The sequence below is a fragment of the Paenibacillus rhizoplanae genome (assembly GCF_042684125.1).
GTDB lineage: Bacteria > Bacillota > Bacilli > Paenibacillales > Paenibacillaceae > Paenibacillus_AQ > Paenibacillus_AQ rhizoplanae.
Window position 1 is genome coordinate 18,349 of record NZ_JBHUKY010000033.1, and the last position, 115,343, is coordinate 133,691.

Sequence of the window (115,343 nt, forward strand, 5' to 3'; positions counted from 1 at the left end):
CTCCATCCATCTGAAGTGTGCTGCAAACTGTACAGTCTATGATTTACTCTCCTTATTTACTTCGCCTGCTTCACTCCGCATACCGTACACTTACACGTTCCCCTGCCTGCATCTCAATACTCACCAGGCCATCCGAATCCGGCTCCACCAATAGCCGGTCTTCTCCGCGCGTAATCTCCAGAGGGCGTTCTGCCAGAACCCGGCAGACTCCCCCAAGATGAGCGATAACCTCCGCTTGCCCGAGAACGCCGGCGCTCCAGGTCAGGTTCACCTCATAGCCGCCGCGGGCGCGTAGTCCCTTCACCCGTCCTTCGCTCCAGCTTAAAGGCAGGGCGGGCAGCAGCTCCAGAACTCCCTGGTGGGATTGCAGCAGCATCTCGGCAATACCGGCTGTAGCCGCGAAGTTCCCGTCAATCTGGAACGGCGGATGAGCATCGAACAGGTTCGGATAGACCCCGCCGCGTTCATTGTTAACGGCCTCCGGCTGAACCAGCGTCAGCAGGTTGGAGATCAGCTGCTTGGCGCGGTCACCCTGTCTGAATCTGGCCCATAGTCCGATTTTCCAGCCCAGGCTCCAGCCGGTTCCACCGTCTCCGCGAATCTCAAGCGAGGTTCTTGCTGCTTCATACAGCTCGGGAGCTAACTTCTCCGTGATCGACCTGCCGGGGTAGACCCCGACCAGATGGGAGACATGGCGGTGATGCACATCCTCATCCTCCATATCCGCCGACCATTCCTGAAGCCGGCCTCCGGCACCCACCTTGAGCGGCAGCAGCCGTGCGCGGGCGGTCTCCAGCTCAGCTGCGAACTCCCCGTCCAGCTCAAGCAATCCGGCTGCAAGGCTGCAGTTCGTGAACAGCTCCGCGATCAGCGACAGATCCATGGTTGCCGCTTCGCTGACGGCATACTTCTTGCCGCCGTCTACGATTTTGTGCTCAGGAGAAGTGGATGGTGAGGTAATCAGGTGCCCCTCCGGGTTCTCAATCAGCCAATCCAGGCAGAACAAGGCCGCTTCCTTCATCACCGGATACGCGGTCTCCCGCAGATAAGACAGATCGCCGCTGAAGGCATAATGCTCCCACAAATGCTGGGTAAGCCATACCCCGCCCATCGCCCAGGATGCCCAGACCGGATCTCCGTCGCCGTAGCCGCCAACGGGAGCCGACTGCGCCCAGAGATCGGCGTTATGATGGGCTACCCAGCCGCGCGCGCCATAGTTAATCCGGGCCGTCTCGCTGCCGTTGACCGCCAGCCTCCGGGTATAGTCAATCAGCGGCTGGTGCAGCTCGGACAGATTGCAGATCTCCGCCGGCCAATAATTCATCTCCGCATTGATATTCAACGTGTAATTACTGCTCCACGGCGCCCGGGTGTCCTGATTCCAGATGCCCTGGAGGTTCGCCGGCTGTGTGCCGGGACGGGAGCTGGCAATCAGCAGATAACGGCCGTAATGGAACAGAAGCTCTACCAGCCCCGGATCATTGCTGCCGTAGGCGGCAATTCTCTGATCGGTCGGCATGCCCTCTGGGGCCAGGCTCTCTCCCAGATGCAGCTCTACCCGGTCAAACAGCTCCCGGTGATCGTCAACATGACGGCTTAGTAGCCCAGCATAAGGCTCATTGATGATCCGCTGTACCGCCCCAGCAGTCTGCTGCCGTACATCATAATCCGCCTTCACTGTACCGGACTGCGCATCGAAGGAGGTTGCCGCACTGAAGTATAGAACCGCTTCCGTTGCGCCGGTAACTTGTATACCATCAGCACTAGCTTCCAGTCGGCCTCCAGTCTGGACCGCAGCCAGACGGCCGTGGAACTTCAGACTCCGGGGGGACTCTCCACCGTAACGAACCGGCTCATCGACTTCGTAATAGTTCGGTGCCACATATTCAGGAGCATGTCCGCTAATCGTGTAGTGCTCTCCATCTGCTTCCGAACGGTGACGGAGCGGACTGTCCAGCTTCGCCCGGAAGCTGAGCCGGTGCGCCTCGCTGGCCGTTAAGCGGACAATGATCGCCTGGTCCGGGTGAGAGGCGAAGACCTCCCGGGTATACCGGACACCACCGATTACATAAGAGACGGTACCTATACCCGTGGACAAGTCCAGCTTCCGGCTATACTCCCCGTCTATGGTCTGCCCGTGCTCCATCGTAAGCAGCAGATCCCCGAACGGCAGATAGGACTGGGCGTAGGGGCCCATCATTTTTTTGCATAGTTCATCCGCTTCTTCATTCCTACCTTCTGCAATCAGCGCCCTAACCTTAGGGAGAACCTCAAAGGCCCCCGGATTATTCCAGTCTGTCTTGTACCCGGACCACAGCGTGTCCTCATTCAGCGCCAGACGCTCCTTCTCAATGCCGCCAAAAATCATGGCTCCCAGCCGTCCGTTCCCCACTGGAAGCGCCTCCACCCAAAAAGTGGCAGGGGTATTAAATGAAATATTCATTGCGCAGCTTACCTCCATACACCGTAATTTCTAATCTGGCTGAACCCTTCCATCCTGATAAATCCTGATAACCCTTTCATTATATAGGCATCTGTCAGGAAAGACGAATCCGCAGGGTATACTCAAGCGGAGTGATGAGCGTTACGATGACCTTAAGGCAGCCGTCCGGGTAGCTCATCCCGCGGATATCGGCCAGGTGATGCTCATGACAGCCCTGCTCTAGCTCCATCCAGTCCTCCCCGGAGCTGTAGCGCAGCGTCCCGGCAGTCCAGAAGGAAGTCTCGCTCATCCCCGGCACCGGCGTCAGCGCGGAGCCTTCAAGTCTGCCCTCGCTGCCGAAGAGCAGGACGATCTGGGTCAGCACATCTGCCGGAGACGGCGTTGAGAAATGCAGATCCCAGCCCGCTTCCCACTCGCTTACCTTCACGCAGACACTGCTGGTCTGGTTATGGGTAAGCGGCCGCTCGCCATGAGGCAACAGATACCACGGGCTGGCAGGAAAGCCGGTGCGCGGAGGCAGCTTATCTGCGGGAATAGTGCCGTAATACCCCTTCCCAGCTACAGACTCCAGACGATAGCCGCCTGAAAGCTCCGTCAGCGTATCCATCGTAATCAGTCCCGGCCCGAAGCTCGAAGCCAATTGAACCCCAAGCAGCGTTGCCCGGCCGTGCCGCAGCGAGAACAGCGAGGAGGCCTCGGTCATCACGCTTACACTGGTCTCTGCGCTGCGCACCCGGGCAACCGGAGCGCCGAATTCCGTATGCTGCTTGCTGTGGCGGACAGGTCCGCCGTAGCCGTCCTGCCCGATCAGGCCGATCAGCTCCTGACGACCCCACGCGCCATTGATTACCTTGCGGTAGCTGTCCGGCAGTTCTCCCGGCGCGACTGAAGCCGCCTGCATCTGCGGATAGAGCAGGAACCCGAGCATAATCTGATTGGGCAGCGAACCCGGATGTATAACCGAGCGGCTTGCCAGCTCCGCAAGAGCTGCGAATTCCGGGTCACGGTCATGCTCTGCCATCAGCTGATAGCACAGATAATAGTCAGCCAGCGAATAGACGCTGCCGAAATCCTGCCGCCCCGAATAATCGGTGACCACCTCACCGTCCGGGTGAACCAGATATTTCATCATCCGCAGATTCAGGCGCACAGGCTCCAGAAGCTCAGGACGGTTCAGATCCTGCGCAGCGTAATAGAGCATAATGTCACTGACCGTATTGTAGATTCCGTTACTCCGCTCCGTCCATTCGCCGTCCGGCGTAATGTCCATCCCCTCCTGAAGCCATTCCCCGGCTCTTGCCTGTAACTCCTCCAGGGCAAAAATCCGGTACAAAGACCCCAGCGCAGCAGTCAGCACCCAGCGGTGATTCGGGGTATGTACACCCCCGGTCAGCATCGCCGGAATCGTCCGCACAAGGAAGGTTCTAATCTGATCCGTCACCGGCTTCAGCGGCGGCCAGCTTTCCCGCTCGAGCAGCGTGAGGATATTGGCTAATCCGACCACCACGAACGCCGTATCCGGCGGTGAATGATAATTCGTCCAGCCCGGCGAGATCGTGCCGTCCTCATGCTGGAACCGCAGCATGAACGACATCCCCTCATGCAGCTGCTCCAGGAGCACCAGATCCCGGTAATACCGGGACTGCTCATTCACCAGCGCAGCCGCCCATGCCGCCAGATACTGGGCCGTGCCAGTGTGATTCGGCCAGGCTACGCCGCTCAGCGGATCACGCACGCCCCCGAAGTACCGGCTCTCCCGGTCACTGATCTGCAGCTCCATGGATTCCGCTGTCCATTTGTCATTAATGTCCGTTATCTTCTTGAACATCTGCTCGACTCCCCTATCTGCCAGCCCTGTTAGGGCATGATTTATACTGAACCTGCACCTGCACCAGCCAATACTGTTTCAGCCCATAGCTTCAACCCTTCACGGCCCCGGTCATCACACCCGAGACGAAGTATCTTTGCAGCCATGGGTAGACCAGCAGAATAGGCACCGTGGCGAACACTACAGTAGCTGCCTTCAGACTCTCCGGCACAACCGTGCTGATCGCATTCCCCTCCATTCTCATCATATCGGTTACCTGGCTGTTCTGGATCATATGATAGAGCTTAAGCTGGAGCGGATACAGCTCCGGCTTCGTGATATACATCAGCGTGTCCTGGAATCCGTTCCATCTGCCGACTGCATAGAACAGGCTTAAGGTAGCAAGCACCGGCATGGATAACGGCAGAATGATACGGATCAGTGTCCCGAACTGGCTGCTGCCGTCGATCTCTGCGGACTCCTTAAGCGCGTCAGGAATACCGGCCAGAAAAGAAATCAGAATAATCATATAGAAGGGGCTAATAAGTCCAGGGAGAACCAGCGCCCAGATCGTATTGAGCAAATGCAGCTCCCGTGTCAGAATATACTCTGGAATAATACCGCCGCTGAAGAACATGGTGACGACAATGATGAACATGAAGATTTTACGGCCCTTCAGATCCTTCTTCGACAGGGCATAGCCCGCCGCAACCGTCATCATCATGCACAGCGCTGTGAACAACACCGTCAGGAATATCGTGAAGGCCAGCGAGCGGATCATCGCAGCATCACTGAACACTTTTTTATACGCCTCAATGTTGAAGTCCATAGGGAACAAAGTAACTCTGCCCGAAGCAATCGGGACCGTTCCGCTGAAGGACACCGCGAGAATATGCACGAACGGAATCAGACATGCCAGCACCGATAAGGTTAAGCAGATCACAATCCATGTATCAAACGCCTTGTTAGCTGCTCTTTCATTCATAATGTACACTCCCGATCCAAAGGTTGATTAGAGGATGCTCTCGTCTGTAAGCTTCTTGGAGATATAGTTCGCCGCCAGCAGGAACAGAAGTCCGACCACCGCCTGGAACAATCCAACCACCGTAGCCAGCGTATACTGCCCCGATTCCAGACCGATCCGGTAGACAAAGGTACTCAGCACATCCGAGTATTCCATAACGGCAAGGTTACCGATGACGAACGGCCGCTCGAAGCCAATCGAGATCATGTTGCCCAGATTAATGATCAGCAGCGTAACAATCGTCGGCTTGATCCCCGGAATCGTAATATGCAGAATGCGCTTGATTCTTCCGGCCCCATCGACCTCCGCCGCTTCGAACAGCTCTTTATTGATGCCCGCGAGTGCTGCCAGATAGAGAATCGTCCCCCAGCCTGCGCTCTGCCAGACACCAGTCAGCAGGTAAGTGATCAGCCAATAATTTTTGTCAGAGAGAAAAGGAATGGCATCCAGCCCCAGGCTCGTTAACAGGTTGTTAATCATCCCGGACTGCTGGCCAAAGAGCTGATACACAATCCCGCCGATGATTACCCAGGAAATAAAATGCGGAATATACAGAATCGTCTGAGACAGCTTCTTGAACCAGACCACCTTCAGCTCAAACAGCATAATGGCAATAATCAAGGGGGCGGGAAAAGAAACGATCAGATCCAGAAAGTTCAGCATCAACGTGTTGCGTAAGGTTATATAAAAGTCCTGATTCGCAAATACCTCGCGGAATCCGTCAAGACCAATCCATTCACTGCCACCAATGCCTTTGAAGAAGTTGAAGTCCTTGAACGCAATCTGCACACCGTACATTGGACCATATTTGAAAATAATAAAGAACAGGATGGGTAAGACCAGCAATGCGTACATCTGCCAATTTCTGCGGAAATAACGGGTATATCCCACAATGATTCCTCCTCCACTGTGCCCCTGAGGCTGTAAGGGGAGCAGCCAAGACCAGCAGCCCTGCCGCTCCCCTCCCTCACGGACCTCAAATTCAATTATTTCTGCTCGCTGTAGGCAGCCTTGCGTTCATCCAGAATGGCCTGTCCGCCGCTCGACATGTAGTCCTTCAGCATACTCTCATAGGTGACTTCGAATTCGCCAGGGGAGACCATTGTAGATTTCACCATCAACTGCTTGATTTTATCGCTAAGTGTCGTGCCGTATTTGCTCTCGGCCTCAATCGGACGGCTGGTGAACACCGGCTCAATCGGGTTAGTGGTGGAAATATTCAGTGATTTCGCGATGATATCCTGATACTGGGTGCGGAAGCTCTTCACGAAGGCCTCATTATTCTTCTCCTGGCTCTCGAAAATCCGTCCGTTCGCAATAATCCCGATATCCCCGCCGCCTGACAGCTTGTTCGAGGATTCGGCAGACAGATCCGGAATGGAGACCGGCACGCCGTCTTCCAGCTTGTAATGCTCGCCTTCAATCCCGTTCTGGATATATTGCAGATGACCATCTGTAGACATCCAGTCCAGATACTTGATAGCTTCCACCGCATGCTTGCTGGACTTCGGAATCATAATATACATCCCGTTCGGAGCAGATACCGGCTTGGCCGTCTTCCCCTCGCTGTTCGTGAACGGATCAATGGCGCTCAGTACCGCCTTCGGGTTATTCTTCGTCAGAACATCATAAGTACCGTCAGGGTAGAAGATCGCATCGTTATCATCGCTGAATGCGCCCACAAGCCCGTTCCCGATATTCTGTGTAAGGGTCTCTTTATTCTCATCCAGGGCAAAATCCTTGCTGATCAGCCCTTCGTTATACAGCTTGTTCATATATTGAATGGCATCCTTGAATCCGGGCAGCAGAATCGGGTAGTCCCGGGAGCTCAGGTTCTGTGTAAGCTCGAAGCGCTCCTGCTCACTAACCGGCTTGATGAAGGACCAGACCAGCGAATCATACTGCGCTGCAGCAATCGTCATGCCCAGTGGAATCACCTTGCCGCCGGTCTCACCCGGATCTTTGGTCTTGAAGGCGGTCAGTGTATTGTATAACTCCTCTGAGGTAGCCGGAACGGGAATCCCCAGCTTATCCAGCCAATCCTGACGGATGAAGGAAGCATATTTACCTATCGTAGAGCGTTTGGCAGGAATGCTATACTGGACGCCATCGTATTGGCCGTAGCGCAAAGTATCCTCGCCAAGGAACTTGGTCAGGTTCTGTCCGTGTTCCTTCAGCAGCGGAGTCAGATCCGTCAGCCCGCCCTGCTCGGCATATTTGTTGAAGGTCCCGGAGTCATAGGTGAAGACGATATCAGGGACATCGGTTCCGCTGGCCATCAGAACATTAAGCTTGGTCACTTCTTCCGAGCGGGGGATAGGGACGAATTCCACATCGATATTATTCGCCTTGCCGAAATTCTCTTTAACATAATTGGTGAGGAAATTATCGGATGCCGTAACACCGGCCGGCGCATTGCCACGGTCAAAAATTTCGATCTTCAAGCTGCCGGCTGGTGCTGCACCGTTGCCGCTTGCTTCATTGGAATCTTTAGACGAGCATGCAGACAATACCATGGATGACATAAGAACCGCTGAGAGACCGAGAGCCAACTTTCTTTTACCGTTATCATTTGTCATATTTCCTACCACCTATCCCTTTCGAATTCTGATTTCAATCAGCCTGTTGTCTCTGTATGATGCTTACGGCTTGACCATGTGATGAATTATTACATCGTTTGCGTAATTCGACAATATACATGTTTCTTATTGAATTTTCATGAAAAAACCAATGAAATTGCAGCATTTTTCATTTCGAATATACAATTATCGTAGGAATGCTTCACGAGAATTGTATCCTTAAACCTAATTATATAACATATATATAACACTATTTGTTATATAATTTCCGGATCGTTGAACCCTACCAACCCCAATAATCAAAAAAAGCGCAAACCCGGAATCAGCTGAAGCCGGATTTACGCAGTGCTTATTCATCTTTATGGAGCTTCGATTTGCGGTAATCCCCCGGGGTCATGCCCGTAATACGCTTAAAGACCCGTCCGAAGGTAATGGAATTAGCATATCCAATCTGCAGGGCAATATCCTGTATGCTCTCTGAAGTCGTCTCCAGCAGTTCCTTGGCCTTCATCAGCCGCTGCTCTGCGAGAAAGTCCACGAACTTCATATTGAATTCTTCCTTGAACAGGTAGCTGGCGTATTTCGCAGAGATCTGGAACCGTTCGCTCAAATGATTCAAGGAGAGATCAGGATTGGCATAATGCTCTTCAATATAATGCTTAACCTCGGTAATCATCACCCGGTGGCTCTTAAGTTCATTGACCGACACATAGACATGGTAGGTTTCATTCAGCCAGCCGGTCAGCAGCTCCCGGATCTCTTCAAGATCGGTGCTGCCCCGGATACGTTCCCGCAGACCGCCGCTCCATGCTGCCGCGAGCTGACGGTCGAGTGTCTCCGCTATGCCCTTAAGCTCCTGCTCCAGTGCCTGCAGCAGCACTTCCAGCAGCATATAAATCTCTTCGTCCTTCAGGCGGTCCTTGCGGAAGGAATCGAAGATTTCGTCCAGCCGGATTCGCCAGTTCTCGCCCGAGAGGCGGAATTCACGGACCAGCTGGGTGAAGCTCCCGAAGTATTTATAGCTCTGTAGTCCGGAATCGTCCCTCCCGTCCACCATATGGACTGCCGCAATATCTGTTCCCAGGGCCAGCCTGTGACTCAGTACCTCAGCCGCTGCCGCGTATGAATTCTTGATCTCCCGCCAGCCCCGGACGACCGGCCCCACTCCGAAGGTCAGGGATACCCGCAGATTATCCATAATCCAGCGGTGGCAGTCTCTTGCCAGCTCCAGCATCGTATCGCTGTCATCCTTCACCGGCTGGAACCGGAAGCCAATAATAATCCCCAGCCGCTCCCCGCTGATCCATTCGGCCCACGCCTGAAGCTGCCTATCTGCCATCAAGTCCCCCAGTACATTGGTTAGGGCGAATTTCAGCAGATTCTGATCTTGAGCAGGCAGCGCATGCAAGTCCTTCTCCCGGTTCAGCTCGGCTGCGAATACAACGAAGGCTTCGAACTCCCTGGTGCCCTCAAAAGGGTCCAGCGACTCCAGCCGCTCTGCCGCATCCTCCAGCCGCTGTCCGCTGAGGAAATCCTGGAACAGCTCCCGGCGCTGAATGACCAGATTCTCGTAGCGTTCCCGCTCATAGTCGGTGGTGATCTGTACCAGGCGGTCCAGCGCGTTATGCATCAGGGCCAGCTCATCGGAAGCTACGGCAGGCGCGGCATTCTGGGCCGCAGGCTGAAGTCCTTGAATCCGCACCATCAGCTGATGGATGGGCCGGTAATTCCGCCGGGTGATGTAGATGATGTACACTATGCCCAGCGCAATCGTCAGCAGCCCGAGAATGAACCAGATGTAGGAGATCACCGAGATCCAGTCGAATAAGCGCCCGGCCCGCAGCCCGCTCTCGAAGGTCCAGCCCAGATTCTTCGCCTCGACCTTCGAAAGCGTTCTGTTATTCTGACCGTCTGCGGCGGGAGCAGAATCATAGATCGGTGTCCCCGAGACATCCTTGATCCGCAGGAAGGACAGTTCCCCACTCGTTAAGCTGTCCACCAGACGCTCTATGCGGTACACACTGACATTAATAACAATGTAACCGTCGGAGCCCCAAGGAATCGGCAGCCTGCTGGCCTGGCTGATCACCGGCCGCAAGTCCTGAGAGTTCCTGGGCTGAACCATCCGTACAGCGCTCCACCCCTGCTGCTGCTTATTCGCGGAGAGCTGCTGCAAATATTCCGCCTCCAGCCCCTGGCCCTGTCCCGGATTCACGTATCCGCTCTGGCCCAGCATCAGCTTGTCCTTGTTACGGTAGACATAGATCGAATCAATCAGGCTGAAGCGTTCAGATAGCCGGTTCATGCTCTGCACAATTTCATACGAGCTTCCAGCCGGTGAGTCCGTGCCGGAGGGCGCATCCAGGAAGTCATTATAGGAATAGTTATTTCCGATCTCCTGCAGCACGCCCAGCTCTATATCATTCAAGGTCCGCTCCACCGTATCCGCCACATAGCGGGTGGATATGTAATTGGCCTTCTCCGTCTCGCTGCGGGACAGCTCCGTAATGACCATGAAGGCCAGGAAGATTAGAACAGTGACTACAAGCAGGAAGACAGGGAAGTATGAGAATAGCATCCGACTATACCAACTGCGCTTCATAGAGCTTCCCCCTTCTTCTTATTCAGACTGCTGCTTCTTATGTGAAATGGAGCTTACCTTGTACAGCAGCAAAGCGCCGAGCGCGGCGCTGACCGTACAGGAGAAATACATTAGTCGCGGGCCGCCGCTATCCAGCAAATACCCGTTCAGCAGGTTCCCGGCAATGCCTCCAAGCCCCACAAACACCATATTGAACAGGCTTTGTCCTGTGGCCTGCAGCTCTTTGCCCGTAATGGAGGCCACATATTCCACAGCTGCAATGTAAAAGAAACCAAAAGACATACCGTGCAGCGTCTGGACACCTATCATAACACCGGGAACAGGAATGAGCCATTGGATCGCCCAGCGGAGCATGTAGACAACGGAGGCCAGCATCAATGTTTTCTCATAGCCGTACTTCTTCAGAACGCTTGCGGCCACGAGCATGGCCGGAACACTGGTAATGGAAGCAATCATCAGGGCGATGCCTGACCATGCGAAGCTCCCGCCCGCCATCTGGAAGGTCAGGACAAAGAAGGAGTTGAAGGCCGTAAGCGTCTGATTCACCAGAAAACAACCGGCGAGAAACAACAGAAAGACCCGGTTGCCCAGCAGCTGCCTGATTCCGCTGGTGAAGGTTACGTGATGCGTCCGCCGCTCCACATTCACCGGGATGGTAATCACGAGCAGAAGGGCAAGCAGGTTGAAGAGCAGGAAGGGAATCCACAGCTCTGTAACTCCCATCCAGTTCAGATACAGTCCGCCGAAGTACCCTCCCAGCGCCGTACCGATACTGCCGAACAGCCGGATGGTCCCGAACGAGGTGCCTGCGGCTGAAGCTGCATTCACAGCATAAGCGTCGGCAATCGGCGTCTGGGTGCTCTGAAAAATCGTATACAAGCTGTATACCAGCACAATGACGACAAGCCATTTTACATTGTAGAAATAGACTATGGTGCCGGGAACAATTAGGGTAAGCATTAGTACCAGTCTTGTTCGTTGATAGTGGTCCACCAGAATTCCCCATAACGGCTGAAACAGAATCGCCAGCAAGGTGCCGAATGCCATCATGATTCCAATCCTCTGGCTCGTCATGCCCTGATGAACCAGAAGAGAGGTGACATACGGGTTGAAGCTGCCCCCGGCCAGACCTGTGAACAGATACAGCCCGCGCATCTTCAACAGGACCTCGCTCTCCTTGCTGCCTACAGAGAATCTCCTTATACTTGTTCCGCGTCTCATCTTCATACCCTCAATTCTGCCCGGTTCCTGCGTTCAGCCTGCTTCGGGCCGCCGCCGCAGCACCTATCGCTCCCGCCTGATTGCCGAGCACCGCCTGCCGGATCAATAAAGATTGCTCAGGAGTATACCGGCTGACCCGCGCCGCAACCTCCTGCACATAGCCCGGGTTCTTCTCCACGACACCGCCGCCGAGAATGACCAGCTCCAGATCCAGCGTAATCGCTATATTCTTGACCGCCGCCGCCATCTGTTCATACGCATGATCCAGCAGCGCAAGTGCTGTCTCATCCTGCTGCTGCGCCGCTGCAAATACATGCTCCGCCCGGACCGCATCGCCCTGCGCCAGCTCTCTTATCAATGAACTACTGTTGTTCCCGTGCAGCCTGGCAGCCGCCTTCGCTCCAATCCCCGTGCCGGATACCTCCATCTCAAAAGGGCCGAACTCACTGTACTCCGAATCAGCAGCGGCATTAACCGCTCCCGGCTCAACGATGAGATAGCCGATCTCACCCGCAGCGAAGCTGGCTCCCCGGTAGAGCTGGCCGTTCAGGAACAAGGCGCTGCCCACCCCCGTCCCGACTGTGATCATAATGAAATGCTCCGACCCGGCAGCCGATCCCGCTGCATACTCGCCCATAGCTGCCATGTTCACATCATTGTCCAGCACCACCAGTCCGGGATAATAAGCTGCAATTACCGGACGAATATCTGTGGTTGCAGGCCAATTGAGCGCCGGTGCGCTGGTCAATGTGCCGGTGCGCTCATTCATGACTCCCGGGAACCCGATGCCCACTCCCTTCAGAGAAGCGAGCGTAGTGCCGTTACGTTTGCAGAATTGCTCCAGTTCGGCGAATAACCAGCGGAAGAACACCTCCGGCTCCCGGCTCAGCTGCGTCTCCACCTTGTACTGTTCAAGCACCGTTCCTTCTTCATCTGTGAGGCATAGCAGTGTCTTGGTGCCGCCCACATCAATTCCGGCAGTTAACATATTCATCTAGGATTCCCCCGTCATTCTATAAAATATATACTTATGCTCCTTATGCCCGCAGCTCACGAAAAGCCAACTGGACCGCGGTCTGGACCGCTCCAAGTACCACATCCTTGTCCCCGTGGCTGGAAGCAGCCAGCCGGGGCTTCCGTTGAAGCCCGCCCAGCCTGGCTTCCAGCCTCTCCAGCAGGATCTCTCCATGGCTGCCCAGTTCGCCTCCAAGAACCACAGTCGCTGGAGCCATCACTGTACAAATGCTGCCCACCGCCTCTGCAAGCAGATTGCAATAGGCCTCGATAATAGTCAGTGCCAGAGGCTCGCCTCTGCGTACTGCATCCCATATCTGCTCTGCCGGTCCTCCAGGTGTGGACAGCAGGTGCGCTGTATCACCTGCGCCTGTGTATTCTTTTGCCATCCGATAGGCCAGTTGCCTTAATCCGTCTGTAGACAACACATCCTCCAGCCTGCCTGCGCTCAGCATCAGATTGGCTAGCTCACCAGCACCGCCGCCAAGCCCCCGGTAGATTTCCCCGTGGATAATAAGGCCGCCCCCGGTTCCTGCGCCGATGGAGAAGTACAGCAGAGAGCCGCTTGCCGCCATACCCGAAGAGGCATACTCCGCCAGAGCCGCGAGGTTGACATCATTCTCCGTCACAATGGGTACGGGGAACAGCCGGGCCAGATTAGCCCTTGCGAGCACACCTTCACACCCGCGCAGCGGGGCAACCAGGTCAGACACGCTGCCATCTGCCGGGTCCACCACGCCTGGAATGCCGAAGGCCGCCGCCCGCAGCTTCTCCCGGGAGATCCCGGAATCCGCAAGCAGTCCCTCTATGCTCTGAACCAGGAAGTCTTGATATACCGCCTCTGTCAGCCCGCCCTCCGGCATAGACAGCTGCTTGTAATAGCAGAGCTCTCCGCTCATATCTGCGAGTGCTATGCGCAGGCTGCTCCCCCCCACCTCGGCCCCCAGGGTATAAAAGCATTTCGGGTTGAATTCCACTAGAGTCGCTTTGCGGCCCTGGGTATTCTCGGCTCTGCCGGTCTCTCTGACCAGTCCGCGTTCTATAAGATGAGCAATGGCCGAGGATACCGTAGGCTTGCTTAAGCCGGTATACCGGCTAAGATCCGCCCTGGATTGCGGTCCGCCGCCGATGATCCGGTCCAGAATCAGAAATTCATTCAGATTGCGCATGACCTTGGGGGTCCCGGCCGTTTGAATTCTCACGATTCATACTCCGTTCTATACATAGTTAATTAAGTTTACTAACTTAATATACAGTCTAATATACAGTCTTTCGGGCGATTTATCCAGCACCTAAAAAAATACAAAAATCCCCAATCCTCCTGCGGATCGGGAACGAGTGTCAGGCTATTTCAGCATTTTCTCCATATGCAGCACTTTGTGGAAGCCCGCCTGCGAGGAGAACAACCGGGTATTCTCCACCTTGAAGGTCCGGAAGCCTACCCGCTCATACAGCTTCTTCGCCAGCGGATTGGTATCGACAACCTCCAGCAGCACCTTACTGCGGTTCGCCTGCCGGGACCAGGTGAAGGCGGCTTCCAGCAGCCGGGTTCCGATTCCAAGCCCTCTGGCTTCACCAGAAACAACAAGCGGGTCAATGTGAATCGTGTCCTTAGAGATACCACTGTGGAACAGACGGTATACGCCGTAGGCTGCATAACGCCACACACCACCGAAGATACCGAATGTCTGCCTGAGCGACGCATAGTTTAGCGCGGCGAAGAAGCCGTCACCTTTTTCCAGACCGATGAATCCTATAACCCTTCCCTCACATAGCGCGTATAGACCGTTGTCATAACGCAGGCTGCGGCAGAGCACCTCCACAACCTCCTTCTCTTCACGGGTAAATATCCATAGGGCGCTGAATTTGAGGGCAAAAGCCTGATAGTATAGTCTGGCGACCTCGCGTTTCTGCACTTCATCCAAGCGGTCTACGATCTCTACTTGCAGTGTTGACATACCGGTTCCTCCTTATTGTTCCACTCCAGATGCTATCCGTCTTGGTGAACGAGCCCTCTTCACGGTTACCTGCCGTCCCCTTGCCCTGTTCTGCCAAAGCCCTGGAGGACTGTATTAACCAGCAGCTGCGGAGCGTCATTCTTCGCAAGATTCCCCTTCTGGATCTCCTGCCAGGCAACGAACAACAGATTATACATGACCGTTATGATCCAGTGGGCGGTCATTCCGGTACTCAGCAGACCGCGTGCCTGCCAACCCTCCACCGCTTCCCGCAGCGGCTGCTTGATCCGTGCTTCCTCGGCTACAATATGCGGGTTCTCGTCCACTGAGGCTGCAGAGCTGAGAAAAGACACCTTGCTGCCCAAAGGAATCAGCACCTCGAACACTTCCATCAGGAATGAGAGCATATCGCGCTCCTCTGCGGTAACGCCCCCAAGCGCTTCTTCCACCAGCCCGATCGCATTCAGCGCCAGCGCATCCAGCAGCAGCTCCCTGGTGGAGAAATAACGGTGCAGCGTCGCAATGCCGATCCCTGCGTGATCCGCTATCTCCTGCAGCGTAGCCGTCGGCTTGAGCGCCAGCAGCTCCGTGGACGCGTCCAGAATGGCCTTACGTTTGTTATCTTTAACACTGGTTTTCATGAATATAGTCCTGCCTCCGCTGTAGGATGAGTGATAGTTTTGTTAACATAATGATACTTTAGTTAATATAATGATATTTTTATCTATCATTTATGTTTATTTTATACCAGCAGGTTTGTGGTGTCAAATTATTCAAGGAATATCAAAAACCCCCTCAAGAAAGCTGAACGCTTCTGTACGGGGGTTACCTTTTCCTCCACAGGGAGGTTAGTTACCTATGGTTTATCTTCTTTCATTCACACCGAGTTGTTCCTTCAATGCATCCTGCAGAATCCGTGAGTAATTCACGTTATTTGTTGCTGCGAGGTCATCCAGCCATTTGGGAATAGTTAGTGTCTTTTTCACGGATCGCTCTGATATGGAACTCCGGTAAGGTGGCATGAACACCTCGATTAGAGCAGCCATTTTCCCCGTTCCTGCTGTGAGTTTATTGAGCGCATCAATACCAGAGGGAGCAGGAATCAAGTCGCCGTCTTCCTCCATCCCAAATAGGTGCAGCGCGAGACAATCTTTGGCCATTTGGAACGCTTCGTCTATATTCTGACCGCAGGTAATTGCACCAGGAAGATCAGGGAATTCTACAGTAATTCCATCTTCGTCTTGTTCAAAGGTCGCAAAATAACGGTAAAATTTCACTTTATCCTTCATGTGTATGATCTCCTTTCGATGGAACTATTGAAGTCCTGCCTGCTTGAGGATACTTATGATGGTTTTCTTCGGCAGATCTTTGTTAAAACCCCTTAAAAAGCTCCATTAAGCTTCTTAAGAGGTTTGAATGTACCACACAGGCTACTTCTCTTGGCACTCCATCCGCAGCACATGGAATGACTTGGGCTCAAGCTTATATACCATGGAGTTCGCGGTTTCAAGCGGCTCACGCTTAGGCGCGATATTGCGCGGAGCCTCAATAGAGTTCACTTCCGCTTCCTGCCCCTGCATGACATACGCCTCGCCGAGTCCGGTCAGGGACATCTCAGTCTCCAGCTCCACTCTCACAGTTCGCTCCAGCGTGTTCACCAGCTTCACGTAAAGGACTTGCTGCTCCTCATCATAAGAGACAGTGTAAGGAATCTCCTCCTGGTCATGCACCGTCTGCAGCACTTTCGTCCCCATCAGCGTACTGTATATTTGCTGCACGTAATAGCTTGGTGTACCGTAGCTGCTCTCCCCGTCGAACCAGATCATATCCGGTGACCACTGCGCGTAACCAAGTCTGGCGAACAACGGAGCATAAGAGGCCAGCACAACGATATCGGCATTGCGCTCAAGGCCTGTCAGGAATGCGGCTTCTGCCAGCGCAGCGCCCCAGCTGTTGAAGTGCGGCGCATTCATCCCGTTGCCATAGTGACCCGCATATTCCCCGGCGAACACCTTGATGTCTCTCGGATACTGATCATAGAAATGTACGTTCTCGCACAGCCATTCCGGCTTCACGTAGTAATGCTCATCGATAGCGTAGACGAAGTTTGGATTACCCTCGGCCCGCTTCCGGTAATATTCCCACGCCCGGGTGTAGTTGACCGAACTGACATCCGGCCCGGCGGAGCCGATGAGCTGTACAGACGGGTACGCCGCATGAATCGCCTGCTCGAACAGATCGTATCTGGTGAAAAAGTCTGCATGCTCCGTCTCCCACTGCTCGTTGCCGATCCCGATCATCTCCAGACCGAACGGTTCAGGATGGCCCATATCACTCCGCAGGCGGCCCCACTGAGAATCCACTGGCCCGTTGGCGAATTCCAGCAGATCCAGCGCATCCTGAATATACTCCTGGAAAGCCTCATCATGCACGCCCACATGCTCAGTAGACTGGAACTGGCAAGCCAGCCCGACATTCAGCACCGGAATCGGCCGTGCCCCCAGGTATTCACACAACAGGAAATACTCATAGAACCCAATCCCCAGGCTCTGATTATAATGACTGTATTCGCTCGTATACTGATTCTCTTCATTATTCCCGTGCAGCGCCCAGCGGCTGCTATTATTCCTGCGCTGTTCGGCGGCACCCACACTCCGCTTCCATTGATAACGGTTCTCCAGGTTATAGCCTTCAACAATACATCCACCCGGGAAGCGCAGGAAGCCAGGCTTCATCTCCTCCAGCAGCCCGACCAGATCCCGGCGGAACAGACCCAGCACCGCATCGGAGGGAATCATGGAGACGAAGTCGAAGCAGACCGTACCCGGAGCATCCAGCCGGATGACGAAATTCCCATACGATACAGGCTCACTGCTGCTAAGCTGCGCTGTATAGCGTGTCCACTCTTCCCCTACCGCTGTGGCGATGACAGCCTGTGCCATAACTGTGCTATTTTGCTCAACCGAAACTTCAATGCCCCCTGTATACCCCTCCGCTCTGGCATAGAAGGATACCTCATACGTAAGTCCCGGCTTCAGAGACACACCATCATAGGCTTTATTGGTAAAAGCGTTCTGCGTCTCCCCGGCGGTAAACGCCAGGTAATGGGGATTGACCTCATTCTGCGGATGCTCCGTCCCAATCTCCAGCGTGGCTCCGTATGCCTCTGCGGGATAAGCCGTCCAACCATAAAGGCCGTCATGACTCTCGCTGTAGCTCCCCCTGTCGCCCTGCGCCTTCATGAACTCAAAAGAACGGTTCTCAATCATCTCGGCATGCAGCCCGCCGTCCAGACCGTAGTTGATATCCTCGAAGAAGAGCCCAATCATCCCCTTGGAGATCGATACTCCGGATTTATCTGTAATTTGTATTTTCATTTATAAGACCTCGCTTCATAAAGAGTATTAACCCGCTCACAGATAAGAAATAATCGCAGACGTAATGCTGCTGTCGTAGCGGTCGGAGATGCCGAAGTCCATCTTTTTATAGGTCCAAGCGGCCCGGCCTATCTTGTATTGCTCGAACACTCCATGCACATCCTTATACCAGTTCACCACGCTCTGCGAAGGAGCTTGCTCAATAACGCCGTATTCCCCGCAGTACAGATACACATTCCGCTCCGCAGCGACATCGATGGCATTCTGAATTAGGCTTGTCATGTACGCCGGGCCCATCTCGTGGATACCTCCTGCATGAAGCCCCGAGCCGAAAGCGCCAATGGCTGCCGAAGTGCTCCGATAGTTCTCCAGGTCACCCGGATAGTCCATGCTGCTCTTAGGCATCTGCTCCACCCAAGCCGCACGCTGGTGCGTGAACAGGAACGGCTCATAGAAGTGGAAGGTGTAGACGATATTCTCATCAAAAGGCTGGTCCAGCAGCTCCAGCGTATGCACGCTGTTCCACTGGATACCGCCGACAACGATTTTGGTCCCCGGCGCATGCTTGCGGATCTCAGTAATCGTCCGGTGGGCCAGCGCATTCCAGCGGCTGCTGTCCTTCTCCACAATCTCATTCAACAATTCAAAAGCCACAGTGTCCTTATAGCTGGCATACCGGCTGGCAATCGCCTTCCACAGATTCAAGAACCGCTCCTGGAGCGCCGGATCATCGAACAGGGAATTCTCGGCCACGCTGTTGAAGGAGAAGCCCGGCGTCTTATGCAGATCTATAATGAGATTCAGCCCATGGGCAGCGCACCAGCGGATACAATTGTCGATATGCTTGAACCCGGCGTAAGTCTCGGCATTCCCCGTATCCTCTATCACTTCATAGTCTACCGGCAGCCGGACATGGTCCAGTCCCCAGGAGGCAATCGTCTCGATATCCTTCTCCGTAATGAAGCTATCATAATGTGTATGCTGATACGGACACTGGGACAGCCAGCCTCCGAGATTCACCCCTCTTGAATAACCGGTCCACTCTTTCATCATTATCATCCTCTCCGGCCTCAGCCTTCATTGTATACTCCTCTTGCTTACCTGCCTTAAGCATAGATAATCCCTGGCTGCAGGACAATTACACATCGTGCGTAAGTACTAACTTATTGTGCAATCCTCATTTACAAAAGGCACCCCTAGCTTCTACAATAGATCTATCTGCTGCGCAGGAGGTTCATATGAACATACACAATATCGGCTACAATCACAGCCATGACGCGGACTTCATCATCAACAGGCCCCAAGGGTCGGGAGACTATATGCTGCTGTTGCTGAAGACGCCGGCCATCTTCACTTTGGAGGGAAAGAGCCGGGTGACAGGTCCAGACTCCTTCATCCTGTACAGTGAGCATACGCCTCAGTTCTACCGGGCATACGGGTCACAGTTCACCAATGACTGGTTCCATTTCCGGCTGGACAAGCCGGGGAATGAAGCGCTGCTGGACCGTCTGGCGATCCCCAGGGATGAAGTCATTCCGATTGGTGACCTGAACGAGCTATCGATTATCATTAACAATTTGTGCTATGAGGCTTATTCCGAGAACCCGCATAAGGACGAGACCATCGAATTATATCTGCAATTATTCTTCATTAAGCTCAGCAACCGGATTCATTCGACCCAGAAGGAAGTCGGCAACACGCATTACAACAAGATGTCCATTATCCGCACCAAAATCTATAACCAGCCCTTCCTGAACTGGACCATCGATGGACTAGCCCACGAATTAACCATGAGCCGCTCCTGCTTCCAGCACTTGTATAAGGACTTCTTCGGTGTAAGCCCGATGTCCGACGTCATTACCAGCCGGATCGAACATGCGAAATACCTGCTCACCACCACGGACACCTCCGTCAAAAAAATCGCAGAAATGAGCGGCTACGCCAGCGAGATTCACTTCATGCGCCAGTTCAAGCAGCAGACAGGGCAGACGCCCACCCAGTACAGGGAGCACAAAAAATAACCCCACAAAGTGGGGCATTGCTTCGATACGTATAACCAACCAGACTGCTTATGGGCGGTCAGGTCGGGGTGAAGCCTGAATACAGGCTAGATTTTGTACAAAGTGACTTCATAATCTTCAAACACTGTCCCGATGATTCGCTCCACCACACTCCACTCCCCGTTCGCCAACCCGCAGCCAATGTTGTACGGAAGGGCCACAGACAGACCCTTGGCCTTGGCTTCGGTCTTCAGTGTAGCTAACGCTTTCTCCAGCGCAGCATAATCGGTATACCGGGTTTTGCTCCTTCCATAGTTAAGCTGGCCGAACAGATTCGCCGTGTACTTCGCGCCCGTCTGCACCAGCTGGCAATGTCCGAGCAAATCCTCTGGCGTGTGCTGGTCGCAATACTTTTTATATTCAGGATATAAATTCGGATAACGGTCCCGCAGAATCTTCGCTATCCCCGACCCCATCACCCCCTGACAATTCACCTGGTGCCCTAGAATATCTTCACTGGCTCTAATAGATCGCCGTTTACGATTTGGATGGTCATGGTTCTCTCCTTGTTGTTGTGACTTGGGTGTTTGGCAGATAGATTGAACTTAAAGATGTCCGTTCCGGGATAGTCGTGACTCCAGAGAATGTTTGGCCTTCCGGCCGCTGTTGTCCCCAGATTTCTTAATTTGAACTATATTAGCAGTAGAAATCCGGCGACAAAGGCGGACGCTACCGCTCCTCCAGCTCCAAAATTCTCCTCCGTCACTCTTCCCTATCCGAATAGTTTCAAGTTCAATCTATCTCATTCTTGTATTTAGAATTATATCATTTCCTTCTATATGAATCCTCCGCCCCCCTACACATACCACTTCCGTTGCGCCTCATACATCGTCCGGTACTCGCCCTCCATGCTCATTAGCTGCTCATGCGTGCCGTCCTGTACGATCCTTCCGTCCTTCATCACGAGGATTCGATCCGCGAGCTTCACGGAGCCTAATCGGTGGGACACGAGGACTGCGGTTTTATCCCGGCACAGGGCGGCGAAGTCGTTATACAGGCGGGTCTCCTCCAAGGGATCGATGGCCGCCGTAGGTTCATCCAAGATCATATAATCGCTGTCGCGGAACAATCCGCGCGCAATCGCTACACGCTGCCACTGACCGCCGGATAGATCCGTGCCGCCGAACTCCCGTCCCAGCATCGTATTCAGCCCTTCCTTAACCCCTTCACCGGATAAAAGCACCCCGGCCTCCTCACACGTGGATACTACTGCGGTATCATCTGCTGGTTTGGAATATTGGCTGATCCGCACATTCTCCCGTATAGTCTCATTATACTTGCGATAATGTTGAAAAACAGCCGACGTTCGCTCATAGCTAGTCCGCGAGGCCTCCACTTTCCCGTACCACACTTCCCCTGCCGTAGGCGGGTATAACCCCATAATGATGCGGCACAGCGTGGTCTTCCCGCTTCCATTCTCGCCTACAATCGCCAGTGTCTGCTTATTCGGGATGATCAGGTCAATCTCCTCCACCGCATTTCGGGTCGCCAGCGGATAGCGGAAGCGGACAGCTTTTAGCTCAATATCACTGTCTGCGGGCTTTGGCATGTTGCTGGTCCTCTGAACAGGTTCGTCGATGAAATCCAGAAAATTCTCAGTAGAGCCGATATTCTCCGTAGCCCAGGCGATTCTCTCGGTGATCAGCTTGTTCATGAACCGGTATAGACTGCCAATCGAAGCCAGCACCGCCGCAAAAGCTCCAATCGAAATCTCCTGCTTCATCACAGACACAAACAGCATGTATACGATCAGGCCGTAGCCAATAACCGTCACTATATTCAGTATGAGCTGAACGAGATGCTTGCGTACCTGCGTCCGGAGTACAATAGCGTTCAACCGTTGCAGGGCAGAGGTATACAGATTCTCGAAAAATGCAGTAGCCCCCAGCAACCGGGTCTCTGAGAGGTGCTTTTTGTCCGTCAAGCACTGTTCATAGTAGTCACTTTCCCGCCGGATCGGAGCAGATGCCGCCTCCAGATTCTTGAATGCTGACATCAGCACCCACTCAGAGAGCATCACCGGGACAAATACGACGACAATACTTAGCGCAAGCACTGGCTTAAGCGTGAACAGATACCACCCGATGAATACGAAATAAGTCGTATAGTAGAACAGAATGTCCAGCAAGGTCGTCCCGATCCAGATCAGCTTGCCGCTCCCGTTCACAGCCTTGTGGATATAATCCAGCCGCTTCGTGTCCTCGAATTCAGAGACCTGTAACGAATCTACTCTCTTAAAAATCATCAGATTCAGGTGCTTACCCACGCTTAACCCGTAAATCTCCTCATAACAGTTCCCGAGTCCATCCATGACATGATAAAACAGATACATAAGTGCCAGCGCGCCCAAGGACAGGAGAATCATCCTGAAGCCTATACTACCAGTAGCATATGCAGCCGCCGCATCCAAAAACCTTTGCAACAATAACACCTGCAGCACCCAGGACAACGCCTGGAGCAAGGCAACACCGATGTACGTATAAGACATCCCGGGATTCACCTGGAATAAAAGCCGCAGGCATCTGACCCCGTTGCTCAGGAATCCCTTCCCCTGTATTCTATCCATGCTGCACCATACTCTCTGCTTCATACCACGACTTCTGGCTGGCGAACATCTTCCCGTATATCCCGTCCGGGATTTCCAGCAATTGCTCATGGGAGCCCTGCTCCGCAATCCGCCCGTTACGCACCACCAGGATCTCATCCGAGATTCTCGCAGCGCCCAGCCTGTGGGTGATGTATATGGTGAACCGGTCTGCGCGGATGCTGCTGAACATTTCATATAGTCTGCTCTCTTCTATCGGGTCAAGGGCAGCCGTAGGTTCGTCCATAATATGGATGGCTGAACTGGAGTACAACAGTCTGGCTACCGCCAACCTTTGCCACTGCCCGCCGGAGAGGTCCAGACTGTTCTCTTTGATTTTGCCGACGTAAGTATCGAGACCGTATTCCAGCCCCTGGACCATTCCGCTCAGATTCATCTTGCTTATGCTATGACGGATTCGCTCTTCATCCAGCCTCAGGATATCCCCCAGCCGGACATTATCTTGGATCGTCAGCGCGTACCTGGCGTAATTCTGGAAGACCACAGCGATGATGCTTTTCAGCTCCGGGTAGCTGTACTCCCGCAGGTTCCTATTATTAATGTAGATTTCTCCCTCGTAGTTATCGTACATTCCGGTGAGCAGTTTGATCAGGGTAGACTTACCGGCCCCGTTCTCACCGACAATGGCATAGCTCTTCCCGCTAACCATGGTGAACGAGCATTGATTCAATATGTATCTTTCCGTATCCGGGTAGCGGAAGCTCACCTGCCTGAATTCCAGTGATTGAAAGACGAAGCCGTCTATCTCCATAGGTAGAGCAGCGGCATCCATCTTCTCACTGAGCCCGGCAAAAGCTGAGAAATCCTTCAGATACTCCTTCATCCGCGCATGCTCCTGCATCGTCTCGGCTAACTGCCAGGACATCCTCTGCACGAGACTGAAGATCGCGGTCACCAGCGAAATGTACAGGCCTATCGTTAGCTCGCCCAAGTGCAGCGCAGGCAACAGCAAGGCCACTATAATGATGCCGATCAGCAGGGCGATGATCGAGCCGCTTTTCAGATGAATGAAGCTTCGGATCTGTATCTTCTTCTCCACCGCGTACGTCTGATCATACAGCTTGTCGTACCGATCTCTGAGCGCCGGACTATATCCGAATAACGTGCGTTCCTCGGCATTTTCCCGGCTGGTCAGGATATGCGCCAGATCTGCGCTCCTCCTCCGTATCCGCTGCGCATCCATCCCCAGCACATAATTCGCCTTGCCCGTCTTCATGGCAATATAGAACAAAGGCACCGCAACCAGCACAATCACAATCCCCGTAATGAACGTGGACGACATCACAATCACAAGCAGCGAAGCGGTCCCGATCAGCAGATTCAGTCCACTCATTATATTGTTGAACCCGCCCATGAAATGACCTACCGGATCGCCGCACACCCTATGGATTAACTCTGCGGTCTCCTTATTCTCAATATGCTGGTACTCCAGCTGCGCCCGCTTGAGCACCATCTCCCGCTTCAGCCGCACATTCAGCCGATTACGCCCCGTCAGCTCAACCAGCTGCATCAGGCTGGGAAGCAGATGAGTAACGATCACATAACCCATAATCAGCGCAAGCGGCTTATAGATTAACGAATACTCCGCCCGGCCATTCACTATATGGGTCGCCGTGTTAATGAAATAAGCCATCACCAGCGTCTGATACGCAGGCATCAGGGCATCCACCAGCATATACCCCACCGCCGCCACCGTCTGCACCGGAATCACCCGCAGCGGAATCCCGATCAGATCGAATTCGGTATATTTTCTTGAAGTAAGCATGTAGTCTCCTTGTTGGAATGAATTATAAGCACGCCCCAACTCATAGTATCATTTCCATCCGGGAGGAATAACCTGTCAGATTATAGGGGTTGGGTAGAAAATAAAAATGACTGTGCCGGGGTGGGCAGCAGTCATTTGCGATTACGAACTATTTACTTGGTTCCAGTCATTTCTTCCTCCACAAGCCTAACCAACTCAGAAGCCTTCATATTCAAAGCCTCTGCAAGCGCTAGTAATGAGTTCAGCGTAGGCTGATGAATCCCGCGTTCTAGCATCGATATGTAAGTCCGGTCAAGATTACTTTGGAGGGCTAACTTCTCTTGACTCATATTGCTTCTCTTCCGAATAGTCTTTAACACTTGCCCAAAGATTTCTTCTGATTTCAAGGCCATACCTCTTTTAGGTTAATTATTTAGTTGTCCGAACACTTAAATCCACGTAGTATACTCTACAAAATGATAATAATTTATGATATAATTTGCATAAAGGGGATGAGGGAATGAAGAGTCTTTTAGAGAAGCTATATCATGGCCATTTGCATCCGAATGAAAACGTAATACCAAGTGACCCACAATACTCTGCGTTATGTCAACAAACATCGGAAATCATAGAGACTTGGAAGAATCGGCTGACAGAAGAGGAGTTCCAACAATTAGAAGCGTTGTTAGATCTAAATGCACAGACACACGGCATGGAGCTATCCTCGATTTTCAAATATGGCTTCCGTCTGGGAGCAGGCATTATGGTAGAGGTTTTAACAGGGGAGGAGGATCTTGCTAGTAGGTTGAGTAGTGTTGGTGATAATAAACAGTGAATAACTTAAAGAATTCTGCGTGGTTCATAAATGTTTTAAATAGAACCTCATTTAAAAGTAATTAGAAACCTTGATTTCTCAAGGTTTCTTTGTAATGTCGGGACGGAGTCAGCCTAGATCTTGTGCAGATCTCCCGCCCCTGGTCCTTAATTCCTTAACTTTCTGCTTTGTAATTTCCCCGCTTTATTCAGCCATACCATTTTTATGGTTAAACCGATGTTTATATTTATGAGATTTCCCTCTGGATTATTTCAAAATACCTATATACCTTCCCATAATTATGTACTTTTAATGTCTTCAATCTATATATCCCATATATAAGAATTAATGTTTAGACATATACCAATTATTGTCTTAGGATAACTTGGCTATATGAATACAAATTATTCTACGAAAGGGGGAAATCAGATAATTAACTGATTAGTACATAAAAAAGATTTTTTGATTGATGAATTAAAAAATTATTGTGAGGTGTGTTAATTGAAAAAGGTACTTTTTATAATTTTGTGTTCAATTTTTGTTTTTCCTGTATCATCTTTTGCCTATGGTAACGGATCAGGAACCAATGAAAGCGTATATCATGATTTTGGTCAATCTTTTAACAATGTTACGTCCATTGCCGTATCTAGTAATGGATCAATTGCAGCTTATTTGCTTAATTCGTACAACTCAACGTTGTGGTCTGAGTCAGTAACAACAACAACTGATAAAGTCACCACCATCACATTTAGCCCTGCACTTAATGATGTTAAAGTTTTCAAAGCTTTTATGACACCAGGATCAGTTGTAAAAAATGTTTCAATTTTTAATGGTAGCACTCTTTTAAAATCATCGGGTGATAATTTCTCAACAGTAATACCTATTCCAAGTCCAACACCAACCCCTACAGCAACACCAGTACCAACACCAACGCCCGCAGGGTTGTTGCGTGGCTTGCCTCTGAATACCTATTCTTCGTCCGGTAGCAGTGCTGCATACGGGCAAATGGATTGGACGGATAACAATAACTCTACTTATAAGGGATTGCCTACCAATGGTGGGTTTATGGAATATGCCTTTGCATCAGCGACAAACATTAAATCTTACAAACTGTATACGTATAGTCAGTCTAATACTACTTACGGATCACTAAGTGTTGTACTCTACAATGGGGTCAATATTTTGAAAAGTGTAAGTGTTACTGAAATCAACGGTACTGAGGTCGATTTGTCTACAGATAATGTGACGAGAATCAGGGTAGCTAATAATGATTCATCAAACGTAAATTATATTTCTGAATTTGATGTATTTGGGGCAGAGTCAACGCCGACACCAACTGTAGCGCCGACCGTAGCGCCAACACCGACACCAGTACCAACAGCAACGCCAAGTCCTACCGTTACACCAGAACCCCCACCAAGCCCTACTCCAACACCAGCGCTAGAGCCTACTCTTGATGTAGCCATTGCACCAGAAAAGATTGGTTTAGGCAAAGAGTTCACAGCAGATATATCACTAAAAAATGTGAAGAATATTTACGCTGAAGACTTTGAAGTGAAGTACGACAAAGAGCACTTACAGTATCTCGGGTTTGAAGAGGTCACGGGTTATAAAGCATATAATAAACCCGTTGATCAAAACGGCGCTGTCCGTTTTGTAGTAGCCAGCCAGGGTGAAGAATACGGCATCAACGAAGACACGGTTGTCGTAAAGCTTAAGTTTAAGGCCAAAGCCAAAGGTACAGCAGTTGTCGATTCAACCAAGGCGAGAATTGCCGATACCGAAGAGGAATATGATCTTGAGACAGATAACTGTTTAGAGGACAGCATTATCATAGAGGCAACTGACGTAAATAAATCCGGTACATTCACTCTGGTTGACCTTGCGATTGATGCCAGGTACTTCAAGTATTTCGCACCTGATGTTGATCCGGTAAAATACAACGCACAACAAGCCGGTGATGAATATGTTAATGATGATGACCTGCTTTTTATTGTTGATCAGATTCTAAACAATCCGGATTACTTACCTAATACTTAATAATGAAATCAAAAAGCCTTATTACAAAGGGGTATATTAAATTGTCAAGAAAAATGAAGATACTAGCTACTTCTATAACTATCATCACTTTATTAATTGTAATGATTACATCTATGTTCACTTCTTCTTCAATTTCTGCGGATCCGAGTTCACCTTCAGCACCTACTCAAAATATTTACAACACAGCAGGACTATTATCTGGAAAGGATCTATTTTATGTTCCCAATGTACACCTATCAGCGGGGAAACCATATTTAAATTTAACAGATAAAATAGCGGCATCGAATCTCGATACAAAAGCAGGTTATGCTTATTATCGGGACTTAGGAGCATTGTATGACATTGAATCATTCGCATTAGATTTAACTTACTATGGTACTTGGGGCTGGTCAGTAGCTTTTTATGATCAAAATAGGAACACAATCTCAACTATAGAAAACCCGCTTAAAGACGGATCTATCATTCATTTACCGACAATAGTCAAAAATGTACGCTTTGTAAAACTAATCAATTATAGTTACGATAATTTTGTGAGTAGGGAATTCGATGTATATGGGAACTTATCTCCAGATCCTACTAACGCTCCTACTCCTTCAATTACTCCATCACCTACAACAACTACAACTCCTGAACCAACGTCAGTTGTAACACCCGAGCCTACTCCTTCAGTAACACCGGGCGCACCTTCTGGCGATCAGGCTATCCTAACTGTTACTTTAATTACAGGCGATAAGAAAGAATTCGATTTACCTATGTCAGAAGTAAATGCATTCCTTTCCTGGTACGATTCAGCTACAGGATCTGCTCGGTATGGTATAAATAAGCACGACAACAACAAAGGCCCCTTCAGTAAACGAACTGAATACGTAATACATGATAAGATCCTTACCTTTGAAGTAAGTGAGTACACGGCCCAATAAAAAAACAAACCCGTCAGGCAATCACTGACGGGCTTTTTCCTATTTACATATAGTAAAATTTACCTCCACCTGATAGACTGTTTCCAGAATAAGACTGGGGGGATATATGTTGAAGAAAAGCTATTTTTCATGGTTAATTGCACTACTCTTAATTTTTCTTCCAGTAATAGCCGAGGCTCATCCTGGAAGAACGGATACAAATGGAGGACATTATTGTAGGACAAATTGTGCCAAATGGGGAGCAAAGGCGGGAGAAACTCTTATTTTTGATAATGATAAGGTCATAATTGATACTGTAGCTTCTGCTTCGCGGAAAGAGGAAATTAAAACCTTAATGGATGATTTGTTTGAAGATTAGTCATTGCAGCCCCAGGTCAAACTGGGGCTTTTTTATATTCCCGATATAAATACTATTTAAAAATATCCTCTAGCTTCCAGCTAGTCGACTTTCTCACAACACATTAACTTTGAACTGTATTTTATTTTGAAAATCGTTTATATTTTTTCTTCTTTAATTTTTACTAAGTAATATTTGCGCAAGAAATTATATCTATAGTCCATAAAATATGTTCTTTTTTCCTTCAAAAAAGGCCAGACAATTTCAGGTACATTGATATCTCTAAGTGAGCCATCTTCAAATTTCACTTCAATATAAAAGTGATTGTCCATAGACACTTTCTTTTCTATTCTTCCAAAAGAAGCAGTACTAGTAAAAACAAAAAAATAGTAAATTATAGGTATAATAATAATAATAAGAATAAAAATTATCTTTTTTCTATTTTTCATTATTTCCTCCATTTTTACGATATGTTCATTAATTTACATTTATTTTCTTCACATTCCTTCATTTGTAAGTTAGACTAATAGAGTATCGATACCAAATAATACAAAAAAGAAGGTGATTAGTGAACATTATATCATAGTTTTCCAAATAAAAATTAGGAGTGACTTATTATTAAACTTTTCAAAACATTAGGGGTAACACTCTTTTCATTAATTCTAATCTCACCCGTTGCTAATGCGAATAATATTGAATTGAAAGAAGATCAAATTGATAAGAGTATAAAATTAGATACTAACGTTACAATTGAGAAGAGAGTAGATGGAAGAGTTGTTCCTGTCGAAAATTCGCAGAACCTTACTGATGATCAGTTGAATAGTATTTTACTGCAGATGAATATCAGTGAAGAGCGCATTAATGATATGCTTCGCAGTCAAAAAGAATTTCTCGTGTCTCAAGGTGGAACTTCGGTCGATGTTGAAACTTCTAATGTAAAGAGATATTTTCAATCTTCGGATGGAACAAAACACTTGGTGACTGATTTTAATAAGGAAAAAATTGAGGACTTAAGACAGACAGAAATGAAAAAGCTCAATTTGGAATCCGATAAAAGCATTAATGTAACACCATTTGCTATGGGATCAGATGGGTCTGGCTCATTTAATGGACGCGGTTCTTTGACGTACATGGGTAAATCGCCTAATGCAGCAGAGTTCACTTACGCATACGAGGACAAATGGTCCTTTAATCAAAACGTCACTCAAAAATTCACTGATAAAATAGCACATGCTTGGCAGGCACACACTACCAGCATTGGACATAGTGGTGGTTACAGTTGGTACGTTTTAAATGCCTGGGGTAATAAAACCCTATCATATAGTAATGGAGGTTCCGTCTCAGGGAGGATTGGCTCATTCACACAACCGACAGGCATCTTTAGTGAATCAAAGGGATACATGGCAGACATCGTAAGAATACCGGTTACAAATGTAAATACTACCGGTAAATGGGTAACTAAATATACACACCCTTGGACCGCAATAACCCCCAGTATTAACATTGGAATCATAAGTCTCTCCATCGGCACATTTGTTGGTGATATATGGGAATGGGAAAACACATTTACTATTAAAGCCTATTAATTTTCAACAAAAATTATAATTATTTAAGACAAGAGCAGTGAGATAAACTTTCACTGCTTTTTCTCTTCATATTTAAAGTAGTGAAACGTTAATCCCCCCCTTTAGATACGTAGGTTATGGATGGCAAAGTGACTAGAGGCAAGACGACGATGAGACCCGCCTGGATTGCATAAGAGCAAAAGACCCGCCAGGCAAAAGCACGGCGGGTTATTTTATGTATGCTCTAAATTCAAATCTCTCCCGGATGAAACGAGCACCTACTATCTTAATAGAATCCGGCGTATCCCCCTCCACTATGCCACCATAGTCCATCAGATTACCGATAGGGTCCGGTTCTTCACTGTACCATACTGATACCTTAGACTGTGACAAAGCAGCAATGAGAAAGTCTGTATCGCTCTCCAGGACTTTGTATGTAGTACTCAAGAAATCACTCCTCAATTGAAAGCAAAACATCTTCAAGAATATCGATTAAATCTCTGCGGTGGTAATAATTCTTAAATAAATCTTCTCTAATGCTCCATATCTGCTTTTTATATGTATTTGCGATGACAGTTATGGATATGGTAAACAAAAAAGCGTAAACAAAAATTTCAATTGACTTCGTAGTATAGTTTAATAACAGAAAAGACAACAACTGATTTATTATTGGTATCATCAAAGAAATAAAAACTGTCGGGGCTATTAGCGGTGGAACTATTAAAGACTCTTTATCCTTTGTTAAGGACGCAATTAATTTTTCAATTTTCCATTTTTTATTCAGTTGATTCTCTATGATGTAATCAGATATCATTTTCCTCTGGTGGTCATCAAAGTCCTCAGTGCGCCAACGCCCCGTTGTTTGTTTTAAGGGAAGTTTCAAATCGACCCTGATAATTGCTCTCGCCCTCCTCAAATACATATTAAGAGCTACTATTATAGAAAATATTGAGATAACAATAACAATTAAAGAAATAACAATTGGCAGTGGGTTATGTAAGGCATAGATTGGATAAGTAATTAACAAGGATGCAACAGAAACTATTAACATCCAAAAAGAAATGTTTAAAAAGCAGTAAAACCTCTTGATACGCGAATTCACTAACGCTTCTACACTCACATTTTCTTTATAATACTTCAGTAATTTATTTCGCATGCTTTCACTCCCCAATATCTATCCTAAAAGTACTATATAAAAATATACTTCATTTGGAACATTATGTATATATGAGTAAGTAAACTTTTCCAAAACCCAAAGAAATACCCCGCCATTTCTGGCGGGATTGGCTAAGACAAAATTCTATTTTGCAGAATATTCGTCCACACTGAACGTGAGTATCTTATCAAATATTACATAATCTTTACGGCTAGTAAATGGCCCTTTGTTGTTATCATGTTTATCGATGCCATAACGGGTCGATCCAGAGGCAGTGTCGTACCAGTTTAAAAAGGTATTAACTTCCGACATAGGAAGATCAAATTCTTTTTCAAGTCCATTGGTCATCGTTACTACCAAAATTGCGCGGTTACCTGTTGCCTGTTCTGGAGTCGGTGACGGTGTTACTGTTGGCGTTGGTTCAATAGTTGGTTCTGGTGTAGGTTCTGGTGTAGGTGTTAGCGCTGGAGTCTCTACTGGCACCTCTGTTTGTAATACTCCATATACATTTAATTCTTTCACTAAATACGTTCCCTTAGCTACTCCAGAGGTATTATAAATACTGACATTTACCACATTGTCTAAAGCCTTATCTAAGGCTATTCGTCCAGGGACATTTTGTGGCACAGTGATAGTTTTATATTTTTTGACACCATCAACAAGGTATGTGAACTGTAAATTAAGATTATGTGAGCCGGTATAATAAAAAGCATAATCGGTCAAGTGAACTGCTGGTTTCATTTCATACACTGTAAGGTAACTGTTATAAGTCATGCTCAAAGTGGCGCTTGTATTCTCTTTATTATCATTAATATAACTATGATCAGTTGCTGTCGCAGAACCATTTATCTCACTGTATGACTTCCCATCTAGAAAACCACCAGAGTAGTCATTAGCAGCGTAGATTCTAGTTACTGTAAGCGTTGATACTAGCATTACTAAAATAGCCACCAAAACCAATGTTAACTTCTTTTTTTTCAAATTCAACGTCTCCTTCTTGATATGTATGTTATTGAGCCTACACTAAAAAAGTGCGAACAAACAATCTGTTTATAAAAATAGATTTCCAATACACTTAAGGGTTATTGAGGAAATATGTGGAATGATAAAGAAGTGAGGGATCAGGTGAGGAAAATTTTCCTTATAAAGTAGCTGTATAATAATTAGAAAAGCTCCGGGGTGTAATGATGGATAAAAAGCTTAAACAGGGTCTGAAGACTGCGGCAGTGAAACGAGAAATGATAGTTGTATGGCTTCATGACGGAGAGAAGGTTAAAGGCATTGCGGAGGTAGCTGTTGATCCTGATAGAGTAAAGATCAATACGATTGAAGGACCAGTTTGGGTGCCATATGTGGATGTGGAGGATATTTCACGGGTAATCAGGCTGAGGGTTGAAGGTGAAACAAGTGAATAAAGACAATTCTTCAACATGCAAAAAAAGCTATGTCCTGAGTATCTCGCGACAGAGCTTCTTCATGCATTCTATATATTTATTCATTAAACCCGGATATCCTCCCCCAAAGAGGAAAGATACCGGGTAAAAGTATCTTTAGTTAATATTTAACCAAAACCCACATTAAGAGGATCAATCTTCATAAATAATCACCTCCCAGAAAACGCGACTTCACGTTAACCAAGAGTTTTCGGATTTAAAGTATGTAAGTTATCATATTCCGCTACTACTAACATTGTATGGTGTAAAATACCTAAATAGAATTTTGCATTATGAGGCAAGGAAAATCCCTATAAATGCAATGCAAAAGAAATCCGCCATTTAGTTGGTAGTAATTGCAAATATGCAATTACATCATCCAAGATGTTTATTTCTTATAAGATATAACTTTTCTTATATTTAGTAATAACAAAACAACAAACAAAATGCTCCACAAACTAAATGTTGAAGTGAATTTATGTTTATCAACCCAACTTCCAATAACTACAAAATGTATAACTGCGTTCTCTATAAAACTTTTCAACCCTGCAAATCCAAACAACAACGTAATAAACGATGCCAAGATCGTTGTTGAAAGATCTCTATCCTTTATATGGAACTCTCTAGTTTGATTAATATCTTCTCTGATATTACTAACTGTCCTTTGAACTTTACTTACTATTTCTTCTGTTCCAGTTTTAATTAATAAATCATTATACATCTCTTTTGGTGACCCTTCACTTTGAAAAATCAATAAATCATCATACTTTAATAGTAGTGTATTTATATCTTTTTTCACTTCATTAAATTCTTCTAGTTTCACATAGGTTGATTCTGAAAGTTCGACTAGAATTTTGATTGCAAAAAACTTTTTTATTAAAGTTAATTCATAAAACTTAAGGTACTGGAACATGTTTGACAGAATCATATCTTCAGCATTTTTTCTAAATAAATTATCATAATTTTTATCTTCTTTTAATTTTTTTTCATCTTCTTTCAAGACTGCTGCAATTTTATCTTTTATTATTGAATTACCGAAACTCAAAAAAGCAAACTGTTTTGAACACAAAAAAAGCGATTCTTTGTTTTTTTCAACAGTAAACTTATTTATAAGTTTTTCTATATCACTCTCAAATAAACGATCATTTCTCTCTTTAACTGAATTTATTAAATATCCTAAAATAGTAGGTTGATGTTTTTTTAAAAATTGTTCATAACTAGTCTTGCTTTTAAAATCAAAATCACACATAACCCATGCGTACTGGGCCAAGTTTTTATTTTTCTTCAAAGTAACTCCACAGATTGTATTTAGATACAATGTATATTTTTCATAAAGATCATATGTACTTGCAGTTTCATATTCCTTTTTGTCCCAATAATCTTTAGTAGAATAATTCTTCTTGGCTTCATACAAAATTAAGCTATCAAATTCAATATTGTTTGGTGGTGTGTTACTTAATGAGAAATCGTACTCATTTAAAGGAATAATCATTTGAAGGGTGATGATACCGACCTCGTAAATATTAGCAATCATTACAGGTTCAACATAATTCCCTTTAAATTTCGCCAAAAAGGGGAGTAAAATAAATCTTTTACCCGCGGATAATGCGAACGTCTCGTTTAAAAAATCTCGATTCATTTTTTCTAATGCATTTTCAACTTGAATTGCTTTTTCAAAGCAAGCTTCTTCCACTAATTTCAACTGATGTGTAAAAAAACCAAAACCATTTTCATCTATTTCTTTACTATGTTTGTAATAAAAATCGTCCATCATCACATATTTTTGTGATAATTTATCAATTTCTTTTTCTTTAATTTTTGCATCACTAATAACTATACTAAAAGGGACAGTTCTTGTTCCAGCATAATCGGGAACTTGCTTCAAATAAACAACTTCTTTTTGCTCCAAGTATCGTTCATATCGTGGATTTAACTTCCCTTCGTCTAATTCATGGTCTATATAACAAAGATAACCTCTAGAATCTATCAAGTTTTTTACTATTTTAGAGTAATTTTTCGGGTTGAAAGTATAGACATCGTACTTATTTAAAATAGTATGTATCATGTATATTCTCCTCTTAATTATATAGACACCTAAAATGAAGTGAATGTTTTTATCAAACACTCATACCCACCGACTTAGCCGGTGGGTATGAGTGAACAACATTTACACAATAACTACACAACAAGTACAACCGCAACGACCATTGCAGCAACTCCTAATATAACTGATATTGTCAATGCTAGAACAGTATTTCTTGTTGTTCGAGATTCTTCTTTTACATCTTTAAAATCTTCCTTTAAGTCTGTCTTGAGACTTTCAACTGACAATATAATTCTCTCCTCACGCTCCTTAGCCTCTTGTCTAAATCGCCGATCCTGTTCTAGCAGTTGTTCCTGATATCTTTGCTCACGCTCTCTAGCATCATTGTAATAGCGTTCTTCACGCTCACGAGAATCTCGTTCCAATCGCTCCAATATCACCTTTGTTGCTTCATCCATACCTTCACCACCAACTTCATTATCTTGAGTAGCATATACACTTTGGAATCTAGAGTGAGTTAATACAAAGTGATGCCCACTTTGCGGACTTACATCATGACTTAATAATATCCCTTTTACTTGATCTTTATTAGAACGCTTAACTTTTAGAGCAAATTCATTTGATATTTTAGGACTAGTGTGTCTAATTAAATTATTCAATTCACGCATTGTGGTCATGCCTCTTCGCTTTGACTAAACGTATTTAGTTCCATCAAAGCAGTTAGAAGATAATCTTTTTCATATTCAGTTAGTTCCATACTATTAAGTTGTTCATGCGCGGTTTTAATAACTGCCGCTAAAATAATTTCTATTGAGTAAATATTCATTTCCAAATCAAAAGACAAACCATCAATCCTCGTTAACTTCAAATAATTACGAGCATGATACGGTCTAGTTATATTCGACAAAGTTAATGGTGAAATTGCACCGTAAGCCTTTAAAAGGCTACTTTTAAATTGGTAATTTAATGCTTTGTAAAAAGAAACGTGTTCACTTTTAAAATTCACAAAATCTTCTTCCTGTGCTAAAAGAATTGTTTCAACTGCCATCCCCACCCCATCTCCGTAAATAAAGTTTATTTCCTCTTGAAATTTCAATTCTCTTGCCGTATCTACTGCTTTCCTAACGTTATCCCATAGGATCATTTTATAAGACGAATCCTTGTTAAAAAGTTCGTCCATTTCTTTTACGTACGGGTCAATGTTTACAATTTCACGCTCCAAAAATAATAACCTCCTACCAAGATTCTTAGGTGAATTATACAAGAATATCCATCATCTTTATAGGGGATTTTTGGAAACAGCGTCCTTAAACCTATTATATTTTTTTAAAAAGAGTACGTCATCGTTCATTCGTTGATAAAATGTGGGTTTTTGGGACGACTTTGGGATGAATTTGGGATGAATTTAGGAAGCATGCCAGCAAAATCTTTTGAGCTTCATCTTTATTATTAAAGGGCAAATACTAGATAAAATTACAACTAACAAATAAAAATCTGGCGAGTCAGAGACAAACGAATTTATTCTTTATCCGTATATCCCTTACCCACTTCCGGATTACTCACGATCCCCAGCACTACCAGTACACCCAGGATCGCATTCACAGCCGCTGTAACCTCGTCATACTTCTCCGGGGCCAACTGTAGCCCTAAGATCGCCCCGACCGTCTGGACTCCCAACAGCACGGCTGCAGTCAAGGATACCCACATCCCATAATTTCTCCATTTGCTCTTCATGACTACTTCACCTCGGATTTAAAGTTTTTGAAAAATGAAATCAGTGACTTGTTTGCCAGTCCTAATTTCACCAACATTGTGATTACATTCAACTCAAGCTTTGACTTGTCGGCAGATGTAGTGATGACACCTGCGTCCTTAGCTGCCTGCACGGCCTTCTCGTAGTCCTTGGCATATGCTTTGTTCAGGTGCTTCTCCAGGTTTGCTATGCGTCCCTCCTGTGCTTCCACGACTTGTTCCAGCTCTACGATTTTACTCATATCCTCCGCTGCTCCCCTTGTAATTTATCAATGACGGCGTATGCTGCCTGTACCTTAGTTTCGGCCGATTGCTTGCCTGCTCGTAAATCCGCAATCTTCAGGCCAAAGACCATCTGCAAATGCGGATAATCCTTGAAAGATGTCCAATCTCCGCCCCACTCGAACCCTAGCGCCTTTGCCTCCTGGATCACTTCCAACCAGTCTGTAACGCCATCCTTATCCACATCCAGATTCATATCCCAGGAAACCTGTTTGCCATCATTCAGCAAAGTGCGAAGTCCACGGCCAGACCATAGTTGTGGTAACTGGTTCCGCCTTTGGCATTCGTGACGATCTGTCCGGGCTTGGTGCCCCTGTGCGTAAAGGGCGTTCCTGCTCCGCGATGGTACGCAGGTCCTGGGTAATCACTATATTGACTCCTCGGGCGTAGCAGCGCTCTATGAGTGCCATCGTAGCCGCCACCAGGACCGGGTGTAACTTTGCGAGATATGAACTCCGTTTGCCTCAGCGATGTATGATGAGTAAAGAAGTTTGAAATCGGTTGGCTTAAACATTACGTGGGTACACATGATAGATGCCGTAAGCTTCCTATCCTCTCGCACCTGGGACCGGCTATTAATCACATAGAATTGCCCGCGCTCATCTTTAACGTGTCACTTGATTTGGATCTTTTCCATGTAGTCTATGGAATTCATTGGGACCATAAACGAAATCTCATTGTCTGAATTGATCCGGCGTTTCCTGGTACCATCATAGGTTTTGACTAACAACCCGATTGCCACCATGGTTTTATCATAAGCTTCCAAATGCTCCAACACATAACCTCCTCTAGCTAAGAATAATTTTCCTTAACAAAAAATAGCCCCCGAAGCAGCTCCGAGGGCAAAATAAAAACGCCACTTTAGGCGCTGTCATCTATCTATATTAGTTAGCTCTTTTTCCAAAAAGTGCTATAGCAATTTTTATTAGTACATAGGAAATGAGAAAGCAAACTAAACAAGCACCAACTAATGAAATAATGTTCAGCTCATAACTCTGAGCCTGTGCAGATATACTGAAAATATCTTGATATCCAGAAGAAAAATCATTTAGTCTAAGGCTAAGAAATGGAAACAAAGCCCCAAACTTATATTCGTACGCTGTATTCGAGTGTTCAATAGAGATTGGTTTCATTAACGAGAGTATCAGAATTATTAAAGTAGTAATCCAGTATTTTTTCTTCTTCAACACAGTGATGAAACCACCTCAAATAATTAATAATAATGAAATGAAGAATGACGATCTATTTTCAAGAAATCCGCTAAATAAGCTTTATCTATTTCCATAGTAAATATTACCACATTCTGATAGAATGATTTTGGTTAATTACATATATTTAGGGGGATTTATGAATAGTAAAAAATGGTGGGTACTACTTGTGGTGGTCTTATTAATTGGTGGCAGCATTGGCGGAAAAATTCTGTATGATGCGAAAAAGGAACGTGATCGTCAAGACCTGCTCCATATTGGAGATCGATTAGAGAAGTCGTTGTCTGACTACGAAAATACTGTTAACCAAATAAACGATGATAAGGAATTAGCAGAGGAATACACCAACCTAATGGAATCTATCATTGATGAGGATTTTGCAGCAAGCGAGTTAGACGAAATGATAGCTAAAGCCTGCAAGATGGAGAGCGAATTAATGGAAATCTACCCTACCGTCTATAAAGAGCCGAGTTCTGTTTGTGATTGAAAGGAGTTTATGATGGCAGTGACACCAGAACTAAAGGATGTTCATGTTTTTACTGAAGGAGATGTGACCGGAGATTTTTGCGTATCCTTAGTTCTAGACATTGGTCCTGAAGATGTAACTGGTGCTGATCAATTCTATGCTACAGTTGGGACTGCACAAGGGATCGCGGATTTTCTTAATACCAGACCATTTATAATTTGCAGAGGATTTTTGGTAGTTCCTGAATTCAACTTAAAAGCCATTAAAGATAGTATTCAAGTTAAAATTTCGGAATGTGCTAAGGATGACTGGGAACAAACTGCATTGTCAATTAACAGGCTTTTTCCTTGGGAATATGATGAAATGAAGGATTATAAATATTTTTCGCAAAATTAATAAAAGAATTGTACCCGTGAGCACTTTGGTATTTAGTGTTTATTGTAAAATACATAGTAATCTCCCTATTATTCTGATAGACTATTTTTGCTAATTATTATCAGATTAAGGGGCTGTTCATAATGATGTTATTTATTTGGGGATTTATTGTGGTACTCATTATCGGTATTATTTTTGGAGCAAAAAAAGGAATTAAACAAGGGAATGTGATTCAAGCAGACAAAGATTTGAAATATATCTGGCGCAATTCAGAGCCGCTGAAGTTAAAAGTGAGCAAGAATTGATCGATAAAAGCAAAAGCGTTGTGGGTCGTGCAATGATTGGAACGCTTCTTGTACCTGGGTTAGGAACAATTGTCGGTGGAATGTCCGGAATAGGAAATAAAAAGAAAACTAGTCACTATATGATATTTAACTTTATAGATGCTCATGGTGAGTTGTCAGCTGTAACTTTTCAAGACACTTTTGCATTTGGTATGAAGGACTTCTGCCAAGGCTTAAATCATTCTCTGCCGACCGGCGAGTCCAGTGTCGTAAGACTGTAACCCATAGCCCGCCGACCAGTTAAGGTTGACGGGCTTCGGCCTAGCTTTCGGACTGAACGCCCGGCTCTTTTAAATCTTGCAATACTGCAATAACACACTTCTTTCAATCCACCACCAACACCCGCGGCGACGCATTTTGAATAGACTTGGAAGCTGCCCAGCAGCCCAGGCCTGCGGCGATGATACTTAAGGGAATCATCGAGGCGATGCCTCCACCGTTCATGATTAGCGGAACTTTAACAATCCCGTAGTCGGCCAGGATCACGTTAAGCAGCGGCGGGAGACCTAATAAACCTAGAGGAATCCCTACCAGCGCACCGATCCCCGATACGACCAGGATGCCGGTGGTTTCCGACAGTCGGATCTGGCGGGAGGTCATGCCGATGGACTTGTAAATGCCGTAGGTACGGCTCTCTTTCTTCATATTAATCCGGCAGATGCTGTAGATGATCACGAACGTAATGACGATAAACATCAGCGCCATAACGGACATTGGCAGAACGATGATTTTGATCGCCTGCGAGAATACCTCATCCACTAACGAAGCCTGACTGGCGATCCCAAGTACACTTCCATACCGCTCTTGCAATTCATTTACGAATGAATCAACTGGAGTGCCCGCATTCAGATTAATAAAGGTTGTGCTCATCGCACTTCCATAGCCCGGATTACTTGTTCTGATGACGTCGGCGGTAATCCGCCCCGAATTGGACATGTTCGCGATCGCCTGGTAGATTCCAGTGACGGTCAGCGTATGTTTTGCCCCTTCAATATAAATATCCATTGTATCGCCTGCCTGGATACCTAGCGTTCTGGCAACATTCACTCCAACCGAGATTTCATTGGCAGACACAGGGTTATGGCCGTTCACATTCTCATAGCCTATTTCGTCATAGTTCCCATCCGCGACCGTCAGTAAGATTCCCATCGTATCCTGTTTCACGGCAGCCCCGTTCTTCGGAGGAATTGGCACCACCGCATTGGCATCCCCGTACCGCGAGTAATTGTTAACCCTTGGGTCGGAGAGAACTTCTTCCTGAAGCTGTGCAAAAGTCATTTTAGCCGGGTTATCGATTCTGATGGACAGATCGGCCGAATCATACCCCCATTTGGCAATGGTTCCATGGATGGAAGCAATGCTGTATACGAACAGGAACCCGAAGACGAGTACAGCGGTGGACAACGCCGAGATCAGCACAATCAGCAGCGAACCCCGGATATTCTTGGTGACACTTCTTAGCCCGATAATCATCGAGATTGGAAGAGCGCCCAGTTGCAGGAGCTTTCTTTTCCATGTTCCAGTTCCTCCTGATTGGTGGGAGTACTCCTTCTCGGACATGCCGTAACGAACGGCTTGGGCAGGCTCAACATGACGCGCTTTATTCGCAAACAGCAGAGCCGAGAGGAAAATTACTGCAACAACAGCCACGCTGGTCCCCACGCCTGTAACTGATAATAGATCATTCATCCCTGATGAACCTGTGTTGAGATAAGCCATAGAACCCGCAACAATGGTGCCGGAGAGGATATTGCTGACCAGCATCCCCGGGATGACCGAGACGAGCGCCAGGAAGGTATATTGCGCAACATAAGCCATAATGACTTTGCGGGAGGATAATCCGACGGATTTAATAATCCCGATCGTTCTGTAGTTAGAGAGGATGGCATCGGCAATCGTGAATCCCAAGGTATACAAGGCAACACAGATCATGACAACAGCCAGAAAAATCATCACGAAGCTAATCACCTGGTTCGCAATCATATAATAGGAAGACAAGCTCTCGAAGTCTTTGACCGACTCCAGATAGGGGGTCCCCAGATACTGTTCGAATCTCTCCCAGTAGGCTCTCTGTTGACTGTAATCCTCAAACCTTAGTCCGGTCATATACTTATCTTCGCCCGGCAAAAGGGTCATATGCTTAGTATAATCCTCATGATTCAGCCAGATTCTCCCGCTCGTCGCAAATGGCGAACAGTAGGAAATATCCACGACGACGGCCGCAACGTTCAACCGGATGGTCCCTTCATCTGTCTTGAATTCAACCGAATCGCCCACATGAATATCATTGGGATACGCCAGCGAGGTGGGAATCCAGGCGGTTCCTGCTTCCGGTGTGCTCTGTTCTTCCCCTTCCACGAACTGCAGCCGGTCCACGGGAAAAGGTCCTGTTGGCGCATCCATCATGAACAAGTCCGCATTCGGAATCTCTTCTCCAGCGTGCGACATACTAGACAGATAGCGGTAGCGCATCAAATCCGAGACCGTTACGCCTTGCTCCTCCTCCCACCATTTATGTATCTCGACCGGATCGTGGATGCCATTCTCCATCTGCAATATTTGGTGAGCGCCACGGGACTGATCATGAATACTCTCATACATCCGGTTGGTGTTGTTGAGAACGGACACGGCGGTCGAGAGGAGCAGGGCTGCCAGCATGATGATGATCGCAATGAAGCTGTTTTGCACTTTTTTATGCTTCAGGTTCGTCCAGCATAGTTTCCATACCGCATACATCCGCTACCTCTCCTCCCCTGACATGAACATGAAAATTTGGTTTTCTCTCGCTTTCAATTGTTCCGGTGCATATTTGCCTAGCTCCAGAATCCCATCGATCGTGCCGTCTTTGACCAGGATTAGCCGGTCCGCCCTACATGCAGCCTGGATATCATGCGTCACCATAACGATCGATTGCGCATTCTGGTTCATCCCCGTCAAAAGATCCAGAATCACTGTGCCTTGCTCCTGGCTTAATGCCCCTGTAGGTTCATCTGCAAAAATCACCTCCGGCGAATTGATCAACGCTCTGGCAATCGCCGCTCTCTGCTGTTGTCCTCCCGATACCTGGGATGGCAGGCGCTCGGCTTGAGCCCCGATCCCCATCTTGTGCAGCAGGCTTAATGCCTGCTCGTTCACCCCGCTTTTGCTGCGGCCGGCCACGTATCCCGGGAAAGCCACATTCTCCAGCAAGGTGAAATCAGGAACCAGATTGATAGATTGATACACATAGCCGATTTTGTTGGAGCGGAAATCCGTAAGTTCTTTCTCTGTATATGCATCAATTCGCTGTCCCTTGAACATCACTTCTCCGGAAGTGATCCCGTCCAGGCCGCTGAGGAGGTATAGCAACGTAGATTTGCCCGAGCCCGAGCTGCCCATAATTACCGTAAAGTCACCTTTGTATACTTCGAGATTAATGCTCTTAGCTGCAAGAAATTGTTCATTGCCTGAGGAGTAGATTTTGCATAGATCAACAGTCTTGATTAAGACTTCTTTGCTGGGATTCTGTGTTATCAAGGGGGGCGCCTCCTAAAATCAATCTTATTCTTCTTTCTGATCTTCGCCTGACTGTTCAATCTTAAGATCGCCAGTGTCTGAGATAAGCTTGACGAGTGGCCCGCCCTCACCGATATAACCATCCTGATAACCCGGCAGCGTCACCTGAACGGTTCCAGAATCTGCAGAGAATTGGGTACGGAGAGCATGAGGCGCTTCTGCTGTCTGGATGGTAATATCTCCAGTATCCGAGGTTGCGTGGATATCTTGACGGATGCGCTCAAGCGAGGCAGTGATTTCACCAGTATCCGTCTCCGCATGAATGGTCCCCTCCTCTATATCCAGCTTGATGGAACCCGTGTCGCTTACCGCCCGATATTCCTTTGCCATGATGGGGCCAACCTCAATATTTCCAGTGTCTGTGACAACCTGTAGCTGGTCTAGTTGAGTCTCAGGAATCCCTACCGTGAGCTTAAGATCCGTATAGATATCAAAAAAGCGGAGCCGGCCGTCCTGAACAACCTCAATGCTGGTCTGCCCCTGATCCTGCGTGATATTCAGCCGGTAATCCTTCTGCAACGACTTAGTCGTCTTCCCCCCCAAAGTTGCCTTGATTTCATCTCCTTGAACAGGAATCACATCTATCGTTCCCGTCTCTGTATGGATAAGGAGCTTGGTGGTCTTGTCCATCTGTATAGGCTGTTCAACCGAAAGCTCAACCAAATTGAATGGTGAATTGCCTAACAGATACAGCACTACATTTCCAATGACTCCAACAGTAATCAGTAGAAGAGCAAGTCTGGTTACGTTGCGGGATCTATTCTTCAAAAGAGGTCACATCCTTCCTGATGACAGTCAGATTATATTTCAGGTACCGGATCACAAGATTGTAATATACCCGGGTGAACTTCAATGCTCCAATGACGATCAGAAGTCCTCCGCCGGCCAGGACCGCTAAAGAAGCGACAAAGGGCAGCAGAACGATAACCAAGTTGAACAATCCCAAACTCACCGTTGCCTTAACCGCCCTAGTTACGTTTAAGAGCGTTGGGGATTTATCCGCTTTTTCAATTTGCGACTGGGTCAGTAATTCACGAGCGATCAACCGGGGATGGCCCAGCTTGGAGATGATCTCTGCTTCAGACCGCCCGCTTAACCGGGCAAATTCGAAATGCTCCTTGAATTCACCCATAAGTTCAGCACATTCCTCAGGAGGAAGCAGCTTCAGATACCGTGCCAATTCATTCAGATAGGCCTCTTTATTCAATCCGATCCCCCCCAATGATCTCCTGCACTCCTATGGCAAAAGCATTCCATTCCTCTATCATGTCGTTCATGACTCTCCTTCCCTCATCGGTAATCTTATAGTACTTCCGGGGCGGCCCCTCACCCGATTCAGATAAATAGGTGGAAAATAGCCCTTCCGCAGCCAGCCTTCTTAATAACGGATAGATGGTGCCCTCGGCTATGGCGAATTTCTGCGAGATCTGTTCCACCAGTTCATATCCGTAACGGTCTTTCTGCGATGTCAAAACAAGAACACAAAGCTCCAGCACACCCTTCTTGAACTGAACATTCAATACTTATCACCACGCTTTATTTAGTACTGTGTAATGCACAGTAGTTACTAATACAAAGATTACCATCCACTACTGTTTATTGCAAGGTAGCTGGAGGTAATAGTTGTATTTCACGTTTACTCATAATTTTCTCACTCCTTAACATTAATCCTTCAGATGTAACTATCGGAGATCAATTCTATACTGTTGGGACTGCTCAAGGCTATTGTAATGATTGCTTTCATATCCATTCTAATCGTTTATCTCTCGTTACAATGGGCTTAATTCATTATGAATTTTTTAAGCTATGGGCATATGCCGTGATGGATATAGGTTATAGTCCATAGACTGTTGACGAGATAGTATTTGAGGAGGTTACCCATGGAAACGAATTATCAACAAGTTGCCTGGAATTGTATGAATAAATATGTTGGTCTTACTACAAGCGATGGTCAGTCTCACGACGGGTTTGTTGCTCATATCGATCAGAACTACGTTACACTTGCCATTCCCACCAATGAAATCATGGGCCAGATGAACGGAATGCCTGCTAACGCAACAACCTACAGACAATTCGGATACTATCCGGGTTTCTACCCGCGCCGCCGCTTTTATCCAAGACCGATCCCCTTTGGTGCCATTACAGCTTTGTACTTGCTTCCATTTTTCATTTAATAATGATTAGGGAATTCGTTATTGCATGGGCATCCGCCCAGTTCTTTATGTGGGCATTAGCATAGGATGATGTATAACCATGCCAGACCACGTTGTATTGGATACCAGGGGCCGGAAGTTTTTCGTACGAATCTGCGAGATTGTCAGGATCATGCCAGAATAGATTTTTGTGAAGAAGCTACGATAGTAGAGATCCCCTCAGTGTTACCCTAGCTTGGCGAGGAAAGCGTCAGCAGGGCGCCTCCACAATGAGGACTTGGCAGTTTCACTACAGCTTAATCGCCCGCGAAGAAGAGAACGAAATGATCCCGCTCTGTGCCGACGAAGGGATTCAGACCATGTCCTTTTAAAACCTTTTCTACGCTCCGGGAAGTTTGAGCTTAAAGCCTTTAGCCGTGTGGGTTAAAGGCTCTTTTTTATGTTCCGATCACTATTCGTTCAGGGAATTGGATACGGAGCCATGTTAGCACAGTGAAGGAAAGGTAACTTGTTCTCGTTGCGTAAGTTGAATAAAAAAAATTCCAACAGACATAATATAGAAATGGAATTTTCAGGGCTGATTGAATAGACCGAGGGGGATGCGGATATGAATACCTTTTGGCGGAAAAAGCTGTCTATGAAGTATAACCAATCAGAGCTGAAGCCGCAGGTCCAACCCCCCGCTTTGAATGATCCTCTCACTGGTATTTTGGAGCAAGATCTGTTAAAGATCAAAGAAACGTTTAAGAAAAGTAACGATGTGCTTTTTAGTGAATTCAACCTGGGGATCAATGAAGCCATCCGGGCAGCTATCATCTATACCGACGGTTTAGCAGACACCACAATCATTCAGAACTCCATTCTGGATTCATTGATGCATGAAACCAGCCAAATGGAAGGCGGATTGGAGGGCCTGCCTACCGAATTTCTTTACAGGTGGATTAAGAAACGCAGCTTGACGGTTGGAGCAATGACGGAGCTCACGGATTTCGACTCTCTATATACCTCTGTCTTGTCCGGGAATACGGTTATTCTCTTTGACCGTTTTGTCCATGCGATATCTGTAAATACACCAGGCTGGGATGAACGGGGAGTCAGCGAGCCGGAATCACAAACCGTCGTTCGCGGTCCCCGGGATGGCTTTTGTGAAACCCTTCGAACCAATACGGCACTGGTGCGGAGAAGGATCAAGAACGCCAAGCTTTTTTGTGAACCTAAGCAAATTGGCCGGTTGACCAAGACTGACCTTGCTGTCATGTATATCCAGGGTGTCGCTAATGATAAAGTGATTCAGGAGGTTCATGAACGGCTGGATCGGATCGATATCGACGGCATTCTGGAGAGCGGTAATATTGAAGAACTGATTCAAGACGAAACCTATACTCCTTTTCCTACCGTGTACAATACGGAACGTCCTGACGTGGTTGCGGCGGCTCTATTGGAAGGTCGGGTTGCCATCATGATTGACGGGACTCCCTTTGTTCTTTTGGTTCCCGCTTTATTCATACAAAGTCTGCAATCAGCTGAAGATTATTACCAGCGGTCAGATGTAAGTTCTTTGATTAGAATTCTTAGATACCTTTGCTTTCTTATCGCGTTGTTGGGACCTTCCATTTATATTGCCCTTACTACCTTCCATCAGGAAATGCTCCCAACGCCGCTGCTGATCAGCTTGGCTGCGCAGCGGGAGGGTGTTCCTTTTCCTGCTTTCGTAGAGGCCCTTGTTATGGAGGTCACCTTCGAGATCCTTCGGGAGGCTGGTATCCGTATGCCAAGGGCTGTTGGACAAGCGGTCTCGATTGTAGGGGCTTTAGTTATTGGCCAGGCATCTGTAGAAGCAGGAATTGTATCGGCTGCCATGGTAATCGTAGTTTCTATAACTGCAATAGCCAGTTTTGTCATACCTGCCTTTAACATGGCCATCTCCGTAAGAATGCTGCGATTTGTGATGATGGCGTTGGCGGCCTCATTTGGATTGTATGGCATTACATTAGGTCTATTAGCCTTGTTGCTGCATTTGAATTCTTTGCGCTCCTTCGGTATTCCATATATGGCTCCATTAAGCCCATATATTGCAGATGATCAGAAGGACGCGATTCTTCGGTTTCCGCTAAAGAAATTATTAATGCGCCCCCGCCTAATTAGCCCAAAGAACCGGACTCGCGAAGAGAGCTCTTCTGCATCCAAACCGAAGTCAAACCAATAGAGTGTTGTATGGGAGGAGTTAGGTATGCGCAGAGTCTCAATCTTTTTCATGACTGCTCTTTGCCTGCTCTTGATTACAGGCTGCTGGAACCGGAGAGAATTGAATGATTTGGCTCTGGTAGTGGCCATGTCCATAGATAAATCAGACGACCAATATATGGTAACCTTACAAGTAGTTGATGCAGGAGAAGTATCCTCCAAGATAGGGACCAGTGGCAGAACCCCTGTCATCACCTATTCAGAAAAAGGAAAACACGTCTTCGAAGCTATCCGCAAAATGACGACGGGAACTCCAAGAAAATTGTACTTCTCCCATCTCCAAATGCTTGTCATTAGTGAGGACATTGCGAAAGAAGGGATTAGCAAATCTCTGGAATTTTTATCAAGGGATCATGAAGTCCGCAAAGATTTTTTCGTGGTCATAGCCAAAGAAGAACAAGCCAAGTCTATTCTGGAAAACATTACATCGCTGGAGAAAATCCCGGCCCAAAAAATGAAAACCTCCCTTGAAACATCGCAAAAAGTATGGGCTCCAACCGTTGCCATTCAAATAGATCAACTCATCGCTGACTTAACCAGTGAAGGAAGTAATGCTGTGCTTACAGGAATCATAATTACAGGGAACCCCACTACAGGTACAACGTTAAAGAACGTGACCAAAACGAGTTCTTATTCCAATCTGAAGTTTCAGGGTGTCGCTGTTTTTAAGAAGGATAAATTGGTTGGATGGCTTAATGAGGAGGAGAGCAAGGGCTATAACTATATTAAGGATAATGTAAAAAGTACAGTTGCTCATATTGAATGTCCTGGGGGCGGTGATCTGGTCATGGAAGTTCTCCGATCCAAAACTAAAGTGAAGGGTAAAGTGGTAAACGGTGAGCCGAGCATCGATATCCATCTAAGTGCCGAAATCAATATTGCAGAAGTAGAATGTCCAATTGATCTATCAAAAATTGAAAACATTATAGAACTGGAACAATCTATTAACGAAAAAGCAATTAGTGTTCTCGAAGCCTCCATCCGGAAAGCCAAAGAATTGGGATCAGATATCTTTGGATTTGGAGAAGTGATCCATCGCGCTGATCCACAGGCCTGGAAAACATGGAAAACGGATTGGAACAAGCACTTTGCAGAAACTGCCGTTACTATCCATTCAGATTTCAAAATTCGGCGAACCGGAATCGTTAGCAACTCTTTTCTCGATAAAGTGAAGGAGTAGAAGCCTGTGTTAGGAGCTATAGAGATACTGATGGTTTCTTCATTAATCAGCCTTTATGAAATACCCCAACTGATTCAAGACAAGCGAAAAATGGATCTAATCATGTTTAGCCTGATTCTTGCCATCTCGACCGGATTAAGTATAGCGCTTGCTTTAAATATTCCAGTCCCTAATCCTGTGGATTGGTTAAGACCGATTTTTGATCCCGTCAGCAAGTGGATTGATAATCTATTAAAGTAAAGGGGGTAAAGTCATGCCGACGGTAAAAGAAAAGATATCCATCCGTCAATTTATCATATTAACAGTCATATTTACTATGGGCAGCTCGGTATTGAACGGTACCACAATGCTTGTACGACTCGCCCATCAGGACGCGTGGCTGGCTAGTATCATCGGCATCATTTACGGTGTGCTGCTGGTACTGCTCTATGGTTTACTGACCCAACGCCACCCTAACCTTAATTTAGCCGACTACATTGACAAGGTGTTAGGGAAGTGGTTCGGCACACTTATGAAACTCTCCTTTAGCATTTATACCCTGTTGCTCTCATCAGCCTTGCTTCGGACCCTCGGTGACTTTTTAACGACACTTATTCTGCCGGAGACACCCATTCAAGCCGTTGAGATTGTTTTTATGCTCACACTCATTATGGGCGTACAGCTCGGGCTTGAAACGTTTACCCGAACTTCAGAGTTTTTATTTCCATTTATTATGTCTTTTATTATCCTTATCGCCTTATTTTTGTTACCCCAAATGAAGCTGGTGGACAATCTGTCTCCCGTTCTGGAAAATGGAATCAACCCCGTATTAAGTGCCTCTTACCGTTTGCTCGGGATTCCGTTTGCAGAATTGATCCTCCTGCTAATGATTACCCCTCATATCACCAACCGCAAAAAAATCCGTAAAAGTATGTTGCTTGGTGTGCTTGGCGGCGGAATTGTTCTAGTGATAATTAATGTGCTTTCGATTGCTGTTCTTGGAGCGGATGCCACTGCTGGACTCAGCTATCCGACTTATGAGTTAGCCAAAGAAATTAGTATCGGCAATTTCATTCAACGCATTGAAGTATTGGCCGGAGGGATAATATTCATCTCTCTATTCGTGAAGAGCATTATTGTCTTTTATGTAATGATTGTAATAGTAACGCATACCTTCCATGTTAGTAATTACCGCATAATCACACTACCTTTAGGAATGCTTGTTATGGTGCTATCTATAATCATATTTCCAAATGTTATATATTTCCGCAATCTTGCCTTTGTGTTTTGGCCTACGTTCACATTGCTGCATGGTTTGATCTATCCCGTTTTGTTGCTTGGGATCGATTCCCTTAGACGACGGTTGAATAAAACGAAAGCGTCCCTGGAGAAGTAATTAAGACTCGCTATTGGCGGTTTTACAAAATAAATATCCATTTTGTCTACAAATATCCAAATGTTTAAATTGATCGTAATGAGTATCACTGGTAATGTTTGGAGAGAACGGAGGATGAACAGGCCCAATTCAATTATTCTGCTCGAGATGTTGGGATAGGTAACGTAATGAAGAAGGTCGTTCCCTGTCCGTATTCGCTCTCCACCCGGATGTCCCCTTGATGAAGGGATATGATCTGCTTCACAATCGCCAGCCCCATACCACTGCCTTCATACTTCTGGCTGTGGGAACGATCTGCTTTGAAGAAGCGGTCGAATATTCGTTTTAAGTCCTCCGGGAGAATTCCGATACCCGAGTCCGATATATGGACCGTCACGTTCTTGTAATCGGGTATAATCCTGACGTGAATCCGGCCACCCTCCTTGGAGAATTTGATGCCATTGCCGAGGATATTGGTCCATACCTGATTTAGCTGGTCCGGGTCGGCCGTGATCATGGCGGATGGCAAATCAAGCTCGAACTGAATGTTACGGGCTGACCATTGGGGCTGCATAGCGACAATTACCCGTCTGATCTGTTCATCCAGACTAAATGTGGTGAGTCGCATCTGGGATGACTGAGCTTCAAGCAAACTCAGCTTGAGGAGGCTATCACTTATTTTGGACATGCGCGCCGCTTCAGTGATGATAATATCGAGAAAATCGCTTCGTTCGGGCTCCGGGAGGTCTACCTGCTTAAGCGCTATAGCATAACCGGAAATGGAGGTGAGCGGAGACTGCACTTCATGGGACACGTTGGTCACGAACTCCCTGCGCATCTGCTCAAGCTGCCGTAAATCGCGCATCATTTCTTCGAAGCTGCGGGCCAAAGTCCCTAACTCACCTTTTTGTTTAATATTGAGCTTGACGTTGAAATCGCCACCCGCGATACGCCGGGTCGCTTCCGTCAGTTTTTTTATCGGTCTCACCAGGAACATCGCGAAAATTAGAATCAATAGGCTGCCTGCAATTAACGAATAAACCCAAAAAGCTACAACAAACTTGATGAGAAATGAAGTGGAAGACGGATTGAGGGGCTCAACAAACATGGCGCTGTTGCCCATTTCCGTTTTTATCGGCAGTCCCAAGAAGATTGTATTGATTCCATTGACTCGCACCCTACCTCCCTCCAGCACTTTCTTCACTTGTTCCGTAGTCACAGGGAAAGGATGTTGCCCTTTAAGCTCTCCGTAGGACTGAAACTGATCCTTTGCAGTATAGATTCGGATGTGGTAGGAATTGAGTTGCTTCATTTCAGTTAGAAACCGGTCTGCATCCCTTAACGGCAAAGTCTCGTAGATGCGCACAGTATCCTGCCCAAAGTCAAGTAAGGTAACTTGCAGATTCTCGTTTAATCCATCTTTGTAAATCAAGGTTGTTGCAAAAAAAGCAATGATGGTGCCCCCGATTACGGAGACCAGAAAGGTCAGAACTACACGATTATATAAGGAGCCGATCACTGCTGCACCTCTAGCCGGTAGCCAAGTCCGCGCACCGTTTCGATACGAAAATCGGAGATAGCTGCGAAACGTTCGCGCAGGCGTTTGATATGCACATCTATCGTCCGGTCATCGCCTGTATAATGGATTCCCCACACCTGATCAATTAATTGCTCCCGGGTATAGACTTGTCCCGGTAATTCGGCAAGTTTATACAATAATTCGAACTCCCTAAGCGGCAGAGTGAACGACTCTGTCCCTCTCATGACCTTATAAGTCTGCCGGTTCAGTGTGACATTGCCCAACTGGAGGATCTGTGTTGAACCTATACGGTATCGTTTCAACAATGCTTTGACACGTGCCATCAACTCAAGCGGATCGAATGGCTTCGTCAAATAATCATTTGTCCCGAGCTGGAAAGCTTGTACTTTCTCCCAGGTTTCGCTTCTTGCTGTCAACATTAGTAACGGAAGATCCGGGTTAGCTCTTCGCAACTCCTCGCATAATGCCCAACCGTCCATGACCGGCATCATAAGATCAAGAATAACCAAATCGACTGGCATGGAGGTATAGATGGACAGTGCCTCCTTTCCATCTGCAGCATCGATAGTTGCAAATCCGCCTTTGCTTAAAAAGAAACTGACAAGTTTGCGAATATTCGCATCGTCGTCAGCAACCAATATTGTAGGCATCCTATCCACTCTCCTAAAGAAATATCCTTCTTTGTTATGTGCAAAAGCGAAGAATGTCTACGTCCCGAAAACCTATTGCTGTCGCAGCCACCATATACGTCATTTATAGCTTTGATTTTACTTTAATGAAATTTCAAATGCGGAGCCAGCCTCACCTGCAAATACAATGCGGCCGTTGTCTGGTAAGACCACCTCATTCTTACCGCTGACCACGCTGTGGTTAATACAGATACCCGTCTGGTCATATACGGCAAAGCCTCCCTTTGCAGGAATCTTCACGGTCATGACTTTTCCTTTTACAGTCGCTGGTACCGAATACCATTTGGCATATCCGTCTGCTTGAATGGTTGTTACGGATTGTTTACCCCCATAGATTGGTTTCACTAGATCCTCACTGGCGTATACATAACCTGAGGCTTTCAGATACTCTCCTCCATCCTTTTTAGAGAAATGAATATCCATTGTATCCCGTCCGGCAGTACCAGGAATCTGCAATAGATTGGCTGCTTCGTTTGCTCCAAGAATCTTATTATTGGACATATACCCTGGATTCTCTTTATCCAGATGAATAGGCAGGATCGATGAAGCATTGAGATAGACCATGGATGTGGATTTTTCATTCAGCAGGTAATATTTTTTACCATCGCGCTTGTTCCATGAGGCGTTAATCTCCTTGGATAAGGCATTGGCTTCAAGCTTCTCTGCTTTATATTCTGAGAAAGCCAGTTGTCCGAGTCCTGGAATGGATATATAAGACCGGGACCAGAGGTAGGTATGTCCATTTTTCTCGACAACGAATTTCAACTTTTCTGTACCGTCGCCGTTAACAAAAGTACCATCTGCTGTATAGGTGTATTCTTGAGCCGGAATACCCGGAGCTGCAGGTACGGATACAGTCATTTGTCCAGCCGCACTTATTTTGATCTTCATCACCGAATTGTTGCCGCCATACATGCCTTCAGACTTGGACAATTCTTTAGGCATTGCTGCTTTCACGGGTATGCCAAATGATTGTTCCGGCTTTCGTTCTGTAATCATGCCCTTTTCCTCAAGTGCGCTGAGTAATAATTCATTCGCAATGAAATTATTGGTTAAGCTTGACCCGCCTGAAGAGATAACAGCTGCAGTCATATTGTATTCCGGAAGCACCACGAATGAAGACTGATAAGATAGCGTATCTCCGCCTTTCATGACGGCCTTAATGCCGTATTCGTTGAAGGGGAACAAGTTCACACTATCCCACCCTAACCCGTAAGACATGAGCGTATCGCTATCCTCTGGCCACATGCCTCTTTTATACTCTTCTTGCGCCATGGCTTCTACAGATTTACTGGAAAGAATGCCTTTTACCTCTCCCGTGAGGATTCTTGAGAATTTGACCAAATCTTCAGCGGTGGAATACAGACCTCCAGTACCGATAATATTATAATTCTCTTTTGGAAGCTGTCCCTTATAAAAAGGGGAATAGATTCCCGCCATTTCTGCCGGGTTAAGCACATCCTGTGGCGTTTTGGTATGCTTCATATCCAGCGGCTCTGTAAAATATTTGTGTATAAATGCCGTATAATTGATACCGCTAACCCGTTCGACCAGAATCTCGGCTAACGTAAAGCCATCGTTGCTGTAGACGGAGTATGCGCCGGGATCTGCCTTCAGGTGTTGACTCGCCAGTTGCTCCACAAACGTATCATGTGAATACGTGTCATTATCTCCGTACAAGGTGGCATTATTGGTTGAGGTGCCCAGAAGACCGGAGGAATGGTTCAGCAGCATCCTTGGGGTGATCTGTTTGTAGCGGTTATCTTTCATCGTGAAGTCAGGCATATAGTTCACAACAGGCGTATCCAAATCGATCTTACCCTCGTCCACCAGCTTCATTACAGCGGCTGTAAGCATCACTTTACTGGTTGAACCAATGCCATAGACCGTGTTCGAAGTAAGAGGTACTTTTCCGTTCACATCATTTTTGCCCGTTTGACCGGACACCACAATCTTCCCGCTATCAATGAGCGCATACTGCAGACTTGTCGTACCGTACGTCTCAGTCAGTAATTTGGCTTTGTCCATCACGGTCTTCTTCGTTGCCTCATACGTAAGGTTGCTGTTATTATTCATGGCAGCCGGTGCGGCCATTGCAGACATTGGAGCAAGCATCGTCAGCATGAGAGTCACAGCGGCTACAGTATTTCTTTTATTTACTGTCCTCATACTCAGCTTCATTTTTGTTACCTTGTTTGGTTTCATTCTGCATCTACTCCTGTCTTCATCTTGGTGTGAAGCCACCTTATCGGGGCACTAAAGACAGTATAACTAACCAAGATGTCCCCCTAATGACTACAACATGAACGGAGGATGAATGGGCCAAAAAAGGCTGTGCCATAATTAATACAAAAAGATCGCAGAAGATCAGTCCTGGAAGGAGGAACATAAAACCCGCAAAAAGCCTTGTAAAATCAAGGTTTTGTGCGGGTTTATATGTTGTATTAAGCCACGCTCCCTACCATTGACGAAGCAGCTGCCTGCAACGGATCGGCGTAACACCTCTCACATTCAAGAGGCTTGCGCCGCATACAATCGCGCATAAATGCCGCCGCTATGCAGCAGTTCCTCATGCGTACCCCTCTCGGCAATCTCTGTGCCCTCCAGCACGACGATCTGGTCGGCATGACGGACCGTGGATAGCCGATGGGCAATCACCAGTGTTGTGCGATCCTTCGATATTTCGTCCAGCGCCTGCTGGATCTCTTGCTCGGTCTTGGTATCAAGCGCCGAGGTCGCTTCATCCAGAATGAGGATCGGTGCATTGCGCAGAATCGCCCGTGCTATCGAAATCCGCTGTTTCTGCCCTCCTGACAGCCGTACGCCGCGTTCACCAATCACCGTATCGTAGCCTTGCTCCATCTGTGCTATGAAATCATGCGCTTTCGCCGCCTTCGCTGCGGCCATCACATCTTTCCCGGTCGCGTCCGCCCATCCATAAGCGATATTGTCATACACCGAGCCATCAAACAGGAAGGTATCCTGCAGCACCATCGAGATATTGTCACGCAGGCTGGAGAGCGTCACATCACGAATATCGATGCCATCCACTTGAATCGAACCGGTCTGCGGATCGTAGAACCGGTTAACGAGACTGGCTAATGTGGTCTTTCCTACTCCGGTTGTACCTACAAGCGCCACCGTCTTTCCAGGATCAATAGTTAAGTTCAGTCCTTCTAATACAGGAGCACCATCCGGATACACGAATGTGACATTTTGAAAGGATATCTGTCCTTGTATACGCGGCAAATGGACTGCATTTCGCTTCTCCTGTATGTCTTCCTCTTCTTCGAGCACATCATATACCCGTTTAAGGCCAGCAGCGGCTCGCCCGGACATTTCTACCAAGTTGGAAAAGGACTTCACCGGTTGATAGAACATACCCAGGTAGGCGATGAATCCAATGATATCCGCAATACTTACCTCGCCTGTTGCCATCAACCTGCCGCCTAGTATCACGACAAGCACGGTACCCAGCGCGGTCACAAATGCCAACAACGGCACAGAGGTCTCATAGAACAGACTGGCACGCAAATAGGTCTTCGTATGTTTCATAGCCAGACGGGAAACGTTGCCCCGCTCCTCCTCCTGCCGATTGAAAATTTGGATTTCCTTCATGCCCGACAAGTTCTCCTGCACCTTGCCAGCAATCTCTCCCCGCGCCTTGGAATTCTCTCCCCATAGCGGTGACAAGCGTTTGCTTTGCCATACCGTGATCGCAAGCAGCAACGGAATTGTGATCAGACTGATCAGTGCCAGCTTCACATTGATCGTCAAGAGCAGGATACCTACTCCAATAAAAGTCAGCCCGTTGATGATAAAGTCAGGAATGGCATGGGCAATGTAAATTTCCGCTTCCATCGCATCATTCACAACGCGCCCGGTCAAGTCACCCGTCCGGCTTCGATGGAAATAGCGCAAGCTCATCTGCTGATATTTGCTATATAATCTTGTTCTTAAATCTGCCACATAATGAAGTGCCGCATAATGGTTCATATAGCCGGCCAGTGATGTTCCGATGGCTTGCAGACAGGTGGCTCCAAGTAGCAACAGACCAATCTTCAGCGCTTCCGCGGCAAACCGGCTGCTACCTTCGGTCGCCAATTGTGTCAACGAGCGAAGCGCCCAGGGCAAATAAAACCCGGCAATCGTGGCCATCACGATACCGGCAAATCCAATGCCTAACTGCAGCCAGTATTTCCGTGCGCCCATCAGGACACGCCATGCGGTTCTCATGTGGCAATCGACTCCTTCTGTTCCTCAGCTTGCAGGAATCCTTGATCTACTTCTTGGTCTCTACGCTTATCACGCAATAGCTCGTACGTCACATACACCGGTCGCCCTGTTCGCGGTTCCAGCATAATCTCGGCATCAATGGCAAACACCTCACGCAGTGTCTGTACCGTCATTACATGCTCTGGCGAACCATGCTCCACCACCTGGCCCTCACGAATCGCCACCATATAGTCGGAGAAACGCGCTGCCAGATTAAGATCATGCAGCACCATCACAATCGTCACCTGCTGACTGCGATTCAGTTCATAGAGCAGTTCCAGTACTTCAAGCTGATGGGCCAGGTCCAGATAGGTGGTGGGTTCATCCAGCAGGATCAGATCGGTCTGCTGGGTGAGCGCCATCGCAATCCATACGCGCTGACGCTGACCGCCAGAGAGCGTATCCACCTCACGATGCTCAAACGCTGTAAGCTGTGTAACCGATAGCGCCCAGGTGACTACTTGCTTATCCTCTTTGGAGAGCTTGCCGAAACCTCGTTGATGAGGAAAACGCCCATAGGCGACTAATTGACCGACCGTCAAGCCGCTCGGTGCGGTTGGCGTCTGCGGCAGAATCGCCATCTGCTTGGCGACTTCCTTGGTGGACAGTGTGCGGATATCGGCACCATTCAGATAAACCGTGCCATTATTCGTCTTGAGCAGCCGGCCGACTGCCTTGAGTACGGTTGATTTGCCGCATCCATTGGGACCAATAATCGAGGTGATCTGTCCACGCGGAATCTGCAAATCCAGTTCTTTGACGATAAGCGTGTCATTATAGGCAATATCGATTTGCTCTGCTGTAATACTTTCCATGACGTCCTCCTAATTGGCCTTCGCTAGTAAATAAAGAAAGTACGGAACACTGATGACCGTAATGACGATTCCCGTCGGCACATCTCCCCCCAGGTTAACCGTGCGCGTAATCGTATCTGCCAGCACCACGACTAATCCGCCGGTCAGGCTGGCAGCCGGAATGAGCAATTTGTGATCGGGCCCGACCAGTTTCCTTGCCATATGCGGAGCGATCAAGCCAACGAAGAAGAAGCTCCCGCCAACAGCTACACTGCCAGAGGATAAAGCAACGGCAGCGATCGACAACCCCAAAAACTGCCGCTTCACGGAAAGACCCAGCCCTTCTGCCGTCTGATAGCCCAGATGGAGGGCGTTCAGCATCCGGGACTTGTAGAAAATATAGCCGATTAAAATCAAGACCCATGGTGCCAGTACAGCAATATAGCGCCAATCAGCGCCCCACAAGCTCCCCGCCAGCCAATTCAGCATGAAGTCCATCTGCGAATCATCCAGCTTGAGTGTCAGGAAGGTGGTCAGCGCCCCATACCCGCTTCCGAGTGCAACCCCGGTTAAGATCAGACCGATTGGCGAGAGGTTTCGCCCACGGTGATACGATAATAAGAAGATCAATCCCGCCGCCAGCAGGCCGCCGACAAAGGCCAGCAGCGGCAGGGCAATGAAGGAACTTTTTCCTGCCGATGCGATAAATACGACGAAGAACAGGACAAACAAACCTGATCCTGAGCTAATCCCCAGTGTCCCCGGACTAGCCATGTCATTGCGCAGCAAACTCTGCATCACGACCCCAGCCGCTCCCATTCCCAGACCTACCAAGATCGACAATACGATTCGTGGCATTCGAAAATCGAACAGGATCAGATTGTGCTTGCCGGTGCCGTTACCCAGGAGAACGTTCAGCACTTCCTGCGGTGAAAGATTCATCTTGCCGGAATTCATGCTAATGACAGCAAACATAAGGATGAGCACTATAAGCACTACATTGACGAGGATACCCCGTTGCACCGTATAACGCTGCTTGATCATTCAAATTCCCTCCTTTGCCTGCGGGCTAGGAAGAGAAAGTACGGCACACCAATGATGGAAAAAATAATGCCAATCGGTGTTTCGAACGGCCTATTGATCAAACGGCCAGCCAGATCCGCCGATACGGTCAGCAACGCACCATATAGCGCAGCTGCCGGAATAATGTACCTGTAGTCGACTCCGACCATATATCGCACAATATGCGGGGTAATCAGACCCACAAAACCGATTGGGCCAACCACGACAACAGCCAGTCCAGTCAGCACGAGCACGATAATCGTCGATAGCCCCTTGACCAGTCCGCTGCGAATACCGAGTCCACTTGCCACATCATCCCCCAGACTGAGCAGTGTAACGGAAGGAGCTAGCGCCAGCGCCAGCAGGACACCACCAACAAATAGAGGGGAGATAATCAGTAGTTCCCCCCACTTGGCCCCGGCTGTACTGCCTGCTGTCCAGAATGCCAATGCCCGGCCCAGGTTGTAATTGATCGCCAAATACTGACTGAGTGCGCCAAACAGCATGGAGATGGACAGTCCTGCCAGCACCAGCCGCTGAGGTGTCATCCCGCGCTTGCCCAGTGACGCGATGAAGTACGTGATCCCGGTCGCAAGTGCTGCTCCCAGACAAGCAAACAGCATCATCTGCCCATACGAATACCCCGGTAGAAAGGCCAGGCACAGCGCAATCGCGAATGCTGCCCCAGAGCTGATCCCCATCAGCCCGGAGTCGGCCAGCGGATTGCGCGTTGTCCCCTGCATGATCGCACCACAAACCGCAAGGCTACACCCGACGATCAGATCGGCTACGGTACGCGGAAGACGTAGGGTTTGAATAATTTGATGTTCAGTGAGCGTTGGATCAAATCGGAAAATAGCCTCCCATGCAGTCGCTAACCTCATATCAGCGGCGCCAAAGCTAATCGACGCCGCTGACATGAGAACCGTTAATCCAAGCCCTACCACCATGTACATGGTGAAGTTCACCGCCCCACGGCGATTGTGTTCAGGCTTGTTATTCATCGTATTTCCCAATCCCCTTATTTAGCTAATGCCAGCAACTGATTGACAATATGATCGATCAATGCACTGGAGGTCATTATATCCGTGGACCAAGATAGCGATGAACCCACCGTTACAATCCGGTTATGTTGCACAGCAGGTAGTGATTTCCAAACCGCATGATCAGCAGGAACTTCCGTATCTCCTAAGGCGATCAAATAATCCCCCATGTAAGCGGGCAAGACCTCCATAGAGATCTGTCCCCAATATTTATCAGCGTCAATAATATCAGTTTGAACCTTTGACGGTGCCTTCATTTGAAGCTGATTATACATAAGCTCGCCAACCGCATGCTTGGCTCCAGCGATGGAGTTCGTTTTATCACTGAATTCTCCCATAGTAATCGTCACGTCTGAAAGGCCTGCATTCTTAAGGGATAGCTTCGCTTCTTCGATTTTGTTAGCATAAGCATCCAAAACAGCCTCAGCCTCTTTCGGCTTATTCAGAACATTGCCAATAAAATGGATACGCTCTTCTGTAGTCATATCACCATAAGGGACATAAATGGTCGGGGCAATTTTGGATAAATCCTCATAATTCTCTTCGCCCCAGGCTAATATGATCAGATCAGGCTCAAGAGTCATGACATCTTCCGGCTCCATTTTTATGTTAATTGAATCTTTAATCTCGTTAGAATAGACTGCCTCTGTCTCACCCTTTGTCGCTCTCGCCACACCTAGAGGAGTTACGCCCAAAGCCACCACATCACCAACCAGATAATCGACTACAACACGCTGAGGGTTGCCAGGCACCTCAACATCACCCTTTACTGTAGATATCGTTCTGGTCTGCGAGACTGCTTCTGAAGCCTTCGTCTCCTGTACTTCCGGTTGTGTCGTCTGCCCGGTCTCCGCAGGCGGATTCACCGTTCCCCTATTATTCGCTGGCGTCCCCGACGTACATGCCGTCAGCAGCAGCATCAGGCTCATCGCCGCCACTAAGATCATTTCTTTACTTCGTACTTGTCCAAACATGCTTGATTCCCCATCTCTATAAGACTTGACTAGACTCGCCAGTTCCCTCTCATTGTAATGAAGATGAGAATCATTATCAATACCATTAACCTGCATGGATGGTGCGTTTATTTTCCGGTAATCACTCGGCGTCATCTTGTAATACTTCTTAAACATCCGAAACAGGTTCTTCTCATCAGCAAATCCAGATCCGGTTGCTATCTCTTTAATGGTTGCTTCTGTATGCTTCAAGTCATGACAGGCAGCTTCAATCCTTCTCTGAATGAGGTACTCCTGTAAGCTCATCCCTTCCTTCTTTTTGAACAGCCTAGTCAATTGTCCACCGCTGATCCCAAACATAGCGGCAATATCCTGGAACATAATCGGCTCCCTGTAATGTTTATCAAGATATATTTTGGCAGAACTGGCTGGAAAGGGCTGGAGATAGCGAATCTCGCCACCCTCAAAATCTCTATACACCCTATGAATCAATTGATATAGAAAACCCTTAGCCTGAAGCTGATCCATCGCCTTGCCGCGGTTCCAGTCATTCAACATTTGTTGAAACCAATCGAGCAGCAAGATAGGATTACTTGGTGTATAACCAAACTGTTGAACAAATGGATTTACTTGCTCCAGTAATTGCTGCAGGTGCTTCTTGAACAAAAGAGGGGATTCCGCTTTATAAAAGACCATAAAGGTCTTCACACTCTCCCTTTTAGGCGAAATACTGAGCAGGCTCCCCTTCCCGCCATGAACTAGACCGAAGCGTTCCATTCCAAATGTGGTTTCATTCAGTTGAATTTGCGCTTCCCCTCCACAGGCATAGATAAACATGCTGCTAGGCATTTTATACTGCTCCAAAGGGTATGCGGACGCTATATTCTGAAAGCGTACATCTATTAATGTAATGATCGAACGTGTCCAAATGCGGGCCATCGTATCGATCATCTCCGGTGTAAATACCTGGCTTGCTTCTGCTTCTTCTTGCATTAATCCGCGCTCCCTCATCTCACTTGTCCCAATTTATATACCTGCCTTTAATTGATTTTGATTATCATTATCATAATACTCAAGATTAGTATATCATCATTAAGTGACATTGGGGGAGCAGGCGTGATAAACAACCCCCAAACAAAAAAGAGCACCCCAAAGGCACTCTCATACTCAGTATTCAGCATTTATAAACCGCCGTCTCAAAGTTTACCCCTTGCCACCGCCCTTCACTATGCATAAGCGAAGATCAGAAATAAGAACAGCAGCATTGTACTGGCGCCACATGAATACCGGATCTTGTGGCTTGGACACAATTATGAAGTCTGCATCACTTTCAAGGAATTTGTTATGTAGCATTAAAAAATCATTCTTCAAAAGAAAGTAAAACGTCTTCAAAGAATATCAATTAAGTCTCTACGATGATAAAAATTTTTAAAAAGATCATCTCTCATACTTCCCAATTGTTTTAAAAGATAAACCGGCATTACGGAGATATCTACTGATCCTGATCTAGTAATGATCAATACCATTGAAGGGCGAGACGGTTATTTTGATAACTATTAACATTTATTATCTTCCAAGCATGGCGGACTGACGATCTAGCAAACTAATTACCCGAGCACCGCCATCCATTTTAAACCTTACTGATACTTGATAACTTTTTAGATCATTATTTGAACTCTGCTCATCTATAGTTAGGTACTTTTTATTTGTGGAATCGTAAATATAGTCTAATTGTATTTCTGATAAACTGAGTGCTCCAGATTCTCCGTACAAGTTAATTAATTCTTGCTTTGACATCCCTACTTCTGCTCCTTGGATTGTTTTATACTTTCCCTTGGATTCTTCGTCAATAAAAATACATACTACTGCACCGTCTCTATACATGATTGAAATTCCAGAACTATATGTACTAAACGTGGTGGTTTTTTTCCCAGGACCAAGTATCTTTTCAGCCTCCTCCGTGCTCATCCCATACTTTACAATTTCCTTTTCATTGTCCACTTTAACAATAGCGAGATCATCTGCATTAATTCCACTCGAAGATCCACAGGCAGTAATTACAGCTAAAAATAGTAAAGACAAAATGATTTTTCGCATGTCCATCCTCCGATATAATTCACGTAAAGTTTACTACACCAAAGTACCACACCGCCAATTCCTCAGTCTCGTGTAACTTACATAGGATATCAAATCCTGGGCATTACGTATGTGACGAGAATTTTCCTGAATGCAAAGAAATACCCCGCCATTGTTAGCGAGGTTGAGACGTGGGGAACAGCCTGCCATAAGCATTGTACAGGATAAAGTTAAGCAGAGGAAAAGTCATAACTTTTATTGGCCCGCAGGCGACAGCCCTGCCGGAGTAAAATCTATTAGCAGCTCGCCGAGCGCCACTGTATCGTATTTCATCGTTATTCCCTTTCCTTTCATTACCCTTTCACACCCGACATCGTAATGCCCTGAATGTAATAGCGCTGCAGGAACAGAAACAGGATCAGGATCGGAACCGTGGAAATGGTGCTTGCGGCAAGAATCTTGGACCAATCGGTTCCTTCCACCGAGGAGAACGTGGCAATGGCTACCTGGATCATCTGTTTCTTTTCGTCATTGATAACGATTAGAGGCCACAGATAGGAATCCCAGTTGCCAAGAAAGGTCATCAGCGCAAGGGTGATCATCGGCGGGACAGCCGCAGGCAAAACAATACTGGAGAAAGTCCGGGTCATCGAGGCTCCGTCGATTTTGGCCGCCTCCAGAATCTCATCGGGAATTTCCGCGAAGAACTGCCGCAGCAGAAAGATTCCGAACACAGACAGCATCGAAGGAATCACCAGCGCCTTATAGGAGTTCAGCCAGCCGAAATAATTCATCAGCAGATAGTTCGGGACCAGCGTTACTTCACCAGGAATAATCATCGCCGACATGAACAGGGCGAAGACAATCGCTTTGCCACGGAAACGCAGCTTGGCAAAAGCAAACGCCGACATTGAATTCACCAGCAGCACCAGCAGGGTTACACTCCCTGCAACAAACAGTGTATTCGCGATATAGCGGAGAAACGGGTTGCCCTCACTGAAGATAACCTCTTTGAAGTTAGCCAGCGTTGGCTGGACAGGAACGAACAAATGAATATTCAGACTGGAGGAGTACTTGAACAATTCCTCATAAGGGCGTAGTGAACCCGAGATCATCCAGAGGATTGGAATAATTGAAATAACAGCCAGAACGGTCATCACCGTATACTTGGCAATGCTTGCAAAGCGGTTCATGTGGATACCTCCTAGTAGTCTCATTAATGTTCCGCGTTCCGGAACAGTCTCATTTGCACGAGCGAGATGGCGAGAACAATCGCGAACAGAATAAAGGCGGCAGCGGTGCCGTAGCCCATCTGCATCTGCTGGAAGGCCATTTTATAGATATAATAGACTGCGGTTTCGGTAGCCCCGTTGGGTCCTCCACTGGTCAATACAAACACAAGGCCGGACAGCTTAATGGCATCAATGGTCGTCATAATCACCACGAAGGCCGTGGTACGGTTGAGCAAAGGAAGCGTAATGCGGAAGAACTGCTGTATTTTGGTAGCACCGTCTACCCGGGCCGCCTCGTATAAATCTTGCGGAATGTTGTTCAATCCGGCCAGGAAGATAATCATGAAAAAACCTACGCCTTTCCATATTCCCAGCATGATCACACCGTTCATCGCCGTATCCGGGTTGGACAGGAAATTGGTCGTGGGCAGATGAAGTGTCTTCAGCACATTGTTCAGAATCCCGAATTCCTTGTTGTAGATCAGTTTGAACACCGTTGCGGCCACTGCCGTAGAAATGACTACCGGAATGAAATAGAGTGTGCGGAACAGACCGGTAAGCTTGAACTTTTTCTGGATTAATAGTGCCAAGCCCAGTGAAATCGCGGTCTGAATCGGAATCACTACGATGGCAAAATGAAACGAATGCCTGAGACTGGCCAGGAAATCCCTGTCCGTCACCAGAGACTTGTAATTGTCGAGCCCGATGAAGCTGCGGGTCGATCCTACCAGGTTATAATTCTGAAAGCTGATCACAAAGGCTTGCAGCATCGGATAGAACACAAAGATGAGCAGCAAAGCAAAGGAAGGCAGCACGAACCACCAGGCGGTTATTTCTTCTCCCCGCAGAAACCGGCGGGGCTTTTTGCTGGATGGGGCAGTTTTGGAGGCAGACTCAGCTGCCGCTGTAACGCTTGTCATGATCTTTTCACTCCATTTCAATCCGGTTTATAGACGTACACGTTCATTACGGCATAGATTTGCCCACCCGGGGCAAGAGCTTTAATCTCCGTCTGGCCTTCCTTCAGCCCCTTCACGACAGCGGATGTTCCGGCACGGCTCTCCACCTGTGCAACGGCCTCATCACTCGACACCCAAGTAAGCTCCTGGGGAGCTGTTAGCGGAACGACCGCCGCTGCCGCTTCCACAGTGCCGCCAAGCGGAACATCCACACTGGATTGGCTCAGCAGGACGCGAAGCGGTTCGGGGCCGTCAGGCTCCTCATTCCGCCATACACTGGCCATCGGATACATGACGGCCTGGTCCAGCATCACGTCCCCTTGTTTCACATACAGCTCCAATCCATTGCTGGTAGCCTCCGGGAAAAGAATACTGGAAACCACAGTCTCACCGTCTGCGCCGAACACCTCCAGCGTCGATTCATCCACATAGATATGCAGCCTGACTTTACCGTTCACCGCTCTTAAGGGCGCCTGGACCGTTTCGGCAAACCCGGCTTCAAATGAACTGTCTCCTGATCGGGTTCGATCCACCGTAATCATTGAATTCTCGTTGTTATACGATATATTGGTCTCCTGATCTGCACCTTTTCTCAGTTTGATGCCGAATTCCGCCTCCCCCTTCACGGTGAACTCGGTATCAAGTTCATAGGAGGTCCCGTGCAGACCGGCCAGTGGATTGCTGCCTGGCTCTAGCCGCTGGGGTTCCAGCTTGACCGCTTGGCCACGCAAGGCTTCCAGCTCCTGCACCGGCTGCTGGACGAGGCGCAATCCCTCACCGGGAATGTCGCGCAGCTTCAGCTCCCGCGGCAGCGACAAATTCCCTTTCCACGGAGCGCTTGGCATCGAGAACGGATAGCGCCAATTGGACATCCAGCCGGCATAGATCCGGCGGCCGTCACTCTGCGGAATATCCGAGTAGGACACTGCGGCGTAGAAGTCTTTTCCGTAATCGGTCCACAGCACTTTGGAGGGTTCATTCCCGTTCTTGAATGTCTGTCCGTCAAAGCTGCCGATGAAATATTGCGCCGCCGAGCCACGGGTTGAGCTGTTATTGCCGATGCTGAGCGCCAGCACCCACCGGGTCTCCTTGCTGCCTTCCACGGGAAGCTCAAACAGATCCGGACATTCCCAGACGGCGGCATGTGAGCCCTGATCGGCGCCGAATTCGCTGGTCATCTTCCAGGTCTTCAGGTCTGGAGAGGAATAGAATCTCACCCGGTTGTCCACCGAGACAACCATCACCCAAGCGTGCGAAGGCTCATGCCAGAACACCTTGGGATCTCTGAAATCCTTGAGTCCCGGATTAGGAATCACGGGATTGCCCTCATATTTGATCCAGGTGCGTCCTTTATCAGAACTGTACGCCAGGCTCTGCGACTGCATTCCCCCTTTGAAATGGGTGAAGATCGCAACCAGTCCCGCTTCACCGCCAAAAAAACCGCTCGTATCCTTCCAGTCCACCACGGCGCTGCCCGACCAAATCTCCCCGAGCGAATCACGCAGGAGCGCTACCGGCAGATGCTGCCAGTGGATCAGATCCGTGCTGACGGCGTGACCCCACTGGCCGCTGTTCTGGTAGAACTGGTGATATTCACCTTCGAAATAAACCATTCCATTCGGATCGCTCATATTCCCGCTTTCCGGCGACAGATGATACTGCGGGCGGTAGAGCTCCGTGTAGTAATTGGGAACATCAGAAAACTGAAAGGCGGCAGGTGCAGTATTAGAGATGGCTTTGGACGGAGTTTTAGAATCAGAAGTATTGCTGCTATGATTGCCGTTGCCGCCAATAGTGCACCCTGCGATAACCAGCATTACTGCAGCCGCACACGCCAGTTTGCTTACAGTTTTGCTCTCTTTATGCGCTTGCTTCTCCCCCGAAACATTCATGCTGCATACTCCTATTCCTTGTTTAGTTGACACTATTGTAGCTGAACGGCCAGAGAAATCCTTTCAATATGATCGGCTCGGAAGTTGTGATGTTCTCAGGGGTGATTCTTCAAATACCATTCACGGTATTCTTTGGGGCTTTTGCCGCTGTTTTTCTTGAAAGAGGTGCTGAAATAGCTGGAACTGGAGTAGCCGACAAGCATGGCAATATCGGTCAGCTTCAGTTCATTCTCTTGCAAAAGCTGCTCTGCCTTGGTCATTCTCAGCCGGGTGACATAGTCGCTGAACGTTATGCCCACATGCTGCTTGAACAGCCCGGATAAATAGGTCTCATTCAGATGAAACATTTCGGCGAGGGAAGAAAGCGCCAGCTCGTAAGAGAAATTCTCCTCCACGTATTTCCTGACCGCTTCGACCATATGCTGTCCGCTGGAGAAGCGGAGCTTCTTCACTTCGTCCATGACAAGCTGCGCCAGCTCATCAATCTGCCCCCGCACACCTTCACGCGACTGGTAATCGGCAATGGTCCTCTGACAGTTCCACAAATACTTCTGCAGGGCGGAGCCGCCGAGCTCGAACTTTTTGGCGATGGAGCTGAACATCAGCAGCATCCGCAGGGCCAGAAAGGTGAACGCAAACATCGGCGTATCTCTTTCGCTACTGAAAATAGTGTCAAGCTGCTGGCGGAAGGTGCTCATGTCCAAATTTTCAATCGCCTGCACCAGCTTCCGCTCCACCTCCGGGGTAAAAGCCTGCATAAGCTCCATCACTTGGCTCCGTTCGCCCGTTCCATCTTTATACACGGTGTTTTGGCTCCAGGACAGCATGCACGAAGCATAACCGTTCTTCAGCCGCTTGAGTCCATTCACTTCCTCGCCAATCCCCGTCACACATTCCAGCTTCAGGTAACTGGCGATGTTTCGCTTCAGTTCTCCTACGAACCTGTCCGTTCGATCGGCATACTCCGGCTCCGGCTTCATAATAATCAGCAAATACATCATCGCGGAATTGGCGACATCGCTGAATGGATAGATTCCTTTCCGCTTGGCAGCCGTCTCCCGGCATAACATCTGAAAAGCCAAATTGAGCAGATCCCGGCGCTCTTGCCAGTCCGCCATCCGCCCCGCCGGTACTCTCATCTCCACAGCGACAAACTGCAGCTTCAGATCATCCGCCGTCAGCGGGGTCAGCTGGAGCTGCTGCAGCCGTTCCTTGATCGCCGCCAAGCTGTACCACTCGTCCTTGACCATTTGCAGCAAAAAATTCTCCTGCAGCAGCCGCAGCTGCTCATTTTTCTGCAGCAGAGCCTGCCGTGAGGCCTGCAGTTTTTGTTGCTCCTGTCTAATTTCTTCAGCCAGCTTGCCAAGCAGCTCATTCAGTTCTGCGCGGGCTACCGGCTTCAGCAAATAATCCTTCACTCCAAGCTGTATGGCCGATTTCAGATAATCAAAGTCAGAGTATCCCGACAGCACAACCGTCCTCAGCAGCGGATACTTCGTTTTGCAGATGCGGATAAATTCAATGCCGTCCATCTGCGGCATACGGATATCGGAAATGAGGAGCTGCGGCAGCGGTCCCTGCTCCAGCAGCTGCAGCGCTTCATTGGCGCTTGAGGCCTCCGAGACCACCCGGAAGCCGGCGGCTTCCCAGTCGATTTTGGCTTTGATACTGTTGCGGACCCCCTTCTCATCATCCACCAGCATAATGTCATACATGATAATCACCTCTCTATCAGCGGCAGCTTCAGTGTAATGGTTGTTCCTGTATTTAGCTTCGAATCAAGCACGGCTTCAAACTGTTCGCCGTAATACAGGCGGCAGCGGGAGAGTACATTGCGTAGTCCGATGCTGTCCCCTTTATGATTTAAGATTCCCACACTGTCCCTAAGCTCCGTATCGGCAAGAATGCTGGCGATCAGTTCCGGTGTCATTCCTGAACCGTTATCCTGGATCTGCAGGTGCAGGCGCTCTCCGCACACACTGGAGGTGATGGCCACCTCGGCGATTCCCCCTTTTTCCAGGCTGTACTTCACCGCATTCTCTACCAGCGGCTGCAGAATGAACTTGGCGATGAGCAGCTGATCCGCGGCGGAATCCTGCCGGACCTCCACCATCAGATGATCCTCATGCCGCAGCTTTAGGAGGAACAGGTAGTCACGGATATAGCCAAGCTCCTCGCTGACTTGTACCAGATCCGTATCGAGACTCAGCGAATACCGCATCATTTTACCCAGTGCTTCCGTGGCGTCCATGACCAGATCCTCCCGCTTCATCGCCGCCAGACCGCTGATGATCTCCAGTGTATTGTTGTAAAAATGCGGATTGATCTGCAGCAGGAGCGCTTTGTATTCGGCATTTTTCCGGCGTAGATTGGTCTCGAATTCCGTCTCGATCAGATACTTCAGCTGACGGGTCATCTGCTCAAATACACCGGCCACATAGTCCACTTCGCTCTGCCGCGATCTAACCTTGGGCATATCCTTCATCGCCAGCTCGAACTGCCCGTTTCTCACATGCCGCATGGCCCGGGCCATGGCACTTAATGGCTTCGTTATGCCGGTAGAGAGCCACAGCGCCACAATAATGACAAGGATCAGCAGCACAAAGCTGGCAAGGAGCAGCGTTTCTTTGAGCCTGGTGATGGTCGCATACAGCTCCGCCTCCGGCACCTCGCCGACGATAAGCCAGTTCTGTGCAGGCAGCCTGCGGTAAAAGAACAGATAGTCGGTCCCCCCTTGGTGAAGCGGGAAAATGCCGCTGGTCTGTCCGCCACTCTGTTTCTGCACAGTTGCAAGCCCGTCTTTAAGCAGCCCCTCAGCTCCTCTCAAATCCTGATTGAGTACACTGAGACCTTCAGCCGTCAGCAGGAAGGCTTTGCCGCTTTTGCCGAAGCTGATTTTATCCAAATCCTGGCGCAGCAGCACCGTAGGATAATTGAGTTTGATTACTCCAACATCCTTAAAGGACTGGAGCTGCACCAAAGGAAGCACAAGACTATTAATCTCGCTCGAACGTATGCTGTCGTCGGCCTGATCTTTGTCCTTATGAGCCTGCGTCCAGCGTACGTCCTGCTCCTTAAACTGGCTGTACCAGCTGCTCTTCAGGTAGCCCAGATCCTGTGTCCATAACCCGCCCTTTCCCTCCGCAAAGGTGGAAATGGATATCACATTCGAATTATTGATCGCATAAGAGGATAACAGCTCCCGCAGCTTTTGCTTGGCCAGATACTGCTCCCCCTTAGTGCTCTCATCGTTCAGGTCGGCGGTTATCCATTCCTGTGTGATGTCGCTGCTCAGCACCTGGTTGCCCATATCCTCAATCTGCGTCAGCAGCGTGCTGACATGGGAGGCAAATTGGTCTATGGTTTGCAGCGTGGACGTCTGGGTAGATGTACGGATCTGCTCCGATGACTCCTTGCTGAGGATGAAGACAACCGCCGTAATCGGAAGGATCAGCAGGATCGAAAAAGCCCACATCAATCTGCTGCGTAACGAGTAGAACATGACAACCGCACCCCTTGCTACAAGTGGAAACGGCTTAGCCGCCCTTTGGATAAAGGGCGGCTGCCGTTTCTGTAATGTTTGGAAATTGTATTATTTTTGCGGCAGATCTGCATATGCCTTGTCAATCTTTTTGATGGCGTCGGCAATGGCTGCATCCGCGTTGCGTCCGGCGATGGTCACTTCCTCAATCATCTTGTTTACCGCTTCGGACATTTGCGGGAAGACCGGTGTAATCGGACGCGGTCTGCCGAACTTCTGATTCTGTACGACAAAGATATTCTTCGGATATTGACCCAGCTCAGGGAACTCTTTGGCTACTGAATAGCGGGCCGGAATATCTTTTGTGATCGAGCAGTAGGTCTTAGCCCCTTCAGAGCCCGTTACCCAGTTTACAAACTGCCAGGCCGCATCGGCATTCTTACTCTTCGAGGAAATGGCCAGCGACCAGCTTCCGTTCGCGACAGCCTGCTGGGTTTCCTTCGGAAGCGGGGCGATATCATAATCTTCGCCTAATTTGAAATTAGGGAACTTGTCGGCATAATTACCCAGTGACCAGGAGCCGTCCACCGTCATCGCCAGCTGGCTGTTCGGGAACGGGTCTGGCGGGTACTCCAGGGAGGACACTTTATCTTTATTATACAGGTCGGAGAAGAATTGCAACGCCTTTTTGGTCTCTGGCTTATCCAGGTAACCTTTGGAAGTTGTTCCATCCGGACTCATGATCTCGCCGCCAAACTGCCAAATTATCGGATATTTAAAGTAGGCTGCTGTTCCTGCATTACCGAAGCCTTGCGCCGGATCAATGCCGTACACGCCTTTGGCCGGGTCGTTCAGCTTTTTAGCTGCATCCAGCACCTGATCCCAAGTCCAAGGCTCTTCCGGGTTCTTGGAGGGAAGAGGGATTCCCTTCGCTTCAAACATTTTTTTATTATAAAAAAGAGCAATGGAGGATTCAGTGAGCGGAGCCATGTAAATTTCATTATTATAGGTATACGTGGCAATGGTCGATTCCGGAATATCCTCCAGATTACCATCCTTCTTGAAAAAGGCGGTCAGCGGCTGTAAAGCACCCGCCTGGGCGTAAGAAGCCATATTCGGGCCGTCGACGGCCATAATATCAGGGGGACTGCCCGAAGCAATGGATGTTCTCAGCTTGGTATCGTAATCGGCATACGGAATCGGGCTCATCTCAACCTTGATATTAGGATGCGCTTCATTAAATGAGGCCACCAGCTTGTCATAGGCCGAATTCTCGGCGTCATTGCCCGAGTTTCTCCAGAACGTGAGCGACACCTTCTCTTCTTTGGGTGCCGACGAAGCTCCCGCCTCCGGCTGCGCGTTATCCCCTTTGCTTCCACATCCGGCGAGCAGTCCGCATGCCAACATCGCGCTTAGTACCACTTTACTCTTACTGTTCAATAATGCCCTCCCCTTTCATCTACTGTCTACGCTTACAACTGAATATTATCAAACCTGCCCGATGATAAAATTCATTATCCTCTGCACTGAACTTTTAAAATGTTCGGTATTTCTATCAAAAGCAATCACTTTTCATCATATGTTCTTCTCTATACTGGCCGGGACTTACACCCACAACCTTCTTGAATACCTGGCAGAAATACCGCTGGTTATCATAGCCGACACTTTGGGATATTTTGAAGATTTTGAAGCTGCTTTCTCTTAGCATCTTTTTCGCTGTCTGAATGCGCAGCAACGTGATATATTCCAGAATGGTCTGTCCGGTCGACTTGGAATACAAGTTGCTTACATAGGAAGAATTGAGCCCGAACCGTTCGGCCAATTGATCCAGCCCAATATTTTCATGGTAATGGGCTTCAAGGTACGCTTTGATTTCCTGAACCACTTTTTCCTTCATGGTAGTCTTGGTTACACTCAGATAAAATTGCACACTCTTCGCTAAATCCTGCAACTGTTGCTGCAAAGACGCCCAGTCCGGCGTGTTCAGTATCCTGTCCATCAGCTGCGGGCGGGCGCCGATCACTTTCTCAATCTTGATTCCATAGTCCTGTTCAATCAGATCGAGCATCCGGTTCCCCCACTCTATGCCTGCCTTCTTAAGCAGAACAGGAGCCATCAGCCGTCCCGTCCCCCATTCCATCCAACGTTCAAGCATCTCCTCGAACTCCTTCTGTTCGTAACGCACGAAGGACTGGATGTAGTCAGACCATTGGGTCAGCCTATGCTCAGATACGCGGGTAATCTCCTCTAAGCGGCTCCCCTCCATAACCGGAACCCCAAAGAATACCCCCATTTCACATGCCTTATCGGCTGCCGCAAAAGAGAGATTTGCCTGTGTAATTCCAGCTACAACCGGCCCCAGTCCAAACGACAATGAAATCTCGTCCGCTGAGCTGTCATTCGAGAAGGCTTCGGCTGCAGCCAGCACAATTTCTGTTAATGGCTCATTGACCTCCATGGCCGCCATACATAATAAGATGACTTTCTGCTGCTCGTAGAGCAGGTCCACAACGATTCCGCGATTCGTCAAAAAGCTGAGGAGCGCATCCGTAGCGCCATTATTCTTCATTCGTTCAAGCCACAGCGTCTGCGTACTTCCAATCACGAGGACCGCAAACTGGTTATACCGTTCGTAGGGCGTCTGATCGAACGATGAGCGTTTGGCATGGACGATTAGATCTGTAAACGCCGCCCGGTCCAAGGTTGCCACATTCCGAAGCTCAGGGCGATTCTCCGTGGCATCCGCTTTACGTTCCAGACGCTTGAGCGCTCTTGAGACCGTCTTGGCTACTTCCTCCAGCTCTGCCGGCTTGATCAGATAATCCACAGCCTCCAGCTTGATGGCTTCTTTGGCATATTCGAACTCGGAATACCCGCTAATGATGATACATTCCGCCTTACGGCCTTTCTCCTTCAAGGCACGGATCAGCTCCAGCCCATTCAGGCCGGGCATCCGAATATCTGTCAGCACAATGTCCGGATCGGACTGAAGAATCCGTTCCAGGGCTTGCTTGCCGTTAGTTGCCGTCCCCACGATCCCTATCCCATACGCGTTCCAGTCGATCACAGCCGACAATGTCTCCACCACCAGCTGTTCATCATCCGCTATAAACAGTTTATACATGATGTAATCCCACCTTCATAGCCGGTCTTCATCCATGATTCCGATCCTTACGGTAACTTTGGTTCCAGTGCCTGGAATGCTGTCTATGCGCAGCCCGTGGTTCTGGCCATAATGCAATTGAATCCTCTCCTGGATATTCCTTAATGCATATCCCTTAGGCTGCGTAACCGCAGGATCAAAGCCTACGCCGTCATCCTCGACTTCGAATACAAGCGTCTCTCCTTCGATACGTCCCCGAATGTAAATTTTCCCTTGGCTCTCCTTCAGCTCGATCCCATGAAAAATCGCATTCTCCACCAGCGGCTGTAACAGGAGCTTAAGCATACGGATATGCTCAATTTCCGGTTCAAGCTCAATGGTCACCTCGAACTTTCCGTTATAGCGGATATTTTGAATCTCCAAGTAATTTTTCACCTGGTCGATCTCATTACGGACAGTGGTAATGTAGTCCCCATTATTCAAGCTTAACTTAAACATGTTAGACAGCGACATGACCATTTTCGAGATGTTTTTGGCACTGATTCGTTCAGCCATCAGATAGATGGAATTCAGCGTATTGTACAGGAAGTGAGGGTTGATTTGACTTTGCAGCGCGTGCAACTCTGCTTCCCGCTCCTTCAGCCTGGCTTCTATTAATTTGTCCGATAATTCAGAGTTGGTGCGGAAGGTCCTTAAGAACTGATTGCCTATTTTCCCGATTTCATCTTCCTCCTGAAAGAGGATTCCTTCGATCCTCTCCCGTTTGGCAGCCTTTCTGGCAACGGAGGAGAGTAAAGTCAATTGCTTCGTGATACGCTTCGAGATTAAATACGAACCGTAGGCAGCCAGCAGGAAAGCCACCATTGTCAGTGTTAGCGTAATATTACGTATCCAGACAATTTCCGAATTGATATTAGAATACGGGATCATACTGACCACTTTCCACTGGGTTACCGGATTAGTATCGAAGGTGATGACATACCGCTCTCCGCCCATCGTCTCGATGCGGGTGCCCCGTTCAGGCAAGCCGTAGAGCAGATCCATTTCTTTGGGAGGAAGCTGCTTCAGGTCGGCAGTGCGGGAGTTATAATAAATGACTTTATTTTGCTCCAGGATCATCAGATTCCCGTTTTCCGCATTGGAAATATTTCGAAACATTTCATCGAAGACCCGCCTGTCGATTGAAATGATTAACATGCCGATCGGTTCGAGCGTCTCCAGGTTGTTTAACTGTTTACCATACAGCAGCAGGTTCGGAGTGTCCTTGACAAGCCGGACTTCATCGCTGTTCAGCCACAAGCCCCGCCCGCCCATCCCTCCCACCTGTTGATACCATTTCGTCCGTGAGACTGCCTGATAGATATTGTCGTACGTTAACTTGTCCCATTGGTTTGTAGTAATCAGTTCCCTTTGCCCGCTGCCCACGTAAACGTAACGTATATAGGATTTGTTGTTGGTAATATTGACGATCAGGCTGCGGGTCGCATTTTGAAGGTCATAGATCTCCTTGAAATCATTCTTGCTATAGGCAAGGAAATTCTGAACATCACGGGAGGACAACATCAGCTTAGAGATCGCCTCCACATCGTTCACGAACGTCTGGATATTCCAATTGATGGAGCCCAGCAGATTGGAGGTGGTGTCGGACATCTTGTTTTCGATCACTTTGCTTAAATAGATGAAGGTTAAGGAAGCAATCAGCACAAGCGGCAGCAAGGAACAGGCGATGGACAGTATAATGATTTTGCTGCGGATGCTGATCGACAGGAACAGCCGGTGTATTTTCATGAGATCCCCCTGACCCTGCAAAGTTGCAGCCTGGTACTTTCAGTATACCCTCTGGCCAAGGGATGCGGGAGATCAACCTTTCGTTGCTCCTGCGGTCATGCCGGAAATAACGCTCTTGTTGAACATGAAATAGACCACCATCGTCGGAATGGTCGTGATGCTGATGGCAGCAAAGGTCGCTCCCCAATCCGTCAAACCGTACTGTCCAATATAATCCATTAAGCCAACTGGAATGGTCCGTGATTTCAGATCATGAATAAACGTATTGGCGAATATAAATTCATTCCAGACGAATATCAGATTCATAACGACAACTGTGACGATCGTATTCCGGGATAGTGGGAAAATCATACGCCAGAACACCTGATACACACCACAGCCATCCATTACAGCGGCCTCCATGATCTCATTCGAAATGTATTTATAGAAGCTCACGAACAGATAAATCGAGATCGGCAGGGCAAAACCTACTTGGGGCAAAATAAGAGAAGCGAGCGTATTGATAATTCCTATTTTGTTATAAAGAATGAACAGCGGGATGAGCACGACCTGAATCGGGATCATAATGCCGCACAGAAATAAGAACAGCACACTTTGACTCCATTTAAACGACATCTTCTCGATCACGAAAGCGGCCATGGCACTGAATAGGATCACAAGCACGATAGTCGTCATGGCGACTATGATACTATTGGAGAAATAAGTCCCCAGGTTCCCTTTGCTCCACACATTGAAGTAATTATCGAAGGTGTATTGGCTTGGCAGGCTGAGCGGATTATCCCCTGAGAAATCGTTAGGCCCCTTAAAACTGGAGATGAACACCCAGACCAGCGGATACACTTGAATGACAAGCAGCGCAAAGGAAACAACTAGAAGGACCGCCTTGGAATAGCCAGAAATTTTCATCATCAGATCTCCTTACTGTCCATCATCCGTCTGATAAAGGCAACTGCAATGAGGCTTTCAATGACGATAAATACAGCCATCGCGCTGCCATAGCCGAAGTCCAGACTGGAGAATGCGGTTTTATACATATAGGTTGGCAATAATTCGGTTACGCGGCCAGGCCCCCCGTTCGTCATGATATACGGGATGTCGAATCCTTTCAGCGCCCCTGTAGTCGCCATAATGATTGAGACCATCAGAACCGGCTTGATCAGCGGCATTTTGATCGAACGAAACAGCTTCCACGAAGAAGCTCCATCCATTCTGGCCGCCTCCTCGATATCGGCAGGAATGGAAATTAACGCACTATACAGGATAATCATATAAAGACCGATATAACGCCAGCCTTCGGGTACCGATACCGCAGTCAGAGCCCAATTGAGGTCGGACAGCCAAGGCTTGCTCCAGTCGCCAAGACCGATCTGCTGCAGGCAATAGTTCAGGATTCCGACCGGCTCGAACGAGTACACATTTTGGAACAACTGGGCTATCGCTACTGAGGTGATGATGGCAGGGGCAAAAAATAAGGTTTTGAACAACTCTCTCCCTTTGGTGATGCTGGTCAGCAGGATGGCAACCAGCAAACCGAGCAAAACCTGCATGGCTACAATAATGGAGACATAGATCAGATTGTTGCAGAATGCCTTCCAGAAGGTCTTATCTCCGCCGAACATCTTGGTGTAATTGTCAAAGCCGATATAGAGCATATCGGATACTCCGTCCCAGGAGAAGAAACTGAAATACATCGACCAAAGGATAGGCGCCAGCACGGTGAGCAAATACACCAATAATGCAGGCAGCAGAAAGACGAGAGCGGCTTTGCGGTTGCGCAGGACTTTATCCATAGGCTTGCTCATTCCCTAATTTTAGTTTTTTTATTGTACTTACAGCAGCCAACCAGCTTGCGGCTGGCCGCCATGTTCAGCATCGCTATTTGAAGTATTTCGGTGCGTTTTCTTTAATCGCCTGATCCATTAGTTCGGCAAATTCTTCCGGAGTATGGGCTCCCAGAGCCAGGGCATTCAATTCGTTGCCGAGCAGCTCATTCGTGGCCGGATCAAGGCGCGTATCCCACGGAACCGCAAACACGTTGCCGGATTTCGCAATTTCATCTTGAATCTTGTAGAAGAGCTCCGGCATCCCCTGCTCTTGATCAAGTGAATAATTGAAAGGCGAGAATTGGCCTTTCTCCGTATAGGCCTTAGGGTATTGTTCCAGAAGGAATTTGACGAATTCCTTCATCGTATCATCGAAGGTCTCCTGGTTGAAGGCAACGCCGATGCCCGAGTTAATAAAATAATCATTCTCAGCCGTTGTCGCACCTTCCATCATGGGAAGCCTGAAAAATCCGATATTGTCCTTCATTTCTGCACTTACCTTATCATTTACGAAGTTCATGGTCTCCCACGAACCCATGTAGTACATACCGGCTTTGCCGCTCAGGTACAAATCGCGCGCTGCGGTGTAATCCGTTGCAGTGAATCCTTGCTGAAAGTACCCTTTGGTGCCCAAATCATGAACGAACTTAATCCCTTCCATCCCGGCCGGGTCCTTGAAGGATGCTTTGCCCTGCTTTACATTCTCGATGAAATCATTGCCTGTCATGCGGAACGGTTTGTACGCCAGGTACCGGAGAACCGGCCATTTATCCTTGCCGTCGACAGCAATCGGCGTAACCCCGCTTTGCTTCAGCTTCTCGGCAACCTCCATGAACTCATCGAACGTCTTCGGCGGCTCCAGGCCAAGATCCTTGAACATCTTGATGTTGTACCAGAATACCTCGATGCCATATTCCAGCGGGAAAGTATACATGCTGCCGTCTGCGAACTGCTGATATTGCAGAGCCACCGGGCGGAAATCTTTATATTTCCCCAGCTCCTCCAGCAGCTTTTTCATATCGACCAGTTTACCTTGCTCCACCAGCTTGGAAGCATAGGCATCCGGATCTGTATCGAACATGGCGGGCATCTCATTGCTGGCAATCAATGTCCGAAGCTTCTGCAGGTAGGATGGGCGGTCACCCGTGCCCTCCAGAACCAGCTCGAATTCCGGATGCGTCCGGGAGAACTCTTCTGCAATCTCTTTTACAGTAACAGCCGGAGGGCTGTCTACGCCGCGGGCCACGAACCACTTGTATGTTTTCTTGTCCACCTTCTGCGGATTTGCCGATCCGGTTTCTGAAGCGCCCTTATTCGTATTTGTGCCTCCGCATGCGCTCACCGTCGCCGCCAGGACAACCAGAGATAACGAGAGAGTCAGCCATTTGACATAACGTTTCATTTATAAGACCTCCTGTTAGTTGGGAACTGAAAGGGATGCCTGTTCAAAGTTCGCCCGGCCTTCCTGAACAAAACAGCCCCAGTTGCCGGTTTTTAGATTATACAAACGTGTAGTCATGGCGACCTGATCGGCCAAGTATACGACGCACACCGAATTCTCCACAACGATCTCGATATTATAATTCGTATCGGCATGTAATTCTACCGGCACCTCCAGCTCCACCGCATGCGGGTGGTCTCCTTTGATATGCCACTGCATCTCCCCCTCGATCCGGCGGGGCCACATGTCGAACACCAGTCGGTTATGAATAGGCTCAAGGCGAATATAATAGGCGTCGTTGTTGTCCTCGCTTGCCCGAAGCATAATCCCGCAGCTTCTGGTTCCTTCGGTGAAGGATAACCGGGCTGAAATTTTGCAGGTTTCCGGCATGGAACCGGCAGATATGCAAGAGAAGGTCTCGTCCGCCGCCGCCGCTATCCCTCCCTCTGACTCCTTCCACTCCCCAAGCCGGGAACCCCACACGGCAGCCTGTTCCTTGGCAAAATGACGGGAGACCGTCTCCGGGATACGAACTGTTAAGGTTCCATCCTGTTCCTGAACGAGTTCGTGCACGACCAGATTCCCGGCCCATTGCCAATCCCCGTAATCATCCCCGTTTTCCTTGCTTGGGTCCCAGCCAAAGGCGTAACGCTTATTTCCGTCACTCCATGTTTTCGCAGCATAGAACGCTCTGGCGTCAAACGCATCATTTCTCGGCGCCGTCCAAGGTCCGCTTAAAGATTTACTCATGCGGTAATGGGTGACAAACCGTTCCGAGAACGTGGAGTAAACCAGATACCACCATTCCCCGATTTGAAATAAGTCAGGGCATTCGTGCGTCACGTACAGGTTCGGATTCCAGAACGGTTCGCGGATTTCCCATTGCCTCAGATCCTTCGAAGCACAGAGTCCGATGCTTCCCCGGCGCCGGGAAGGACCTTCTTTGTTCCTGGCAGCGAGAAGCATCCAGTACTCCCCCGCCTCTTCGTTCCAGAATACAAAGGGATCGCGCCAGTCATGCCTTTCATATTGAATTCCGTCGGAATAGAAGGTATCCTCGGGGATTTTCCGCCACTGCTCCATATCTGTGCTCACGGCGTGCATGACGCATTGGAGCGGCACTCCGTTCTCTACGAATTCCGGATTCGGATTGAGTCCGGTATAGAACAGATGATATTCTCCCTGGGCTTCGATGATCGAGCCGGTATAACAGTTAAGATCCTGCTCGCTCACACTTCCATGCTTCAGCATTTCGCCCATTTCTTCGTAGTGTACGAAATCACTTGTGCGGAGCTCGAACCAGGAAGTTCCCTCCCCATGATTACTCTTGTTCTCCCTCCAGTCATGAAGATAGAACAAACGGAATGTACCGTCTTTATAGTAGGGAATGAGGTCTCCCACCCAGGCTCCTGCAGGCCTGTAGAACAAATTCGACACTGTTTGCAACCCCTTTCTTTTAACGTGCCTTGAGTATATAACATTAAGAAAGCGCTTTATATTCCAAGTTCTTTATCCTTTGTTCAATATTTTTGGCTTTTAAAAAAACCTCCGTCTGCCATCACAAAGTGGCAACCGGAGGTTCTTTTGAATTATTGAATGCTGGACCTTACATTTGTACGTGAATCCAATGCTCTTACTCCCAGTGCTAATGCCCCACACAAGCCAGCATTATCGCCGAGCTTAGGGGCGACAATATAATGTTCGATATCCGATACAATAGACTTGGCACTCACGTATCCATTGAGAATGCTGCCCACCTGCGCCCGGATCATCGGGAATAACTGGGCTTGCTTCATCACGCCCCCGCCGAGAATGACTTTCTTAGGGGATAACGTCAGGATGACATTCGATATGGCCTGCGCGATGTAGAACGCCTCCATCTCCCATGCCGGGTGGTCTTCCGGCAGTGTATCACCCTTAGCCTTCCATCTTGCTTCCAGCGCCGGGCCTGCGGCCATGCCTTCCAGACAATCGCCATGATAGGGACAATTGCCAGCAAAGTCATCGTTCGGATGCCGTCTTGTGAGGATATGTCCACCCTCTGGATGAACAAGTCCATGTACCAGGTTACCCTCGGTATAGACGCCGACTCCTACGCCAGTCCCGATCGTATAGTAGACGCAGCTATCCAATCCTTGTGCTGCACCCCATGTGGCTTCGCCCAACGCGGCAGCATTGACGTCCGTATCCCAACCGACCGGAACATCGAAGACCGATTTTAGCGTACCCACGAAATTATATCCGGACCAGCCGGGTTTGGGCGTTGTCGTCACATAACCGTAAGTCGGACTGGAGTGTTCGAGGTCGATCGGACCAAATGATCCGATCCCTATGCTATCGACTCTCTTATCGCGGAAGTAGGCGATGACATTCTCCATCGTCTCCTCGGGTCGACGCGTCGGAAAATGAACCCGATCTTCAATCTCCCCTAATTCATTCCCGACACCACAGACAAACTTTGTTCCGCCTGCTTCAATTGCCCCGATTCGCATGAGCTTCCTCCTTGACCTCATCTCTCCATATGCTTCCCAGCTCATTGATCTGGAGCGACACCAGCTTTACATTTCCGCCTACCGCGTAGAGCTCAAGTCCGTTGCTTTCGGAAGCGGGGAAAATCATGTCCGAGATGACTGCTAGACCCTCACCACCGAACACTTCAATCGAAGACCAATCCATGAAGATGGACATGCGTACACGGTTATCAACAGGCAGCAGCGGTGCCTGGTGCTTAGCTGCGAAGTCCGGATGGAAATTCGTAGTGCCTGAATTCGTGCGATCGACAAACAACTCCATGTTCAGGGTATCGTACCCGACCACCGTTTCTTCATCTGCAGACTTTCTAACCTTCATTCCGAACTCCGTTGCGGTTCCAATTTCGAATTCCGCGATTAATTCCGCTCTATCAGTGGTGATGTCCGCCAGCGGATTCGTACCCGGAACCAAGGTTACATTCTCCAGAGCCATAAGCGGTGAACCGGTCTTTCTCAATTCTTCTACCGGTTCTTGCACCAGACGAAGGCCTTCCCGATAGGTTCTCAACTTCAGCTCCCGTGGAATGGATGCATTTCCCCGCCACTTGTCAGTCGGAAGTGTCCCGGCATACCGCCAGTTGTTCATCCAGCCGATCCAGAGTTTACGTCCGTCTCCTTCCGGTATATCGCTCCAGGTGACGGCTGCATAGAAATCGGACCCGAAATCAATCCATTTCACATCATGAATCGAAAGAATAGGCTCGTCAGGTGTAAATGTCTTACCATCGAAGCTGCCGACGAAGTACATCATACCGGAGCCGCCTGCCGGTGGTTCAGGCTCGTTCGGGTTCACTCCATTACAATCGCCTACACTTAGAATGAGCACCCACTTCTTCTGATTGGGATCACCATCGACATGAATCGAGAATAGATCCGGACATTCATAAACGCCGCGATGTGTTCCGATGACGTCAGCGCCAAATGCACTAGCAAATGCCCATTCCTTCAAATTCGGAGAAGTGTAGAACTCCACACGGTCTTGAACAGCCAGAGTCATAATCCAACTAGATGTATCCTCATGCCAAAATACCTTCGGATCACGGAAATCAAGCGTCGTCTCCGGAAACAAGACCGGGTTCCCTTCATATTTCGTCCAAGTCCGTCCTTTGTCTCTGCTGTAGGCGATGCTTTGAACCTGCGGCTTACCTGGCTGCACCTTGTTGTCGTTATTCGTATAGATCGCCACAAGCCCTGACCCGTCCTCATCAAAAAAACCACTTGTGTTCTGTGTATCGACTACCGCGCTTCCAGAGAAAATCGCACCGTCCTCACCTGGCGGCAAGGATGCTTCAAGCTCCTCCCAATGGACCAAATCGGTGCTTACCGCATGCCCCCAATGCATTCTACCGAAATCAGGTTGGCTTGCGAACGGAGTGTGCTGATAAAAGAGATGGTACTCATTCTCGTAATATACCATTCCGTTCGGATCGTTCATCCAGTTCTTTTGTGGCGAATAGTGATACTGCGGACGGAACTTTTCTGTATAATTCATGTTTCTCCCACTCCTCCAGAATAATAATAGCCGGAGCATGGCCCAGTGCAACATGAACTCACGCTCCGACGGTAAGCATTATAATGTAACTGGCTATTTCCCCGCTCTGTCGTAACCTGTTTGTTTGATTTTCAGCCAATCCTGCATGCCAAGACGATCAAGCTCTTTGATGAATGCGTCCCACTCTTTGTCCACATTCGCGCCTTGCATCCATTCCGTACGTTTCTTCAGAATATAAGGCCACAGGTCGGCTTCGGTTTGGGTCAGGCGCTCTGATTCCTCTTTGGAGAAAAATACTCTCGGATACATATGCTCAGCTTTCATATCCGGCACATAGATCTTCTTCAAAATATCAATGCGATAGGCCGCATCGTCCGGCATCGTCGTAACCTTACCGTAATAGGAATCGAGAATAGCTAACGGTCCACCAGCGCTCGTTTTGACACGCAGTTCGTTCGGTGAAGCACCGTTCAGCGGCAAGTGCTTCAGCATTTTAGTAGCTTCGTCCATTTCAAAAATATTCTGCTGCGCTTCGTCGCCATAAGTTCCCCAATTGTTCTGTACAGACTGGGACGGATCATACATTGCGTCTATCCATTTAATCGTCGCTTCGATGTTCTTGTTATCGGCGGTGAGCACCATTCTGCCGCGGTCAAATCCCATACCGTTCGCACGGGCTACATTCTTCCAGCCGTTCGGCCCTTCCAGTGCCGGCATCGGTTCAAACGGACTGTCCATGCCGCTCACATTCGCCTTGTCCCAAGTGAAGTACAAACCGTAGCGGTCATCTTTAGCTTTGGCTATAAATTTGTTCCAGTCTTGGGTAATGAATTCGGGATCGACCAGACCCGCTGCGTACAGTTCCTGGAAGTACTTCATGCCTTCCTTATAGCCCGGCGCCAATACAGCATTGTTCACTTTGCCGTCATTGTCGACCAGCGTTAGATCCCCGTTAAAGCCAGCTCCGAAGGAACCGAGAAGGAAGCTTAAATCCTCGTTGGCCCCGTCATCATTAATAAAGGAAACCGGAATCTCGTCGGCTTTGCCATTTCCATTCGGATCCTTCGTTTTGAACGCGATCAACACTTGTTTCAGTTCTTCCGTCGTCTTTGGCATTTGCAGGCCAAGCTTATCCAGCCATGCCTTGTTAATCCACGGAATATTGTTCACAGAGTGAATACTCTCCTTGCCTTCACCAAGCTCCTCGATCCAAGGGAATGCGAGGATGTGCCCGTCCGGTGAAGTCATCATACCTTTGTATTGGGGTGCCTGCTCCAGCACCTTACTGAGGTTCGGCATTTTCTCAGGCGTAATGTATTCCTCAACAGGAATGATCGTGCCGTCATTGGCCAATTTCAACAAATCGAAATCACTCAGGCCGGCGTTGAAAAGCGCATCCGGAAGCTCACCTGTGGCCAAAGCCAGATTCCGCTTCTCGACATAAACATCCTCCGCATAGACTTTCCAGTCGATATGAATGCCGGTCTTTTCTTCCAGGCGTTTGAAGATCAGCTTCTCATTCGGGTCTTGAGGAGCAAGCGGTGAGTTCGGCGTCATGAAGGTTAGGGTTTGATCACCGGAATCCCCCTTTTCTTTGTCGCTTCCTTTATCGCTGCTGCATCCCGTAATTGCCATAACAGCCGTCAGAGAAATAATGGATACTGTTTTCTTAATATGTTTCATACTAATTCTCCCCTTTTAAATGTCTTCATTTAAATAACTGTAGGCTCTCTACTTGAGGGAACCGACCATGACACCTTTTTCGAAGTATTTCTGGAAGAAAGGATACATTACAAGAAGCGGTAGACTGGAGACTACGATGGCTGCATACTTCATCAATTCAGACAATCGTGCTAACTCAGCCTGTTCCTTAATAGAAGAGACAATATTCGGATCAACCTTGTTCAGAATCAGAATACGCCGAAGTACGAGCTGCAGCGGATATTTGTCTTGATTCTCCAAGTAGATCAGAGATTGAAAGAAATCGTTCCAGTGACCCACGAAGGCATATAACGCAAGGACAAATACGATAGGTTTGGAAAGCGGTATGATGATGCTAAAGAAAATTGTGAAATCCGAGGCACCGTCAATCTTAGCCGCTTCATTCATTTCCTTTGGCAAGCCCCGGAAGAACGTCCGGGCCAGAATAATGTTCCACACGCTCACTGCACCCGGGATCACGAGCGCCCAGATGGTATCAAGCATGCCCAGACTCTTCACCACGAGATAAGTCGGGATCAGACCCCCGCCAAAGAACATGGTGATAATGAAAAGCGTCATAATCACTTTTCTTCCGACGAAGTCGTCGAGCGCCAATGGATATCCTGCAAAGACGCAGACAGAAACCGTTATCACTGTGAAAACGGAGGAATATAGCAACGCGTTCAGAAATCCACCAATGATTTTGTCATCCGATAAAATCATTCTATATCCCTCAAGGCTATAATCTGAGAAATCGAAGGATAACCCCTTATTCAGAAGTGCCGTCGGTTCCATGAACGAAGCCACGACCATATAAATCAGCGGACCAATAATCGCTACAACGAGGAGAACTAGCAGGGTGAAGATAACACCGAGCACGACCTTGTCCATCTTAGTTGGTTTAATACTGTCCATGATGATCTCCTTTCCTATACAATTCCATCACCATCGTTAACCCGTTTCACGATAAAATTCACCGTAAACAGCATAATGAGGTTAATGACGGTGTTGAACAATTCCACGGCAGCGGAGAACGAATAGTTCGCCTGCTGGAAGCCGATCCGATAGACATAAGTACTGATTACATCCGATTTCTCCATGTTCATCTCGTTCCACATCAGAATGGCTTTGTCACCGCCGCCGGCCATAATGCCGCCTGCCGCGAGAATGATCATAATCGCAATAACCGGCCTGATCGTTGGTAAATCGATATGCCGGATACGCTGAAGCAGGCTTGCACCGTCAAGTGTCGCCGCATTGTGCAGCTCCGGATCTACACCAGCCAATGCAGCCACATAGATAATGGATGACCATCCAGCCCCCTGCCAGATGCCCGAGAGGATATACATCGGACGGAAATATTCCGGTTCTGACATGAACGAGAGCGGCATCCCGCCAAAGGCCACCACTAATTTATTGACCGGGCCTGTCGGAGAGAATAAGACAAAGAGCATACCCACAACAACAACAACAGAAATGAAGTTCGGCGCATATAAGAACAATTGAATGTTCTTTTTCATCGCGGCCTTGCGTACCTGATTCAACATTAATGCCAGAATAATCGGCACCGGGAATCCCAGCAAAAGACCGTAAATGTTCAACTGAAGTGTATTGAATAACAATTGCTCAAAATTGGGTGCATTAAAGAATCGTTCGAAGTGATGAAACCCAACCCAGTCACTCCCCAAAATACCCTTGCGAAAGCTGTAGTCTTTAAAAGCGATCAGAACACCATACATAGGGAGATATTTAAAAATAATAGTCAATACGACTGCGGGAAGCACAAAAAGGTAAAGCCAATAGTTGTTCTTGATATACCTGAGTTTCTCCATAAGTCCTATGCGATTCCGGGCTTCCGGTCTTTTATTTTGTGTAATTCCAGAAGTTTGTTGCAACTTCTCCTCCCCCTCAATACTCATTTGCAAAACATAAATGTGATTTTGGATACTTCTCGCGAGAAAGTAAGTGCTTCCATAAGTCACTGTCAACGGCTTAGCAAATTCAATTTACAACATCACGATTACTTCGTCAAGACTTTTTATGAATAAAAAAGTAAACATATGCACACAACAAAACACCATTTTATTTTATTAACGTAAAATTCATTGCTTTTTCTGCTTTAAACAACGAAATATCAGTTTTTTATTATGAAAAGTCCGTAATCCGGTGAATGCACACCGTCCATTTCGCTTGTGCATTTGTTTACTTTTGAACAAAATGTAAACCACATTAATCTTTCTTTTTACTTTTTATCCATTTGTTCATTTGTAACAATTAAGTTGACAATTACATTATTTTATACTACGATTATTTTGGTTGAGAACGCATCACTTCTGCTAAAGGAGCCATTATCTTTGAACAAAGAAAAAGTAACCATTCAAGATATAGCCGATTCGCTTGGACTTTCTAGGAATACTGTATCCAAAGCATTAAATAATAATCCCTCTATACCGGATGAGACACGCAGCAAAGTGATTAGGAAAGCTATTGATATGAATTACAAGCAGTTCGCCTTGTTCGAACAAGAAGGCACTCCAGCCAAAAAAACCGGCAATATCGCCCTGCTTACTGCAAATATGCCGAACAATTCACATTTTGGCACGTCACTGCTAAGCGGCCTCGAACAAAAAATCAGCTCCGAAGGCTTCAATTTGTCGATACATATCGTTCGGGAGAATGAACTTGATTCGTCGGCTCTTCCTGTCAATTTCGACAAAAGTAAAGTAGATGGCATTGTCTGTATCGAATTGTTCGACAAGAGCTACTCGGAGTTTATTACGTCATTCGGGATCCCGACATTATTCATTGACGCTTCAGCAGAACTGACGTTTTCAGAGATGAAGGCAGATCTGCTGCTGATGGAGAACATCCACAGTACTTTCAGTCTAACGAAAAAGCTCATTGATGAAGGAATTACCGAGATCGGGTTCATCGGCGACTCCCGCCATTGCATGAGCTTCAACGAACGTTGGGACGGGTTCACCAAAGCCATGTATACCGCCAGGATTGATCTTGATGAATCCTTCTGCATTCTCGAAGACGACCGGTATATCGCTGACTATAACTGGCTTAAGCAGCGACTAGCAAGCATGACTAATCTTCCACCCGCGTTCGTATGCGCCAATGACTACATCGCGATTAATGCCATTCGTATCTTAAAGGACCTGAATATTCAAATTCCTGGTGAGGTTAAGGTCTGCGGATTCGATAATTCCCCGGAGTCGCGAATCGTCGAACCCCACTTGACCACCGTCCATATCCACCGGTCCGAAATGGGCTTCCTTGCCGCCGAGATGCTTCTGTCCAAAATCGAAAACCCCGGCAGACCTCCACTGGTTACGCATGTTAAGACGCTGCCGGTTTTCCGTCAATCGACGGGTCACGAGGAGTAGGCAGTAGAACAATGGCGTGGACTTGCGCGTTGGCAGAAGATGAGTGTTGCGCGTGTCGTGAAGCTTAAAACAAGGAACCCTTTCAGCAAACGCTATGCTGAAAGGGTTCCTTGTTTTTATTTCATGCAGCATACTTTAGAAGGTCAGAATGCCCGAAGTATGGAGTAGCACCAGGAACACCAGAATCGGCGCAACATACCGGAGCATGAACAACCAGACACGGAACCAACGTGCCTGCAGGCCAGCCGCTTCTGCTGCCCCTTTCCAGAAATATCCGGAAAAAATGGTAACCAACAGTCCGCCAAGCGGCAGCATAATGTTGGAGGTGATGAAATCTATCCAGTCGAACAGGGCTTTGCCGCCGAACGTAAGCTCAGGGAACATTCCCAGCGACATCGCTGAAGGAATACCAAACAGGAAACAGATCAGGGACAAGATCCAGACCGCACGTTGACGGCTCCAGTTCCAGCGCTCCATAGCGAAGGATACAGGCACTTCAAGCAGGGAAACGGCCGAAGTCAAGGCGGCAATTGCCAGCAGGATGAAGAACAGACCCCCGAAGAAGGAGCCGAATGGCATAGCCGAGAACGCTGCAGGGAGCGCGACAAAAATCAGTGAAGGTCCTTGATCAGGGGCAATGCCAAACGAGAACGTCGTCGGGAAAATAATCAGTCCGGCGATAAATGCATAGAGCAAATCTCCAGCCCCAATCGCAAGAGCAGCGCTACCCAGCGACTGTTTTTCACCCACATAAGAACCGTAAGTCAGCAGAATCCCCATCCCGAGCGACAGCGAGAAGAAAGCATGTCCCAAGGCAACAAGTGCGGACTCGGCCGTCAGCACCGAGAAGTCCGGCTTGAGGAAAAAGGATACCCCTTCGCCTGCACCCGGCAAGGTTACCGCGCGGATCATGAGCACAATCAGGAGAACGACCAGGCCGGGAATCAGGACTTTATTGAATTTCTCAATCCCGCCCGATACCCCAAGGATGACTACGCCTGCCGTGACCAACATCGCTGTGCCCTGCCAGACAATCGGCATGTATCCTGTGATAAATGAACTGAATTCTCCTGCATAATCACTTGTGCTGAACAGTTGCCCATTGAAGGCAATTACCGCGTAGTTCAGCGTCCAGCCTGCAACAATAATATAAAAAGAAAGGATTAGAAACGGCGCTATCACTTGCAGAATTCCGGCAGCCTTCCAGCCTTTCCCGCCTCCGGCCCGTATGAACGAAGTCGCTGCGCTTCCGCGCCCGCTGCGTCCGATAGCCATTTCGGCCAGCAGCACCGGCAAACCGATCAGCATCAAGCAGATAATGAAGAGCAGGAAGAATGCCGCTCCCCCGTTTTCCCCTGTAATATAAGGGAACTTCCACATATTCCCTAGCCCTACTGAGCTGCCGATGGCCGCTAAAATAAAACCGCTGGAAGAAAAACGCTCCTTTTTCTCCGAAACCAGGCTTTTTTCACCTTTAAATTGATTCATCCCTAACTCCCCGTTTTCTTTTTTAGACATCATTATAATTCAAGTATCCCTAAGAGTCATATGAAAATTTTATTAACAATTGTCAGGGTGCTAAATAAAGCTGTCGGGTGCTACAAGCGATGGTCAGTCTCACGACGGGTTTGTTGCTCATATCGATCAGAATTACGTCACACTTGCCATTCCCACAAATGAAATCATGGGCCAGATGAACGGAATGCCTGCTAACGCAACAACCTACAGACAATTCGGATACTATCCGGGTTTCTACCCGCGCCGCCGCTTTTATCCAAGACCTATACCCTTTGGTGCCATTACAGCTTTGTACTTGCTTCCATTTTTTATTTAATAATGATTAGGGAATTCGTTATTGCATGGGCATCCGCCCAGTTCTTTATGTGGGCATTAACAAATGCCGCAAGCAATCATGGTCTATCCTATTGATCCCTACGTAGTCGAAACCTTAATGTCTGTAAAAGGTAAACAGCTAGTGCTCGAAACCACTCGCGGAGGGATTAGCGGCTGCTTAGTGGAAGTTAAGCCAGATCACGTTGTATTGGATACCAGGGGCCGGAAGTTTTTCGTACGAATCTGCGAGATTGTCTGGATTATGCCAGAATAGATTTTTGTGAGAGAGCTACGACAGTAGCTCTTTTTTTGCATAAAGCAGTTGTCGATGCGGCAAAAGGTTGACGGGGGTTTTGATGGTCCTCGCTCTACATTAATTTCGCCCCTCAGCTTTTCCCGTTGTTCCATTCCTTACCATTCTACTGAGACTGAACCTCCCTACAAACTTAACAACCCTTCACTATGCATCGTCGTTCAAGGTCTCAAGGACATAGTCATTGGTAAGGAGCGCTTCAGGTATGGTCCGCCGCACTACCTTGTAGCCTCTATGGATTTACCAATCATTGCCGAAGTTCTGGGAGCAACCCCCGAAGTTCCCAACTTAACCTGTAAAATTGAATTTACTCCCGGCCATATTTTAGAGTTGGTAAACGATGATGCACTTAAGGCGAACTCCAAGGGTTCATCCAGACGCGCTATGAATGTTGGCGTATATCGACCTGTACCAGATTAATTCACCTAATAATAACCATCAATTGAAAAAAATCCATAGAAAAATCGGTCGATATTTGTCGCTGCTAATATCATTTTGTTTCTTTGCTTTTTTTATGTAAGACCTGCACAAATGGATTATTGTAGGTTCAGGAATCATGTAATTACATATGAAGAATTACTCCTACTCCCCAGGCAGATACTCAACCAACTCCGACAGTTTACACTGAAACGTATCACATAACCTAACCAGCGTCTCCAGCTTAATGGTCTCCAAGTCCGTCTCCCGATACAGTTTGTTAATCGAATTCCGGCTCAGGCCTGATTTCTCCATCAGCTCGGTGATGTCGTCGATCCGGTGTTTGGCCATTAGGATTCTTAGAGGCTTTAACCGATCCCTTAATTCGTATCCGGCTTGAAGTGATGTACCGTGAACTGCTAGGCTTCAAGGATGCGCTCTATCTCTTCAATGAGCTGCGGAGTTCCTCTAATGCTTAATTCTATCTTAGCTTTACATTTTCCTGTTTTTATCCTGTCCACTGTTTCTATCATGTACTCCGAAATAACCTATATGTATAGAAAAGACGCATTCAGCAGAATGCGCCTTTTACTATTAATATGGATGCCGAGGACGGGGGTCGAACCCGTACGGTAGTCACCTACCGCAGGATTTTAAGTCCTGTGCGTCTGCCTGTTCCGCCACCCCGGCATGTTATTGCGCGTTCTAACGCGACAAGAAATATAATAACATGTATTAGGTGGATACGCAATAAATATTTCCTGTTTTCCCTGTCCTCAAAAAAATAGCCCGGTCAGCCAAAGCTGATACGGGCTGTTGTCCACGGCCAAATCCTAGTGGCGGTCGCGCTCACCGGTTCTGCTGCGCATGCCAGCCAGACCCAGGAGACCGACGAGACCGAGCCAGCCCCAGTTGGAGCGGTTATCGTTATTGTCTGTGGTGGTCGTACTCTGCGCCCGATATCTGCCGGTAGGCATGTCGTTGGACAGCGGGGAGACAGAGCTGTTGTCTCCGGTACGGATTTTGTCCTTCATGATGGATTCGGTCTTATGCATGGAATCTCTGGTCTGATTCATCATGGTGTTGCCCCGGTCCATCATGCGGTCATCCATATTGCCCATGTTGCCCATCCGTCCGTCAGTGGTGGTGTTGTTCATGCCCGGAGCGGTGGTGCTCATGACGCCCGGAGTCGTAGTAGTCATACCGCCGGGCGCTGCTGCTGCGGAGATGCTACCTGCTCCGAGCAGACTCATGGACAGGACCGTACCGCAGGCAAGGCTTGTAATCAGCTTGTTCAAAATGTTGTGCCCCCTTCATGGATGTGGTTAATCGCTGATAATTTCCCCATCCGGGACAGCATCTATGCAGAGAAGTTATTCCTTCACAATGTTTACGGTCTTGCTGGACGCATTATACGTGACCTTGGCTCCAAGTGCTTCCGCAATCGCACGTACAGGCGCATAGGTTACCGCATCGTCCATGACGCCGGTCGTCAGCTTCTTTCCATTGAGCGTAATATTTACCGGGATATCCTTGTTCACCTCTGGCTCACCTCCGGTTATACGGCTTAGTGCGGCTGCACTCTGCTGGGCAGTAGGCCGTCTGCCTGCCTTCAGGTCCTGGATGCTAAGGCCGAAGCTCATCTGCAGATGAGCGTAATCCTTGAAGGAGGTCCAGTCCCCTCCCCATTCGAACCCCAGCTTCTTCCCCTCCTGCACCACCTCTTGCCAGTCTGCCACCTTGTCGCCATCCCCGTCACGGGTCATATCCCAAGACACATTCCTGCCATCCGGCAGGAGTAGCGCAAAGTCTATTGCCAGTCCGTAATTATGGTAGCTGTCCCCTCCCCGGGCGTTCGTTACAATGTCGCCCTTCTTGGTTCTCCCTTGAGCATATAGCTCATTCTGCTGCGCTATCGTGCGCATGCCCTGCGTAATGAGGATCTGCACCCCCCGGTTATAGCTCCGTCTAATCAGCTCGTTCGCCCCGGTCAGTACGGCCGGATGCAGCTTCGCCAGCCTTACGCCCGACTTCAGCTTGACCTGCTCCAAAGTAAGCATCTACTCACCCCCTGGTATAGTATATGCCCGCTTTGGCAGGGCGGCTTACGCCGATGACCATTTTTTTCACAAAATGAAGCTGTGTAGCACCTTATCTCCCCGGATGAACTGTGCGCCTACAGGCCAGAATAAGAATGCAGACCGCAAGTCAGGTCATTCTAACGGAAAGGGGGATTGAACATGGAGATACACAGCGACAGCTACAGAATAGCCCCGCTTAGCGACCAGGAGGATGTCGTGGAGGTGATCCGTCAGGCGGAATCGCAAATTGCCCGAATGACCGGGAACCCGGAAGTGACGCTGATTGCCTATGAGAAGACGGACCCGTCCAGGAACGGGAGTAACTAAGGACGCTGCTTACAGGCAGAGCCTTCATCCCTCAGACAATATAAGCCTCCACAATGTCATCTACAAGCAGCCACTTCCATTCCTCCGCCCACTGCAGCTTAATCTCACGCGAGTGGGTGTGAATGGAGGTCACGAACCCGCTCAGCTTCCTCTGCTCCAGAGGATCATACAGCACTAGCGTTACCCGCACATGACTCCTTAGCGATAAGGCCAGCGTATGCTCAATCTCCTCCAGCTTCTGCTCGTCCAGAACCGGCTTCAGGCTATGCCAGGTCTCCCGTTCGTCCCTACTGATCCCGCCCTTATGCTCCGTCAACATGATTCGGCTGCTCTCCCGCAGACCGCCCTCTTCAAGCTTTTTGCCCATTGCAATTCCCCCACTCCGTGTGTGTATACCCCGACTGCATCATCTTGCTGCCTATGTACCGAACGTATGTTTGTATTATATCCGCGATCTCTCTTGTTAGGCAAGCAGAAATTAATGTCAGTCTAAGGACGCATAGGAGGGCTTAAGCTGATTAAATAAAGGTTGGACAAATAATTCAATCGTCAGCAAAAAGACGCCTACAGTAATGCTGTACAGCGTCTTCATCTGAATCCTTTTGCCTATAGCAAGTCTTGTCACTGCTTATTTCACTGACGTAGTCCCTGCGCTTCCAGTACCCGGTTCCTGCTTGACATCTGTGCCTGCATCTGACACGGTGCCTGTCACGGCTTGCTCCGGATCAATCAGTCCGGCGGCTTCTCGGGCTTCATTCAGCTTGGAGATGCCGTAGAGCATCGCTACGTCCGCCTGCTGATTCATCGCGTCGAATTCCTCGGCGGTCACATCGGGCGATACTGCGCTCTTGGAAGCCTTCTCCTTGATCTGATAGGCACTCTGGAATGCGATCACCGAATCTCTGAGCAGCTTCTGGATCGTATCCGGCAGGCCACCCGCAATCTTGATATCGCTCACATGCTCTGCAAGCTGAGATGCGGTATCCTGGAAGCTGTCCACAGCCTTCTGGAATTCTTTGTCTGTCGCTTGTCCGGTGGAATAAGAGGTTAGCGTGGTGTTGAAGTTCTCTAGCGAGGATTTGCCCATTTCGTCGAATTTCGACATTTCATTGTAAAAGTTCTGCACCGTCTCCTGTACCTCTTCCGGGGACGCCGGTTCAGCACTGTTATTGCCGCAAGCACTGAGTATCATGACGGCCACTAGCAGTCCTGCAAGTAAAGCTTGTCTCATAGTTAATATCCCTCCACTTAACAGAATAATATCGATTTTTGTTAAGTGCAAATGAAATTAATGTAAAATTCGGCGTAATGAAACATATGTCAGCGGTTAAGCGTATTCACAGGGGGAAAGGGCGGTCAAGAACCCGTTGATGACTGGCAATTCCTGTTATACTATAATGAATTTATCCGTTCAAGGAGAGGAAGATCTACTTATGACTTATTGCACAGCATGTGGTGCGGAATACAAGCAAGGTGCCAAATTCTGCGGGGAATGCGGGGCAGGTACAGAAGAGGCCGGTTCTCCGGCAGCAGCACGGCGTCCGGCGGCTGGCCATAGCTCCGGTCCCGAAAAAGAATTATGGCAGGGCAAGCCTGCCGGCATCTCCGACCGTCTCAAGGGGCTGATCGGGCTGAATACCACCAAGTATACGATTACGTCCCAGCGGATTATGGTGAAGAGCGGACTGATCGGCAAGGATGTCGAAGAAATCGAGCTGCTGCGGGTCAATGATTTCTCCGTCACCCAGTCGGTGTTGCAGCGTATGCTGGGCATCGGGACGCTGATCATTTTGTCGGATGATGCTTCATCTCCACAGCTCCCCTTCTATAGAATCCGTAAGGTTCAGTCTGTCAAGGATATCCTGCGCCAAGCCGTGCGTGACGAGAAAATCGCCAACAACATCAGCTACCGCGAGCAGATCTGACGCTTCGTTGCACTTGTTAGGGAAGAAATAGGGCTCCTGCCGGAATTACGCCTTTGGCCTGGCTGGGGCTCTCCCACATCAGTACCGCCCGCGCATCCCCCTGGTTCTCATAGTACTCCACCTTCAGCTCATGCAGCTTCCCGGCAATCAGACTCACTGTGCCTTGCCGCTCCTGCCCGCTCTGCTTGATCCAGCTGTCAATAATCAGCTTCCCGTCGATCCATACCCGGATTCCGTCATCTGAATACGAATAGATGGTGTAGGTCTCGCTGTAGGCAGCACTTATTTTGCCGCTCCAGCGTACGGAGAACAGATCTGCGTGAACAGCCGGATCAGGCGCCGCCTGCCTCCAGGCGAAGTTAATATTGGCATCTGTCCGGGTGAGGGCAGGCGTACCGCTAAGCGTAATATTGTTATAGTACTGTCCATAGAGGCCCGGCTTGGGGAGTACCCCTCCTGAAGAAGCATACGCTGCAGCCTTGGCCGCATAATCATCTCTGGAGAATACGGCACTATTCCTCATAAAAGCCTGAATCACTGCATCCTTATTGCGCTCGTACAGCATCTTGCCCCAGGTCATCTGGTAGCTCCATTTGTTCTGCGTGCCTGCCAGCACAGCTGGCGGAGGAAGCTCCCCGTTCTCGCCGATGGCGATCAGCTTGCCGCGCCCCAGGTCCCAGAGCGTATCATGATGGCCCCCCTTGTAATCCCCCTCGAAAATATCCGCCGCCAGCACATCCACTCGGCCGCTGCCCGGATAATACTTCGCCGGCTCCTGACTCCACTGGTTCTTGGCATTCGGACTCCATACCCACAGCAGATTGTGCAGCTTATGATAGACGGTGTACCGCTCGAACATGATCTCCCAGAGGGTCACGAAGGCGGACTTCTGCCCCCACCAGAACCAGCCGCCGTTCATCTCATGGTACGGTCTCCAGAGTACGGGGACACCGGCGTCATTGAGCTTTTTCAGGAAAACAGCTACCTTATCCAGCTCGGCAATCATTGCCGTATACTCTGGCGTTCCCGGTGTGATGTACTTGCTGAAATTAGCTTCGCTGAGGCTCATGGAGACATTCGTCCAAGCCGGAGCCGTTCCCGGCAGGTTAGCATGATAGGTCATCGCTACGATGCCCCCGGCCTTGTGCCAGCGGATCGCACTGTCCGTTACTCCCTGCCGCTGACTGCTGATGAGCTTCTCCGTCTGATTGCCGATCGGCCCCATCTCATAACCGTGTAGTCCGGCATAGCTTCCAGCCGTATTCTTCAGCTTGTTGTTGATATCATCCGGGCTCTCCAGGTAATCATGCTGACCGCTGATCATTCCCTGGCCCTGCAGCCAGTACAGCGTCTCCAGCAGCTTCCGTGCGGGCGCCCCCAGCTCCGCGTCAGCGGGAGACATCTGTATTTTGCGAAAAGCCGCTTGCCACTGCACATCACCAATCAGCCGTGAGGCCGAATCCAGCAGGTCCCTGAGGTTACGCTGTTCCACATTTTCCACCATCCTTTTCCTTGTGTTTGTACATATTATGACGAATCGTGGAACTTCAGCACGGCAAATGCACAGAATTCGGACTGTCACAATCCGGTATTCTTACGCTATACTATTCTGGGCACAGGCATTATACCCATACCCACTTACAAAGGAGCAGATATGAAAGCCAAAAAGTCCATCATCAGTCTCATTATTATTGCCCTGATCAGTCTGTCCGCCTACCTGCTGGAGGAGAACGGGCAATGGCTGCCGCAGACCCCTTCTGGTCATACTTCAGAGGTCGTGAAGCTGAAGTTCCCGGCAGACCGCTACCCGGAGACCGCAAAGCACATCCAGAAGGCCATCCGCAAGGGAGAGTCAGCCGTCTGCACCATCAACCGCAAGGAAGCGGAGGAGAACCGCAAGGCGTCTCTGAAGGGAGTCCCCACCAAGAAAGGCTATGACCGGGACGAATGGCCCATGGCCATGTGTGCAGAAGGCGGAGCCGGGGCACATATTGAGTACATAACACCCAGTGATAACCGCGGAGCGGGAAGCTGGGTCGGCAATCAGCTGGAGGCGTTCGCAGACGGTACGCGTGTGGAGTTTATTTTCAAATAAGCCGGCATGTGGGGGATGTTGTTCAATTTCACTGCGATAAAGCGTAGAATGAAATGGGATAATATAACTTAGATGGAGAGCCGGAAGTGTTCTATATCTGTTATCGGGGCAAACGGCTGTACGGCCCAATGTCCGAAGCTGAAGCCTTACAGGAATGGTTCGCGCTTGCAGGAACAATCAAGGAGCTCTATATCATTGAAACCGATTCAGCTACAGGCAGAATCAAACGCCAGATCGGGCCAACGGTCCGTGCTCATAAGAAGAAAAAGAAATAGCCCTATCCGGCACAGGCCGGACAGGGCTACACTAGCTATAGGCTGTTTCTAGAACAAACAGGCTTTTGTGATGATAACCAGCAGAATGAACAGTACCAGAATTGCACCTGTCGAAGTCCAAGGGCTTGCTACCGGAAGGATTGGAGGTCCCTGATTCACTCCACCTACGTTATTTCCACAACCGCAACCATACTCTGCTCCCATAATTAATTCCTCCTCTTGAATATTGAATACAGCACAGAATATGTGGAAATCCGCTCTGTTGCATGGGCCAATCGGCAAAGATATACCATTCACCTAACGGACAGGCGTCTAGGGGTCGATATAAAGTATGAAGCATGCTTCAAAACAAATGGAGGGAGGAATACCGGATGGATATTGCTGCACTATCCGTAGTGATGAGCCAGTCATCCTTACAGCAGGCCGCAGGGCTGCAGGTGATGAGCCTTGCCAAAGAGCAGGCGCAGAGCAGTGCCCAGGATATGGTTCAGATGCTGAGTCAGGCCACGCACCCCACCTTGGGAAAAACACTTGATATTCGGGCGTAATTCCTTTATGCTTACATACATAGGAACACCCGTTCCATATTTCAGCCGGTGAAGAGTGCGCGCTGAACTGCTGCTTAGCCCTTACGGGCTTTTCTTTTGGCCAATAACACGAACATACGATCTTATATATGAGGTGATTGATTATGCAAGGCTATTATCAGATGACCGCATTGGAGAAATGGACAGAGGATCTATACCAGCGTATTGGTGTCAGCAAGCCGTCCGACATTTCCATTGATTACATAGCGAAGCGGCTCAATATCTGGGTACACTATCTCGATGTCCGCAGCAAGGCGATTGAGGCTACAGCCGGAATGTACAGCATGTTCATAGACAACCGTCTCCCTCCCGAGCTGCAGCGGCTGGAATTCCTACACGAGCTGTGTCATCTGCTGCGGCATGCCGGCAAGTCCACGCTTATGCCCGGAGTGTTCACGCAGGCGCAGAGAGATGAATCCGACCGGTTCATTCTGTATGCCTCCATGCCCTATGTCATGATCTCCGCCAATACGCTGCCCGAACTCCGTGAAGATGCCATTGCCGAGCTGGCTGTAGCATTTCAGGTGCCAATCCCCCTCGCGCTCCAGCGGATCGACCAGATCCAGCGGCGTATTTTCCAGGGGCAATTAATGGCTGTTATGGAACGTAACGAAGACAGAAATATAATCCACAGACATATTCGCTAAGCGCTGCGGGGATAATACAGACTATAGATCAGAACAAGAGATTCTACTGTAAAGGGGAGCAAGATCAACGTGGAAGCCCTGAAAGTCATTCAATTATTGCTGACTCATCCTGAATACAGCGTGGATGCCGTTCATCCTGAAATTCCGGATTTTGTGGGTATCGAGACGATTGAAGTGGACCACGTAACCCAGACCTTCTCCATCCTGCTCCAAGAGCCTAAGGAATACGGCTGAGAGCAGGATTCTACAGTATAACAATTACATAGAACAGCCCCGCTAACACGAACCGGTACAGCGCGAACCATTCCAGGCGCAGCCGCTTAATCAGCTTGATGAATGTTACTACTGCAATCATGGCTACGAGGAAGGACGTCACGAACCCGATCAGCATCAGGGTCAGCGTATCTGAACTGAGTAGATCCCTGCTGTCATAGAGGTCCAGGAGGCTTGCTCCGAACATCACCGGCACGGAGATCAGGAAGGTGAAGTCCGCAGCGGCTTTCTGGCTGGTCCCCAGCAGCAGACCGCCTGAGATCGTCGAACCGGATCTTGAGAACCCGGGCCACAGCGCCAGACACTGGAACAGCCCGATGCCGAAGGCTTGGGTATAATTAAGACCGTCTACCGTCTCTGACGTTACGGATCGCCTGCTGCGTGCAGCGAAGATCATCAATAGGCCACCGGCGATCAGACCAATGAGGACCGGCTTAGGGCCGAATAGTTGGCTCTTGATCGTGTCTTTGAAGAGCAGATACACCACCAGTGCCGGAACCATAGCCAGGATCATATGGATGGCATTCAGTCCCTTGCTCTTGGAGAAATCCAGCTTCAGCATATTTATCCCGATGTTCACATACCTTTTCCAATACAGCAGCAATACGGCCATTACCGCACCCAGCTGGATTACGATTTTGAAGGTAACCGCAGCCTCCCCCTCGAACTCCAGCAAATCCCCTGCCAGGATAAGGTGCCCGGTAGACGAGACCGGCAAGAATTCAGTCAACCCTTCAATAATCCCTAATATAATTGCTTTGATAGCTTCTGTCACTGGTGAATAGCCCCTTTCGGAAGTGAATCAATATATTTCCAGTATAAGAGGCGGGAAGGAAATTCCCCATCGAATGAGCTAACAATATGGATGTTGATGTGACATAAGTGTCACGTGGGGCTGGAATCTCTATAGTTAGTGGTTTGGGGGACGTTCTTGTGATTTACGTGATAACCATGATAACCCCCACTCTATGATCAGGCCGAAGGCTAACCAGGAGACAAAATGAATCCCATACAGAATGTACTGGAATGTTTGCTCATTCTCCATAGAATAATGCAGTGTTGTTAGTTCAGGGTTAAAGATTAGGAGCAATGGACTGGTCAGGAACAGCAATAAGTTCTTGTCGTCTTCTCCTGACAGATTATAGAGACAGACCAGCAAAGACAGCACGGGTAGCCAGAAGCTTAGTTTTTTGAATATCGCCTTCATGGAAGACCTCCTCACTGACAAAATCATACTATCTACTTCCATAAATGTGCAACTTCATGCAATGGGCTTTCGTAAATGGATAAAGGAGCTGGTAAAAATGGTTGTTATTTTCGCTGTTCTTTTCATACTGCTTGCGATCCTGAATATCTTCTTCCCGGCCATGGGCTGGCATATGCGTTACGGCTGGATGGTAAAAGGCGACTCCGGCCCCAGTGAAGCCTACCTCATAATGAGCAGAATCACCAGTGTGATCGTTCTTATTATCTTTTTCTTGTTCTTTTTGCCTTCGATGTTTGGTTAGGGGGATAGCAACAATTATTGAGCATTTGCGAACGCTATAAAATAAACCCGCCGGGCTTAATGCCAGACGGGTTTATTATTTGCAAGTGTTTGAGAACGGCTTATAAAAGGCCCTTTTAAAGACATAAGAAATCATCCTAAGGTGCTTAATTAAATTTCTCAACTAATCATGTTCACAATTCCCCATTCCCACTGTTAACTGGTAAAAGCCCGTCAACCAATTAAGGTTGACGGGCTTTTGAGAATAGCACAGAGTTCTCTATACTATATTCCAAATAACAATGACTCATTTAACCCATGAGATCTTCCTGAAATTAACGAATCCTCTTGGTCTACAAAATAAAACTGTTGAATGTCTAGTTCATATTTGATTTCATTAAGGACACTCTTTATACCAGGAACCCACAACAAGGTATCTTGGCGTATGTAATTCAAAACCAATTCGTAACTGTGCTCAAACTTCTCAATATTTAGGCTATCATCCTTTTTCAGTACTGTGCGTACCTTTTCTGCTAATTCCATGTAATCAGCATCAATATGCTCTTGTCTACTAATAGCTACTGGTTTTAATTTTGACCATGCGTAGGCTCCACCCGCTACCACTTCTTCCGACCCTTCTACATATTCAATGCATGAATCATCATTAATAAAATCATTAATCCGTTCCTCTAAATCTTTAAAAGCTTGAACGAGCGTTATTATTTTTTTCATAAAGAACTCTCCTAACAAATAGTCCGTTTAATTTTCTCAGTTAGCTATTACACTCTGTTACTTTTGCGAATTCAGTATATCGCATTTTGAAACTTAAATACAATTAAGAAAAGTTCACTAAATTCACATCATTATCACTGACAATCGGTTTGAAAAAAAGGTCAGGTTGGTATTGTATAAGTAAGACTTGTGAAGGAGTTGCCTTTGCATGAAACCAATTGAGATTCGCTCTATTTTAGAAACAGTTAATCCTTTACGTTTTCACTTAATTAGTGGTGAAAATTACTCCGGAACATTTACTAAAGACGAACGAACCGGGCGCTGGATATCTTAATTAATTTTGGTGTATATCCTTCCACGATGCCCCCATCAAGCCTTCATTATCTTCTCTTTTAGTTTATAATTTATGCTAAGATTAGAACATACGAGTTTTTTTGTATGTTCTAATCTTATTTTTTAGAGGAGATATAATGAAACATAAAAGAATAAGCTTACTTGTTCTGGTTGTAGGTATGCTCTTTGTAGGATTTCTGGCTATACGTTATTTCGGGTGGACAAACAATCCTGAAGAAGCATCTATGCCTGAACCAAATATTGAAGTTCAAACGAAGATAGTGGAAGGCGTAACTTTTGCCTTACGAAATGCCAATTATGCTGAAAATGAAATTAAGGTTGGTTACGAGGTAAATGGAATTGCTATTATCAAGGATTATAATATAATCTGCAAATTCTATAATAATGGGAAAGATATAACAGATTCAAATACATCTGGCGGGGGATTAGTAAGTTTAGGCGATAAGCATTATTACCTGACAGGCATAGAGAAAGTTAGCAATGATGCTCTGCCCGATCTGCTAAGCTTAACGGTCGAGATAACGGCGGTACCTTCTGATTCCCGATTAAACCATATTACTGCATCATTTGACTTGTCCTTAAATAAAGAAAAGAATTAAATTCACAGTGTATGAGTGTTCACACTGCATTGAGGAGTAAATATTCTTAGAAATTAACCCCAGGAGATCATCCTGGGGTTTGTTCTGTAGCTTTGTTCATTTGGATACTTTAGCTCGCTGGCGGAATTGCCTGTCCGGAAGTTGCCGGATATAATGACCGTATTCTAACAAAGGAAAAAGGATACCTCCGGGCGTTAGTTACCTGCTGGAACAGGCCGCGCCTTCCATTTCGCGGCTGCCCCGGAAAATGCTAATACTGAGCACTAGCCATATAAGCACGAAATGCGCTGTCCATCATCATAACTTCGGGCCTTGCGGCTAGCGCGTGGTTTCCCAGAAGTACATCTCTTGTAAAACGGATGTTGAGCATGATTCGAAACATCAAGGCAATAAGCCATGCCGGCAGTTTGCCGATGATCTTCATTTTGGCTGGAGTGAGGGAAATGCCGGCCTGCTCCACCATTCGACCATTACGCTTCATGTCCATGGCAACGCCTCGAAGCACACGTCTGCTTTTAGCCGTCCTTAAATCGACGAGCCCGTCCGCTGTATAAAAGTGCTTCATCGAAATGACTGTAGTTGCATGCGAAACATGGAACGCCTGAATATTATCGGCAATTTCGTAGGGAAGGTGGGCTGCCTCTAGTAATTGTGCAAGCCTCATGATCCGGTCTGTTTTCTCGCCGTTGATTTCTCCGAAGACGGTTCCTTGTACGCTCTTGGAACCAAACTTAGCATTCAGGATGCCGTCCTTCATATCGCCGCCGGCACCCGGAAAACCGGGGAGCAAACGATCCCCCACAATGGCAAGCCATGAGTCATAACCTACCGTGTTTGTCAGCGTTACGACAGTTTTACTCTGATTGTTTCGAATAACCTCCAGCGCGGACTCAGCTTGGTCATAGCGTACAGGCACAAAGATAAAATCATAGATATCATGATCTTCCAGTTTCTCGATCACCCTTACCCGCTCATGTTGTACCGTTCCTTTGCTACTGAAGCGCAACCCGTTCTTTTGCAGTTCCGTAAGTCTGTTTCCGCGCGCCAGCAGGGTAACGTCCATTCCTGACTGGAAAAATCGCAAAGCATATAGGCTGCCGATAACGCCGGCCCCGAAAACCAACAGTCTTGGTTTGCTGGTTGTCATATCTTCAAAATACCTTCTTTCTTCGACTAAACTGAGACGCCATCATGCAAGAAGCGCAATTTCATTTATCAGTATCCTGAAGCATTTTTTTACATATCGTCAACGTTTTCCTTAGCTCTCAACTCGGCGATCAGCTTTTCGCCTTCCACATCTAGGTTTGGCAGTATGCGGTCTAACCATTTCGGCAACTGCCATGCTTTATCGCCGAAGATCGCCATGACAGCAGGGACGAGCGTCATACGTACGACAAAAGCGTCGATGAGAATGCCTAAAGCTAGCGTAAAACCGATTTGTTTGATATTGATACTCCCGCTTTGAGCGAAGCCGGCGAAGACGAATACCATAATCACGCCTGCTGCTACGACAACGCGGCTGGCCTGCCCGTACCCATGAACGACGCTGTCCCTTCCCTTATGACCATGAACATAGGCCTCACGCATGGAACTGACAAGGAAGACCTGATAATCCATAGCCAGTCCGTAAAGAATACCAGTGACAATGATGGGTATAATGCTGACCAACGGACCACCGGTGTCAAAGCCTAAGAGAGAATGCAGCCATCCCCATTGGAATACCGCCGTAGAGATTCCGAATGTAGCAAGTATACTGAGAAGGAAGCCGATGGTTGCCTTAATTGGAACGATAATCGACCGAAACACAAGAAGCAGAATAATCAGCGAGAAGATGACGATGATCCCTATGTAGAGCGGAAACACCTGAGCCAGTTTAGCTGACATATCAATGTTGATTGCTGTAATCCCGGTTACGCCGATCATCAAATTATACTTCTTCGCAATGTTCGAATCTGTATCACGCAGATCACGTACAAGGCTTTTGGTCGCTTTGTCAGAGGGCCCTGTCTTGGGAATGAGACTTATAATCGCCATGTCTTCCGTCTTATTCATGCCTGCTAGCGTCACCAGCGCAACATTCTCATGCTTCTGGAGATCAACTGCAACATTATTCATCATTTCCGAAGTGACCTTGTCAGAAGAACCTTTGGGCTCAGCAACAAGGATCAGTGGACCGTTAAAACCTTCACCGAAACCTCTTGAAAGGGCGTCGTAACTCTGCCTTGCCTCTGTATCTAAATTTGCTGTGGCGCTAGAAGGCATCCCTAGATTCATTTTAGCCACCGGAATGGCCGCTGCGCCTAATATTGCGATTATACCGATAAGGATAGGCCAGCGGTATTTGACCGTCCCCTTAACCCAACGATTTGCAACTCTATTGTGAGCTTTATTTGCATGGTTGCTGTTTTTCATGCCCTGTTTTGGCGAGCAAATGCGTTCACCTATTAAACCAAGAAATGCCGGTAGCAGGGTTAAAGCGATTAGGACGTTGACAAAGACGCTAGCTGCGGCGACCAGCGCCATCGTAGATACAAACTCGATTCCAATCACTAGCAAGCCGCACAGAGCGCAAATGACCGTTAAGCCTGCAAAAAACACGGCACTGCCCGCTGTACCCACTGCTCTGCCCGCAGCTTCGCGAGCGCTAAGTCCTTGATCCAGAATCATTCGGCGCTGACGGTTTACGATGAATAAGGAGTAATCAATTCCGACAGCAAGACCGACCATAAGTGCCAAGGTGGGGGTGGTTCCGTCCATGTAAATGAATTTCGAGAATGCAAAAGCACCAAGTAAGCTGATGGCAACCCCGAGGACTGCAGTTAAAAGCGGTAGACCTGCGGCAATAATCGAGCCGAGCGCTAAGAATAGTACAATAGCGGCTACAACCAATCCGACTGCTTCTTTAGGGCCGACGGGAGATTCTTCAGGTAAAAGTGTAACTCCTGGCAAAGCCGTAATGCCGGAATTATTTTGCTGAGCAGCTCTGATAGTAGTCACCACGGAGTCCTTTGCCGATTGGGGCAACGAATCATCCTGAACCGTGAAGTGAATTTGGAACAGCCCCACGTTCCCGTCAGCGGAGAGCATCACGTCAGATATAAGCTTTTCGTCTGTGGTTGCTACTCTCGCTTCATCGCCTTGGTTATTCTCCGTATTCGATATGCCGGCCTCCCCTGTCATACTGGCGGGATTAACCACATATTCCAGATTGTATACACCATGAATAGCCTTATTGATTAACGTTGAACGTTCCGGCGTGTCCAGCCGTTCGTCTTTAGGTGCCGTGAACACAATTTGAGCTGCTCCGCCAGTGGCCTCCGGGAGTTCTTCCGCCAGTTGATCTAATACCTTTTGTGATTCTGTACCCTCAATTTTCATTGTGGAACTTAAATGCATGCCATTCGTAATGAGCAAGGCTAGAACAACTCCAAGAATTGCGATCCAACTGATAATAAACTGCCATGGTTTGTTATAGGCTGATTTGCCCACTTTGTACAGAAATGTTGACATTGTAATGGTTCTCTCCATTCCGTGATTAGGCTATCTTGTCCCTACAGTGCCGCGACCAAAAAAGAGTATTTTCATTCATCATCCTCCATAATAAATGCGTGTTGAATTTTCAACATAGGTTTGAAATTTTGAGTGAAATGATTGGTCAAGAGTATTTCATATACACTCGTTGTTTTACCGACACGTGTATGATAATATATCATTGACGACGATGCTATAGTCAAATTTCAGAAAGTGTTGATTAAGCAACACATTTGTGCTTCTGACGATCAGAAGTAGGGAGGTAGGAATATGGTACACAGACAGGAAAAAGACCCCAGAGTGATCCGTACAAAAAAACTAATTCAGGATGCTCTCATGACGCTTGTTCAGAAAAAAGATTTCGATGACATCACCGTGAAGGATATCTCGGAAAAAGCTACGATTAACAGGGCGACTTTTTATGCGCATTACGTTGATAAATATGTCTTGCTGGACGATATGATCTCGGAAGGGTTTGATTCATGCGTGGACAGCAGGATTCTGCCGGGCCAGGAACTGACCGAAACAACTGGCAAGGAGCTTATACTGATGGTTAATGAGTATCATATCGCCTTTTTCGAACAATGGCGGATGGATACGAAAACCATTGCCGTTCGAGTGGAGAACATCATAAAATCAAAGCTGGAAAACATCATTGCTACCCTTATAAAAAACCAAAATACAGGTATCAGTTGGAATAACACCGATCAGCAAATCCTAACCACGATGATCACCGGCGCGATCTACAGCGCCTCCCTCGTTTTCATCAAGAACGGCAACAAGCACGACTTCGATCGCTTTACCGAGAGGGTACTGGCTTTTGTGCTGCATGGTATGAACGCAATGATATCTGATGTACACAATCTCAGCCAAAAAAATAATTGATTGTGGGGCAAGAGCGAATACTTTGTTCATTCACCCCTGCTCCCTTCACACCAAAAAGCCGGTTGTCTGAACATTCATGTTCAGACAACCGGCTTTTTGGCCCCGACAGTGCTGTCCTAGAAGGACGAATACACCTCTTCGAGCAAAGCGCAGTTTTGTCTCCTATTCACGGATCTGTCCTTGGATCTCGTTACGATCCAAAAGTATTATCATGTGCGCTGGAATATCGAGATGGGGTATCGCACTTCAAGGAACTGCTTGGCTTTGACCAATATCAATTACCATCGCTTCGTGATGAGCCCTTTTGGGCGATCCAGTTCTTTACGCAGAACTTCTTAAGCCTCTTCGAAATTAAAATCGCTTCGAGTCTCTGCCTAATACGCTTGAACAGCCTAAACACTACAGCTCTGTCTTTATCAAGATATTCAAGTCGATTCTGCAAGATTCAAGTAAGTTCAACTCAATTGTTCAGTAAAACGTATAGAAAAAGTATAATTTCCAAGGAAAGATCTTTAATTCGCATAACCCTAAATAAAGTAATATATTATATTATTATCCATAGTTTTTCGGCCGATAGATCAATAATGTATGAAGGATTTGAGAAAAAGTGATGAAAATAAAATTGAAATCGCTTTCCATTGTTTTTTGTTCGATTATCTCCGCTTCACTTTTTGCAGCAAGTGTATACGCCGCTTCAGGCATTAGCATTAATTCAGTAAATGCCCAGAAACAACAGGGAAACTATTTGTGCTGGGCGGCCGTAGCCAGCATGGCTGGACAATACTTAGGGAAATCCAATGCTACCCAATACAACATAGTTGCAGCCACTAAAGGAATGTACATGGACACTGCCGGGAATGTATATGACGCCAAGAATGGCCTTGCAGCATATGGCGTAAATTCGATTGCACTTCTTTCCATGCCCACATACGACAATATAATGTATAACATCAATACTAACTCTAACGTTCTAGCATTTACTAGCAAAGCGGGCTCCACTATTGGCCATGCCTTTTTGATTAAGGGTTACTACTATAATACGGATAACAACATTCAGAACCTTTACTATATAGATCCGGCAGATGCTTCCAGCAACGTTCAAAGCTTTTCAACTTTCAAGAGTAATTCCATCTATACTTGGGTCAATACAGTAAACAATATAAAAGCAAATTAATAATATACTAGCCATTAACAAGTAGGAGGTTTTTTTTGAAAATTCGTGCCATTATATTAACCGTTTTTTTTGCTCTGTTAACGTTGGGAAATGCTGCATATGCTGACTCAAGCCTTAAGACAGCTGGTGCAGATATCAAAGGGGCGATTGAGAGGGATTATACAGCGTATTATGCGGATACTCTTGAAGCCCAGAAGGAAAACTTTCACAGCAGCAACAGAGTAAGTTTCCTTGAAGCAACTCTTGGAGAAGGAATTGCTTATTATCAAGCGAATGTTCATGGAGAATCACTTTCACATGAATTGATTGGTTATAAATTCCCGCTTTATCTAGAGGGAACCCAAGTTGCGGTGATCGATGCTACTTTTGAGTCAGGTGCATGGAAAATTTTTAATATCAGCAATAATGATGATTTTGGCAATACAATCAAACGAATAGAATCTGAGTATGCTAAAGATGGTACATTAGAGCTTATTGATGACAAACGATATAATCTAAATTACCTCTATATTAACACTGCAGTTAATGAAGAATATATCAATTTAACAAATAATGAAAGTATAAGTCCTACAGAGATCATGAGTGTTGTTAGCGAGTCGGAGAGTTCCTTCAATAATTCGAACCGCAATTCAAATGACGGAGCGATTTTGGTCGGCGGGGGCCAAAATGTCTCTTCTGCTGACAATCAACCATCAAACATCTTTGTTTTTGCCTATCCTTCTATTCGGACTATCTCTTATCTTTGCTGTTCCTCTCATAGTCATAGCGACTCAAAGAAAAAGGGCCTCCGTCACACCGATGAGAGCAGGCTGAAATTAATGAAACAAAAAGGATTGTTATTCCTTCTTCTATTCCTTGTGCTGTTAGCAATGGTTGGATGCAACAAGGAAGATTCTGCCGAGGAAAAGACCGACGAACAAATTGCCGCCGATTATCTTCAAGCTCTTGGTTACACGATTATTGTCCATGAAGGAGAAGCCGCAAAATATACCTTGGAGCAGGAAAGGCTTGAAACTCCGGATTATATGCAGCTCTGGGCAGTTCAGGAGGAAGAGCCTGATGCCTACTTCGGGAAAGAAATCGTCTCTTATCAATTCACTGTAAGGGATCATCCACTGGAACAGTTGTATAGCCCAGATGATTACACTATTTCTGTAATAGTAATGCTTGTAGACAGTGAGGTCATAGGCGGAATTTCCGGTCCAGTAAGCAAAATTAAAAATCTCGTCATGGCAGGCGGAGAGTATTCAATAGATGGAAAGACGCTGAACGAGATTAAGGGAATCGATTATTCACAATGGCTTGACTACTGGGCGAAAAAGTACGGAAAACGGACTGAGTAACCCTTCCAATCGATTCCTTAACGGATACTAGCCGAGCAGATAAGCTGATCAAGGACTACACCTTGGTCAGCTTATCTGACGTTTTGGAGCAAGAACATCGCTTTATCCAATTAAAGGTAAGAAAAATGGTAGAAGTTCACTCTTCCCCATAAAAAAACCGGAAAGCCGTGCCACTATAGAGTTAGCTGGTGAAGGGAATTGAACCCCCGGCCCACGCATTACGAGTGCGACCCAGCATATATTTATTAGGTTTTCCTGGGGTCTGTTGGGCAATAAATCGCGTGTTTTAAGCGTATAGTTACTTCTAAAGTTTTGTTGATATTTGGTTGTTGTTAGAAGATTGGTTAGAAGTTTTGTTAGAACGGAAATGCTACCTTAGCACCGCCTTCCCGCTGGAATAACACTGAGTATTGGTCCAGCATATCACTTCTTCCTAAACCTCCTTGTACATCGGTGTCCTTGTGTTTACACGTTTATTATAAACATCTTTAACCTTCCATTGAAACGAAGGACGAAGCTATTTGAAAATTTCTTATGCCTGGCCTCTTTAGGCTCCAGCCCATTTTTGCAGGTTTTGCACTCCTTTATATAGGCAGATGCATATGACTAAAGTACACACAAAATCGTAAGAGGAGAATGAGTATGTACCATAATTCATGCCATCAATATCAATTGCATTACCCTATGCATAACAACTGCAATAACAACTATCAGACATATCAGCCTCAACATTATTGTAATTGTTACCCCTACAGAAAAATAAACTTAAGAGATTATGGACAATGTCCACTTGTAGTGAATATTGACCAGGCAGCAAAGCAAAACCAAACTTACCGTACCGCTTTATGGACAGGGAAATATTTTCAAGTGACTTTGATGAGTATCAATGTTGGCGATGATATCGGTTTAGAAGTCCATCCGACAACAGATCAATTTATACGTATTGAAGAAGGTCAGGGACTTGTTCAAATGGGGGATAGGAAAGACACTTTAGATTTTCAAGTGATGGCCTACGATGACTATGCAATTATGGTGCCTGCTGGAAAATGGCATAATTTAACGAATACAGGAAACAAACCACTTAAACTATATGTTATCTATGCACCGCCTGAGCATCCATATGGTACAGTTCATGAAACAAAAGCAATTGCCATGTCTGCAGAAGGTAAGAAAGTTCAGATATAAAAACCGTCCTGTAGAATACATGCGCCAGGCCGGGGAGATGGACGGTGATCGGTATGGTATAGTTCACACCCACGGCCTTCAGCTCAGCCAGGCTGTGCTTTTTATACAATGTTATTCCCCTCCTATCGTCTCTTGGAGTACTCGCCAAGCCGTAAGCAAAGTGCTCACTGCTTGTTCCTGACCGTGCCAAAACAAGTTCTCTCTCAGGCTGCTTATTTGGGAGTCAAAAGCTTCCCACTCGCTTCCCTCGATCACGGGCTGTGACTCCTGCTGATGAGGTTCCTCCTGCGGAACCTCAGATGAAGCGACGACTTTCTGAATCGCCTCTTCCAGCGTCCCTTCCTGGAGCCTGAGCTTGACCTCCCGCAGCACACCTACATCCTGCCAGTCCAGCTGCCTGCGCTTGCCGTCCCGGTTGAACGTGTACGCTTGTTCCTCCAACAAGACGACCCAGCGCCGCAATGTGCTGACCGGCGTATTCAATAGTTCTCCTGCCTCTTTGAATCCAACTTCCTGCATGGCACTCTCCTCTCTCAACGCAAAGGCCGCCCCTTGGATTGCCGGGGCGGCCTCTTTTTGTTTTCTTGCATGATATAAGATTAACTTAATTGTTCAAGGGAAACGTGTTCGAAAAGTACGTAAAAAGTATGGGATTATAGGGATGAACTATTCGAGTCTCCGTCAGCCGTATCTCAAGGCAGGGCAACGTTTGCAAGTTGGAACTCTGCTTCATGGTATTCCCAAATACTATGACTTTTTCTATAAACCATGGGACATTTTCGATGCCCATTAATAATCTTTATTATACCTTTTCCTATTTCTCAAACATTTTATGGCTCCTGTTATAGTTCCCATCTTTGGTTCCCGGACATTTACAAGTATAGAAAACAAAAAAAGCCTATACCACGAGGGTTTCGGCTTTTGAAACAGGGAACAATAACGGGAACTTTAAATATAATTCTGATTAATTATTCTTTAGCCTTAGGTGAATACAAATTCGCATTATCTAGTAGAAATAAGGAACAACCACTTCTGTACTCGTTAATAACCTAATGAATAAATATTGAGCCTTTAGTTTGTATCAGAAACAATTTGTTTGATCTATTGTATTTAATTAACTTTCACACCCACTCTGATACCTGTTTCAACATCTCTATTATATATATCTAATTTTTGATAAGGATTATGAATTAATAAAGTTGTAAGATCATAAGTGCCAGAATCTTGATTGATAGTGAACCCTGAATTTAGTTTTACTAAGTTGTCTTTTGAAACTTCAAAATATACGATTTTTCTATCGTCAATTACATCTACTTGTTTCCAATCAAATAAATTTACTACTGCATATCTTTTCAATTGCTTGTTGCTGTTATTACCTACCCGTATATAGTAATTTAATATGTCATGTGAAGCAACATTTTGTGTGAGCCATCTTTTTAAATCATTATTTTTTGTAACTAACAACCCATCAAGCATACTATTATTTTCGATTATTCCATATTCATTATATTTAATCTGTTCATTAACAGTTTCTTCCTGTATTACAGTACTAAATCTAAGAAATAGTAAATGATTCATATCAGTTTTTTTTCTGTACTCCTCATCAAAGCTCTTATTCTCAGGAGATTTAATAATTACAAATAGTATATCGTGTAATCCCCTATCTAAATTTGGCAACTGAAACGGGATTTCAACCGACTCTCCAGCTTTAACTTCAAGTGTAAAGTCTTCTTCGGGCTCCCTGTTGTCTACACTGAATTTAGCTTGTTTGTAATCAATTAAAAGTATTATCTTATATACTCGGTCAGTATTAATGAAATTCCCAATTGAAATAAATTTATTTATTTTTTCATCTGCATTGTAGTTGAAATTAAAATCCTTTTCTATTACCCCTTTATCATTGTACAAACCGAGCGACACACCACCAGCACTTGTGTTGGGGAGTTTATCTCTATTTGCAGTACTAGGGATGGTATTGGCAAACTCTATGCTATTCAACCCTGAATTTACATTATCGTCAAGAGTGCTATTAGCAGGTTTTTCAGAACAAGCTATTAATGTAAGCAGTAAAGAAACTATCAATAACTTATTGAATTTTTTTAAATCCATGATTGATACCTCTTTTTTCAGATTGTTAAATTACAATAAGCAAATTGGTGGTAAATAACCAATTTGCTTATTGTAGTTATGTTTAGTCTCCGTAAGTTTCCGGGTACCAAGATTGATAACCAGCATGTTCAAATTTATGAGTACCATATGATTCTCCATCTTCCCATGGATTGAAATGAACTGACGCAGTTGCACCAGCATAAGAAGAATTGGATTGATCATCGGTTCCAGATGCTGCAAAGGCCTTCTCGTTATACACTGTCAATCTTGCATAAATTCGATCTATTTGTTTTCTAGTGCTTTTTGTACTATCTGTGTAAGATGCTGAGTATGACAATACATTATCGCTAAAATAACCTTCATCGCATGAACTGTCTGCTACCCAGTGAGGACCAACTGCAGCAGCTTTAAGAGTATTTTGTTGATTATCTAACAATTGGGGTTGAAATTCTTTATGTGGTACTTTTTCTGTATCTACTACTACTGCTGAGGGAATAATATCATTCCCAGAAGCATTTGCAGGCAAGGATATTGAAGAAACAGAGAACAAGATAATAGCAATAGATGCTAATGCCTTTTTCATATACAAAACTCCTTTAGTATTATTTGTTTTAAATAAAATGAAAAGAATTTAGGTATCAAAGGTTTCTGGGTACCAAGATTGAAAGCCGGCATGTTCAAATTTATGTGCACCATAAGCTTCTGTGTTTGAAGCACTAGCCCCACTACCAAATTGTGCACCTGCATGAGACAAGTTGGATTGATCATCCTCAGCGCTCCCTATATGACCCCCATCCTCATACAGTTTGACTTTTGCATATATTCGATCGATTGTTAATCTAGTTCGCTTGCTACTGTCGGTGAAGGAATCTGAAACTGAAGTTGCTCCAGAATTATAAGTAACAGTAGTCTTGGCAGTCCAGTGTGGTGTGAGTGCTGCTGACAACTTTGCCCCCGTATTAGTATTTGCCGGTTCAAAAGATTTCTCTTGAAGTTGCGCTGTATCAAAAACAACTAAAGGTATAATTTGGTCTGTGCTTAATGCAAACACATTTGTTGGCGAGAGAAGTATAGCGCTACCAAGGAGCAAAGTGACAACCTTCCTTTTTTTCATTTAATATCCTCCTTTATATTTTTTTATTACTAGAGAATATTTTTTTCCATTTTTACCCTCTGTAAAATAATATAACTTCACGTTCTCTTTCTGTCAATATTTTTAATTATTTTATATAAAATCCCATATTAATAGTCTGGCCTTGCTATATTGACATGAAAGTTCTTAAAGTGGACAAATTTGAAATATCAGATGGTGTAGGCCAGTGAAACGAAATGCTGAAGAATGTCGAATTAATTTTCACAAGGCTCAAGTTAGTTACCGTATCTCTCCTGTAACCACTCATTAAACTAACAATTATCCTTTAAAAACTGCTCAATTTGCTCGTTGCTCCATGCAATCGTATACCCTGCTTTAGGACTTACTGGAGAAAATAAAAAATTCGATTTCACCAATTGACTCATTAACTGGAGCACTTTCTCTTTACGTATTCCAAGTCCTTGCTGCAGCTCAGCTGACCTCGCAGACCCCATCTCGCATATCATTCGCTGCATCCTTAGTAGGAGTTCTTCATCACTCTCTTTGGTATCCACCAGCCAAGGCTTCAACCCCGTCTCCGGATCATACTCTGCTGCTACCTTTCCTTCTTTGCTGAGTTGTTCAACATAAGTAGCTGCCGTCACATAATCAACATTCAGTGCATGCTGCAGCAGCCTTCCGGATACACCATTATGTTCCCGCGCCAAGCGAATAACCTGATCGTACACACTCTCATTTATAGGTGGCACTTCCTCTTCCTCCACATCCGTCCATTCTCCTAAATGAGCCATGATTAGTGGTGATGGTCCGACAGTTTCATCCTCACCTCCCATTGGCTGGTTGTCTTCCTTGTCAGCTATTTCGCTAAGCAAAGAAGAATCTTCATTCCCCTCTGTTTCTGGATCTACTTTCCGGAGCCGCATTTCATTCCGCCAATAACGCTTCAACTCCTCAATATACCGGGTAGTCTCATCATCATCCGCGCTAATCGCCGCCGATTGAAATCTCTTCTGTCCGCCACCGTTCAACATGCAGATTCCATCCCCGCCACCGAGCAAATGTGGTCCACCTGTGTCCATGACTGTTTTGAAATCATAGACACTCAGCAGATGGAATGCCACCCGGGACGGAAGATTTGATTTTATCACTCCAGTCACCACATCCACGCTGGGACGCTGAGTCCCTAAGATGAGATGGAGTCCCGCAGCTCGTCCCATTTGGGTCAAGCGTTGCACGGTTTCCTCCACATCCGCACGGGCAATGACCATCAGGTCGGCGTATTCATCAATTACAGTCACGATATACGGCATCTGATCTTGCGGATGATTCCGGTTGTACTGCAGCAAGTTCCGTACACCTACTTCGGCAAAACGCTTATAGCGCTTTTCCATCTCCACCACTAGCTTCTTGAGTGTCAATGCCGCCCGTTTCGGATCTGTGACTGGCGGGGATATCAGATGCGGCAAGCCGGTATACATCGTAAACTCGACCATCTTCGGATCGATGAGCAGAAACTGGACTTGCTCCGGTGAACGTGTGGAAGCTAATGAAGTTAGCAGCCCATTAATAAAAACAGATTTTCCGGAGCCGGTAGCCCCTGCCACAAGCAAATGCGGTAATTTGGCTAAGTCCACCAGGATCGGTTTGCCCTCCATATCCTTCCCGAACACCATAGGCAGTTCAGCCGTTTGAGCAAACACCTTCAGGTCCTGTGCCATATCACTCATATATACAAATGCCCGTTCGGTATGAGGCAATATAAAGGCTGCTGCACTTGAAAACGGGGATGAAGTGACCGCAAAACTCCGGTCATGTCCGATATGGTTGGCCAGATCATCTCTTTTCTTAACCAGGTCACTGAGCTGCAGCCGGGCCGGTAAGCGAAAGGAGATGGTTTGTAGCGTTGGCCCCGCATCAATGGACAGAATTTCTGGCGGTTCCTCCATCTTGAGTCCTGCCAATTGGACCGTATTGAAGATGAGCTCCGATGCCTGTTCTGCCGATAATGTAGAAGAAGAATGAGGCCGAGGATTCGGCGGGAATAGCGCATAGGGTCCCGATTGAACACGCTGTTCGCTTGTAATCACAACCGGCCTATGATTGAGTTCGCCCCTCTCGGGTATGGAAGGCATCGATTCCACACCCCCGGCACTGGGCAGCTTGCTCTCCAAAGTATCTGCTGACGATGGCCCCAGTCTCCATTCCCGGTCTCGAATCCTTTGCCGCAGCTGGATAAGCCATGGCCCCATGCGTTTCCGATGCTTCCAAGCCACTCGCGCAATATGGGGTACACCCACAATGCCCAGCCACAATGTAACTGCATACCGGAGCACCGTTTGTGCCAAGTGACTGAGTTCTGGCGATGGCTCTAGGAACAATACGATTACACTTCCCAGCGCAGCCAGGACCGTCAGCCGATTCACGAATTGTCCAAAGGATTCCTTTTGTGGTGGATCTGGAGTGCTCACTGTGTTCTCAACTTCCTTTCATCATGGTTTGAAGCAAGTCTCTTAATTGCTGATTGAACCGCGCTGCATTCTCTTTGATGAGTGGCCACCAGGCATCCGACTCGTCAAACACAAAGTGATAAGCCTCTTTAAGATTTCGAAATAGCATGATCACCAAAAACACGCCCAACGCTTTGACTAACCAGGTCGGTAAGCCATTGCCTCCTTTCTTGTAAAACACCCAAAGCAAAATTGCGATAATGACAACTGTTAAATTCAATTCAACCACTCCCCGCAACTAACAATTTGAAGTACTTGGATACGCCGATCCACCACCCGTTATCTGCAGCATAATAACCACGCGGATTATCTTTCGCCGACAACCACTGGATTGGATTTCTTCCGGCCGGAAGATCCTGAGATAGCTTAATGATCGTATTCGCCGCAATCTGCGCAGCCTCACCGGTTGAGATTCCCGCACCTTTCCCCTTGCACCAGCAGCCAAACACATTCCACGGATTGCGGATAATTTCCGAGGCGTGGTTATTGTTTCTCGGGACAAACGACTGCTCTTGACCGGTAATGGCAATCAGCAGATAGGGAGAGACATTCTTGGTGCGTCCCGCATTATCAATCATTTGCAGCAGATTATGATCCGCCAATGCTGATTTTCGCTTCTCCAAAAACTGCATCACATATGGAATGTTCA

General features: G+C 47.4%; 114 protein-coding genes and 1 tRNA gene (1 of these 115 running past the window's edge). 34 read left to right on the forward strand and 81 right to left on the reverse strand.

The genetic code is table 11. The features are described from left to right. Positions 1-70: 70 nt before the first annotated feature. The 14 genes from ACFSX3_RS18890 to ACFSX3_RS18955 form a co-directional block, all read right to left on the reverse strand. On the reverse strand, positions 71-2,443 hold the full coding sequence (locus ACFSX3_RS18890) for a glycoside hydrolase family 95 protein (RefSeq protein WP_209988430.1): 2,373 nt from the start codon (positions 2,441-2,443) through the stop codon (positions 71-73). 94 nt (positions 2,444-2,537) lie between these two features. Next, entirely contained in the window at positions 2,538-4,271 is a 1,734-nt protein-coding gene (locus ACFSX3_RS18895; protein ID WP_209988427.1) for a hypothetical protein, read from the reverse strand. A 91-nt stretch (positions 4,272-4,362) separates the two neighbouring features. Next, positions 4,363-5,235, reverse strand: coding sequence for a carbohydrate ABC transporter permease (locus ACFSX3_RS18900; protein ID WP_209988425.1), 873 nt, complete (start codon positions 5,233-5,235; stop codon positions 4,363-4,365). Between the two features lie 27 nt (positions 5,236-5,262). Beyond that, positions 5,263-6,129, reverse strand: coding sequence for an ABC transporter permease (locus ACFSX3_RS18905; protein ID WP_209988557.1), 867 nt, complete (start codon positions 6,127-6,129; stop codon positions 5,263-5,265). Positions 6,130-6,260: 131 nt separating this feature from the next. Further along, positions 6,261-7,853: an extracellular solute-binding protein gene (locus tag ACFSX3_RS18910; RefSeq protein WP_209988422.1), complete on the reverse strand. Its 1,593-nt coding sequence runs from the start codon at positions 7,851-7,853 to the stop codon at positions 6,261-6,263. 349 nt (positions 7,854-8,202) lie between these two features. After that, positions 8,203-10,455 (reverse strand): helix-turn-helix domain-containing protein, encoded by a 2,253-nt coding sequence (locus ACFSX3_RS18915; RefSeq protein WP_209988418.1) that lies wholly within the window; start codon positions 10,453-10,455, stop codon positions 8,203-8,205. Between the two features lie 18 nt (positions 10,456-10,473). After that, on the reverse strand, positions 10,474-11,676 hold the full coding sequence (locus ACFSX3_RS18920; protein ID WP_209988554.1) for an MFS transporter: 1,203 nt from the start codon (positions 11,674-11,676) through the stop codon (positions 10,474-10,476). Positions 11,677-11,686: 10 nt separating this feature from the next. Beyond that, on the reverse strand, positions 11,687-12,670 hold the full coding sequence (locus tag ACFSX3_RS18925) for an ROK family protein (RefSeq protein WP_209988415.1): 984 nt from the start codon (positions 12,668-12,670) through the stop codon (positions 11,687-11,689). A 43-nt stretch (positions 12,671-12,713) separates the two neighbouring features. Next, complete coding sequence (locus tag ACFSX3_RS18930; protein ID WP_209988412.1) at positions 12,714-13,892, reverse strand: ROK family transcriptional regulator; 1,179 nt, start codon at positions 13,890-13,892, stop codon at positions 12,714-12,716. Positions 13,893-14,036: 144 nt separating this feature from the next. Continuing rightward, the gene (locus ACFSX3_RS18935; protein ID WP_209988411.1) at positions 14,037-14,648 is read right to left on the reverse strand and encodes a GNAT family N-acetyltransferase; all 612 of its coding nucleotides are present in this window, start codon (positions 14,646-14,648) and stop codon (positions 14,037-14,039) included. Between the two features lie 65 nt (positions 14,649-14,713). After that, positions 14,714-15,289 (reverse strand): TetR/AcrR family transcriptional regulator, encoded by a 576-nt coding sequence (locus ACFSX3_RS18940; RefSeq protein WP_209988408.1) that lies wholly within the window; start codon positions 15,287-15,289, stop codon positions 14,714-14,716. A gap of 222 nt (positions 15,290-15,511) precedes the next feature. Further along, complete coding sequence (locus ACFSX3_RS18945) at positions 15,512-15,937, reverse strand: type II toxin-antitoxin system HicB family antitoxin (RefSeq protein WP_209988406.1); 426 nt, start codon at positions 15,935-15,937, stop codon at positions 15,512-15,514. A 141-nt stretch (positions 15,938-16,078) separates the two neighbouring features. Next, positions 16,079-18,025 carry an alpha-L-arabinofuranosidase C-terminal domain-containing protein gene (locus ACFSX3_RS18950; protein ID WP_209988403.1) on the reverse strand — a complete coding sequence of 649 codons (1,947 nt, stop codon included), beginning with the start codon at positions 18,023-18,025 and terminating at the stop codon, positions 16,079-16,081. A 36-nt stretch (positions 18,026-18,061) separates the two neighbouring features. Continuing rightward, on the reverse strand, positions 18,062-19,078 hold the full coding sequence (locus ACFSX3_RS18955; protein ID WP_209988400.1) for a glycoside hydrolase family 5 protein: 1,017 nt from the start codon (positions 19,076-19,078) through the stop codon (positions 18,062-18,064). 185 nt (positions 19,079-19,263) lie between these two features. Here ACFSX3_RS18955 and ACFSX3_RS18960 point away from each other — a divergent pair, with 185 nt between their 5' ends. Next, entirely contained in the window at positions 19,264-20,046 is a 783-nt protein-coding gene (locus ACFSX3_RS18960) for an AraC family transcriptional regulator (protein WP_209988398.1), read from the forward strand. An 86-nt stretch (positions 20,047-20,132) separates the two neighbouring features. Here the strand turns inward: ACFSX3_RS18960 and ACFSX3_RS18965 are convergent, their stop codons facing one another. The 4 genes from ACFSX3_RS18965 to ACFSX3_RS18980 all read right to left on the reverse strand — a co-directional run bounded on the left by ACFSX3_RS18965 (position 20,133) and on the right by ACFSX3_RS18980 (position 24,847). Continuing rightward, a complete protein-coding gene (locus ACFSX3_RS18965) occupies positions 20,133-20,501 on the reverse strand; it encodes an Appr-1-p processing protein (RefSeq protein ID WP_379255757.1) in 369 nt (122 codons plus the stop codon). 380 nt (positions 20,502-20,881) lie between these two features. Further along, on the reverse strand, positions 20,882-22,675 hold the full coding sequence (locus tag ACFSX3_RS18970; RefSeq protein ID WP_379313141.1) for an ABC transporter ATP-binding protein: 1,794 nt from the start codon (positions 22,673-22,675) through the stop codon (positions 20,882-20,884). Next, the gene (locus tag ACFSX3_RS18975; RefSeq protein WP_209988392.1) at positions 22,644-24,455 is read right to left on the reverse strand and encodes an ABC transporter ATP-binding protein; all 1,812 of its coding nucleotides are present in this window, start codon (positions 24,453-24,455) and stop codon (positions 22,644-22,646) included. Before ACFSX3_RS18975 ends, ACFSX3_RS18970 begins: the two co-directional genes overlap by 32 nt. 152 nt (positions 24,456-24,607) lie before the next feature. Further along, positions 24,608-24,847 (reverse strand): helix-turn-helix domain-containing protein, encoded by a 240-nt coding sequence (locus ACFSX3_RS18980; protein WP_379255745.1) that lies wholly within the window; start codon positions 24,845-24,847, stop codon positions 24,608-24,610. Between the two features lie 107 nt (positions 24,848-24,954). Here ACFSX3_RS18980 and ACFSX3_RS18985 point away from each other — a divergent pair, with 107 nt between their 5' ends. From ACFSX3_RS18985 to ACFSX3_RS19000, 4 genes are all read left to right on the forward strand, one after another. Beyond that, on the forward strand, positions 24,955-25,269 hold the full coding sequence (locus ACFSX3_RS18985) for a DUF6809 family protein (protein ID WP_209988386.1): 315 nt from the start codon (positions 24,955-24,957) through the stop codon (positions 25,267-25,269). A 480-nt stretch (positions 25,270-25,749) separates the two neighbouring features. After that, positions 25,750-27,288, forward strand: coding sequence for a cohesin domain-containing protein (locus tag ACFSX3_RS18990; protein WP_209988383.1), 1,539 nt, complete (start codon positions 25,750-25,752; stop codon positions 27,286-27,288). 41 nt (positions 27,289-27,329) lie between these two features. Continuing rightward, the gene (locus ACFSX3_RS18995; protein ID WP_379313144.1) at positions 27,330-28,208 is read left to right on the forward strand and encodes a hypothetical protein; all 879 of its coding nucleotides are present in this window, start codon (positions 27,330-27,332) and stop codon (positions 28,206-28,208) included. A gap of 106 nt (positions 28,209-28,314) precedes the next feature. Further along, entirely contained in the window at positions 28,315-28,566 is a 252-nt protein-coding gene (locus ACFSX3_RS19000) for a hypothetical protein (RefSeq protein ID WP_379255739.1), read from the forward strand. 137 nt (positions 28,567-28,703) lie between these two features. Here ACFSX3_RS19000 and ACFSX3_RS19005 read toward each other — a convergent pair whose 3' ends face one another. Further along, the gene (locus ACFSX3_RS19005) at positions 28,704-28,994 is read right to left on the reverse strand and encodes a hypothetical protein (RefSeq protein ID WP_209988378.1); all 291 of its coding nucleotides are present in this window, start codon (positions 28,992-28,994) and stop codon (positions 28,704-28,706) included. A gap of 249 nt (positions 28,995-29,243) precedes the next feature. Between ACFSX3_RS19005 and ACFSX3_RS19010 the strand changes: the two genes are divergently transcribed. After that, entirely contained in the window at positions 29,244-30,131 is an 888-nt protein-coding gene (locus tag ACFSX3_RS19010; protein WP_209988376.1) for a hypothetical protein, read from the forward strand. A 207-nt stretch (positions 30,132-30,338) separates the two neighbouring features. Here the strand turns inward: ACFSX3_RS19010 and ACFSX3_RS19015 are convergent, their stop codons facing one another. From ACFSX3_RS19015 to ACFSX3_RS19025, 3 genes are all read right to left on the reverse strand, one after another. Next, entirely contained in the window at positions 30,339-30,557 is a 219-nt protein-coding gene (locus ACFSX3_RS19015; protein WP_379313146.1) for a hypothetical protein, read from the reverse strand. A 4-nt stretch (positions 30,558-30,561) separates the two neighbouring features. Continuing rightward, positions 30,562-31,266 carry a hypothetical protein gene (locus tag ACFSX3_RS19020; protein WP_209988373.1) on the reverse strand — a complete coding sequence of 235 codons (705 nt, stop codon included), beginning with the start codon at positions 31,264-31,266 and terminating at the stop codon, positions 30,562-30,564. A 144-nt stretch (positions 31,267-31,410) separates the two neighbouring features. Then, entirely contained in the window at positions 31,411-32,247 is an 837-nt protein-coding gene (locus ACFSX3_RS19025; RefSeq protein ID WP_379313148.1) for a hypothetical protein, read from the reverse strand. Between the two features lie 203 nt (positions 32,248-32,450). Between ACFSX3_RS19025 and ACFSX3_RS19030 the strand changes: the two genes are divergently transcribed. After that, complete coding sequence (locus tag ACFSX3_RS19030) at positions 32,451-32,681, forward strand: hypothetical protein (protein WP_209988370.1); 231 nt, start codon at positions 32,451-32,453, stop codon at positions 32,679-32,681. Positions 32,682-33,087: 406 nt separating this feature from the next. On the opposite strand, the gene ACFSX3_RS19035 is transcribed toward ACFSX3_RS19030, so the two are convergent. The 7 genes from ACFSX3_RS19035 to ACFSX3_RS19065 form a co-directional block, all read right to left on the reverse strand. Further along, positions 33,088-34,764 (reverse strand): hypothetical protein, encoded by a 1,677-nt coding sequence (locus ACFSX3_RS19035; RefSeq protein WP_209988367.1) that lies wholly within the window; start codon positions 34,762-34,764, stop codon positions 33,088-33,090. A 113-nt stretch (positions 34,765-34,877) separates the two neighbouring features. Further along, positions 34,878-35,411, reverse strand: a complete 534-nt coding sequence (locus tag ACFSX3_RS19040; RefSeq protein WP_209988364.1) for a hypothetical protein — start codon at positions 35,409-35,411, stop codon at positions 34,878-34,880. Positions 35,412-35,416: 5 nt separating this feature from the next. Continuing rightward, the gene (locus ACFSX3_RS19045; protein ID WP_209988361.1) at positions 35,417-35,965 is read right to left on the reverse strand and encodes a hypothetical protein; all 549 of its coding nucleotides are present in this window, start codon (positions 35,963-35,965) and stop codon (positions 35,417-35,419) included. A gap of 296 nt (positions 35,966-36,261) precedes the next feature. Next, positions 36,262-36,477 (reverse strand): phage holin, encoded by a 216-nt coding sequence (locus tag ACFSX3_RS19050; protein ID WP_209988358.1) that lies wholly within the window; start codon positions 36,475-36,477, stop codon positions 36,262-36,264. Positions 36,478-36,479: 2 nt separating this feature from the next. Next, entirely contained in the window at positions 36,480-36,737 is a 258-nt protein-coding gene (locus ACFSX3_RS19055) for a hypothetical protein (protein WP_209988355.1), read from the reverse strand. Continuing rightward, positions 36,734-36,973, reverse strand: coding sequence for a M15 family metallopeptidase (locus ACFSX3_RS19060; RefSeq protein WP_379255728.1), 240 nt, complete (start codon positions 36,971-36,973; stop codon positions 36,734-36,736). The genes ACFSX3_RS19055 and ACFSX3_RS19060 overlap by 4 nt, the downstream gene beginning before the upstream one ends. A 417-nt stretch (positions 36,974-37,390) precedes the next feature. Further along, positions 37,391-37,552, reverse strand: a complete 162-nt coding sequence (locus ACFSX3_RS19065; protein ID WP_209988353.1) for a hypothetical protein — start codon at positions 37,550-37,552, stop codon at positions 37,391-37,393. Positions 37,553-38,124: 572 nt separating this feature from the next. Here ACFSX3_RS19065 and ACFSX3_RS19070 point away from each other — a divergent pair. The 4 genes from ACFSX3_RS19070 to ACFSX3_RS19085 all read left to right on the forward strand — a co-directional run bounded on the left by ACFSX3_RS19070 (position 38,125) and on the right by ACFSX3_RS19085 (position 39,391). After that, positions 38,125-38,472 carry a hypothetical protein gene (locus tag ACFSX3_RS19070; protein WP_209988348.1) on the forward strand — a complete coding sequence of 116 codons (348 nt, stop codon included), beginning with the start codon at positions 38,125-38,127 and terminating at the stop codon, positions 38,470-38,472. Positions 38,473-38,481: 9 nt separating this feature from the next. Continuing rightward, positions 38,482-38,847: an Imm8 family immunity protein gene (locus ACFSX3_RS19075; RefSeq protein WP_209988346.1), complete on the forward strand. Its 366-nt coding sequence runs from the start codon at positions 38,482-38,484 to the stop codon at positions 38,845-38,847. Positions 38,848-38,969: 122 nt separating this feature from the next. After that, on the forward strand, positions 38,970-39,131 hold the full coding sequence (locus tag ACFSX3_RS19080; RefSeq protein WP_209988343.1) for a hypothetical protein: 162 nt from the start codon (positions 38,970-38,972) through the stop codon (positions 39,129-39,131). Further along, positions 39,128-39,391, forward strand: coding sequence for a hypothetical protein (locus tag ACFSX3_RS19085; protein ID WP_209988338.1), 264 nt, complete (start codon positions 39,128-39,130; stop codon positions 39,389-39,391). The genes ACFSX3_RS19080 and ACFSX3_RS19085 overlap by 4 nt, the downstream gene beginning before the upstream one ends. Positions 39,392-39,494: 103 nt before the next feature. Here the strand turns inward: ACFSX3_RS19085 and ACFSX3_RS19090 are convergent, their stop codons facing one another. The 5 genes from ACFSX3_RS19090 to ACFSX3_RS19110 are packed head-to-tail and all read right to left on the reverse strand — an operon-like array spanning position 39,495 to position 44,245. Further along, the gene (locus tag ACFSX3_RS19090; protein ID WP_209988331.1) at positions 39,495-41,906 is read right to left on the reverse strand and encodes an FtsX-like permease family protein; all 2,412 of its coding nucleotides are present in this window, start codon (positions 41,904-41,906) and stop codon (positions 39,495-39,497) included. 3 nt (positions 41,907-41,909) lie between these two features. Continuing rightward, positions 41,910-42,686, reverse strand: coding sequence for an ABC transporter ATP-binding protein (locus ACFSX3_RS19095; RefSeq protein WP_209988328.1), 777 nt, complete (start codon positions 42,684-42,686; stop codon positions 41,910-41,912). Between the two features lie 24 nt (positions 42,687-42,710). Further along, positions 42,711-43,493: a DUF4097 family beta strand repeat-containing protein gene (locus tag ACFSX3_RS19100; protein WP_209988325.1), complete on the reverse strand. Its 783-nt coding sequence runs from the start codon at positions 43,491-43,493 to the stop codon at positions 42,711-42,713. Next, positions 43,483-43,932, reverse strand: coding sequence for an HAAS signaling domain-containing protein (locus ACFSX3_RS19105; RefSeq protein ID WP_209988322.1), 450 nt, complete (start codon positions 43,930-43,932; stop codon positions 43,483-43,485). Before ACFSX3_RS19105 ends, ACFSX3_RS19100 begins: the two co-directional genes overlap by 11 nt. Further along, positions 43,925-44,245 carry a PadR family transcriptional regulator gene (locus tag ACFSX3_RS19110; protein ID WP_209988319.1) on the reverse strand — a complete coding sequence of 107 codons (321 nt, stop codon included), beginning with the start codon at positions 44,243-44,245 and terminating at the stop codon, positions 43,925-43,927. The genes ACFSX3_RS19105 and ACFSX3_RS19110 overlap by 8 nt, the downstream gene beginning before the upstream one ends. Before the next feature lie 360 nt (positions 44,246-44,605). Here ACFSX3_RS19110 and ACFSX3_RS19115 point away from each other — a divergent pair, with 360 nt between their 5' ends. The 6 genes from ACFSX3_RS19115 to ACFSX3_RS19140 all read left to right on the forward strand — a co-directional run bounded on the left by ACFSX3_RS19115 (position 44,606) and on the right by ACFSX3_RS19140 (position 49,677). Further along, positions 44,606-44,899 carry a phosphatidylinositol kinase gene (locus ACFSX3_RS19115; RefSeq protein WP_209988316.1) on the forward strand — a complete coding sequence of 98 codons (294 nt, stop codon included), beginning with the start codon at positions 44,606-44,608 and terminating at the stop codon, positions 44,897-44,899. 79 nt (positions 44,900-44,978) lie between these two features. After that, a complete protein-coding gene (locus ACFSX3_RS19120) occupies positions 44,979-45,062 on the forward strand; it encodes a DUF2642 domain-containing protein (protein WP_209988551.1) in 84 nt (27 codons plus the stop codon). Positions 45,063-45,485: 423 nt separating this feature from the next. Then, the gene (locus ACFSX3_RS19125) at positions 45,486-47,084 is read left to right on the forward strand and encodes a spore germination protein (protein ID WP_209988313.1); all 1,599 of its coding nucleotides are present in this window, start codon (positions 45,486-45,488) and stop codon (positions 47,082-47,084) included. Between the two features lie 24 nt (positions 47,085-47,108). Next, positions 47,109-48,302 (forward strand): Ger(x)C family spore germination protein, encoded by a 1,194-nt coding sequence (locus ACFSX3_RS19130; RefSeq protein WP_209988310.1) that lies wholly within the window; start codon positions 47,109-47,111, stop codon positions 48,300-48,302. 6 nt (positions 48,303-48,308) lie between these two features. After that, positions 48,309-48,542 carry a hypothetical protein gene (locus ACFSX3_RS19135; protein ID WP_209988306.1) on the forward strand — a complete coding sequence of 78 codons (234 nt, stop codon included), beginning with the start codon at positions 48,309-48,311 and terminating at the stop codon, positions 48,540-48,542. Positions 48,543-48,555: 13 nt separating this feature from the next. Further along, on the forward strand, positions 48,556-49,677 hold the full coding sequence (locus ACFSX3_RS19140; RefSeq protein ID WP_209988303.1) for a GerAB/ArcD/ProY family transporter: 1,122 nt from the start codon (positions 48,556-48,558) through the stop codon (positions 49,675-49,677). 133 nt (positions 49,678-49,810) lie between these two features. Here the strand turns inward: ACFSX3_RS19140 and ACFSX3_RS19145 are convergent, their stop codons facing one another. The 26 genes from ACFSX3_RS19145 to ACFSX3_RS19270 form a co-directional block, all read right to left on the reverse strand. Further along, entirely contained in the window at positions 49,811-51,175 is a 1,365-nt protein-coding gene (locus ACFSX3_RS19145) for a sensor histidine kinase (RefSeq protein WP_209988300.1), read from the reverse strand. After that, positions 51,172-51,846, reverse strand: a complete 675-nt coding sequence (locus tag ACFSX3_RS19150) for a response regulator transcription factor (RefSeq protein WP_209988297.1) — start codon at positions 51,844-51,846, stop codon at positions 51,172-51,174. Before ACFSX3_RS19150 ends, ACFSX3_RS19145 begins: the two co-directional genes overlap by 4 nt. 117 nt (positions 51,847-51,963) lie before the next feature. Beyond that, positions 51,964-54,090, reverse strand: coding sequence for a serine hydrolase domain-containing protein (locus tag ACFSX3_RS19155; RefSeq protein WP_209988294.1), 2,127 nt, complete (start codon positions 54,088-54,090; stop codon positions 51,964-51,966). 306 nt (positions 54,091-54,396) lie between these two features. Then, complete coding sequence (locus ACFSX3_RS19160) at positions 54,397-56,121, reverse strand: ABC transporter ATP-binding protein (RefSeq protein ID WP_209988291.1); 1,725 nt, start codon at positions 56,119-56,121, stop codon at positions 54,397-54,399. After that, positions 56,118-56,975: an ABC transporter ATP-binding protein gene (locus tag ACFSX3_RS19165; RefSeq protein ID WP_209988289.1), complete on the reverse strand. Its 858-nt coding sequence runs from the start codon at positions 56,973-56,975 to the stop codon at positions 56,118-56,120. The genes ACFSX3_RS19160 and ACFSX3_RS19165 overlap by 4 nt, the downstream gene beginning before the upstream one ends. 9 nt (positions 56,976-56,984) lie before the next feature. Then, positions 56,985-57,998: a FecCD family ABC transporter permease gene (locus ACFSX3_RS19170; protein ID WP_209988287.1), complete on the reverse strand. Its 1,014-nt coding sequence runs from the start codon at positions 57,996-57,998 to the stop codon at positions 56,985-56,987. Further along, positions 57,995-59,020, reverse strand: coding sequence for a FecCD family ABC transporter permease (locus tag ACFSX3_RS19175; RefSeq protein ID WP_209988284.1), 1,026 nt, complete (start codon positions 59,018-59,020; stop codon positions 57,995-57,997). The genes ACFSX3_RS19170 and ACFSX3_RS19175 overlap by 4 nt, the downstream gene beginning before the upstream one ends. Positions 59,021-59,037: 17 nt before the next feature. Next, positions 59,038-61,005, reverse strand: a complete 1,968-nt coding sequence (locus ACFSX3_RS19180) for a helix-turn-helix domain-containing protein (RefSeq protein WP_209988281.1) — start codon at positions 61,003-61,005, stop codon at positions 59,038-59,040. A 573-nt stretch (positions 61,006-61,578) separates the two neighbouring features. Then, positions 61,579-62,109: a hypothetical protein gene (locus ACFSX3_RS19185; protein WP_209988278.1), complete on the reverse strand. Its 531-nt coding sequence runs from the start codon at positions 62,107-62,109 to the stop codon at positions 61,579-61,581. Between the two features lie 332 nt (positions 62,110-62,441). After that, positions 62,442-63,281 carry a carbohydrate ABC transporter permease gene (locus ACFSX3_RS19190; protein ID WP_209988275.1) on the reverse strand — a complete coding sequence of 280 codons (840 nt, stop codon included), beginning with the start codon at positions 63,279-63,281 and terminating at the stop codon, positions 62,442-62,444. Between the two features lie 23 nt (positions 63,282-63,304). Beyond that, positions 63,305-64,240 carry a carbohydrate ABC transporter permease gene (locus ACFSX3_RS19195; RefSeq protein ID WP_209988272.1) on the reverse strand — a complete coding sequence of 312 codons (936 nt, stop codon included), beginning with the start codon at positions 64,238-64,240 and terminating at the stop codon, positions 63,305-63,307. 17 nt (positions 64,241-64,257) lie between these two features. Further along, positions 64,258-66,171: a GH32 C-terminal domain-containing protein gene (locus tag ACFSX3_RS19200; protein WP_379313154.1), complete on the reverse strand. Its 1,914-nt coding sequence runs from the start codon at positions 66,169-66,171 to the stop codon at positions 64,258-64,260. Positions 66,172-66,266: 95 nt separating this feature from the next. After that, entirely contained in the window at positions 66,267-67,886 is a 1,620-nt protein-coding gene (locus ACFSX3_RS19205; RefSeq protein ID WP_209988269.1) for a response regulator transcription factor, read from the reverse strand. A gap of 5 nt (positions 67,887-67,891) precedes the next feature. Further along, complete coding sequence (locus ACFSX3_RS19210; RefSeq protein WP_379313156.1) at positions 67,892-69,673, reverse strand: sensor histidine kinase; 1,782 nt, start codon at positions 69,671-69,673, stop codon at positions 67,892-67,894. A gap of 90 nt (positions 69,674-69,763) precedes the next feature. Further along, positions 69,764-71,092 carry an ABC transporter substrate-binding protein gene (locus ACFSX3_RS19215; protein WP_209988268.1) on the reverse strand — a complete coding sequence of 443 codons (1,329 nt, stop codon included), beginning with the start codon at positions 71,090-71,092 and terminating at the stop codon, positions 69,764-69,766. Between the two features lie 115 nt (positions 71,093-71,207). Then, positions 71,208-72,776 carry a response regulator transcription factor gene (locus ACFSX3_RS19220; RefSeq protein ID WP_209988265.1) on the reverse strand — a complete coding sequence of 523 codons (1,569 nt, stop codon included), beginning with the start codon at positions 72,774-72,776 and terminating at the stop codon, positions 71,208-71,210. Between the two features lie 15 nt (positions 72,777-72,791). After that, a complete protein-coding gene (locus ACFSX3_RS19225) occupies positions 72,792-74,543 on the reverse strand; it encodes a cache domain-containing sensor histidine kinase (protein ID WP_209988262.1) in 1,752 nt (583 codons plus the stop codon). A 72-nt stretch (positions 74,544-74,615) separates the two neighbouring features. Next, the gene (locus ACFSX3_RS19230; protein ID WP_341026216.1) at positions 74,616-75,452 is read right to left on the reverse strand and encodes a carbohydrate ABC transporter permease; all 837 of its coding nucleotides are present in this window, start codon (positions 75,450-75,452) and stop codon (positions 74,616-74,618) included. Then, positions 75,452-76,333 (reverse strand): carbohydrate ABC transporter permease, encoded by an 882-nt coding sequence (locus tag ACFSX3_RS19235; protein ID WP_209988543.1) that lies wholly within the window; start codon positions 76,331-76,333, stop codon positions 75,452-75,454. Before ACFSX3_RS19235 ends, ACFSX3_RS19230 begins: the two co-directional genes overlap by 1 nt. 85 nt (positions 76,334-76,418) lie before the next feature. Next, positions 76,419-77,768 (reverse strand): ABC transporter substrate-binding protein, encoded by a 1,350-nt coding sequence (locus ACFSX3_RS19240; protein WP_209988259.1) that lies wholly within the window; start codon positions 77,766-77,768, stop codon positions 76,419-76,421. 15 nt (positions 77,769-77,783) lie between these two features. Further along, complete coding sequence (locus ACFSX3_RS19245; protein WP_209988255.1) at positions 77,784-79,244, reverse strand: glycoside hydrolase domain-containing protein; 1,461 nt, start codon at positions 79,242-79,244, stop codon at positions 77,784-77,786. A 152-nt stretch (positions 79,245-79,396) separates the two neighbouring features. After that, positions 79,397-80,299 (reverse strand): ROK family protein, encoded by a 903-nt coding sequence (locus ACFSX3_RS19250; protein ID WP_209988540.1) that lies wholly within the window; start codon positions 80,297-80,299, stop codon positions 79,397-79,399. Then, a complete protein-coding gene (locus ACFSX3_RS19255) occupies positions 80,280-81,830 on the reverse strand; it encodes a glycoside hydrolase family 32 protein (protein ID WP_209988253.1) in 1,551 nt (516 codons plus the stop codon). Before ACFSX3_RS19255 ends, ACFSX3_RS19250 begins: the two co-directional genes overlap by 20 nt. Positions 81,831-81,923: 93 nt before the next feature. Beyond that, on the reverse strand, positions 81,924-83,513 hold the full coding sequence (locus tag ACFSX3_RS19260) for an ABC transporter substrate-binding protein (protein WP_209988250.1): 1,590 nt from the start codon (positions 83,511-83,513) through the stop codon (positions 81,924-81,926). A gap of 48 nt (positions 83,514-83,561) precedes the next feature. Continuing rightward, the gene (locus ACFSX3_RS19265; protein WP_173128009.1) at positions 83,562-84,446 is read right to left on the reverse strand and encodes a carbohydrate ABC transporter permease; all 885 of its coding nucleotides are present in this window, start codon (positions 84,444-84,446) and stop codon (positions 83,562-83,564) included. Between the two features lie 14 nt (positions 84,447-84,460). Next, a complete protein-coding gene (locus ACFSX3_RS19270; protein WP_209988247.1) occupies positions 84,461-85,450 on the reverse strand; it encodes an ABC transporter permease in 990 nt (329 codons plus the stop codon). A gap of 435 nt (positions 85,451-85,885) precedes the next feature. Between ACFSX3_RS19270 and ACFSX3_RS19275 the strand changes: the two genes are divergently transcribed. After that, on the forward strand, positions 85,886-86,923 hold the full coding sequence (locus ACFSX3_RS19275) for a LacI family DNA-binding transcriptional regulator (protein ID WP_209988244.1): 1,038 nt from the start codon (positions 85,886-85,888) through the stop codon (positions 86,921-86,923). Positions 86,924-87,058: 135 nt separating this feature from the next. On the opposite strand, the gene ACFSX3_RS19280 is transcribed toward ACFSX3_RS19275, so the two are convergent. After that, positions 87,059-88,411 (reverse strand): sodium-dependent transporter, encoded by a 1,353-nt coding sequence (locus ACFSX3_RS19280; protein ID WP_209988241.1) that lies wholly within the window; start codon positions 88,409-88,411, stop codon positions 87,059-87,061. A gap of 409 nt (positions 88,412-88,820) precedes the next feature. Here ACFSX3_RS19280 and ACFSX3_RS19285 point away from each other — a divergent pair, with 409 nt between their 5' ends. Together ACFSX3_RS19285 and ACFSX3_RS19290 are read left to right on the forward strand one after the other, a co-directional pair. Then, entirely contained in the window at positions 88,821-89,030 is a 210-nt protein-coding gene (locus ACFSX3_RS19285; RefSeq protein ID WP_379255679.1) for a YuzF family protein, read from the forward strand. A gap of 54 nt (positions 89,031-89,084) precedes the next feature. Further along, positions 89,085-89,489, forward strand: coding sequence for an AraC family transcriptional regulator (locus ACFSX3_RS19290; RefSeq protein ID WP_209988238.1), 405 nt, complete (start codon positions 89,085-89,087; stop codon positions 89,487-89,489). Between the two features lie 162 nt (positions 89,490-89,651). On the opposite strand, the gene ACFSX3_RS19295 is transcribed toward ACFSX3_RS19290, so the two are convergent. From ACFSX3_RS19295 to ACFSX3_RS19310, 4 genes are all read right to left on the reverse strand, one after another. Then, the gene (locus tag ACFSX3_RS19295) at positions 89,652-89,837 is read right to left on the reverse strand and encodes a helix-turn-helix domain-containing protein (RefSeq protein WP_209988235.1); all 186 of its coding nucleotides are present in this window, start codon (positions 89,835-89,837) and stop codon (positions 89,652-89,654) included. A 253-nt stretch (positions 89,838-90,090) separates the two neighbouring features. Beyond that, positions 90,091-90,176, reverse strand: a tRNA-Leu gene (locus ACFSX3_RS19300). A 143-nt stretch (positions 90,177-90,319) separates the two neighbouring features. Next, complete coding sequence (locus tag ACFSX3_RS19305) at positions 90,320-90,784, reverse strand: WGxxGxxG family protein (RefSeq protein WP_379255675.1); 465 nt, start codon at positions 90,782-90,784, stop codon at positions 90,320-90,322. Positions 90,785-90,859: 75 nt separating this feature from the next. After that, positions 90,860-91,546 (reverse strand): M15 family metallopeptidase, encoded by a 687-nt coding sequence (locus tag ACFSX3_RS19310; protein WP_209988233.1) that lies wholly within the window; start codon positions 91,544-91,546, stop codon positions 90,860-90,862. Between the two features lie 180 nt (positions 91,547-91,726). On the opposite strand from ACFSX3_RS19310, the gene ACFSX3_RS19315 reads away from it, so the two are divergent. Further along, complete coding sequence (locus tag ACFSX3_RS19315; RefSeq protein ID WP_209988232.1) at positions 91,727-91,894, forward strand: hypothetical protein; 168 nt, start codon at positions 91,727-91,729, stop codon at positions 91,892-91,894. A gap of 31 nt (positions 91,895-91,925) precedes the next feature. On the opposite strand, the gene ACFSX3_RS19320 is transcribed toward ACFSX3_RS19315, so the two are convergent. Both ACFSX3_RS19320 and ACFSX3_RS19325 read right to left on the reverse strand, forming a co-directional pair. Next, positions 91,926-92,261, reverse strand: coding sequence for a YolD-like family protein (locus ACFSX3_RS19320; protein ID WP_209988230.1), 336 nt, complete (start codon positions 92,259-92,261; stop codon positions 91,926-91,928). Positions 92,262-92,522: 261 nt separating this feature from the next. Next, positions 92,523-93,125 carry a hypothetical protein gene (locus ACFSX3_RS19325; protein ID WP_209988228.1) on the reverse strand — a complete coding sequence of 201 codons (603 nt, stop codon included), beginning with the start codon at positions 93,123-93,125 and terminating at the stop codon, positions 92,523-92,525. Positions 93,126-93,327: 202 nt separating this feature from the next. On the opposite strand from ACFSX3_RS19325, the gene ACFSX3_RS19330 reads away from it, so the two are divergent. Next, positions 93,328-93,819, forward strand: coding sequence for a PH domain-containing protein (locus ACFSX3_RS19330; protein WP_209988226.1), 492 nt, complete (start codon positions 93,328-93,330; stop codon positions 93,817-93,819). A gap of 16 nt (positions 93,820-93,835) precedes the next feature. On the opposite strand, the gene ACFSX3_RS19335 is transcribed toward ACFSX3_RS19330, so the two are convergent. Beyond that, on the reverse strand, positions 93,836-95,311 hold the full coding sequence (locus ACFSX3_RS19335; protein WP_209988223.1) for a glycosyl hydrolase: 1,476 nt from the start codon (positions 95,309-95,311) through the stop codon (positions 93,836-93,838). A gap of 162 nt (positions 95,312-95,473) precedes the next feature. Here ACFSX3_RS19335 and ACFSX3_RS19340 point away from each other — a divergent pair, with 162 nt between their 5' ends. Then, positions 95,474-95,914 carry a NucA/NucB deoxyribonuclease domain-containing protein gene (locus tag ACFSX3_RS19340; RefSeq protein WP_209988218.1) on the forward strand — a complete coding sequence of 147 codons (441 nt, stop codon included), beginning with the start codon at positions 95,474-95,476 and terminating at the stop codon, positions 95,912-95,914. Positions 95,915-96,000: 86 nt separating this feature from the next. After that, a complete protein-coding gene (locus ACFSX3_RS19345; RefSeq protein ID WP_209988216.1) occupies positions 96,001-96,189 on the forward strand; it encodes a hypothetical protein in 189 nt (62 codons plus the stop codon). A 48-nt stretch (positions 96,190-96,237) separates the two neighbouring features. On the opposite strand, the gene ACFSX3_RS19350 is transcribed toward ACFSX3_RS19345, so the two are convergent. Continuing rightward, positions 96,238-96,393, reverse strand: a complete 156-nt coding sequence (locus ACFSX3_RS19350; RefSeq protein ID WP_379255664.1) for a YjcZ family sporulation protein — start codon at positions 96,391-96,393, stop codon at positions 96,238-96,240. Positions 96,394-96,560: 167 nt separating this feature from the next. Here ACFSX3_RS19350 and ACFSX3_RS19355 point away from each other — a divergent pair, with 167 nt between their 5' ends. From ACFSX3_RS19355 to ACFSX3_RS19365, 3 genes are all read left to right on the forward strand, one after another. Then, positions 96,561-96,737, forward strand: coding sequence for a YjfB family protein (locus tag ACFSX3_RS19355; RefSeq protein WP_076076056.1), 177 nt, complete (start codon positions 96,561-96,563; stop codon positions 96,735-96,737). 143 nt (positions 96,738-96,880) lie between these two features. Further along, entirely contained in the window at positions 96,881-97,423 is a 543-nt protein-coding gene (locus ACFSX3_RS19360; protein WP_209988212.1) for an ImmA/IrrE family metallo-endopeptidase, read from the forward strand. A 69-nt stretch (positions 97,424-97,492) separates the two neighbouring features. After that, on the forward strand, positions 97,493-97,657 hold the full coding sequence (locus tag ACFSX3_RS19365) for a hypothetical protein (protein ID WP_155991360.1): 165 nt from the start codon (positions 97,493-97,495) through the stop codon (positions 97,655-97,657). 10 nt (positions 97,658-97,667) lie between these two features. Here ACFSX3_RS19365 and ACFSX3_RS19370 read toward each other — a convergent pair whose 3' ends face one another. After that, positions 97,668-98,471 carry an undecaprenyl-diphosphate phosphatase gene (locus tag ACFSX3_RS19370; RefSeq protein WP_209988209.1) on the reverse strand — a complete coding sequence of 268 codons (804 nt, stop codon included), beginning with the start codon at positions 98,469-98,471 and terminating at the stop codon, positions 97,668-97,670. Positions 98,472-98,606: 135 nt separating this feature from the next. Beyond that, entirely contained in the window at positions 98,607-98,903 is a 297-nt protein-coding gene (locus ACFSX3_RS19375) for a hypothetical protein (protein WP_209988206.1), read from the reverse strand. Positions 98,904-99,000: 97 nt separating this feature from the next. Here ACFSX3_RS19375 and ACFSX3_RS19380 point away from each other — a divergent pair, with 97 nt between their 5' ends. Then, positions 99,001-99,204: a DUF6199 family natural product biosynthesis protein gene (locus ACFSX3_RS19380; protein WP_209988203.1), complete on the forward strand. Its 204-nt coding sequence runs from the start codon at positions 99,001-99,003 to the stop codon at positions 99,202-99,204. Positions 99,205-99,467: 263 nt separating this feature from the next. Here the strand turns inward: ACFSX3_RS19380 and ACFSX3_RS19385 are convergent, their stop codons facing one another. Further along, positions 99,468-99,914, reverse strand: coding sequence for a hypothetical protein (locus ACFSX3_RS19385; RefSeq protein WP_209988200.1), 447 nt, complete (start codon positions 99,912-99,914; stop codon positions 99,468-99,470). Between the two features lie 208 nt (positions 99,915-100,122). Here ACFSX3_RS19385 and ACFSX3_RS19390 point away from each other — a divergent pair, with 208 nt between their 5' ends. Continuing rightward, a complete protein-coding gene (locus tag ACFSX3_RS19390) occupies positions 100,123-100,248 on the forward strand; it encodes a hypothetical protein (protein ID WP_379255657.1) in 126 nt (41 codons plus the stop codon). 136 nt (positions 100,249-100,384) lie between these two features. Further along, a complete protein-coding gene (locus ACFSX3_RS19395) occupies positions 100,385-100,867 on the forward strand; it encodes a hypothetical protein (RefSeq protein WP_209988197.1) in 483 nt (160 codons plus the stop codon). A 250-nt stretch (positions 100,868-101,117) separates the two neighbouring features. Here ACFSX3_RS19395 and ACFSX3_RS19400 read toward each other — a convergent pair whose 3' ends face one another. Beyond that, positions 101,118-102,014 carry a ketopantoate reductase family protein gene (locus tag ACFSX3_RS19400; protein ID WP_209988195.1) on the reverse strand — a complete coding sequence of 299 codons (897 nt, stop codon included), beginning with the start codon at positions 102,012-102,014 and terminating at the stop codon, positions 101,118-101,120. An 89-nt stretch (positions 102,015-102,103) separates the two neighbouring features. Next, positions 102,104-104,377: an MMPL family transporter gene (locus ACFSX3_RS19405; RefSeq protein ID WP_209988192.1), complete on the reverse strand. Its 2,274-nt coding sequence runs from the start codon at positions 104,375-104,377 to the stop codon at positions 102,104-102,106. A 291-nt stretch (positions 104,378-104,668) separates the two neighbouring features. On the opposite strand from ACFSX3_RS19405, the gene ACFSX3_RS19410 reads away from it, so the two are divergent. The 4 genes from ACFSX3_RS19410 (at position 104,669) to ACFSX3_RS19425 (ending at position 108,985) form a co-directional block, all read left to right on the forward strand. Continuing rightward, a complete protein-coding gene (locus ACFSX3_RS19410; protein ID WP_209988190.1) occupies positions 104,669-105,283 on the forward strand; it encodes a TetR/AcrR family transcriptional regulator in 615 nt (204 codons plus the stop codon). Between the two features lie 610 nt (positions 105,284-105,893). Continuing rightward, complete coding sequence (locus ACFSX3_RS19415; RefSeq protein ID WP_379313217.1) at positions 105,894-106,457, forward strand: papain-like cysteine protease family protein; 564 nt, start codon at positions 105,894-105,896, stop codon at positions 106,455-106,457. Positions 106,458-106,492: 35 nt separating this feature from the next. Then, complete coding sequence (locus ACFSX3_RS19420; protein WP_209988185.1) at positions 106,493-107,800, forward strand: hypothetical protein; 1,308 nt, start codon at positions 106,493-106,495, stop codon at positions 107,798-107,800. A 642-nt stretch (positions 107,801-108,442) separates the two neighbouring features. Beyond that, the gene (locus tag ACFSX3_RS19425; RefSeq protein ID WP_209988182.1) at positions 108,443-108,985 is read left to right on the forward strand and encodes a cupin domain-containing protein; all 543 of its coding nucleotides are present in this window, start codon (positions 108,443-108,445) and stop codon (positions 108,983-108,985) included. A 111-nt stretch (positions 108,986-109,096) separates the two neighbouring features. Here ACFSX3_RS19425 and ACFSX3_RS19430 read toward each other — a convergent pair whose 3' ends face one another. The 7 genes from ACFSX3_RS19430 to ACFSX3_RS19460 form a co-directional block, all read right to left on the reverse strand. Further along, positions 109,097-109,504 (reverse strand): hypothetical protein, encoded by a 408-nt coding sequence (locus ACFSX3_RS19430; RefSeq protein WP_209988179.1) that lies wholly within the window; start codon positions 109,502-109,504, stop codon positions 109,097-109,099. A 591-nt stretch (positions 109,505-110,095) separates the two neighbouring features. After that, positions 110,096-111,094, reverse strand: a complete 999-nt coding sequence (locus ACFSX3_RS19435) for a hypothetical protein (RefSeq protein WP_209988176.1) — start codon at positions 111,092-111,094, stop codon at positions 110,096-110,098. A gap of 82 nt (positions 111,095-111,176) precedes the next feature. Further along, entirely contained in the window at positions 111,177-111,677 is a 501-nt protein-coding gene (locus ACFSX3_RS19440; RefSeq protein WP_209988173.1) for a hypothetical protein, read from the reverse strand. Positions 111,678-111,725: 48 nt separating this feature from the next. Beyond that, positions 111,726-112,208: a hypothetical protein gene (locus tag ACFSX3_RS19445; protein WP_209988171.1), complete on the reverse strand. Its 483-nt coding sequence runs from the start codon at positions 112,206-112,208 to the stop codon at positions 111,726-111,728. A gap of 290 nt (positions 112,209-112,498) precedes the next feature. Continuing rightward, complete coding sequence (locus ACFSX3_RS19450; RefSeq protein WP_379255638.1) at positions 112,499-114,133, reverse strand: FtsK/SpoIIIE domain-containing protein; 1,635 nt, start codon at positions 114,131-114,133, stop codon at positions 112,499-112,501. 529 nt (positions 114,134-114,662) lie between these two features. Then, entirely contained in the window at positions 114,663-114,914 is a 252-nt protein-coding gene (locus ACFSX3_RS19455) for a hypothetical protein (RefSeq protein ID WP_209988164.1), read from the reverse strand. A 1-nt stretch (position 114,915) separates the two neighbouring features. Next, positions 114,916-115,343: the 3' portion of a hypothetical protein gene (locus ACFSX3_RS19460; RefSeq protein WP_209988161.1), read on the reverse strand. Its footprint extends 67 nt past the window's final position; only the last 428 of its 495 coding nucleotides appear in the window; its start codon lies off the right edge, out of view; its stop codon occupies positions 114,916-114,918.

What these genes read in the sequence shown, in the direction of transcription:
- ACFSX3_RS18890 (WP_209988430.1), bottom strand. Translation starts at nt 2,443, where the DNA reads ATGAATATTTCATTTAATACCCCTGCCACTTTTTGGGTGGAGGCGCTT.
- ACFSX3_RS18895 (WP_209988427.1), bottom strand. Translation starts at nt 4,271, where the DNA reads ATGTTCAAGAAGATAACGGACATTAATGACAAATGGACAGCGGAATCC.
- ACFSX3_RS18900 (WP_209988425.1), bottom strand. Translation starts at nt 5,235, where the DNA reads ATGAATGAAAGAGCAGCTAACAAGGCGTTTGATACATGGATTGTGATC.
- ACFSX3_RS18905 (WP_209988557.1), bottom strand. Translation starts at nt 6,129, where the DNA reads ATGTACGCATTGCTGGTCTTACCCATCCTGTTCTTTATTATTTTCAAA.
- ACFSX3_RS18910 (WP_209988422.1), bottom strand. Translation starts at nt 7,853, where the DNA reads ATGACAAATGATAACGGTAAAAGAAAGTTGGCTCTCGGTCTCTCAGCG.
- ACFSX3_RS18915 (WP_209988418.1), bottom strand. Translation starts at nt 10,455, where the DNA reads ATGAAGCGCAGTTGGTATAGTCGGATGCTATTCTCATACTTCCCTGTC.
- ACFSX3_RS18920 (WP_209988554.1), bottom strand. Translation starts at nt 11,676, where the DNA reads ATGAGACGCGGAACAAGTATAAGGAGATTCTCTGTAGGCAGCAAGGAG.
- ACFSX3_RS18925 (WP_209988415.1), bottom strand. Translation starts at nt 12,670, where the DNA reads ATGAATATGTTAACTGCCGGAATTGATGTGGGCGGCACCAAGACACTG.
- ACFSX3_RS18935 (WP_209988411.1), bottom strand. Translation starts at nt 14,648, where the DNA reads ATGTCAACACTGCAAGTAGAGATCGTAGACCGCTTGGATGAAGTGCAG.
- ACFSX3_RS18940 (WP_209988408.1), bottom strand. Translation starts at nt 15,289, where the DNA reads ATGAAAACCAGTGTTAAAGATAACAAACGTAAGGCCATTCTGGACGCG.
- ACFSX3_RS18945 (WP_209988406.1), bottom strand. Translation starts at nt 15,937, where the DNA reads ATGAAGGATAAAGTGAAATTTTACCGTTATTTTGCGACCTTTGAACAA.
- ACFSX3_RS18950 (WP_209988403.1), bottom strand. Translation starts at nt 18,025, where the DNA reads ATGAAAATACAAATTACAGATAAATCCGGAGTATCGATCTCCAAGGGG.
- ACFSX3_RS18955 (WP_209988400.1), bottom strand. Translation starts at nt 19,078, where the DNA reads ATGATGAAAGAGTGGACCGGTTATTCAAGAGGGGTGAATCTCGGAGGC.
- ACFSX3_RS18960 (WP_209988398.1), top strand. Translation starts at nt 19,264, where the DNA reads ATGAACATACACAATATCGGCTACAATCACAGCCATGACGCGGACTTC.
- ACFSX3_RS18965 (WP_379255757.1), bottom strand. Translation starts at nt 20,501, where the DNA reads ATGGGGTCGGGGATAGCGAAGATTCTGCGGGACCGTTATCCGAATTTA.
- ACFSX3_RS18970 (WP_379313141.1), bottom strand. Translation starts at nt 22,675, where the DNA reads ATGAAGCAGAGAGTATGGTGCAGCATGGATAGAATACAGGGGAAGGGA.
- ACFSX3_RS18975 (WP_209988392.1), bottom strand. Translation starts at nt 24,455, where the DNA reads ATGCTTACTTCAAGAAAATATACCGAATTCGATCTGATCGGGATTCCG.
- ACFSX3_RS18980 (WP_379255745.1), bottom strand. Translation starts at nt 24,847, where the DNA reads ATGGCCTTGAAATCAGAAGAAATCTTTGGGCAAGTGTTAAAGACTATT.
- ACFSX3_RS18985 (WP_209988386.1), top strand. Translation starts at nt 24,955, where the DNA reads ATGAAGAGTCTTTTAGAGAAGCTATATCATGGCCATTTGCATCCGAAT.
- ACFSX3_RS19000 (WP_379255739.1), top strand. Translation starts at nt 28,315, where the DNA reads ATGTTGAAGAAAAGCTATTTTTCATGGTTAATTGCACTACTCTTAATT.
- ACFSX3_RS19005 (WP_209988378.1), bottom strand. Translation starts at nt 28,994, where the DNA reads ATGAAAAATAGAAAAAAGATAATTTTTATTCTTATTATTATTATTATA.
- ACFSX3_RS19020 (WP_209988373.1), bottom strand. Translation starts at nt 31,266, where the DNA reads ATGCGAAATAAATTACTGAAGTATTATAAAGAAAATGTGAGTGTAGAA.
- ACFSX3_RS19030 (WP_209988370.1), top strand. Translation starts at nt 32,451, where the DNA reads ATGATGGATAAAAAGCTTAAACAGGGTCTGAAGACTGCGGCAGTGAAA.
- ACFSX3_RS19035 (WP_209988367.1), bottom strand. Translation starts at nt 34,764, where the DNA reads ATGATACATACTATTTTAAATAAGTACGATGTCTATACTTTCAACCCG.
- ACFSX3_RS19040 (WP_209988364.1), bottom strand. Translation starts at nt 35,411, where the DNA reads ATGCGTGAATTGAATAATTTAATTAGACACACTAGTCCTAAAATATCA.
- ACFSX3_RS19050 (WP_209988358.1), bottom strand. Translation starts at nt 36,477, where the DNA reads ATGAAGAGCAAATGGAGAAATTATGGGATGTGGGTATCCTTGACTGCA.
- ACFSX3_RS19055 (WP_209988355.1), bottom strand. Translation starts at nt 36,737, where the DNA reads ATGAGTAAAATCGTAGAGCTGGAACAAGTCGTGGAAGCACAGGAGGGA.
- ACFSX3_RS19060 (WP_379255728.1), bottom strand. Translation starts at nt 36,973, where the DNA reads ATGAATCTGGATGTGGATAAGGATGGCGTTACAGACTGGTTGGAAGTG.
- ACFSX3_RS19070 (WP_209988348.1), top strand. Translation starts at nt 38,125, where the DNA reads ATGAATAGTAAAAAATGGTGGGTACTACTTGTGGTGGTCTTATTAATT.
- ACFSX3_RS19075 (WP_209988346.1), top strand. Translation starts at nt 38,482, where the DNA reads ATGATGGCAGTGACACCAGAACTAAAGGATGTTCATGTTTTTACTGAA.
- ACFSX3_RS19080 (WP_209988343.1), top strand. Translation starts at nt 38,970, where the DNA reads ATGATGTTATTTATTTGGGGATTTATTGTGGTACTCATTATCGGTATT.
- ACFSX3_RS19090 (WP_209988331.1), bottom strand. Translation starts at nt 41,906, where the DNA reads ATGTATGCGGTATGGAAACTATGCTGGACGAACCTGAAGCATAAAAAA.
- ACFSX3_RS19115 (WP_209988316.1), top strand. Translation starts at nt 44,606, where the DNA reads ATGGAAACGAATTATCAACAAGTTGCCTGGAATTGTATGAATAAATAT.
- ACFSX3_RS19120 (WP_209988551.1), top strand. Translation starts at nt 44,979, where the DNA reads ATGCCAGACCACGTTGTATTGGATACCAGGGGCCGGAAGTTTTTCGTA.
- ACFSX3_RS19125 (WP_209988313.1), top strand. Translation starts at nt 45,486, where the DNA reads ATGAATACCTTTTGGCGGAAAAAGCTGTCTATGAAGTATAACCAATCA.
- ACFSX3_RS19130 (WP_209988310.1), top strand. Translation starts at nt 47,109, where the DNA reads ATGCGCAGAGTCTCAATCTTTTTCATGACTGCTCTTTGCCTGCTCTTG.
- ACFSX3_RS19140 (WP_209988303.1), top strand. Translation starts at nt 48,556, where the DNA reads ATGCCGACGGTAAAAGAAAAGATATCCATCCGTCAATTTATCATATTA.
- ACFSX3_RS19150 (WP_209988297.1), bottom strand. Translation starts at nt 51,846, where the DNA reads ATGCCTACAATATTGGTTGCTGACGACGATGCGAATATTCGCAAACTT.
- ACFSX3_RS19155 (WP_209988294.1), bottom strand. Translation starts at nt 54,090, where the DNA reads ATGAAACCAAACAAGGTAACAAAAATGAAGCTGAGTATGAGGACAGTA.
- ACFSX3_RS19160 (WP_209988291.1), bottom strand. Translation starts at nt 56,121, where the DNA reads ATGAGAACCGCATGGCGTGTCCTGATGGGCGCACGGAAATACTGGCTG.
- ACFSX3_RS19165 (WP_209988289.1), bottom strand. Translation starts at nt 56,975, where the DNA reads ATGGAAAGTATTACAGCAGAGCAAATCGATATTGCCTATAATGACACG.
- ACFSX3_RS19170 (WP_209988287.1), bottom strand. Translation starts at nt 57,998, where the DNA reads ATGATCAAGCAGCGTTATACGGTGCAACGGGGTATCCTCGTCAATGTA.
- ACFSX3_RS19175 (WP_209988284.1), bottom strand. Translation starts at nt 59,020, where the DNA reads ATGAATAACAAGCCTGAACACAATCGCCGTGGGGCGGTGAACTTCACC.
- ACFSX3_RS19180 (WP_209988281.1), bottom strand. Translation starts at nt 61,005, where the DNA reads ATGCAAGAAGAAGCAGAAGCAAGCCAGGTATTTACACCGGAGATGATC.
- ACFSX3_RS19185 (WP_209988278.1), bottom strand. Translation starts at nt 62,109, where the DNA reads ATGCGAAAAATCATTTTGTCTTTACTATTTTTAGCTGTAATTACTGCC.
- ACFSX3_RS19190 (WP_209988275.1), bottom strand. Translation starts at nt 63,281, where the DNA reads ATGAACCGCTTTGCAAGCATTGCCAAGTATACGGTGATGACCGTTCTG.
- ACFSX3_RS19195 (WP_209988272.1), bottom strand. Translation starts at nt 64,240, where the DNA reads ATGACAAGCGTTACAGCGGCAGCTGAGTCTGCCTCCAAAACTGCCCCA.
- ACFSX3_RS19200 (WP_379313154.1), bottom strand. Translation starts at nt 66,171, where the DNA reads ATGAATGTTTCGGGGGAGAAGCAAGCGCATAAAGAGAGCAAAACTGTA.
- ACFSX3_RS19205 (WP_209988269.1), bottom strand. Translation starts at nt 67,886, where the DNA reads ATGTATGACATTATGCTGGTGGATGATGAGAAGGGGGTCCGCAACAGT.
- ACFSX3_RS19210 (WP_379313156.1), bottom strand. Translation starts at nt 69,673, where the DNA reads ATGTTCTACTCGTTACGCAGCAGATTGATGTGGGCTTTTTCGATCCTG.
- ACFSX3_RS19220 (WP_209988265.1), bottom strand. Translation starts at nt 72,776, where the DNA reads ATGTATAAACTGTTTATAGCGGATGATGAACAGCTGGTGGTGGAGACA.
- ACFSX3_RS19225 (WP_209988262.1), bottom strand. Translation starts at nt 74,543, where the DNA reads ATGAAAATACACCGGCTGTTCCTGTCGATCAGCATCCGCAGCAAAATC.
- ACFSX3_RS19230 (WP_341026216.1), bottom strand. Translation starts at nt 75,452, where the DNA reads ATGATGAAAATTTCTGGCTATTCCAAGGCGGTCCTTCTAGTTGTTTCC.
- ACFSX3_RS19235 (WP_209988543.1), bottom strand. Translation starts at nt 76,333, where the DNA reads ATGGATAAAGTCCTGCGCAACCGCAAAGCCGCTCTCGTCTTTCTGCTG.
- ACFSX3_RS19240 (WP_209988259.1), bottom strand. Translation starts at nt 77,768, where the DNA reads ATGAAACGTTATGTCAAATGGCTGACTCTCTCGTTATCTCTGGTTGTC.
- ACFSX3_RS19250 (WP_209988540.1), bottom strand. Translation starts at nt 80,299, where the DNA reads ATGCGAATCGGGGCAATTGAAGCAGGCGGAACAAAGTTTGTCTGTGGT.
- ACFSX3_RS19255 (WP_209988253.1), bottom strand. Translation starts at nt 81,830, where the DNA reads ATGAATTATACAGAAAAGTTCCGTCCGCAGTATCACTATTCGCCACAA.
- ACFSX3_RS19260 (WP_209988250.1), bottom strand. Translation starts at nt 83,513, where the DNA reads ATGAAACATATTAAGAAAACAGTATCCATTATTTCTCTGACGGCTGTT.
- ACFSX3_RS19265 (WP_173128009.1), bottom strand. Translation starts at nt 84,446, where the DNA reads ATGGACAGTATTAAACCAACTAAGATGGACAAGGTCGTGCTCGGTGTT.
- ACFSX3_RS19270 (WP_209988247.1), bottom strand. Translation starts at nt 85,450, where the DNA reads ATGAGTATTGAGGGGGAGGAGAAGTTGCAACAAACTTCTGGAATTACA.
- ACFSX3_RS19280 (WP_209988241.1), bottom strand. Translation starts at nt 88,411, where the DNA reads ATGAATCAATTTAAAGGTGAAAAAAGCCTGGTTTCGGAGAAAAAGGAG.
- ACFSX3_RS19285 (WP_379255679.1), top strand. Translation starts at nt 88,821, where the DNA reads ATGCCGCAAGCAATCATGGTCTATCCTATTGATCCCTACGTAGTCGAA.
- ACFSX3_RS19290 (WP_209988238.1), top strand. Translation starts at nt 89,085, where the DNA reads ATGCGGCAAAAGGTTGACGGGGGTTTTGATGGTCCTCGCTCTACATTA.
- ACFSX3_RS19295 (WP_209988235.1), bottom strand. Translation starts at nt 89,837, where the DNA reads ATGGCCAAACACCGGATCGACGACATCACCGAGCTGATGGAGAAATCA.
- ACFSX3_RS19310 (WP_209988233.1), bottom strand. Translation starts at nt 91,546, where the DNA reads ATGCTTACTTTGGAGCAGGTCAAGCTGAAGTCGGGCGTAAGGCTGGCG.
- ACFSX3_RS19315 (WP_209988232.1), top strand. Translation starts at nt 91,727, where the DNA reads ATGGAGATACACAGCGACAGCTACAGAATAGCCCCGCTTAGCGACCAG.
- ACFSX3_RS19320 (WP_209988230.1), bottom strand. Translation starts at nt 92,261, where the DNA reads ATGGGCAAAAAGCTTGAAGAGGGCGGTCTGCGGGAGAGCAGCCGAATC.
- ACFSX3_RS19325 (WP_209988228.1), bottom strand. Translation starts at nt 93,125, where the DNA reads ATGAGACAAGCTTTACTTGCAGGACTGCTAGTGGCCGTCATGATACTC.
- ACFSX3_RS19330 (WP_209988226.1), top strand. Translation starts at nt 93,328, where the DNA reads ATGACTTATTGCACAGCATGTGGTGCGGAATACAAGCAAGGTGCCAAA.
- ACFSX3_RS19340 (WP_209988218.1), top strand. Translation starts at nt 95,474, where the DNA reads ATGAAAGCCAAAAAGTCCATCATCAGTCTCATTATTATTGCCCTGATC.
- ACFSX3_RS19350 (WP_379255664.1), bottom strand. Translation starts at nt 96,393, where the DNA reads ATGGGAGCAGAGTATGGTTGCGGTTGTGGAAATAACGTAGGTGGAGTG.
- ACFSX3_RS19355 (WP_076076056.1), top strand. Translation starts at nt 96,561, where the DNA reads ATGGATATTGCTGCACTATCCGTAGTGATGAGCCAGTCATCCTTACAG.
- ACFSX3_RS19360 (WP_209988212.1), top strand. Translation starts at nt 96,881, where the DNA reads ATGCAAGGCTATTATCAGATGACCGCATTGGAGAAATGGACAGAGGAT.
- ACFSX3_RS19375 (WP_209988206.1), bottom strand. Translation starts at nt 98,903, where the DNA reads ATGAAGGCGATATTCAAAAAACTAAGCTTCTGGCTACCCGTGCTGTCT.
- ACFSX3_RS19380 (WP_209988203.1), top strand. Translation starts at nt 99,001, where the DNA reads ATGGTTGTTATTTTCGCTGTTCTTTTCATACTGCTTGCGATCCTGAAT.
- ACFSX3_RS19385 (WP_209988200.1), bottom strand. Translation starts at nt 99,914, where the DNA reads ATGAAAAAAATAATAACGCTCGTTCAAGCTTTTAAAGATTTAGAGGAA.
- ACFSX3_RS19390 (WP_379255657.1), top strand. Translation starts at nt 100,123, where the DNA reads ATGAAACCAATTGAGATTCGCTCTATTTTAGAAACAGTTAATCCTTTA.
- ACFSX3_RS19395 (WP_209988197.1), top strand. Translation starts at nt 100,385, where the DNA reads ATGAAACATAAAAGAATAAGCTTACTTGTTCTGGTTGTAGGTATGCTC.
- ACFSX3_RS19400 (WP_209988195.1), bottom strand. Translation starts at nt 102,014, where the DNA reads ATGACAACCAGCAAACCAAGACTGTTGGTTTTCGGGGCCGGCGTTATC.
- ACFSX3_RS19405 (WP_209988192.1), bottom strand. Translation starts at nt 104,377, where the DNA reads ATGTCAACATTTCTGTACAAAGTGGGCAAATCAGCCTATAACAAACCA.
- ACFSX3_RS19410 (WP_209988190.1), top strand. Translation starts at nt 104,669, where the DNA reads ATGGTACACAGACAGGAAAAAGACCCCAGAGTGATCCGTACAAAAAAA.
- ACFSX3_RS19415 (WP_379313217.1), top strand. Translation starts at nt 105,894, where the DNA reads ATGAAAATAAAATTGAAATCGCTTTCCATTGTTTTTTGTTCGATTATC.
- ACFSX3_RS19425 (WP_209988182.1), top strand. Translation starts at nt 108,443, where the DNA reads ATGTACCATAATTCATGCCATCAATATCAATTGCATTACCCTATGCAT.
- ACFSX3_RS19430 (WP_209988179.1), bottom strand. Translation starts at nt 109,504, where the DNA reads ATGCAGGAAGTTGGATTCAAAGAGGCAGGAGAACTATTGAATACGCCG.
- ACFSX3_RS19435 (WP_209988176.1), bottom strand. Translation starts at nt 111,094, where the DNA reads ATGGATTTAAAAAAATTCAATAAGTTATTGATAGTTTCTTTACTGCTT.
- ACFSX3_RS19440 (WP_209988173.1), bottom strand. Translation starts at nt 111,677, where the DNA reads ATGAAAAAGGCATTAGCATCTATTGCTATTATCTTGTTCTCTGTTTCT.
- ACFSX3_RS19445 (WP_209988171.1), bottom strand. Translation starts at nt 112,208, where the DNA reads ATGAAAAAAAGGAAGGTTGTCACTTTGCTCCTTGGTAGCGCTATACTT.
- ACFSX3_RS19450 (WP_379255638.1), bottom strand. Translation starts at nt 114,133, where the DNA reads ATGGAGGAACCGCCAGAAATTCTGTCCATTGATGCGGGGCCAACGCTA.